This is a genomic window from Nocardia sp. NPDC004860 (genome assembly GCF_040609015.1).
GTDB lineage: Bacteria > Actinomycetota > Actinomycetes > Mycobacteriales > Mycobacteriaceae > Nocardia.
The window spans coordinates 458,804-572,056 of record NZ_JBEXJI010000001.1 but is presented as its reverse complement, the minus strand read 5'-3'; the positions used below and the strand labels follow the sequence as shown (position 1 = coordinate 572,056).

Annotated in this window: 105 protein-coding genes and 1 tRNA gene (2 of these 106 only partly in view); 42 read left to right on the top strand and 64 right to left on the bottom strand. The window is 69.0% G+C overall.

The features are described 5' to 3' along the window. The 4 genes from ABZV44_RS02385 to ABZV44_RS02370 form a co-directional block, all read right to left on the bottom strand. On the bottom strand, positions 1–1,327 hold the 5' portion of the coding sequence (locus tag ABZV44_RS02385) for a helicase-associated domain-containing protein (protein ID WP_354831627.1). It extends 947 nt beyond the left edge of the window; the window shows 1,327 of its 2,274 coding nt (coding positions 1–1,327); it begins with the start codon at positions 1,325–1,327; its stop codon lies off the left edge, out of view. Between the two features lie 290 nt (positions 1,328–1,617). Beyond that, positions 1,618–1,806: a hypothetical protein gene (locus ABZV44_RS02380; RefSeq protein ID WP_120743826.1), complete on the bottom strand. Its 189-nt coding sequence runs from the start codon at positions 1,804–1,806 to the stop codon at positions 1,618–1,620. 146 nt (positions 1,807–1,952) lie between these two features. Next, complete coding sequence (locus ABZV44_RS02375) at positions 1,953–2,585, bottom strand: transglycosylase family protein (protein WP_354830883.1); 633 nt, start codon at positions 2,583–2,585, stop codon at positions 1,953–1,955. A gap of 443 nt (positions 2,586–3,028) precedes the next feature. Continuing rightward, positions 3,029–3,259 (bottom strand): hypothetical protein, encoded by a 231-nt coding sequence (locus tag ABZV44_RS02370; RefSeq protein WP_354830880.1) that lies wholly within the window; start codon positions 3,257–3,259, stop codon positions 3,029–3,031. Between the two features lie 182 nt (positions 3,260–3,441). Between ABZV44_RS02370 and ABZV44_RS02365 the strand changes: the two genes are divergently transcribed. Beyond that, the gene (locus ABZV44_RS02365) at positions 3,442–3,885 is read left to right on the top strand and encodes a cold-shock protein (protein ID WP_354831624.1); all 444 of its coding nucleotides are present in this window, start codon (positions 3,442–3,444) and stop codon (positions 3,883–3,885) included. A gap of 74 nt (positions 3,886–3,959) precedes the next feature. On the opposite strand, the gene ABZV44_RS02360 is transcribed toward ABZV44_RS02365, so the two are convergent. The 3 genes from ABZV44_RS02360 to ABZV44_RS02350 form a co-directional block, all read right to left on the bottom strand. Then, on the bottom strand, positions 3,960–4,553 hold the full coding sequence (locus ABZV44_RS02360) for a DUF2771 family protein (protein WP_354830877.1): 594 nt from the start codon (positions 4,551–4,553) through the stop codon (positions 3,960–3,962). Between the two features lie 16 nt (positions 4,554–4,569). Further along, positions 4,570–6,549 (bottom strand): MFS transporter, encoded by a 1,980-nt coding sequence (locus tag ABZV44_RS02355; protein WP_354830874.1) that lies wholly within the window; start codon positions 6,547–6,549, stop codon positions 4,570–4,572. 153 nt (positions 6,550–6,702) lie between these two features. After that, a complete protein-coding gene (locus ABZV44_RS02350) occupies positions 6,703–7,497 on the bottom strand; it encodes a glutaminyl-peptide cyclotransferase (protein ID WP_354830871.1) in 795 nt (264 codons plus the stop codon). A 17-nt stretch (positions 7,498–7,514) separates the two neighbouring features. On the opposite strand from ABZV44_RS02350, the gene ABZV44_RS02345 reads away from it, so the two are divergent. Together ABZV44_RS02345 and ABZV44_RS02340 are read left to right on the top strand one after the other, a co-directional pair. Beyond that, on the top strand, positions 7,515–9,092 hold the full coding sequence (locus ABZV44_RS02345) for a DUF3027 domain-containing protein (RefSeq protein WP_354830869.1): 1,578 nt from the start codon (positions 7,515–7,517) through the stop codon (positions 9,090–9,092). 142 nt (positions 9,093–9,234) lie between these two features. Continuing rightward, positions 9,235–12,414, top strand: a complete 3,180-nt coding sequence (locus ABZV44_RS02340; RefSeq protein WP_354830866.1) for an ATP-binding protein — start codon at positions 9,235–9,237, stop codon at positions 12,412–12,414. Between the two features lie 129 nt (positions 12,415–12,543). Here ABZV44_RS02340 and ABZV44_RS02335 read toward each other — a convergent pair whose 3' ends face one another. Beyond that, positions 12,544–13,158 (bottom strand): TetR family transcriptional regulator, encoded by a 615-nt coding sequence (locus ABZV44_RS02335; RefSeq protein ID WP_354830864.1) that lies wholly within the window; start codon positions 13,156–13,158, stop codon positions 12,544–12,546. A gap of 133 nt (positions 13,159–13,291) precedes the next feature. Further along, positions 13,292–13,534: a DUF2530 domain-containing protein gene (locus ABZV44_RS02330; RefSeq protein WP_354830862.1), complete on the bottom strand. Its 243-nt coding sequence runs from the start codon at positions 13,532–13,534 to the stop codon at positions 13,292–13,294. A gap of 109 nt (positions 13,535–13,643) precedes the next feature. On the opposite strand from ABZV44_RS02330, the gene ABZV44_RS02325 reads away from it, so the two are divergent. Continuing rightward, positions 13,644–14,081 (top strand): MarR family transcriptional regulator, encoded by a 438-nt coding sequence (locus ABZV44_RS02325; protein ID WP_354830859.1) that lies wholly within the window; start codon positions 13,644–13,646, stop codon positions 14,079–14,081. A 1-nt stretch (position 14,082) separates the two neighbouring features. Here ABZV44_RS02325 and ABZV44_RS02320 read toward each other — a convergent pair whose 3' ends face one another. The 5 genes from ABZV44_RS02320 to pdxH all read right to left on the bottom strand — a co-directional run bounded on the left by ABZV44_RS02320 (position 14,083) and on the right by pdxH (position 19,799). Next, the gene (locus ABZV44_RS02320; RefSeq protein ID WP_354831621.1) at positions 14,083–14,472 is read right to left on the bottom strand and encodes a YccF domain-containing protein; all 390 of its coding nucleotides are present in this window, start codon (positions 14,470–14,472) and stop codon (positions 14,083–14,085) included. Positions 14,473–14,741: 269 nt separating this feature from the next. Continuing rightward, entirely contained in the window at positions 14,742–15,947 is a 1,206-nt protein-coding gene (locus ABZV44_RS02315) for a GNAT family N-acetyltransferase (protein ID WP_354830856.1), read from the bottom strand. 235 nt (positions 15,948–16,182) lie between these two features. Beyond that, entirely contained in the window at positions 16,183–17,496 is a 1,314-nt protein-coding gene (locus ABZV44_RS02310) for a citrate synthase (protein ID WP_354830853.1), read from the bottom strand. A 187-nt stretch (positions 17,497–17,683) separates the two neighbouring features. Continuing rightward, positions 17,684–18,967: an MFS transporter gene (locus ABZV44_RS02305; protein ID WP_354830848.1), complete on the bottom strand. Its 1,284-nt coding sequence runs from the start codon at positions 18,965–18,967 to the stop codon at positions 17,684–17,686. Between the two features lie 106 nt (positions 18,968–19,073). Beyond that, on the bottom strand, positions 19,074–19,799 hold the full coding sequence (gene pdxH, locus ABZV44_RS02300) for a pyridoxamine 5'-phosphate oxidase (RefSeq protein ID WP_354830845.1): 726 nt from the start codon (positions 19,797–19,799) through the stop codon (positions 19,074–19,076). A gap of 101 nt (positions 19,800–19,900) precedes the next feature. Between pdxH and ABZV44_RS02295 the strand changes: the two genes are divergently transcribed. Next, positions 19,901–21,043, top strand: coding sequence for a citrate synthase 2 (locus tag ABZV44_RS02295; protein ID WP_354830844.1), 1,143 nt, complete (start codon positions 19,901–19,903; stop codon positions 21,041–21,043). Between the two features lie 96 nt (positions 21,044–21,139). On the opposite strand, the gene ABZV44_RS02290 is transcribed toward ABZV44_RS02295, so the two are convergent. After that, positions 21,140–21,922: an RDD family protein gene (locus ABZV44_RS02290; RefSeq protein WP_354830842.1), complete on the bottom strand. Its 783-nt coding sequence runs from the start codon at positions 21,920–21,922 to the stop codon at positions 21,140–21,142. A 296-nt stretch (positions 21,923–22,218) separates the two neighbouring features. On the opposite strand from ABZV44_RS02290, the gene ABZV44_RS02285 reads away from it, so the two are divergent. Further along, entirely contained in the window at positions 22,219–23,085 is an 867-nt protein-coding gene (locus tag ABZV44_RS02285) for a polysaccharide deacetylase family protein (RefSeq protein WP_354830840.1), read from the top strand. A 101-nt stretch (positions 23,086–23,186) separates the two neighbouring features. On the opposite strand, the gene ABZV44_RS02280 is transcribed toward ABZV44_RS02285, so the two are convergent. Continuing rightward, positions 23,187–23,942: a hypothetical protein gene (locus ABZV44_RS02280; protein WP_354830838.1), complete on the bottom strand. Its 756-nt coding sequence runs from the start codon at positions 23,940–23,942 to the stop codon at positions 23,187–23,189. Positions 23,943–24,074: 132 nt separating this feature from the next. Between ABZV44_RS02280 and serC the strand changes: the two genes are divergently transcribed. The 3 genes from serC (at position 24,075) to ABZV44_RS02265 (ending at position 27,444) form a co-directional block, all read left to right on the top strand. Further along, the gene (gene serC / locus ABZV44_RS02275) at positions 24,075–25,199 is read left to right on the top strand and encodes a phosphoserine transaminase (RefSeq protein WP_354830837.1); all 1,125 of its coding nucleotides are present in this window, start codon (positions 24,075–24,077) and stop codon (positions 25,197–25,199) included. A 232-nt stretch (positions 25,200–25,431) separates the two neighbouring features. Beyond that, a complete protein-coding gene (gene sepH, locus ABZV44_RS02270; protein WP_354830834.1) occupies positions 25,432–26,457 on the top strand; it encodes a septation protein SepH in 1,026 nt (341 codons plus the stop codon). Positions 26,458–26,703: 246 nt separating this feature from the next. Then, complete coding sequence (locus ABZV44_RS02265) at positions 26,704–27,444, top strand: hypothetical protein (protein ID WP_354830831.1); 741 nt, start codon at positions 26,704–26,706, stop codon at positions 27,442–27,444. A gap of 1 nt (position 27,445) precedes the next feature. Here ABZV44_RS02265 and ABZV44_RS02260 read toward each other — a convergent pair whose 3' ends face one another. Both ABZV44_RS02260 and ABZV44_RS02255 read right to left on the bottom strand, forming a co-directional pair. Further along, positions 27,446–27,739 carry a DUF2537 domain-containing protein gene (locus ABZV44_RS02260; protein WP_354830828.1) on the bottom strand — a complete coding sequence of 98 codons (294 nt, stop codon included), beginning with the start codon at positions 27,737–27,739 and terminating at the stop codon, positions 27,446–27,448. Continuing rightward, entirely contained in the window at positions 27,736–28,539 is an 804-nt protein-coding gene (locus tag ABZV44_RS02255; protein ID WP_354830826.1) for an RNA methyltransferase, read from the bottom strand. Before ABZV44_RS02255 ends, ABZV44_RS02260 begins: the two co-directional genes overlap by 4 nt. A 90-nt stretch (positions 28,540–28,629) precedes the next feature. On the opposite strand from ABZV44_RS02255, the gene ABZV44_RS02250 reads away from it, so the two are divergent. Next, on the top strand, positions 28,630–28,992 hold the full coding sequence (locus tag ABZV44_RS02250; protein ID WP_354830823.1) for an FKBP-type peptidyl-prolyl cis-trans isomerase: 363 nt from the start codon (positions 28,630–28,632) through the stop codon (positions 28,990–28,992). 78 nt (positions 28,993–29,070) lie between these two features. Here ABZV44_RS02250 and ABZV44_RS02245 read toward each other — a convergent pair whose 3' ends face one another. The 7 genes from ABZV44_RS02245 to ABZV44_RS02215 form a co-directional block, all read right to left on the bottom strand. Next, positions 29,071–29,757, bottom strand: coding sequence for an RDD family protein (locus tag ABZV44_RS02245; protein ID WP_354830821.1), 687 nt, complete (start codon positions 29,755–29,757; stop codon positions 29,071–29,073). 56 nt (positions 29,758–29,813) lie between these two features. Next, entirely contained in the window at positions 29,814–30,095 is a 282-nt protein-coding gene (locus ABZV44_RS02240) for a hypothetical protein (RefSeq protein WP_354831618.1), read from the bottom strand. 146 nt (positions 30,096–30,241) lie between these two features. Then, positions 30,242–31,402 carry a hypothetical protein gene (locus tag ABZV44_RS02235; protein ID WP_354830818.1) on the bottom strand — a complete coding sequence of 387 codons (1,161 nt, stop codon included), beginning with the start codon at positions 31,400–31,402 and terminating at the stop codon, positions 30,242–30,244. Between the two features lie 70 nt (positions 31,403–31,472). Beyond that, a complete protein-coding gene (locus tag ABZV44_RS02230; RefSeq protein ID WP_354830815.1) occupies positions 31,473–32,873 on the bottom strand; it encodes a HAMP domain-containing sensor histidine kinase in 1,401 nt (466 codons plus the stop codon). After that, positions 32,870–33,571, bottom strand: coding sequence for a response regulator transcription factor (locus tag ABZV44_RS02225; RefSeq protein WP_354830812.1), 702 nt, complete (start codon positions 33,569–33,571; stop codon positions 32,870–32,872). Before ABZV44_RS02225 ends, ABZV44_RS02230 begins: the two co-directional genes overlap by 4 nt. A gap of 160 nt (positions 33,572–33,731) precedes the next feature. Beyond that, the gene (locus ABZV44_RS02220; RefSeq protein WP_354830809.1) at positions 33,732–34,118 is read right to left on the bottom strand and encodes a hemophore-related protein; all 387 of its coding nucleotides are present in this window, start codon (positions 34,116–34,118) and stop codon (positions 33,732–33,734) included. Positions 34,119–34,244: 126 nt separating this feature from the next. Beyond that, complete coding sequence (locus ABZV44_RS02215) at positions 34,245–36,392, bottom strand: AMP-binding protein (protein ID WP_354830806.1); 2,148 nt, start codon at positions 36,390–36,392, stop codon at positions 34,245–34,247. A 339-nt stretch (positions 36,393–36,731) separates the two neighbouring features. Between ABZV44_RS02215 and ABZV44_RS02210 the strand changes: the two genes are divergently transcribed. The 6 genes from ABZV44_RS02210 to ABZV44_RS02185 all read left to right on the top strand — a co-directional run bounded on the left by ABZV44_RS02210 (position 36,732) and on the right by ABZV44_RS02185 (position 44,712). After that, positions 36,732–40,784, top strand: coding sequence for an ATP-binding protein (locus ABZV44_RS02210; protein ID WP_354830804.1), 4,053 nt, complete (start codon positions 36,732–36,734; stop codon positions 40,782–40,784). After that, positions 40,781–41,194, top strand: coding sequence for a roadblock/LC7 domain-containing protein (locus ABZV44_RS02205; RefSeq protein WP_029930951.1), 414 nt, complete (start codon positions 40,781–40,783; stop codon positions 41,192–41,194). Before ABZV44_RS02210 ends, ABZV44_RS02205 begins: the two co-directional genes overlap by 4 nt. 7 nt (positions 41,195–41,201) lie before the next feature. Continuing rightward, on the top strand, positions 41,202–41,576 hold the full coding sequence (locus tag ABZV44_RS02200) for a DUF742 domain-containing protein (protein WP_033085504.1): 375 nt from the start codon (positions 41,202–41,204) through the stop codon (positions 41,574–41,576). Further along, positions 41,557–42,159, top strand: coding sequence for an ATP/GTP-binding protein (locus ABZV44_RS02195; RefSeq protein WP_354830800.1), 603 nt, complete (start codon positions 41,557–41,559; stop codon positions 42,157–42,159). The genes ABZV44_RS02200 and ABZV44_RS02195 overlap by 20 nt, the downstream gene beginning before the upstream one ends. Before the next feature lie 25 nt (positions 42,160–42,184). Then, positions 42,185–43,735, top strand: coding sequence for a carboxyl transferase domain-containing protein (locus ABZV44_RS02190; RefSeq protein ID WP_354830797.1), 1,551 nt, complete (start codon positions 42,185–42,187; stop codon positions 43,733–43,735). A 179-nt stretch (positions 43,736–43,914) separates the two neighbouring features. Then, complete coding sequence (locus tag ABZV44_RS02185) at positions 43,915–44,712, top strand: aldo/keto reductase (RefSeq protein WP_354830795.1); 798 nt, start codon at positions 43,915–43,917, stop codon at positions 44,710–44,712. A gap of 2 nt (positions 44,713–44,714) precedes the next feature. On the opposite strand, the gene ABZV44_RS02180 is transcribed toward ABZV44_RS02185, so the two are convergent. Further along, complete coding sequence (locus ABZV44_RS02180; protein WP_354830792.1) at positions 44,715–45,845, bottom strand: NAD(P)-binding domain-containing protein; 1,131 nt, start codon at positions 45,843–45,845, stop codon at positions 44,715–44,717. 82 nt (positions 45,846–45,927) lie between these two features. On the opposite strand from ABZV44_RS02180, the gene ABZV44_RS02175 reads away from it, so the two are divergent. The 4 genes from ABZV44_RS02175 to ABZV44_RS02160 all read left to right on the top strand — a co-directional run bounded on the left by ABZV44_RS02175 (position 45,928) and on the right by ABZV44_RS02160 (position 50,608). After that, a complete protein-coding gene (locus ABZV44_RS02175; RefSeq protein ID WP_354830789.1) occupies positions 45,928–46,653 on the top strand; it encodes an enoyl-CoA hydratase in 726 nt (241 codons plus the stop codon). 41 nt (positions 46,654–46,694) lie between these two features. Further along, entirely contained in the window at positions 46,695–47,816 is a 1,122-nt protein-coding gene (locus ABZV44_RS02170) for an MBL fold metallo-hydrolase (protein ID WP_354830786.1), read from the top strand. A 35-nt stretch (positions 47,817–47,851) separates the two neighbouring features. Then, the gene (locus ABZV44_RS02165) at positions 47,852–48,160 is read left to right on the top strand and encodes an antitoxin (protein WP_354831615.1); all 309 of its coding nucleotides are present in this window, start codon (positions 47,852–47,854) and stop codon (positions 48,158–48,160) included. 171 nt (positions 48,161–48,331) lie between these two features. Continuing rightward, positions 48,332–50,608: an ATP-dependent DNA ligase gene (locus ABZV44_RS02160; RefSeq protein ID WP_354830783.1), complete on the top strand. Its 2,277-nt coding sequence runs from the start codon at positions 48,332–48,334 to the stop codon at positions 50,606–50,608. Positions 50,609–50,617: 9 nt separating this feature from the next. Here the strand turns inward: ABZV44_RS02160 and ABZV44_RS02155 are convergent, their stop codons facing one another. Together ABZV44_RS02155 and ABZV44_RS02150 are read right to left on the bottom strand one after the other, a co-directional pair. Next, positions 50,618–51,262 carry an isochorismatase family cysteine hydrolase gene (locus tag ABZV44_RS02155; protein WP_354830780.1) on the bottom strand — a complete coding sequence of 215 codons (645 nt, stop codon included), beginning with the start codon at positions 51,260–51,262 and terminating at the stop codon, positions 50,618–50,620. Between the two features lie 122 nt (positions 51,263–51,384). Then, positions 51,385–52,383 (bottom strand): aldehyde reductase, encoded by a 999-nt coding sequence (locus ABZV44_RS02150; RefSeq protein WP_354830778.1) that lies wholly within the window; start codon positions 52,381–52,383, stop codon positions 51,385–51,387. An 87-nt stretch (positions 52,384–52,470) separates the two neighbouring features. On the opposite strand from ABZV44_RS02150, the gene ABZV44_RS02145 reads away from it, so the two are divergent. From ABZV44_RS02145 to ABZV44_RS02130, 4 genes are all read left to right on the top strand, one after another. Continuing rightward, the gene (locus tag ABZV44_RS02145) at positions 52,471–53,094 is read left to right on the top strand and encodes a TetR/AcrR family transcriptional regulator (RefSeq protein WP_354830775.1); all 624 of its coding nucleotides are present in this window, start codon (positions 52,471–52,473) and stop codon (positions 53,092–53,094) included. 214 nt (positions 53,095–53,308) lie between these two features. Next, a complete protein-coding gene (locus ABZV44_RS02140) occupies positions 53,309–55,387 on the top strand; it encodes an ATP-binding cassette domain-containing protein (protein WP_354831612.1) in 2,079 nt (692 codons plus the stop codon). Further along, the gene (locus ABZV44_RS02135; RefSeq protein WP_354830773.1) at positions 55,384–56,148 is read left to right on the top strand and encodes an energy-coupling factor transporter transmembrane protein EcfT; all 765 of its coding nucleotides are present in this window, start codon (positions 55,384–55,386) and stop codon (positions 56,146–56,148) included. Before ABZV44_RS02140 ends, ABZV44_RS02135 begins: the two co-directional genes overlap by 4 nt. Before the next feature lie 162 nt (positions 56,149–56,310). Then, complete coding sequence (locus tag ABZV44_RS02130) at positions 56,311–56,949, top strand: ammonium transporter (RefSeq protein WP_354830770.1); 639 nt, start codon at positions 56,311–56,313, stop codon at positions 56,947–56,949. Between the two features lie 38 nt (positions 56,950–56,987). On the opposite strand, the gene ABZV44_RS02125 is transcribed toward ABZV44_RS02130, so the two are convergent. After that, positions 56,988–58,205: a lipase family protein gene (locus ABZV44_RS02125; RefSeq protein ID WP_354830767.1), complete on the bottom strand. Its 1,218-nt coding sequence runs from the start codon at positions 58,203–58,205 to the stop codon at positions 56,988–56,990. A gap of 307 nt (positions 58,206–58,512) precedes the next feature. Between ABZV44_RS02125 and ABZV44_RS02120 the strand changes: the two genes are divergently transcribed. From ABZV44_RS02120 to ABZV44_RS02110, 3 genes are all read left to right on the top strand, one after another. Beyond that, positions 58,513–59,154 (top strand): hypothetical protein, encoded by a 642-nt coding sequence (locus ABZV44_RS02120; protein ID WP_354830764.1) that lies wholly within the window; start codon positions 58,513–58,515, stop codon positions 59,152–59,154. An 84-nt stretch (positions 59,155–59,238) separates the two neighbouring features. Next, complete coding sequence (locus ABZV44_RS02115; RefSeq protein WP_354830761.1) at positions 59,239–59,664, top strand: DUF4260 family protein; 426 nt, start codon at positions 59,239–59,241, stop codon at positions 59,662–59,664. Next, positions 59,657–60,178 (top strand): TetR/AcrR family transcriptional regulator, encoded by a 522-nt coding sequence (locus ABZV44_RS02110; protein ID WP_354830759.1) that lies wholly within the window; start codon positions 59,657–59,659, stop codon positions 60,176–60,178. The genes ABZV44_RS02115 and ABZV44_RS02110 overlap by 8 nt, the downstream gene beginning before the upstream one ends. A 23-nt stretch (positions 60,179–60,201) precedes the next feature. Here ABZV44_RS02110 and ABZV44_RS02105 read toward each other — a convergent pair whose 3' ends face one another. Next, complete coding sequence (locus tag ABZV44_RS02105; protein WP_354830758.1) at positions 60,202–61,353, bottom strand: lipase family protein; 1,152 nt, start codon at positions 61,351–61,353, stop codon at positions 60,202–60,204. A 380-nt stretch (positions 61,354–61,733) separates the two neighbouring features. Here ABZV44_RS02105 and ABZV44_RS02100 point away from each other — a divergent pair, with 380 nt between their 5' ends. Beyond that, positions 61,734–62,114: a hemophore-related protein gene (locus ABZV44_RS02100; protein WP_354830756.1), complete on the top strand. Its 381-nt coding sequence runs from the start codon at positions 61,734–61,736 to the stop codon at positions 62,112–62,114. Positions 62,115–62,288: 174 nt separating this feature from the next. On the opposite strand, the gene ABZV44_RS02095 is transcribed toward ABZV44_RS02100, so the two are convergent. After that, a complete protein-coding gene (locus ABZV44_RS02095) occupies positions 62,289–63,743 on the bottom strand; it encodes an NAD(P)/FAD-dependent oxidoreductase (protein ID WP_354830754.1) in 1,455 nt (484 codons plus the stop codon). Positions 63,744–63,838: 95 nt separating this feature from the next. Here ABZV44_RS02095 and ABZV44_RS02090 point away from each other — a divergent pair, with 95 nt between their 5' ends. Then, entirely contained in the window at positions 63,839–64,906 is a 1,068-nt protein-coding gene (locus ABZV44_RS02090) for an AraC family transcriptional regulator (protein ID WP_354830753.1), read from the top strand. Here ABZV44_RS02090 and ABZV44_RS02085 read toward each other — a convergent pair. The 4 genes from ABZV44_RS02085 to ABZV44_RS02070 form a co-directional block, all read right to left on the bottom strand. After that, the gene (locus tag ABZV44_RS02085; RefSeq protein WP_354830751.1) at positions 64,887–65,666 is read right to left on the bottom strand and encodes a metallophosphoesterase; all 780 of its coding nucleotides are present in this window, start codon (positions 65,664–65,666) and stop codon (positions 64,887–64,889) included. The genes ABZV44_RS02090 and ABZV44_RS02085 overlap by 20 nt on opposite strands. 135 nt (positions 65,667–65,801) lie before the next feature. Next, on the bottom strand, positions 65,802–66,590 hold the full coding sequence (locus tag ABZV44_RS02080; RefSeq protein ID WP_354830748.1) for an RNA pseudouridine synthase: 789 nt from the start codon (positions 66,588–66,590) through the stop codon (positions 65,802–65,804). Between the two features lie 46 nt (positions 66,591–66,636). After that, positions 66,637–67,995 (bottom strand): wax ester/triacylglycerol synthase family O-acyltransferase, encoded by a 1,359-nt coding sequence (locus ABZV44_RS02075; RefSeq protein ID WP_354830747.1) that lies wholly within the window; start codon positions 67,993–67,995, stop codon positions 66,637–66,639. A 159-nt stretch (positions 67,996–68,154) separates the two neighbouring features. Further along, complete coding sequence (locus tag ABZV44_RS02070) at positions 68,155–68,880, bottom strand: hypothetical protein (RefSeq protein WP_354830744.1); 726 nt, start codon at positions 68,878–68,880, stop codon at positions 68,155–68,157. Between the two features lie 222 nt (positions 68,881–69,102). Between ABZV44_RS02070 and ABZV44_RS02065 the strand changes: the two genes are divergently transcribed. Beyond that, positions 69,103–69,966, top strand: coding sequence for an LLM class flavin-dependent oxidoreductase (locus ABZV44_RS02065; protein ID WP_354830743.1), 864 nt, complete (start codon positions 69,103–69,105; stop codon positions 69,964–69,966). Positions 69,967–69,978: 12 nt separating this feature from the next. Here ABZV44_RS02065 and ABZV44_RS02060 read toward each other — a convergent pair whose 3' ends face one another. After that, positions 69,979–70,383, bottom strand: coding sequence for a hypothetical protein (locus tag ABZV44_RS02060; protein WP_354830741.1), 405 nt, complete (start codon positions 70,381–70,383; stop codon positions 69,979–69,981). A 252-nt stretch (positions 70,384–70,635) separates the two neighbouring features. On the opposite strand from ABZV44_RS02060, the gene ctaD reads away from it, so the two are divergent. Then, positions 70,636–72,372, top strand: coding sequence for a cytochrome c oxidase subunit I (gene ctaD / locus ABZV44_RS02055; protein WP_354830739.1), 1,737 nt, complete (start codon positions 70,636–70,638; stop codon positions 72,370–72,372). A 181-nt stretch (positions 72,373–72,553) separates the two neighbouring features. Then, entirely contained in the window at positions 72,554–73,453 is a 900-nt protein-coding gene (locus ABZV44_RS02050) for a zinc-binding dehydrogenase (protein ID WP_354830738.1), read from the top strand. 45 nt (positions 73,454–73,498) lie between these two features. On the opposite strand, the gene ABZV44_RS02045 is transcribed toward ABZV44_RS02050, so the two are convergent. Further along, a complete protein-coding gene (locus ABZV44_RS02045) occupies positions 73,499–73,987 on the bottom strand; it encodes a MarR family transcriptional regulator (protein WP_354830737.1) in 489 nt (162 codons plus the stop codon). Between ABZV44_RS02045 and ABZV44_RS02040 the strand changes: the two genes are divergently transcribed. Beyond that, on the top strand, positions 73,958–74,179 hold the full coding sequence (locus ABZV44_RS02040; RefSeq protein WP_354830734.1) for a hypothetical protein: 222 nt from the start codon (positions 73,958–73,960) through the stop codon (positions 74,177–74,179). The two genes, ABZV44_RS02045 and ABZV44_RS02040, sit on opposite strands and share 30 nt — an antisense overlap. A gap of 50 nt (positions 74,180–74,229) precedes the next feature. Here ABZV44_RS02040 and ABZV44_RS02035 read toward each other — a convergent pair whose 3' ends face one another. Together ABZV44_RS02035 and ABZV44_RS02030 are read right to left on the bottom strand one after the other, a co-directional pair. Continuing rightward, positions 74,230–74,991: an SDR family oxidoreductase gene (locus ABZV44_RS02035; protein ID WP_354830732.1), complete on the bottom strand. Its 762-nt coding sequence runs from the start codon at positions 74,989–74,991 to the stop codon at positions 74,230–74,232. A gap of 202 nt (positions 74,992–75,193) precedes the next feature. Beyond that, the gene (locus ABZV44_RS02030) at positions 75,194–76,774 is read right to left on the bottom strand and encodes a serine/threonine-protein kinase (RefSeq protein ID WP_354830730.1); all 1,581 of its coding nucleotides are present in this window, start codon (positions 76,772–76,774) and stop codon (positions 75,194–75,196) included. Between the two features lie 53 nt (positions 76,775–76,827). Here ABZV44_RS02030 and ABZV44_RS02025 point away from each other — a divergent pair, with 53 nt between their 5' ends. Then, positions 76,828–77,670, top strand: coding sequence for a helix-turn-helix transcriptional regulator (locus ABZV44_RS02025; RefSeq protein WP_354830729.1), 843 nt, complete (start codon positions 76,828–76,830; stop codon positions 77,668–77,670). Positions 77,671–77,685: 15 nt separating this feature from the next. Here the strand turns inward: ABZV44_RS02025 and ABZV44_RS02020 are convergent, their stop codons facing one another. From ABZV44_RS02020 to ABZV44_RS01980, 9 genes are all read right to left on the bottom strand, one after another. Continuing rightward, positions 77,686–78,675, bottom strand: coding sequence for a cation diffusion facilitator family transporter (locus ABZV44_RS02020; RefSeq protein ID WP_354830727.1), 990 nt, complete (start codon positions 78,673–78,675; stop codon positions 77,686–77,688). Between the two features lie 110 nt (positions 78,676–78,785). Continuing rightward, complete coding sequence (locus ABZV44_RS02015) at positions 78,786–78,962, bottom strand: hypothetical protein (RefSeq protein ID WP_354830724.1); 177 nt, start codon at positions 78,960–78,962, stop codon at positions 78,786–78,788. Positions 78,963–79,324: 362 nt separating this feature from the next. Beyond that, positions 79,325–79,981, bottom strand: a complete 657-nt coding sequence (locus ABZV44_RS02010; RefSeq protein ID WP_354830722.1) for a hypothetical protein — start codon at positions 79,979–79,981, stop codon at positions 79,325–79,327. A 154-nt stretch (positions 79,982–80,135) separates the two neighbouring features. Continuing rightward, a complete protein-coding gene (gene dmpI, locus ABZV44_RS02005; protein WP_354831609.1) occupies positions 80,136–80,324 on the bottom strand; it encodes a 4-oxalocrotonate tautomerase DmpI in 189 nt (62 codons plus the stop codon). A gap of 248 nt (positions 80,325–80,572) precedes the next feature. Then, the gene (locus ABZV44_RS02000; protein WP_354830719.1) at positions 80,573–81,457 is read right to left on the bottom strand and encodes a LysR substrate-binding domain-containing protein; all 885 of its coding nucleotides are present in this window, start codon (positions 81,455–81,457) and stop codon (positions 80,573–80,575) included. A 69-nt stretch (positions 81,458–81,526) separates the two neighbouring features. Next, positions 81,527–82,438 carry a dienelactone hydrolase family protein gene (locus ABZV44_RS01995; protein WP_354830717.1) on the bottom strand — a complete coding sequence of 304 codons (912 nt, stop codon included), beginning with the start codon at positions 82,436–82,438 and terminating at the stop codon, positions 81,527–81,529. A gap of 160 nt (positions 82,439–82,598) precedes the next feature. Beyond that, positions 82,599–84,089 carry an NAD(P)/FAD-dependent oxidoreductase gene (locus tag ABZV44_RS01990; protein WP_354830714.1) on the bottom strand — a complete coding sequence of 497 codons (1,491 nt, stop codon included), beginning with the start codon at positions 84,087–84,089 and terminating at the stop codon, positions 82,599–82,601. Then, a complete protein-coding gene (locus tag ABZV44_RS01985) occupies positions 84,082–85,152 on the bottom strand; it encodes an FO synthase (RefSeq protein WP_354830713.1) in 1,071 nt (356 codons plus the stop codon). The genes ABZV44_RS01990 and ABZV44_RS01985 overlap by 8 nt, the downstream gene beginning before the upstream one ends. A 93-nt stretch (positions 85,153–85,245) precedes the next feature. Continuing rightward, on the bottom strand, positions 85,246–85,881 hold the full coding sequence (locus ABZV44_RS01980) for a DUF4097 family beta strand repeat-containing protein (RefSeq protein WP_354830710.1): 636 nt from the start codon (positions 85,879–85,881) through the stop codon (positions 85,246–85,248). Between the two features lie 127 nt (positions 85,882–86,008). On the opposite strand from ABZV44_RS01980, the gene ABZV44_RS01975 reads away from it, so the two are divergent. Continuing rightward, the gene (locus ABZV44_RS01975) at positions 86,009–89,188 is read left to right on the top strand and encodes a BTAD domain-containing putative transcriptional regulator (RefSeq protein WP_354830708.1); all 3,180 of its coding nucleotides are present in this window, start codon (positions 86,009–86,011) and stop codon (positions 89,186–89,188) included. Here the strand turns inward: ABZV44_RS01975 and ABZV44_RS01970 are convergent. The 7 genes from ABZV44_RS01970 to ABZV44_RS01940 all read right to left on the bottom strand — a co-directional run bounded on the left by ABZV44_RS01970 (position 89,172) and on the right by ABZV44_RS01940 (position 95,256). Next, positions 89,172–89,981, bottom strand: coding sequence for an ABC transporter permease (locus ABZV44_RS01970; protein ID WP_354830707.1), 810 nt, complete (start codon positions 89,979–89,981; stop codon positions 89,172–89,174). The genes ABZV44_RS01975 and ABZV44_RS01970 overlap by 17 nt on opposite strands. Then, positions 89,978–90,922, bottom strand: coding sequence for an ATP-binding cassette domain-containing protein (locus tag ABZV44_RS01965; protein WP_354830704.1), 945 nt, complete (start codon positions 90,920–90,922; stop codon positions 89,978–89,980). Before ABZV44_RS01965 ends, ABZV44_RS01970 begins: the two co-directional genes overlap by 4 nt. Before the next feature lie 97 nt (positions 90,923–91,019). Further along, positions 91,020–92,222, bottom strand: a complete 1,203-nt coding sequence (locus ABZV44_RS01960; protein WP_354830701.1) for a TetR/AcrR family transcriptional regulator — start codon at positions 92,220–92,222, stop codon at positions 91,020–91,022. Between the two features lie 93 nt (positions 92,223–92,315). After that, positions 92,316–93,146, bottom strand: coding sequence for an SDR family oxidoreductase (locus ABZV44_RS01955; RefSeq protein ID WP_354830699.1), 831 nt, complete (start codon positions 93,144–93,146; stop codon positions 92,316–92,318). Positions 93,147–93,176: 30 nt separating this feature from the next. Beyond that, a complete protein-coding gene (locus ABZV44_RS01950) occupies positions 93,177–93,614 on the bottom strand; it encodes a MaoC/PaaZ C-terminal domain-containing protein (RefSeq protein WP_354830696.1) in 438 nt (145 codons plus the stop codon). After that, positions 93,611–94,069 carry a MaoC family dehydratase N-terminal domain-containing protein gene (locus tag ABZV44_RS01945; RefSeq protein WP_354830693.1) on the bottom strand — a complete coding sequence of 153 codons (459 nt, stop codon included), beginning with the start codon at positions 94,067–94,069 and terminating at the stop codon, positions 93,611–93,613. The genes ABZV44_RS01950 and ABZV44_RS01945 overlap by 4 nt, the downstream gene beginning before the upstream one ends. A gap of 2 nt (positions 94,070–94,071) precedes the next feature. Beyond that, on the bottom strand, positions 94,072–95,256 hold the full coding sequence (locus tag ABZV44_RS01940; protein ID WP_354830692.1) for a lipid-transfer protein: 1,185 nt from the start codon (positions 95,254–95,256) through the stop codon (positions 94,072–94,074). A gap of 259 nt (positions 95,257–95,515) precedes the next feature. Here ABZV44_RS01940 and ABZV44_RS01935 point away from each other — a divergent pair, with 259 nt between their 5' ends. After that, positions 95,516–95,737, top strand: coding sequence for a hypothetical protein (locus tag ABZV44_RS01935; protein WP_354830690.1), 222 nt, complete (start codon positions 95,516–95,518; stop codon positions 95,735–95,737). A 117-nt stretch (positions 95,738–95,854) separates the two neighbouring features. Continuing rightward, entirely contained in the window at positions 95,855–97,408 is a 1,554-nt protein-coding gene (locus ABZV44_RS01930; RefSeq protein ID WP_354830687.1) for an acyl-CoA carboxylase subunit beta, read from the top strand. A gap of 75 nt (positions 97,409–97,483) precedes the next feature. Here ABZV44_RS01930 and ABZV44_RS01925 read toward each other — a convergent pair whose 3' ends face one another. Both ABZV44_RS01925 and ABZV44_RS01920 read right to left on the bottom strand, forming a co-directional pair. Further along, entirely contained in the window at positions 97,484–98,659 is a 1,176-nt protein-coding gene (locus tag ABZV44_RS01925) for an alkane 1-monooxygenase (protein ID WP_354830684.1), read from the bottom strand. A gap of 254 nt (positions 98,660–98,913) precedes the next feature. Then, positions 98,914–100,179 carry a lipase family protein gene (locus ABZV44_RS01920; RefSeq protein WP_354830682.1) on the bottom strand — a complete coding sequence of 422 codons (1,266 nt, stop codon included), beginning with the start codon at positions 100,177–100,179 and terminating at the stop codon, positions 98,914–98,916. A gap of 658 nt (positions 100,180–100,837) precedes the next feature. Here ABZV44_RS01920 and ABZV44_RS01915 point away from each other — a divergent pair. Beyond that, positions 100,838–101,863, top strand: coding sequence for a lipase family protein (locus ABZV44_RS01915; RefSeq protein ID WP_354831606.1), 1,026 nt, complete (start codon positions 100,838–100,840; stop codon positions 101,861–101,863). A 154-nt stretch (positions 101,864–102,017) separates the two neighbouring features. Here the strand turns inward: ABZV44_RS01915 and ABZV44_RS01910 are convergent. Then, positions 102,018–102,090: transfer RNA gene (locus ABZV44_RS01910), tRNA-Arg, on the bottom strand. Between the two features lie 136 nt (positions 102,091–102,226). Beyond that, positions 102,227–103,696 carry an NAD(P)/FAD-dependent oxidoreductase gene (locus ABZV44_RS01905; protein WP_354830680.1) on the bottom strand — a complete coding sequence of 490 codons (1,470 nt, stop codon included), beginning with the start codon at positions 103,694–103,696 and terminating at the stop codon, positions 102,227–102,229. Between the two features lie 543 nt (positions 103,697–104,239). Between ABZV44_RS01905 and ABZV44_RS01900 the strand changes: the two genes are divergently transcribed. Then, positions 104,240–105,877: a long-chain fatty acid--CoA ligase gene (locus ABZV44_RS01900; RefSeq protein ID WP_354830677.1), complete on the top strand. Its 1,638-nt coding sequence runs from the start codon at positions 104,240–104,242 to the stop codon at positions 105,875–105,877. Between the two features lie 69 nt (positions 105,878–105,946). Here the strand turns inward: ABZV44_RS01900 and ABZV44_RS01895 are convergent, their stop codons facing one another. Both ABZV44_RS01895 and ABZV44_RS01890 read right to left on the bottom strand, forming a co-directional pair. After that, positions 105,947–106,327: a nuclear transport factor 2 family protein gene (locus ABZV44_RS01895; protein ID WP_354830674.1), complete on the bottom strand. Its 381-nt coding sequence runs from the start codon at positions 106,325–106,327 to the stop codon at positions 105,947–105,949. 112 nt (positions 106,328–106,439) lie between these two features. Continuing rightward, positions 106,440–106,775, bottom strand: coding sequence for a cupin domain-containing protein (locus ABZV44_RS01890; protein WP_354830672.1), 336 nt, complete (start codon positions 106,773–106,775; stop codon positions 106,440–106,442). A 71-nt stretch (positions 106,776–106,846) separates the two neighbouring features. Here ABZV44_RS01890 and ABZV44_RS01885 point away from each other — a divergent pair, with 71 nt between their 5' ends. Then, positions 106,847–107,782 carry a helix-turn-helix domain-containing protein gene (locus tag ABZV44_RS01885; RefSeq protein WP_354830671.1) on the top strand — a complete coding sequence of 312 codons (936 nt, stop codon included), beginning with the start codon at positions 106,847–106,849 and terminating at the stop codon, positions 107,780–107,782. Positions 107,783–107,802: 20 nt separating this feature from the next. Here the strand turns inward: ABZV44_RS01885 and ABZV44_RS01880 are convergent, their stop codons facing one another. Then, a complete protein-coding gene (locus tag ABZV44_RS01880) occupies positions 107,803–108,612 on the bottom strand; it encodes a class I SAM-dependent methyltransferase (protein WP_354830668.1) in 810 nt (269 codons plus the stop codon). Positions 108,613–108,821: 209 nt separating this feature from the next. On the opposite strand from ABZV44_RS01880, the gene ABZV44_RS01875 reads away from it, so the two are divergent. Both ABZV44_RS01875 and ABZV44_RS01870 read left to right on the top strand, forming a co-directional pair. Beyond that, positions 108,822–110,441: an acyl-CoA synthetase gene (locus tag ABZV44_RS01875; RefSeq protein ID WP_354830665.1), complete on the top strand. Its 1,620-nt coding sequence runs from the start codon at positions 108,822–108,824 to the stop codon at positions 110,439–110,441. A gap of 98 nt (positions 110,442–110,539) precedes the next feature. Beyond that, complete coding sequence (locus ABZV44_RS01870) at positions 110,540–112,132, top strand: protein kinase (protein WP_354830663.1); 1,593 nt, start codon at positions 110,540–110,542, stop codon at positions 112,130–112,132. Positions 112,133–112,213: 81 nt separating this feature from the next. Here the strand turns inward: ABZV44_RS01870 and ABZV44_RS01865 are convergent, their stop codons facing one another. Next, complete coding sequence (locus ABZV44_RS01865; RefSeq protein WP_354830660.1) at positions 112,214–112,606, bottom strand: SCO5389 family protein; 393 nt, start codon at positions 112,604–112,606, stop codon at positions 112,214–112,216. 57 nt (positions 112,607–112,663) lie between these two features. Beyond that, positions 112,664–113,253, bottom strand: partial view of a nitronate monooxygenase gene (locus ABZV44_RS01860; RefSeq protein WP_354830657.1) — the 3' portion only. The gene runs 454 nt beyond the window's last position; only the last 590 of its 1,044 coding nucleotides appear in the window; its start codon lies beyond the right edge, outside the window; the stop codon is at positions 112,664–112,666.

Genomic DNA, 113,253 nt, shown 5'->3' with positions numbered 1-113,253 from the left:
GGGCCCCGCGCGCCACCAGCCCGAGCGCCTCGGCCTCGGCCAGCGTGTTCGCCACCGCCTCCAGCCGGTAGTGCCGTCGCCGGCGCGGTTGCCGCCAGGCCAGGATCCGGCCCAGGTCGGCGGCGGAGACCTCGGTGCCGGGCGGGAATTCGGCCAGCGCGCCGAGCACGGCGTGCCGGTCGCGCACGGCGTGCACATACCGCAGCTCCGTCGACAGCGCGGCCAGGGGCTTGTCATTGGCGTCGCGCAGGCCGATCATCCACGGGAACCGGTCCAGGTCCATCCAGGCCTGCGCCAGCACCGTCCAGCGCCGCGGCGGCACCACCGCGAGCCAGGCGTCGGCGGTGGTGGTGGGCGCCCAGTAGTCTTCGGCGCCGTCGCCGTCGGGCGCGGGCTCGGGAGTGCCCTTGTCGATCAGCCGGGCCGCGGTGAGCACCTCGGCCAGCAGGCCGACCCGGTTCTCGTCGATGCCGGTCTGCTTGGCGACGCGGCGCAGCTCGCGGATGCCGAGACCGCCGGAGCGCAGCACCGGGGCGGGCGACCCGCCCAGCGCCTCCAGCACGGCCGCGCTGTGCCGCAGCAGTTCTCCCACCTCGCCCGCGGCCACCGCATTGATGTCGGCGGGGGCGTGCTTGGTCGAATCCGGGTGCGGCGGCACCAGCGCATGCGGATCACTGACCGGCTCGTTGCGCAGCACCTGCCCGACCGAGACCGGCAGCTCCACGGTCTCCTCGTCGATCCAGTTCAGCAGCCGGTGCGCCAGCAGTCGCTGCACCGGGCGCTCGGAGGGGGTGCCGGGCGCGGCATCGCGGGTGCGCCCGCGCGGTCCGGTGCCGGCCAGCTTCTCCAGCAGGGTCCGCTCCTGCGGGGTGGACGCGGCCAGAGCCGCGGTGATCTCGGGTTCGGTGAGCGCGTCCGGCAGTTCGGTGGTGCTACCCAGCGGCCACGGCAGCGCCTCCTGGGCGGCGGGTGTCACGCGCAGAGCGGTATCCGGGCCCCAGACCAGGGCGCGGGCGCGCAGCTTCTGCAGCGCGGCATTGACGGTGGCCGCCGGAACCCGGTCCGACAGCAGCTTGCGCAGGGTCTTGGCGGGCAGCGGCACGGCGCGGCCGCCGTCGCCGGCCCCTTGCACCACCAGGGTTTCGATGACGGCGAAATCGAGGGTGTCCAGCTCGTCGCCCGCGCGCAGCACCGAGGCGCGCTGTTCGGTCCGCGCGGCCAGCACGGCCATCGAACCGGGCAGGGGGACAGCCAGATCGGGCCGCAACTGCAGCAGCGTCACGAGATCCGCGTCGCTGCGCTTGGAAAGCCATTCGGCCAGAGTCATATCCGCGCGGGCGGCGGATTTCGCGGACTCGGCGGGACGGGCGGCCGCGTCGGCGGTCGTGGCTGAGGTGGGGAGGTCGGTCACTTCACCCGATCCATCGGGCAGCCGGCATGTCGGGCCGGGCGCGGTTCATCGGGCACGGTGCGGACGCGGTTCAGCGGCCGCCGCGGCGACCAGGCGGTAGGTGGGGCTGCTGGCACGGTGCCCGCCCCGCGGGCCTGGGGTCGTATGCGCGGCGGCCGCCCGGGAACGAGCGCCGTTAACCGCATGGTTGTCGGTCGTACGTCGGATCAGCGGTTGACGATGGTGTGCGGGTGCACGTAGGGCAGCTGATCGGCCGGCAGCGGGAACTCGGTGTCCTCACCGTACGGGGACAGGCCACCGGAGCGGGTCGAGGAGAGTTCGGTGACCGCGTGATCGCCATTGGCCATCTCCGGCCAGCCATTGTCGACATAGGGTTTGTTCGATTTGTTCACCACGCGCTCATTCTGGCATGCGGCCATCGGGACCGCCCCCTCCGGCACCCCGAAGTTTGCCCCCGCCACGGCGTTCCGCCGGCAACCCCGGAAATCGCGAATGCCCCGCATCGGCATTGATGCGGGGCATTCCGAAGAGGGAACGGGTGCTACTGCGGCAGCAGGCCCTTGTTCGCCTCGAAGAAGTTCACGATGCTGGGGTCCAGCTTGGTGCCGTTGGCCTTGGTGGCATTGAGGAAATCCAGTGCGGGCTGCGGGATCTGGACGCCCTGCGACTGGGCGACCGCGATGGCGCGGTCCACGGCCTGGAAGACTTCCTGGGTGCCGTCGCTGCCGGCGCCGGGGCCCGCCTGCTGCGGGTTCCACTGCGGGGTGTCCGAGGTCGCGGGCGCGGGAGCGGTCCGCGGCGTGGATCCGCTGGTCAGGCCGAGGCTCGAGGAGCAGGTGGGCCAGGCGCCCCAGCCCTGCGTGGCGAGCACCTTCTCGGCGACCGCGATCTGCTGCTCGCGGGTGGCCTGGTTGGCGGTGGGGGCGTATTCGCCGCCGCCCGCTGCGTTCCAGGTGCCGGGCGAGAACTGCAGCCCACCCTGGAAACCGTTGCCGGTGTTGATGCCCCAGTTACCGCCGGCTTCGCACTGTGCGAGGCGATCCCAGTCGGAGTCGGGTGCCGCGCTGGCGTTACCCGCCATGGCCACTCCGGCGCCGCCGAGAGCGATGCCCGTCAGGGCAACCTTGGCGACAGTGCGGCCAGTGTTGGTCGGCTTGCGATGGCGTCCACTCATTTTCGGGTCTTTCCTCTCGTACGCGCCTGCGAGGCCGACTACCGGGGTCGAACTGAGAGGTCGTCCGGCCCGGCGCACTGGATGTGCGCTGTTCCTCGTCTTCGCCCCTTTTCTCCAGTTGGGGGTCCGGTACCCGCGGGGCGAAGTTCGGTGCGGCGGGCCGGTGGCGCCGGGCTGACCCGGCGAGGAAGACACTACGACGACCGCCGCCAAAAATCACCATTTGGTAACCGACGTGTCTGTCCGGGTCACTAACCGGCGCAAGCGGTTCCGGATGGCTTCTGTGCAGGTGGTCACGGCGAGTCCCCGCCGATAGGGGTCTGTCACCGCTCTGTGACCTACTTGTTATGTGACGAAGATCACATGCATGCTCGGGTAACGAACTGGGCAATCTCCGTGTCGTCGCCCGCGTGTCGGCGGAGTCCCGATCCTGACCCGGACGGTCAGCGGGACCGGCGGCCCGACCAGAGCGCGTAGACCACCGAGAGCAGGAAACCCAGCGGCGCGCACATGGCGAGCAGATACAGCCACAGACCCGGCTTCGCATCGGTCAGCAGATGCACGCCGAAGATCGCGAACACCGCCAGCAATCCAATCGCGAACAGGCCCAAGGCGATATACAGCAGCCAGCTCGCGGAACCGCGAGGGGCCTGCTTGGAAGAAGTGTCGGACACCTCTGAACCGTAAAACTGATGTGCTTGCGCTATTCGCACCGGGGTAGACTCGGTGTCAGTCGCGTCCTGCATAGCTGTGCGGGGCGCGTTCTTTTCGCAAACGGAAAGGTCGCCGGCGCATGCGTCCGGCGACCACGAATGTGCCCGGCTGCCCGGGCTTGAATGACGAACGGGTGAGCGCAGTGCCGACCGGCAAGGTGAAGTGGTACGACGTCGAAAAGGGCTTCGGCTTCCTTTCCCAGGATGAGGGCGAGGACGTCTATGTTCGATCGTCGGCGCTGCCCGATGGCGTGGAGGCCCTCAAACCGGGCCAGCGCGTCGAATTCGGAATGGCGGCGGGTCGCCGTGGCCCGCAGGCGCTTTCGCTGAAGCTGCTGGAGACCCCGTCGCTGCGCGAGGAGCGCGGCGGCCGTGGCGAGCGCGGCGACCGTCGCGGCGGCGGGCGCAATGACGCCCCCATCAATCGCAAGAGCGCCGACGAGCTGCACGGCCTCATCGAGGACATGATCACGCTGCTGGAGACCAAGGTGCAGCCGGATCTGCGCCGCGGCAAGTACCCCGACCGCAAGACCGCCCAGCGCATCGCCGAAGTGGTGCGCGGCGTGGCGCGGGAGCTCGACCACTAGGTCGCGACGAGAAGTCAACGGGCCCCGGTGATTCCATCACCGGGGCCCGTTCCGTTGTTGTGGCAGGCGGGATCTCAGCTGAAGAGCACGGGATCGAACGCGGGGGTGTGCAACGCCCAGATCCCGCGGGAGATGACACCCTCGTTACCGTTCTCGTCACGGGCGGGTATCGGCAGGTGCAGTTCCATGATGGCCAGGCGCACGTGCTCGGTCGGCGGGGTCTTGATGGTCAGGGTGAGCGGCTTGTCGTATTTGGGATCCTTATCCCGCTCCGGCTTGCCCGACAGCCGCCAGGGCTGCTTGTAGGTCAGGACCTCCGCGTCGGCCTTGTTGTTCGGCAGGCGGTAGCCGATCAGCATCTCCCACGGCGCGTCGGCGACCTCCTTGGGCAGCGAGATCTGCACCGTCGAACCCGGGGGCACATCGAGATCGGAGACGGACTGGGTGGAATTGCACTTGCCGATCGCCAGCCGGTCCTTCGACACCTCGAGGTCGCAGTACAGGAACGGATTCACCGACACCGACTTCCCGTGCGCGTACGCGGTGATCTGCGGATCCGGCTTGGTGGTGTGGCGGGCGATGACCACGATCGCGGCGAAATAGGCCACTGCCACCACGACTAGAACCGCCAGCAGAGCGATGATCGTGCGGGCTTTGGGTTGGTTCACCGGGGCTTCCTGTCCGTCACTGGGTGGGTTCCCCCGCGCCGTGCGTGGCCGGGATCTCCTGCTTGGCGTGCTGAGGTCGGTTACCGCCCAAACCGGGCAGCAGCGAATGACCACGGTAGCTGACCACGGTTTGGATCAAGCCCAGCGCCATCACCGACGCGACCACGGTGAAACCGATCCACCAGGTCGGCGGCAGCATCACGCCCATCGCACCGCCGATCACCCAGGACAGCTGCAGCACGGTCTCGGAGCGGCCGAAACCGGAGGCGATCGATTCCGGCGGCAGATCGTCCTGGATGGAGGCGTCGAGCGAGACCTTGGCCAGGGCACTCGCGCCCGAGGCGATCAGGGTGGCGATCCCGGCGCCCATCAGGTTGCCCATCACCGCAGCCACGACCGCGACGCCGACGCACGCGGCGGTGCAACTGAGCACGATCAACTGCGGGCGACCGAGTTTCATGCGCGCGCCGGAGGCATTGCCCGCGAAATTGCCGACACCCGCGGCCACGACGATGACGCCCAGCATCGCCACCTGTTGCACGGCCCGATGCTCGGTGGACTTGGCGACGAAGGCGCCGTAGAAGGTGAGGAAACCGGTCAGGATTCGTACGGTGCTGTTGCCCCACAGCCCGGTCACCACCGAACGGCCCAGGGGCTGACGGCGTTTGCTCGGCTGCACGGTGTCGGCCCGGCTCGGGTCCAGCACCTCGGTGCGGGCGTCGTTGCCGTGGTAGCCGAGGGTGGCCGGGACCTCGCCCTCGGTGACCTCCACCCACGATGGGATGCGCAGACTCAGGATCATTCCCGCCGCCGCCAGCGCCGCGGCGAACAGCAGCGCACCCGTGGAGCCAGCGATCTTGGCGCACAGGGCGGCCACCGCGCCGGCGCACATGGTGCCGCCGACGAGACCGAACACGGTCAGCCGGGAGTTGGTGCGCACCAGGTCGATTCCCGGTGGCAGCACGCGCGGGGTGACCGCGGACTTCAGCACCGAGAACGACTTGCTGAGGATCATCATGCACAGGGCGAGCGGGTACAGCGCCCAGTTGTCGATATTGAAGATGAGCAGCCCGGCGATGAACACACGCAGCGCGAACGAGCCCGCCAGCGCGACCCGGCGACCGCGTTGCAGGCGGTCCAGCATGGGGCCGATGACCGGCGCGATCACCGCGAACGGCGCGATCGTGATCAAGAGGTACAGCGCCACCTTGGTTTTGGACTCCGCCGTGGCGCTCGCGAAGAACAGTGTGTTGGCCAGGGCCACCGCGATCGCGGCGTCGGTGGCGAAGTTGGCCATGGTGGCGTAGATGAGCGCGGTGAGACCCGACTCCTCCGCCCCGTCGGCCTTGGCGGCGCGCTGGAAGGTCGCGAAACCGCTCTGCGTCAGCTCGATGCTGCGGCGTGCCGCGACCCGGGTGACGGTCAGTTTGCGGGGCGGCTTGTGCAGCCCGCCGCTGTCCTGGGCATCCGGATCGGCTTCGTGCGAAAACGATTGCGTGCGAGCCGTTTCCGGGTGCGGCGGTTCGGTGTGCGGGTGCTGCGTGTTGCCGGGGCGCGTCGGCTGACCCTGATCGCGGTGTGCGGGCGGCGCGGATTCCGGCTCATGCGATCGGGATCGGGCCGCGGATTCCGGGTCGTAGCGCACCCGCCGCGTGGTGCCGAAGTCGTGCGGCTGCTGCCACGTTTCCGGCTCGCTCGCAGTTCCCTTGGGCGGCTGGGTCTCGTACGGCCGGGTCGGCGGGTTGTCCTTGGCCGCGTCATGCGTTTCGGCCTTGTCGCGGCGGCGGCGCGCCCAGCGCGACGTACGGCCCTCCGGTTCGCCGCCTGGGCTGCGCGGAGATTCGCCGCGCGACCTCGGCGGCGGGTCGGTGGGACGCGCGGACAGACGCCGGGCCAGGAATTCCGGCACTTCGCCCTCGTCGCCCGGCGGGACGGGTCGGCGGCCCGCGCGGTTGGCGGGCGGATAGCGGTCGTACCCCGGGTGCCGTTCGATCATGGGAGAGTCCTCGTCGCCCCAGCGACCTGGGTCGGCACCGGGGTCACGGGGAGGAGTCACGCACCCAATTCTTGCAGTGCCGTCGGCCGGTGGCTGCACTACGGCCGGTGTGGGCCGCCACAAGTTCGGAGCGACCGGTCGCGATGGACCAGATCAGGCGGGGACGAAACGCACTTCATAGGACGTCGGCCACTTCTTGCCGGTGAGGAGGAAGTGGTCGGTGCCGGGGAGGTGGGCGATGCCGTTGAGGACATCGGTGTCGGGGGTGCGGGCGCCGCGGGGGAGCAGGCCGGAGGCGTCGATCGTGGCGAGGACCTCACCGGTGCCCGGATCGATGCGCAGGATGGTGTTCGTCGGAAAGGTGTTGGCGTAGACGGAACCGTCGGGGGCGCAATCCAGTTCGTTGAGCTCGGCATCCTTGCGGCTGGTCAGCGCCACGCTCCCGGTGATCGCGAAGGTCTGTGGATCGCGGAAGGTGAGGGTCGAGCTGCCATTGCTCATGAGCACGCGATCGTCCCGGGTGCACAGGCCCCAGCCCTCGCCGTCGAAATGCGCGGTGCGCAGTTCCGCGAGAGTGCCCGGGTCGCGGGCGATGGCCACGCCGTTCTTGTAGGTGAGCTGCCACAGCACGTCGCCGGCCCGGGTGATGCCCTCGCCGAACAGGGGTGCGGGCAGGTCGGCGCGGGCGAGTTCGGCGCCGGTGTTCAGGTCCGTGGCCCGGATCGAGGAATTGCCGGCGAGTCCGGTGCTCTCGTAGAGAACCGACCCGTCGACCTCCAACCCCTCGGTGAACGCGCCCGGGTCGTGCGGCCGGGTGGCGACCACCTCGACCCGCAGCTTCGGCGTGTTGTCGCTGCTGGTGCAGCCGGTCGCGGTCGCGGCCAGGGCCAGGGCCGTGGACAGCGTGATCGTGACGGCCGCTACCGGTGCACGGCGTTTGCGCTCCATACGGCAAAATGTAGGGCGTGAGCGCGGTTGGAGTTTCGGAGTCCGGTATGCGGCCGATCCTGGCGGAGGCGGTCGAGCTGGCCCGCCGTGCGCTCCTGGACCTGGAACCGGTCGGGGTGGGCGCGCATCTGGGCGTGACCGGCGAGGACGAATCCTCGGCCACCCATCACTTCGAGGCGACGCTGCCCGGCTATCGCGGCTGGCAGTGGGCGGTCGTGGTGGCCGCGCCGCCGGAGGCGACCACTGCCACGGTGAGCGAGTCGGCACTGCTGCCCGGGCCGGACGCACTGGTGGCGCCCGACTTCATCCCGTGGGATCAGCGCATCCGCCCCGGCGATCTCGCGCCCGGCGATCTGCTGGCCCCGCCGCCCGGCGACCCGCGCCTGGTGCCCGGCTATGTCGCCACCGGTGACCCGGCCGTCGACGAGGTCGCCCTCGAGATCGGGCTCGGCCGCACCCAGGCGCTCTCCCGCGAGGGTCGCGAGGAGGCCGCCTACCGCTGGTTCTCCGAATACGGCCCCGACACCGACATGGCCCGCGCCGCCCCGTCCACCTGCGGCCGCTGCGCCTTCTTCGTTCGCATGGCCGGCGCCCTGGGCGCTGCCTTCGGCGTCTGCGCCAATGCCATGGGCGCCGACGGCCATGTGGTCCACGTCGCCTACGGCTGCGGCGCCCACTCCGACGTCGAACTCCCCACCGGCGGCGGCTCTCCCCTCTACGAGGCCTACGACGACGCCGCCGTGGACCTGTTCCCCACCGCCGATCTCCGCATCGAAACCGGCGCGCTGGAAACGGAATCCGTCAGGAACGGCGAAGTAGACGGATCCGGCGCGGTAGCGGGTGCGGAAGCGCCTGCGAGCGACACCGATTCGACGCCGATCGTGACGGACGCCGACGCGACCGCCGATGCCGCCACCACTGCTGCCGCGACGTCCGACGCTGACGCGGCCGCCGCCGCGACGTCCGACGCTGACGCCGCCGCGACCGCTGATGCCGCCGCGACCGGTGACGCCGCCGTTGAGCCCGCCGCGACTGCTGATGCCGCCGTGACCGCTGACGCCGCCGCGACCGCTGACGCCGCCGCTGAGCCCGCCGTGACCGCTGACGCCGCCGCGACTGCTGATGCCGCCGCGACCGGTGACGCCGCCGCTGAGCCCGCCGCGACTGCTGACGCTGCCGCGACGACCGAGGCCGTGGAAGCCGAACTTGGCGCTGTGGCCGAGGTGGAATCGGGCGAGGCGGACGAATCTGGCGCGGCTCGGACTGCGGAGACCGACACGGTCGCTGCGGACACGAACGTTGCGGCTGATGCCGATTCGGCCACGGGCCTGGCTGATGCCGCGGATGTGCAGGCGGGTGTGGTCGATGCGGACGCCGAGGTCGCCGCTGTGCCGGTGGTGCCCGAGAGTGGCGAGGCCGCAGGACCGTCCGAGAACGGCGAGGCTGCGGGAGCGTCCGAGAAGTCGGTGGCCGCGGACGATTCCGGCACGGCCGGGTTGTTCGAGGCGGGCGATCCGGATGCGGTGTACGACGATGCGTGGGCCGTGAATGCGGTGCGGGTGGAGCCCGAGACCGGTTCGGCCGAGTCGCGCTGAGGCGCTCGCCCGGATAGGTTGTAGCGCCGCCGGATTCCCGGCGGCGGGTGCGGTTTTCGATGGATCGCGCCGTAGTTCTGTGAGATACCCGGATGCTTGGCTCTGGCGTGCCATCAACGGTTGTGCGGAAGGGGTGTAGGGCGTGGTCGCGACCGATGCGGGGGATCCGTTCGGGACGGCGGAACTGCGGGCCGGGGTGGTGGCCGCCTGGCGCGGGTCGCCCACCCGGTTGCGGGAGGACGCCGCCACGGAGGCGGACCTGGTCCGGGCCGGATACCGGGACCGGTTGCTGACCGAGCTGGCACAGAACGCCGCCGACGCCGCCGCCAAGGCGGGCGTCGACGGGCGGATCGCGGTGTGGCTGGACGGCCGCACCCTGCATGTGGCCAATACCGGTGCGCCGCTGGATGTTTCGGGCGTGCACGCGCTCACCGCGCTGCGCGCCTCGGGGAAGACGGACGCCGCGGCCGTCGGGCAGTTCGGGGTGGGATTCACCGCCGTGCTGACGGTGTCGGACGAGGTGGAGTTCCGTTCGACCGGCGGCTCGGTGCGGTTCTCACGGGCCGAGACCTGGGCGCTGCTCGGCGCGCAGGGCATCGAGATCCCGCAGACGCCGGACGATTTCGAGCCGCCGGCGCTGCGACTGGCCTGGGCCACCGCGGAGCAGCCCGTGACCGGCTTCGACAGTGAGATCGTGCTGCGGTTGCGCGAGCACGTGGACACCGTCGCCCTGCTCACGGAGATGCGGTCGGAGGCGGCCGATCTGCTGCTGGAACTGCCCGCGCTGCACGCCATCCGGATCGGTGACGACGAGATCGCCAGTGCCGAGCGGGAACTCGGTGAGGGCCTCACGGAACTGCGGATCACCGGCCCGAATTCCGATGAGCGCGTGTGGTGGCAGTACCGCACCGAGCGCGCCCGCTGGCTGCTGCCCGTGCGCGACGGCCGCCCGATCGCCACCCGCCCCGATGTGCTGCGCGCACCCACCCGCTCCGATGAGGAGCTGTCCATTCCGGCGCTGCTCATCGCCGACATCCCCATGCAGCCGGACCGCCGCCGCCTGCTCCCCGGCGCGCACCTGACCGCGCTGGCCGCCGGTTACGCCGCGTTCGCGCGCGCCCTGCCGCCGCGCGACCGCCTGGTCCTGGTCCCCACTCCCGGCTTCGCCCGCAGCGAGGCGGACGGCCTGCTCCGCGAGGCCCTGATCGCCGAGCTCCGCGACAACGAGTGGCTGCCGGTTCTCACCGGCCGTCCGCAACGCGCTGCCGAATATGCCCCGGCGCCAGAAGAATTCGACGCCGCGTTCGGCGTGACGGGAGCCGGCAGTGGTACCGAGGCCGATGAGGTGCGGGCATCGGGCGATCCCGATACCGCGGCCGCGCTCGAACTGGCCGCCGCGCCGGACGTCGACTCGGCCGCCGCGCCGACCGCCAAGGCGAGCGCGGCATGGGAGCAGGAAACCCTGCCGCTGTGGGATCTTCCGGCCCAGGACGAGGAGCCCGGCGACACCGTCGAACCCCACGACGCCATCGGACCGCACGATGTGGTCGCGACCTTCGACTCGGCCGAGTTCGAGGAACCATCCCCAGCGGACCTGGGGATGGTTGTGAATGAATCGGCGATCACCGAATCCCCGGGCGCGGATTCGCGGGCGAATGTCGCCTCGCCGCGCCGGGCCACCGTATTCACCGGTGCGACCGTGGAATTGGCCGATCTGCTGGCGGACATGGTCGGCCCGCTGGTGATTCCGGAGCTGTCCGGCCGCATGTACGCCGATGCTCTCGCCGTGCTGGATGTGCACCGGATCGGCCTGGCGCGGATCGCCGAGCTGTCGAGCAGCCTGGAACGTGCACCGCAGTGGTGGTATTCGCTCTACGACGCCCTGGAGCCGTTCGCGGTGGATCCGCTGGCGGTGGAGGAACTGGGCGCGCTGGCGGTGCCGCTGACCGACGGCCGCCTGGTGACCGGCCCGCGCACGGTGGTGCTGGATGACCGTCTGGAACAGGCGATTCCGGTGCACTGGGCGCGTCTGGTGCACCCGGAGGCGGCGCACGAGCTGCTGGGCCGGCTGGGCGCGCGCCCGGCCACGCCGGAGGATCTGCTCAATGACGCGGGGCTGCAGGCGGTGCTGGAGGACGATCCGAGCGATCCGGACACCGTCGACGCGGTGCTGAAGCTGGCGGCCACCACCCTGGCCGCGCCGGGTGTCCTCCCGTCCTGGCTGGGCCTGGTCGAATTGCCCGATATCGACGGCGAATCGACGCCGGCCGACGAACTGCTGCTGCCCGATGCGCCGCTGGCCCGCGTGCTCGTCGAAGATTCGCCGTTCACCACCGTGGATGCCGGCGTGCTCGAACGCTACGGCCCGGAGGCCCTGCGCGCCATCGGTGTCGGCTGGAGCTTCACCCTGGTCGCCGAGTCGGATCCGACCGGCCCGGACCACCACCTCGACGACGAGGAGACCTGGTGGGAGGGTCTGGCCGAGGATCCGGCCGAACTGGTGGCGGTCCGCGACCTGGACCTGGTGGACGACGCCGAATGGCCGGAGGCGCTGCGGTTGTTGCTGTCCGATGAGACGACCCGCCGGCTGCTCGCGGACCGCGACGGCTACACCGCCTGGTGGCTGCGCCATCACGCCCACATCGACGGCATTCCGCTGGGCCTGCTGCGCCACCCGGACGACACCCTGTTCGCGGGCCTGCTCCCGCAGCTGCCGGGCTTCGACGCGAACGATCTGGCGGTGCTGCGCGGCGTGCTCGCCGACCCGGAGGTGCTCACCCCGGCGCTGGCCGAGGAACTCCTCGACGCCCTCGCCGATCCGGCGAGAATGCCCACCCCGGAATCGATTTCACAGACGTACCGGTATCTGGCCGAGGCGCTCGACGCGGGCCGCCTGGACACCGAGGATCTGGTGCTGCCGGGTCAGGTGCGCGCCCTCACCGGCGAGGTGATCCCGGCCGCGGACGCCCTGGTGCTGGATCGCCCCTGGCTGGGCCCGGCGCTGCCCGCCGACCGGCTGGTCGTGGGTGACCTGGTGTCGGCGCGCCCGCTGGCCACGCTGCTGGATCTGCCGCTGGCCTCCGAGGCGGTGACGGCGGAGGTGGTGAGCACCGGCCGGGAGACCAGCTGGACCGCCGAGCCGCTGGGCGTGCTGCTGCGCCTGCAGTTCGACTTGCCGCTGCCCGCGGGCGATCTCGTGGTGCACGACGAACTCCGGGTGCGGCTGACGGGTGCGTTCGAGGCCACGGTGACGGTCGCGTGGTGGCGGGAGGGCGACATCACCCACGTGCAGGCGCAGCCGCAGAACTTCTCGCGCCGCTGAGAATGCGCGCCGGCCCGAATGGCCGTGCGCGGGCCCGGCCTGGATGAGATACACAGGCGGGCAGGCGAATTCGGGTCCGGCGCGGGCGATGCTGCACAGTGCCCGCGCCGGAGCGGGGGGAGGCCCGGGTCAGGCCGCGTGGGCTGCCACGGTGGTGGCGAGGACGTCCAATTGCTGACGGACAGCGGCGCTGTCGTTGTCGACCAGCCAGCGCAGCACGATGCCGTCGATGGCCGCCAGTATGAAACGGGACAGCGTGTCGACGGAAACGGTCCAGGAGGTGCCGGTGGCTTCGCGCGCGTGTTCGATGACGTCGGCGACCGTGGAGTCGTTGAAGGTGTACTGCTCGCGTGCGATGGCGAGTTTCGCGGGGGTCTGCTCGCCTTCGCGTAGGGCGTAGGTGGTGGTTTCGTAGGTGAGTAGTTGGCGCTCCGGAGTGGCTTCGATGTTGAGCCACATGAGTTCCAGACCGGCGCGCACCAATTGTTGCAGCGCTTCTTTTCCGGTTCCGACGTCCTGCCATACCGTTTCGTTGGCATCGACGGAATCGCGCAATTCCATCGAGAGTGCCTTGACCAGCTCGGTCATCAGCTGATCTTTGTTTTCGAAACAGTAATGCACCACACCGAGGGAAACACCGGCTGCCTGGGCAACATCGCGCGTGGTAACTCCTGCCACGCCCTTTTTTTCGGCAAGGCCGATGGCTGCCTCGATAAGGTGGGCCCGTCGTTCTTCGACGCTCAATCGGGAGGACACTCCAGGGAGTTAAGCCTCCGAGGCGCGTGCAGTCAATTCGCACGGTCCGCAAGTTCGTTTTGCCAGACCCCTCTGGACGGCCGACCAGTCGCTTTGAGCGGTAATCCGGGCCCCGGGCCCGCTAATCCAGACCGAGCTGTGCGCCTTTGTCCCCGCGCCGCGCGCTCCGGCGCTGAATCGCGAAGATCGTGTAGCCGAGCAGACCCACCGCCAGGCCCATCAGGCAGACCGGACGCGCGGTCGCCCACGCGTCGTTCGCCCACACCGCCACCGTCGCGATCAGGAAACCGATGCTGCCCACGGCCAGTACCGGGCGCGGATCGGTGAAGCGCGGGGGAATCTCCGGAACGGGCGGCGTGGTCACCCCACCAGACTAGAGGGCAGGGCCGGTCCGGGTGGCGCGCCGGGGCGGCCGGCCCCCACGCACCGGAACAGCCGACTCCCGCGCGGGCGGTCCCGTATCGTTTGCCTCTGTGACAACGCCTTCCGACATTCGAGCGCTCGCCGGTGAACTTTCGCTGGCGGTGGTGCGCTTGACTCGGCATCTGCGGGGCCGGCGGGCCGATGCCCAGATTTCGCTGACCCAGCTGTCCGCGCTCGCCACGCTGAATCGGGAGGGCGCCATGACGCCGGGCACGCTGGCCGCCAAGGAGCGGGTGCAGCCGCCGTCGATGACCCGGGTCATCGCCTCGCTGTCGGAAATGGATCTGGTGGAACGCAATCCGCACCCCACCGACGGGCGGCAGATCATCGTGTCGCTGTCCGACGCCGGGCGGGCCCTGATCGCCGACGAGAACCAGGCCCGCGAGGCCTGGATGACCGATCAGCTGTCCCGGCTGTCCCCCGCCCAGGTCGGGGTGCTCGCCGAGGCGGTCGGGATCATGAAGCAGATCGTCGACGAATCCGAGTGACTCAGTAGCCGAAACGCCGGTCGCTGTCCACGATTTCGCGGCCCAGGGGGAACAGGGAGATCGGGATCAGCTTGAGATTGGCCCAGGCGAACGGGATCCCGATGATGGTGACGGCGAGGGCGATGCTGGTCATCAGGTGACCCAGCGCCAGCCACCAGCCAGCCACGACGATCCAGATGATGTTGCCGAGCATCGAGCCCACGCCCGCGCTCGGCTTCTCCACCGCTTCCCGGCCGAAGGGCCAGAGCACGAAGTTGGCGATGCGGAAGGACGCGACGCCCCACGGGATGGTCACGATCAGCACGCAGCAGATCAGCCCGGCGATGACATAGCCGACGGCCATCCAGAATCCGACCAGCACGAGCCACAGGACGTTGAGTATCAACTGGATGGGTTTCACATATCCCAGCATGCCAGCGTCCGGTGCTCACCCACCACCGGGAAAACCCTGAACTCTCGCCCGGGGTGGCCCTCGCCCGAATCGGGTGAAATGCCCCGAAAGGTGGGTTGAAGCATTGACATAGTTAATACTGTGCTATCTAGACTTATGCAGCTCTATCCATCTTTTTCGCAAGAAAAGAATCGGGAGCGCATTTAGAGCAAAGGAATATTCCGGTTCCAACGCCGCGCCGGACCCGGCAGCCGTTTTCGTCAGTCGACTCAGAAGAACCAGCCGAGTTCGGCGTCGCGTTCGGCGGCGAACGCCTCGTCGAATGCACGCAGCACGGCCGCGTCCTTGGCCTGGATCCGGCCGGCGGCGGCGAAGACCCGGGCCCGGTACGCGCCGAAGTAGAGGCTGCCGAGTACATCGATACCGAGTTCCAGATCCGGGGTGCGGCCGGTGGGCGCGCACTCGGCGATGCCGTCGCGCACTCGCAGCGCGAAGCTGCCGCCCGCGTCGCGGAACGGATCGTCCACGGACAGCACGACATCCAGATCCCGCTGGTAGGTGCGGGCGGTGAGAGCGGCGGGGACGTCCATGACGCGGGTCCACAGCGCGTCGTGGCGGCCGGTGACGCGCACCAGACGCGGATTCGTGACCAGGTAGGGGAGCGGATCGTTATCGCTCAGCGTGGCCTCGACCGTGTCCACCAGATCCAGGCTCAGCAGCACCCGCCACAGCGCGACATGGGCTTCCGGTGTGACAGCGCGCAATTCGCGGACCGTGGCGGTGTTCTTGTCCGCGTGCCAGGCGCGCCGCAGGATGGCGTAGCCGTCCGGATGGATCAGGAAGAACTGCGGTGAGCTCTCCTCGTTCTGTACCGCGTCGGCGAAGAACCGCTGCTGCCAGCGGGCTGCGGGCCGGGCCTGCGCGCCGGGGACCAGCCGCCGCCAGCGGTCGTAGATCTCGGGCAACCGGACCTTCGCCTCTTCCAGGTCGGCGACCTGCACCCCTCCGGGATCCGGTGTGGTGGAACGGAATTCGGCGGTGCGCCCGCGCACGGAGATCTCGTTCTCGACAATGGACGGGCCGTAGCCGAAGCGGCCGTAGATGGTGCCCTCGCTGGCGGTGAAGATGGTGAGCGGTATGCCCTCGGCCTCGGTGCGCCGATGCTGCTCGGTGTAGAGCGCCCGCAGTATGCCGCGCCGCCGATGGGTGGGCGCGACCACGACGCTGCTGACGCCGCAGGCCTGCACGGTGCGCGCGCCGGGCACGGTGACGGTCATGGTGCGGTCGTTGGTGTGCCCGACGATGCGATCGCCGTCCACCGCCACCAGGGCCCGCTCGGTCGGAAAGACGTCGCCGCCGTATTCCAGATCGGCCGGGCCGACCCGCATCCCGAAGCAGATCTCCGAGAGCCGGAGGATCTCCGCCCGCTCGTCCGCTCGCGCCGAACGCACGGTAATGCCATTCGTCGATGCCATACCCCGAACATCCCACGTATTACCGGTCCTCGCACCCGATTTTCTCCGGCGCCACCTGCCGCCCCCGCCGCGGCAGGTGGCACCGGAGCTGAGATCGTTTCCATCTCACGGGAACAAGATTGCCGTCGCACCCCAGCGAGATTCTTAACAAGAGCTTGTGAACGAAAAACCCCGCCGCAACGATGCGTTGCGGCGGGGTTCGTCGGAAACCCTTCGGGCACAGGGCCCGTCGGGGTCAGCGACCGTTGATCTGCACGTAGTCGCGCTCGCCGTAGCCGGTGTAGATCTGGCGCGGACGGCCGATCTTCAGCGGCTCCCGGTGCATTTCGCGCCAGTGGGCTATCCAGCCCGGCAGGCGGCCCATGGCGAAGAGCACGGTGAACATGCGGGTCGGGAAGCCCATGGCCCGGTAGATGACGCCGGTGTAGAAGTCGACGTTCGGGTACAGGCGACGCTCGATGAAGTACTCATCGGTGAGGGCGGCCTCTTCGAGGGACTTGGCGATGTCGAGCAGCTGGTCGTCGCCGCCGATCTTGGCCAGGATGTTGTCCGCGACCTGCTTGACCAGCGTGGCGCGCGGGTCGTAGTTGCGGTAGACGCGGTGCCCGAAGCCCATGAGCTTCACGCCGTCTTCCTTGTTCTTGACCTTGCGGACGAACTCCTTGACGTCGCCGCCGCTGGCCTTGATGTCGTCCAGCATCTCCAGCACGGCCTGGTTGGCGCCGCCGTGCAGCGGGCCCCACAGCGCGTTGATGCCGCCGGAGACGGAGGTGAACAGGTTGGCGTCGGACGAACCCACCAGGCGCACAGTCGAAGTCGAGCAGTTCTGCTCGTGGTCGGCGTGCAGGATGAGCAGCATGTCCAGCGCCGCGGCGATCTCCGGGTCGACCTCGTAGGGCTCGGCCGGGAAGCCGAAGGTCATCCGCAGGAAGTTCTCCACCAGCGACAGCGAGTTGTCCGGGTACAGGAACGGCTGGCCGACCGACTTCTTGTACGCGTAGGCCGCGATGGTCGGCAGCTTGGCGAGCAGTCGGATGGTGGACAGCTCGACCTGCTCGGGGTCGCGCGGGTCCAGCGAGTCCTGGTAGTAGGCCGACAGCGCGTTGACCGCGGAGGACAGCACCGGCATCGGGTGCGCGTTGCGCGGGAAGCCGTCGAAGAACCGCTTCAGGTCCTCGTGCAGCAGGGTGTGCCGGCGGATCCGGTTGGTGAAGTCGTCGAGCTGGGCCTGGGTCGGCAGCTCGCCGTAGATCAGCAGGTAGCTGACCTCGATGAAGGTCGACTTACCGGCCAGCTGCTCGATCGGGTACCCGCGGTAGCGCAGGATGCCCGCCTCACCGTCGATATAGGTGATGGCCGACTTGGTCGAGGCGGTGTTCATGAAACCGGGGTCATAGGTGACGTACCCGGTGCTGGCGAGCAGCTTGCCCAGGTCGATTCCGTCATTGCCCTCGACAGCCTTGGCGACGGTCATCGGGTACTCGCCGCCCGGGTATTGCAGTACCGGCTTGGCGTCGTCGTCGACGTTGATGATGTTCTCAGCGGGCACGGAAGGATCCCTCTCAGGCTTGTAACCGTAGGCATCGGACACGGTCGGCGTGCGATGCGCTCGAGTCAACGCTAGCCGCTGTCCACTACGCCCCACGAATGAGGGTGGCTCTTTGCTACCTCACAGTCACATCGTTCGCAGGTGAGGAGAGCGGCGGTCATGTGCTATGGGCATGAACCCCGCGACATCACGCGAGCTGCACCTCCGAATACGCACGTGCCACCCGGTATCGAACGAACGCCGGAAACGCCACGGCCGCGATCATCATGCCGATCACGACCAGGACGCCACCGCCGGCCGCGGATGTCGCGGTACCCACCGCCGCGGCCGCGAAACCGTGCGCAACATCACCGATGCGCGGTCCACCCGCCACGACGACGATGAAGACCCCTTGCAGTCGCCCGCGCATCTCGTCGGTCGCCACCGACTGCAGCATGGTAGTGCGCAGGGCCGCGGAGAACATGTCCACCGCGCCGCCGAAAGCCAGGCAGGCCAGCGCGATCCAGAGCGCGAGCGTCATGCTCAGCCCGTGCCCGACCAGGCCCACGGCCAGGCCGAACCCGACCATGCCCAGCCCCCACAGCACGATGCAGACCACCACGGCCAGACCCTGCCGCCGTACCCGCGACAGCCAGCCGGAGAACACCCCGCCCAGCACCGCGCCCACCGACATGGCCGCGAACAGCAGGCCCAGAGCCGTTCCGCCGGAAGCGGTGTCGCCGAAGCTGTCCTGGGCGATCTGCGGGAACAGGGCGCGCGGCATGCCGAACACCATGGCCACCACGTCGACCGCGAACGAGGCCAGCAGGATGCGCTGGGTGGCCAGGTAGGCGAAGCCGTCGAACACCTCGCGCAGGCCCGCGCGCCGGGTCTCGCCGTGCGGCGGGATGGGCGGCAGTTTCCAGGTGGCCCACAGCGTGGCCAGCAGCGCGATGGAGTCGACCAGATACAGCGTGGCCAGGCCCGCGAACGGAATCAGCATGCCCGCCAGCACGGGTCCGGCGATGGCGCCGAACTGCATGACCGTCATGCTCAGCGAATTGGCCGCGGGCAGCTGCTCGGGCGGCAGCAGCCGGGGGTAGATGGCACTGCGCGCGGGCTGGTTCATGGCGAAGAACGCCTGCTGCACCGAGAACAGGATCAGCACCAGCCAGGCATTGTTCAGCCCGGCGGCGGCCTGCGCCCAGAAGGCCAGCGAGGTCAGGCCGGTGCCCGCACTGGTGACGAGCAGCATTCTGCGGCGGTCCATGGCGTCGGCGAGCGCGCCGCCCCACAGGCCGAACACGATGAGCGGGATGAGGCCGAACAGCCCGGCCAGGCCGACATACGAAGAGCTGTGGGTGATGTCGTAGAGCTGTTTGGGGACGGCTACGACGGACAGCTGTGCTCCGATCACGGTGACGATGCCGGTGGTCCAGAGCCTCCGGTAGTCAGGATTCCGTAATGGAGTTATGTCGGCGAGCAGCTTCACCGGCCCAACCTAGCGACGCCGATGATCGCTTGGGAAGGCATTTTGGGCCGATCATCCCACCATTTGAACGTGAGATATCCAACTCTTTCGGGCCGGCGCGAGTCGGTCAGGGTTGCAGGCGTTCGACTTTCATGACCGACACGTCGGTATTGCCCGGTTCGACGGTGACCCGGATGCGGTTGTGCATGCGGCTGCGGCGGCCCTGCCAGAACTCCACGGTCTCCGGCTGAATCTGGAAGCCGCCCCAGAACGGCGGCACCGGGATGTCGCCGACCTCGGCGAACCGGGCGGCCGTCGCATCCATCTGCCGGTCCAATTCGGTACGGGAGGCGATGGGCCGCGACTGCTCCGAGGCCCACGCGCCCAGCCGGGAACCGCGCGGACGGGACTGCCAGTACAACTCGGTGGCCTCGGCCGGGACCCGCCGCACCGGCCCGCGCACGGTGACCTGCCGGCCCATGGCGGGCCACACGAAAGTGGCCGAGGCATACGGGGTTCGGGTCAGCTGGCGGCCCTTGAACGATTCGTAATTCGTGTAAAAAGTCACACCCTCGGGAGAAAGCCCCTTGCACAGGACAGTTCGCGACGCGGGCCGCGGACCGGTTTCGGTGACCTCGACGGTGCTCAGCACCATCGAGTTCGGATCGGTCATGCCCGCGCTGGTCGCGTCCTCGATCCAGTTGCGCAGCAACGGCTCCCAGCCGTCGGACAGCCAGGTCTCGTCGAGGTCGGTTTCCGGGCCCGGATGGTTGTCGCCCTGATCGACTCCGTACTCGACTCGCAGGGCAGCCATGTCGATGTCGGGCGTGGCGAATTTCTCCTGGTCAACCATGGGGCAGACGTTACTCCGGAGTAATGCGGGGGTTAAGCTCCAGTTGATCGGCGTGGCTGCCCAAAGATCGGGCGGCCCGACTTTGCAAGGAGAGTCACAACATGACTGCCAGCGCTGCGGTACCAAGCTCGGTCGTCCCCGACGGCTTCGTGAGCGGTCTCGAGGGTGTGGTGGCCTTCACCACCGATATCGCCGAACCCGACAAGGACGGCGGTGCACTGCGGTACCGCGGCGTCGACATCGAGGACCTCGTCGGCAACTCGGTCACCTTCGGTGACGTGTGGGCCCTGCTGGTCGACGGCGAATTCGGCCGTGGCCTACCGCCCGCCGAGCCGTTCCCGCTCCCCATCCACACCGGCGACGTGCGCGTCGACGTGCAGGCCGGCCTGGCCATGCTGGCCCCGATCTGGGGTTACGAGCCGCTGCTCGACATCGACGACGACACCGCCCGCGAGAACCTCGCCCGGGCCTCGGTCATGGCGCTGTCCTACGTCGCCCAGTCGGCGCGCGGCATCTACCAGCCGGCCGTACCGCAGGCGAAGATCGACGAATCGGCCACCATTACCGAGCGGTTCATGACCCGCTGGAAGGGTGACCCGGACCCGCGCCACATCGAGGCCATCGACGCCTACTGGGTGTCGGCCGCCGAGCACGGCATGAACGCCTCCACCTTCACCGCCCGCGTCATCGCCTCCACCGGCGCCGACGTGGCGGCCTCGCTGTCCGGCGCCATCGGCGCCATGTCCGGCCCGCTGCACGGCGGCGCTCCGGCCCGCGTGCTGCCCATGATCGAAGCCGTCGAGAAGACCGGCGACGCACGGGCTCTGGTCAAAGGCATCCTGGACCGCAAGGAGAAGCTGATGGGCTTCGGCCACCGGGTCTACCGGGCCGAGGACCCGCGCGCCCGCGTGCTGCGCGCCACCGCCAAGCGCCTCGACGCCCCGCGCTACGAGGTCGCCGCCGCCCTGGAGCAGGCCGCCCTGGCCGAGCTGCGCGAGCGCCGCCCCGACCGCGCCATCGAGACCAATGTCGAGTTCTGGGCCGCCGTGATCCTGGACTTCGCCGAGGTCCCGGCGCACATGATGCCCGCCATGTTCACCTGTGGCCGCACCGCCGGCTGGTGTGCCCACATCCTGGAGCAGAAGAAGCTGGGCAAGCTGGTCCGCCCGGCCGCCATCTACACCGGCCCGGCCCCGCGCAAGCCCGACGCCGTCCCGGGCTGGGATCTGGTGTCGCACAAGTAATCCGGTTCGAACACGACAGTGGCCCGCAGCGAGAATCGCTGCGGGCCACCGTTTTTCACATCCGTCCCCGGGCCACCCCCCAGTCCCGGGTTGCTCTCAGCCCTTCACGACGGTGGTGCTGACGATCTTGTCGGCGAAGGTCTGCTTCTTGTCGTCCCACAGCGGCCACAGGAAGCCGATGTAGCAGGGCAGGGCGTCGATGAAGTGCAGGAGGCTGCGGCCGATCGCCAGGCCGAAACCGACCGGCTGCCCGGTGCTTTCGCGGATCAGTCGAATGCCGACGACCTTCTTGCCGATGGTCTGCCCGGTGGTGCCCTCCAGGTACCGCAGGTACAGGAAGCCGCCGAGGCTGATCACGAGGCCCAGCAGCCACAGGATCCACCCGAAGGCGTTGTAGCCGCCCCCGGTGCAGCTGGTGTAGTAGCTGCCGGGGCTGACGGTGCAATGCACCTTCGAGGTGCCCGCGGTGTCCGCGATGAGTTGCAGGATCCCCGAGGGCACGCCGAAGATCAGGCCGTCGATCAGGGTCGCGCCCACTCGTGCGCCCCAGCTCGCATACTGTGCCCCGTACCCTCCGAACGGCGCATAGCTGGGCTGCGGCGCCCCGTACGTGGGTTGTGCTGCGCCGTAGGCGGGTTGGGGCGCGCCGTACGCGGGCTGCTGCGGAGTCCCGTAGGGAGACTGGGCGTCATAGCCGGGTTGCGGAGCCCCGTACGTGGGTTGGGGCGCGCCGTAACCGGGTTGGGGCGCGCCGTAGGCGGGCTGCTGCGGAGCGCCGTAGCCGGGCTGGGGCGCACCGTAGCCCGGGGCGGGCTGATCGGCGGGCGGGTAGCCGTATCCGGGCTGCTGCTGCGGGTACGGGTTGTTCGGGTATGTCAATGCGTTTCCTTGCAAAAGGGATTGTTTCGGTCGGGCAGGCTACAGTCTGGAGCAATCCGGCCTTCGGGATGAACTGGAAATCCGACACGCCGTGAGCGCTGCGCGATTGCTGATCCGCTCACCAGCGGCGGCGTCCCGAGGTGCTCGTATTCGAGCTGGTGCGGCGAATCCTGCAGTGGAACAATGGATTACATCTGCACCAACGGCGGTGGCGAATTGGTTGCCGGACCGCAACGGTTGGAACAATCATGATCGTGGTCCTGGCTACTGCGACCGGATTCACATAACCTGCACCGGTGCTCGACGCAGGACTGTCCAGGCGCGGCTTCTTCGCCGCGGGCGCGGCGCTCGCCGCAGGCCTCGTCACCGCCGGATGCGGTGTGGCGAACGGCAATTCGTCCGACCGCATCCTCGATCCGCACGCGGCGGCCGATCCGGCCACCGCGCCGGCGCGGCTACCCGCCGCCACGGTGTCGCCCGACGCCGTGGCCGCGAAGTATGCCGGTCGGCAGCCGCAGGGCTGGGGCATGGACCTCGACGGCATCGTGACGGGGTTCAATGCCACGGGCAAGCAGTTCGCGGTCACCTTCGACGCCTGCGGCGGCCCCGGCAACAACGACATCGACGAGAACCTGCTCGCCTTCCTGCAGGCTCAGCAGATTCCGGCCACCCTGTTCCTGAACAAGCGCTGGATCGACGCGAATCCCGGTCGCGCCGGGCAGTTGGCCGCCAACCCGCTCTTCGAGATCGGCAATCACGGCACCGCGCACTGCCCGCTGTCGGTGAACGGCCGCGCCGCCTACGAGATCAAGGGCACCGCCTCCCCGCAGGCGGCCGTGGACGAGGTGTGGGGCAACCACCAGCGCATCACCGCCCTGACCGGTCGCGCGCCCCGCTTCTTCCGCGCGGGCACCGCGCACTACGACGACGTGGCCGTGGCGATCGTGAAGGACCTGGGCGAGACCGCGGTCGGTTTCTCGGTCAACGCCGATTTCGGTGCCACCGCGACCGCCGCCCAGGTCCAGAACAACATGACGGCCGCCAAGACCGGCGGCATCTCCCTGGCGCACATGCACCGCCCCAAGTCGGGCACCGGCGCGGGCATGCTCGCCGCGCTGCCCGCCCTGAAGTCCAACGGCTTCCAATTCGTGCACCTGCCATAGCTTTTCGGGCAGGTGCCACAGCCTTTCGGGCAAGTGCCATAGCCCTTCGGGCAGGTGCCACCGCGTTTCGAGCACGAGTCACAGCGTTTCGGGCCCGGCGGTCAGCCGGGTAGCGAGGCCGCCCAGTCCACCGCGACGGATTCGCCGCGGTCGACAGTGAAGAAGGCGACCTCCAGATGCCGGCCCAGATCCACCAATTCCAGGGCGGACAGGGGGACCGGCTGCACCACCCGCACCCGCCACGGCCCCGGCTCGTCCCAGGCGTGCAGTTCCAGATCCAGCCGCAGCACCGGATCGTCTCTGCCGGTGTAGTCGGCCGCGACCGGTGTCGCGGCCAGCACGGTGGCGCGGGCGCGGCGGCCGTCGGCCAGGATCTTGGCGATATTGGTGCGCGAGGTCTCCTCGGACGCGGGCAGATGCAGCACCACCCGGTCGTCATCGCCCGGATCGACCCGGCAGCAGACCACATCGCCGGGCTGCATCCACTGCCGCTCGGCCGCGTTCACCCGCTGCCGGACCCGCGTCTCGTAGGCATGCCGGCCCTCGAGCTGGACCCGCACCCAGAACTCCGGCCCCGGCTCGGCCTCGGCGGTGCCGTGTACACCGAGCACGGTCGCGACGCCCTCGACGCCGTGCAGCAGCAGTTCGCGCCGGGCGGCGTCGTCGAGCGCGGGCCCGCGGCGGGCGAGGCCACGGGACCCGAATTGCGAGGACAGCCGGGCCAGCAGGCCGATGCGCGGGGCGGGCGCGACCTGCGGACCGCGGCGCTGCCGACCGGAATTCGGGGGCGCGCCGGGCCCGGAATCGGGCGGCTGGTCGGAAGCGCTGCGCGGTCGCTCGTGTGCGGCCATGTCCATGGCGGTACACCGTAATCGCTGTGTGGTGCCCGACACAGCGATACCCGCGGTTTGCCGAACCCGCTCGTGGGAATGTTTTTCCGACCGGACCCGGGCGTGAGCGCGGGTGATAGCACCTCTACCCTTGTCGCCATGACCTCTGCGTTCCCGACCATCCCCGACGATCTCAAGCCCGCCGACGGACGGTTCGGTTGCGGCCCCTCCAAGGTCCGCCCCGAGCAGCTGCAGTCCCTGGTGGATACCGGCGCCTCGGTGTTCGGTACCTCGCATCGGCAGAAGCCGGTCAAGGACGTGGTGGCGCGGGTGCGCTCCGGACTGCGCGACCTGTTCTCGCTGCCCGACGGTTACGAGGTCGTGCTGGGCAACGGTGGCACCACCGCGTTCTGGGACGCCGCCGCCTTCGGCCTCATTCGCGAGAAGTCGCTGCACCTGAGCAATGGCGAGTTCTCCTCGAAGTTCGCCTCGGTCGCCAAGGGCAACCCGTTCATCGGTGACCCGATCGTGGTGAAGTCGGAGCCGGGCGACGCCCCCGAGCCGACCTCCGACCCCTCGGCCGACCTGATCGGCTGGGCCCACAACGAGACCTCCACCGGTGTCGCCATCCCGGTGTCGCGCCCGGCCGGTTCCGAGCACGCGCTGGTCGCCATCGACGCCACCTCCGGCGCGGGCGGTCTGCCGGTGAACATCGCCGACACCGACGTCTACTACTTCGCCCCGCAGAAGTGCTTCGCCTCCGACGGCGGCCTGTGGATCGCGCTCATGAGCCCCAAGGCGCTCGAGCGGGTGGAGGAAATCAAGAACTCGGGTCGCTGGACCCCCGAATTCCTCTCGCTGCCGATCGCGATCGACAACTCCACCAAGGACCAGACCTACAACACCCCGGCGCTTGCCACCCTGTTGCTGTTCGCCAACCAGATCGAGTGGCTGAACGGCAACGGAGGTCTGGACTGGGCCGTGAAGCGCACCGCCGACTCGTCCTCGCGTCTGTACTCGTGGGCCGAGACCAGCGCGTACGCAACGCCGTTCGTGCAGAACCCGGCGCTGCGCTCGCAGGTCGTCGGCACCATCGACTTCGCCGATACCGTGGACGCCGCGCAGGTGGCGAAGGTGCTGCGCGCCAATGGAATCGTGGACACCGAGCCGTACCGGAAGCTGGGCCGTAACCAGCTGCGCATCGGCATGTTCCCGGCCATCGACCCCGACGATGTGTCGCAGCTGACCCGCTGCGTCGACTGGGTCGTCGAGAAGCTGGCCTGAGCAGTAAAAACGACATCGGTTCACGGGTCTCTCACGATCTTCGGGAGATCGCGAAACCGGTTTCGCCGCTGAGGCGAATCGATCACACTAATGCGGCGCGGAAGTCTGGGAACAGATTTCCGCGCCGCGTGTCTTGCCCCATGATTCTCAGAAGTGCACTACTGTTCCAGAACGTGGGCGGTGTCGCGAGCCTAGCTATAGCTGTGAGTTGCGCAGCGAACAGGAGGTAACGGTGCGTGAACTTCGAGTAATCGGATTGACGCCCGATTCCACGCACATCGTGTGCATCGATACCGAGAGCGGCCAGAAGTACCGGCTCGCCGCCGACGATAAACTGCGCGCCGCCGCCCGCGGAGATCTTGCCCGATTCGGCCAAATCGAGATCGAAACGGAAGCCACGATGCGTCCTCGCGATATCCAGGCCCGTATCCGTGCCGGTGCGTCGGTGGAGCAGGTCACCGAAGAGTCGGGTATGCCGCTGTCGCGGGTGGAGCGTTTCGCGTATCCCGTTCTGCTGGAACGCGCCCGGGCCGCCGAGCTGGCGCAGAAGGCGCACCCGGTCCGCAACGACGGTCCCGCCGTGGAGACCCTCATCGAGATCGTGTCGGCCGCCTTCGCCGAGCGCGGCCACAATATCGAGGTCGCCGAATGGGACGCCTGGAAGGACGAGAAGGGCTACTGGGTGGCCCAATTGCAGTGGCAGGCGGGCCGTTCCGTGATCGCCGCGCACTGGCGCTACCAGCCGGACGCGCACGGCGGCTCGGTGGTGCCGCTCGATGATCCGGCCTCGGACCTGATCGATCCCGACTTCGGCCGGGCGCTGCGCGGCCTGGCGACCATCCTGCCGGACCAGACCGACCCGGTGGTGGACGAGGTGCCGGCGCCCGCGCCCGCACCGCGCGAGGAGCGGACCCCCGACTACGAGTCCGCGCCGGCGCGAGTCGCCCAGCAGCAGAACGTGGACGACTACTTCGAGCAGCGCGCCGCGGTCGGCGACGGCACCGTGCCGGTGACCACCGCCGCCGCCCCCGCGCCCGCTCCGGCGGCGAAGGAGCAGCCCGCTCCGGCGCTCCCCGCTGCCCCCGCACCCGCTCCGGCCCCGGCGGCTGCCGCCGAGCCCGCGGAACCGGCTCCCGCCCCGGCGCAGCCGGCCGCGAAGGCCAACGCGCAGAAGCCGAATCGGGCTAAGCGGGGCGGCAAGGCGCCGATGCCGTCCTGGGAGGATGTACTCCTAGGCGTGCGGTCCTCCGGTCACTGAGTCCTGCCGGGTAGGCCGCTCGAATTTTTTTCGGATGCTAATGGGTTGCTGAATCCGTCGGCCATCCGCTCTGCGCCGCGCCGCGAAACAAGGTTGGCAACGGCGATATTTCGGCCCTCGCGGGGGTAGATTCATTAAGTCGGCGGTCAGTGCCGGGTCGACCCACGTCGATGCCAGCGATCGGCAGCCGGATGTTTGCTCAAAAGTAGCCATCCTGTGTGCAGTGACTGAGGGGAGGTGACGTCGGTGCCATCAACGGTCTCGTCCCTGTGGTACGTCGACGCCCCCGATCCGGTGGCCGTGCTGCGTGCGCACCCGGGACCCGACCCGGACGCCGCCTTCGCACTCGCCAAACAGCTCAACCCGGACCGTGATGTGGTGCCCGCCGCCTCGGGCACCATGAAGGTGTGGGCGGGGCCGGATCGCGAATCCATCTATATCGGTTGCTATCCCGGCGTCACGGTCGTCTGCTCCACCCAGGCCGCGTTGGCGCGCCCGACCAGACTGCCGGAGCTGCTGGTACGTCCGCTCGCCTCCGAGCAGACCTACCTGATCTCCTACGACCTGTCCCTGGGCTGGGGCGCGTTCGCGCATTGGGAACGCGGCGAATTCCGCCGCTCCTTCAGCGCGACCCGGGTCAATATCCTCGAGGACGAGGGCATGCCGCGGGTGTGGGAGCGGCCCTACTGGGCGGGTGAACATCCCATTCACCTCGCGCCCGGCGAACTGCCGGACCCGCAGCTGCTGCCCTTCGACCCGCCGGACTTCGCCGACGCCGCCAATCAGGAGTGGCTCGGCTTCCGGTATCGAGGCCGGGATCCCGAGCAGGCGCTGACCGCCGACCGGATCGAGGTCTGCGGCTTCTCGCTGTTCCCCAGGGGCGAGGCGCCGATGCTGGTGGAGGTCGTGCCGGAGGCGCCCGTCGAGCACAACGGCAGCAAACGCGGACTGCTGGGCTGGCTGCGCGGCCGCGACCGGGTCTCCTGACTCAGAACAGCAGCAGGCCCAGCCAGGCCAGCAGCACGCCCGCACCCAAGCCCGCGATCACCCAGCGGGTCACCGGGGCGTAGCGCCAGCGCCAGGCGGTCGGCGCGGCCCCGCCCACCGCGATCAGGTTGACCGCCACCGACAGCACCGGATGGATCTGGGCCAGCGCCGCGCCGAAGGAGTAGACGCCGACGGCGGTCAGCGCGCCCACCATGACGACCACGGCGATGCCGCTGGCCCACGGGGTGGGTTCGGAATAGCCGTATCCATACGGTCCGTCGGGCGGATGGCTCACTGGGCACGCACTCTCTCGTAGAAGGCCATGGCGGCTGCGGTCGCCACATTAAGCGAATCGGTGCCCGCCGTCATGGGGATGCGGGCACGAATGTCGCTGGCCCGCATGGTCTCCTCGGTGAGGCCGGGGCCCTCCGCACCGAGCAGCAGGGCCACCTTCTCGCCGGTCATGGCGGTGGCGAGGGTGTCGGCCTTCGGGTTCGGGGTCAGGGCGATGATCTGGAAGCCGTTGTCGCGCAGCAGGTCCAGCCCCGCCGGGAAGGGCGGCAGCTGGGCGAAGGGGACCCGCAGCACGTGGCCCATGGAGACCCGCACGGCGCGCCGGTACAGCGGATCCGAGCAGCGGTCGCCGAACAGCACGGCGTCCGCACCCAATCCGGCGGCATTGCGGAAGATCGACCCGATGTTCTCGTGGTCGTTCACGCCCTCGAGCACCGCCACCGTGCGCGCGTCCGCGAGCAGCTCGCCGGCGGTGAGTTCACGCGGCCGATAGGCGCCCGCGAGGACGCCGCGATTCAAATGGAATCCGACGACCTGCGCCATCACCTCGGCGCTGGCGCGGTAATACGGAATTTCCACTCCGGTCAGCTCCTCGGCGAGCTGCTCGTATCTCTTCGCGACACCGAACAATGCGAAGGGCGTGAATCGCGAGGCCAGCATGCGCTGCACGACCACCACTCCCTCGGCGATCACCAATCCCTTGCCGCCGGGCAGGTCGGGGCGTCGATCGGCATTGTTGAGGTCGCGGAATTCGGCGACCCGCGGATCGTCCGGGTCGTCGATATCGATCACTTCGGCCACCGGGACATTTTCGCCTCCGCCGCGGGCGGGCGAATGCGCGGGGCATAAGGTGATCGAGACCCGATTCCGATCTATCGAAGAGGACAGCCCATGAGCAGCAAGCCGGAAATCGAGTTCCAGGATGGTCCCGCCCCCGCCGAACTCGTGATCAAGGACCTCGTTGTGGGTGACGGCGCCGAAGCCAAGCCCGGCGACACCGTCGATGTCCACTACGTGGGCGTCGAGTACGACTCCGGCGAGCAGTTCGACGCCTCCTGGGACCGTGGTGAGTCCATCGTCTTCCCGCTGCGCGGCCTGATCCAGGGCTGGCAGGACGGCATCCCGGGCATGAAGGTGGGCGGCCGCCGCCAGCTGACCATCCCGCCGAAGCTGGCCTACGGCGAGGCGGGTGGCCACCATCTGGCCGGCAAGACCCTCGTCTTCATCATCGACCTCCTGGACGTCGTGAACTGACGACGCCCCGGTCGACGAAAAACCCGTGCCCGCCGTGCTTTTCAGCGCGGCGGGCACGGTTGTCTGCGCTGCCGGAACTCACACCTTCACGACGATGCTGCTGATGATCTTGTCGGCGAAGGTCTGCTTCTTGGCGTCCCAGAGCGGCCAGAGCCAGCCCAGGTAGCAGGGAAGGGAGTCGACGATGTGGCAGATCTGCCGGACGAAGGCCATGCCGAAGCCCAGGGGCTGCCCGTCGGCCTCGCGGATCAGCTTGATGCCCAGCAGCCTCTTACCGGGGGTCTGGCCGCTGGTGCCCTCCATATAGATGAGGTACAGGCCGCCGATGATCGCGATGGCCGCGCCGATGAGCACCAGCACGATCCCGCCCGCGGACAGCCCGCCCGAGCAGGACGTGCTGTAAGAGGAGTCGGTCGAGTCGGTGGTGCAGTTCATGTCCTTGGACCCGACCGCGAAGCCGATGCCGTAGAAAATGGCCGCGGGCACGCCGATGATCAGCCGGTCGATGAGGAACGCCCCGACCCGTGCGCCCCAACTGGCATAGGGCGCTTGGGGATACGCGGCGTAGCCGGGTCCCGGCGGATAGCCTCCGGGCTGACCCGGGTAGCCGCCCACCGGCTGCCCGTACCCGGGCTGTGGCTGTCCCCCGTAACCGGGTGGTGGCTGCTGCCCGTAACCGGGTGGTGGCTGCTGGCCGAACCCGGGCTGCTGCCCGAATCCGGGCTGCTGCGGCTGCTGCGAGTAGGGATCGTTGCCGTAGGTCATCGGTTCCTCCCCAGAGGGAATGCGGGGGCTGGGCCCCCGCATTGTCTCCCGAATCCCTATCCGACGATGGCGTTCATGATTGTTCCGGCGCTCGTGGCGGTCGCGCCGCCGATCATGGCGTTGGCGACCATCTTGGGGGAGGCCGAGCCGCCGCCCCACTTCTCCCAGGCGAAGCGCCCGCCGCCGTAGGTGATGGCCGCGACGCCCGACATCTGGGTGAACCAGGTGAAGTAGCGGAACATCTTCATCATCTTGTCGGCCATGGGCGGGGTTTCCGCGGTGGGGTTGCCGAACTGGGCGAGAACCGTGCCGTACATGTCATGCGCGGCCATCAGCATGCTCACGATCGTTCCTCTCCGGTACCGGGGCGCTAGGTGGAGCCAGGGGCGGTAGAGCGGTGGAGCTCCCGAAACGGGTCGATTAGAGCAATCCGGGCAGAGTCTATCCGGGTGAATCGCCGAATGTTGCTGATTGTTTGCGAACGTTATTTCCGAACGATGTCGACCGGGTCGGTGAGGGCGGCCGCGATGGCCGTTTGCTGTGGCACCCCGAGCTGCGGGAGCGCGCCCATCGCCTGACCGGCCTGATTGCCCAAGGTCTTGGTCACAGCCTGCAATTGGCTGACGCCACCGGTCAGCGCCTGCATGGCCGCCACCAGCTGGGTTCCGGCCTGATCGGCGACGGCCGGAATGCTCTGTGCCAGCGACGCGCCCTGATTCAGCTGTGTGCTCGCGTCGTTCAGCCGACCGGCCGCGTCGCGCAGTAGTTGCCCGACCTTGGTATCCGGAGTGACTTGCGTGCCGGTCAGATTGGCGAAGCCGCTGAGCTGGGTGTTGGCCTGATTCGCCACGTTCTGCAGACCCTGCAGCTGGGTGATGACATTCGCCAGCCGCGGATCACTGGCGAACGGCAGCGCCTGCAGCAGCGGCACCACGAAGTCGAGACCGTTGGACAGCGTGCTCGCCGCCTGGGAGACCTGCCCCATGGTGACGCCGGTCGAATCCAGCGCCGCGGCAAGCTGATTCGCCTGCGCGGTGGCGGCGCTCAGGGTGGAGTTCAGCGCGTCGATGCCGGAGGTCAGCTGTCCCGCACCGGATTTCGCCTGATTCAGGAAGTCCATCATCTGGTCGGCGCCGCCGGAGAACTGCTGCGCCCCGTCAGCGGCCGCCTGCACGCCCGCGCTGAGCAGCTGCGAGGTGCCCGCGATCTGCGACACCTGCAGGCGCGCGGTGTTCATGGTCGCGAACAGGGTGTCCAGCCCGGCGGCGCTGATCTTCTTGGTCACCTCGGTCACCGCGTCGTTGACCAGGTTCGGGTCGGCGCGATCGTGGGTGGTGACGGTGACCTGCGCCCGGTGCGGCTTGTCGGTGAGCAGGGAGGTGATATCGGTGCTGAGGTCGGTGGGCAGCGTGACCACCGCGGCGTAGTCCTTGGTGCTCGCCTCGTCGACCACATCCCAGTGCCGGGTTCCGCTGCCCTGTAGCTCCTTTGCGATGCGCGCGCCCAGCGGCCCGGTATCGCCGTTGATGAGCGCGACCGCGGTGGGCGCGGCGCGTAGCCGGAGGACGCTGATCGTGCCCGCGGTGACCGCGGCGGCGAGCAGCAGGACGATCAGGACCCAGCGGGCGCGTTTTCCGAACACCATTCAGACCGTAGAGGGGCGGCGTGCCCCGAGCTCTGATGGTTGTCTGAGAGTTCGGTAAAGACCGGTACGTTCACCCGCGGCCGGGCGATGGCCCCGGCGGCGCATCGCGGTCCGGTAGTTCCAGTACCAGGCGCACCCCGCCCAGCGTGCCGTCATCGAAATAGGCTCGGCCACCGTGCAATTGGGCCTGCTGCGCGACCAGCGCCAGCCCCAGCCCGGACCCGCCCTTGGCGGCGTGGCTACCCCGGAAGAACCGTTCGAACACCGCCTCGCGCTCCGCGGGCGGCAGTCCGCGCCCGTTGTCGTCGATGGAGATGACGATGCGCCCGTTCGCCGCCCGGTGCGCCGACACCAGCGCCTCGGTGGCCCCGCCGTGCCGCGCCGAATTGGTGAGCGCGTTGTCCACGGCCAGCCGCAGACCGGTGGGCAGGCCCCGGGTGACGAGTTCGGCGTCGGTGTCGATGCGCACCTTCAGCTGCGGGAAGTGCCGCATGGCGTCGTGCGCGGCGGCGTCGCAGAGCTCGGCCACATCGGTGACCACGTGGTCGCGTTCATTGGTGAGGTCACCGGCGGCCAGCCGTTCCAGTGCCGCGAGGGTGGTCTCCACCCGGTTCTGGCCGCGCTGCAGGTCGCCGAGGATTTCCCGGCGCTGGTCCTCGCTGAGGTCGAGGGTGCGCAGCACCTCCAGATCGGTGCGCATGGCGGTGAGCGGGGTGCGTAGTTCGTGCGCGGACACCGCGGCGAAGTCGCGCGCGGTCTCCAGCGCCGCGGCGATCTCGGCCTGCGCCCGGTCCAGCCGCTCCAGCATGGTGTTGACGGCCTCGCCCAGCTTGTCGGCCTCCCTGACCCCCGAACCATCCACGGGCAGCTGCGCATTCGGGCCGCCGGTGGGCCCGCGCTGATCGACCGCCTCGGTGAGCCGGACGATGGGCCGCACCGCGCGGCCGCCGAACAGCCAGCCCAGCCCGGCCGACGCCGCCACCGCGGCCAGCGCCGCGAAGAACACGAACCGCCGCTGCTCCGCGGTGGCGTGCTCGGTCTCCGTGGTCGGAATGCCCAGGGAGACAACGCGTCCTGCGGGCTGGTTCTCGGTGGTGGTGAGCACCCGGTAGGAATTGCCGTCCACCGTGACGGTGTGATTACCCACCGACAGGGTGGGCAGCTGCACGGAGGTGCTGGTCATGGAGCCGTCGGCATTGCGCACGGTGAGCGCCAGCTGGTTGGTGGGGCCGAGCACGTCGAGGACGGTCACCGCGAGTTGTGGCTCGATGAGCACGATCCGCGAGGACAGCGCCAGCTGCTGATCGGCCTGACTGAGATTGTTGCGCTCGATGGCGGTGACGGTCACCCAGCTGAGCACCGCCACGATGATGGTGGCGCCCAGCGCCGCGGCCGCCGCGACCCGGAAGCGCAGCGAATAGGAGTGGCGGCGCCGGCGCGGTGGTGCGGAATCGAGTGCGGGCCGGTTCATTTGGGTGCGCGTAAGACGAATCCCACCCCGCGAATGGTGTGCAGCAGGCGCGGGGTGCCGTCGACCTCGAGTTTGCGGCGCAGGTAGCCGACGAAGACGTCCACCACATTGGTGTCGGCGGCGAAGTCGTAGCCCCACACCAGTTCCAGCAGCCGCTCCCGGCTCAGCACCACGCCGGCGCTGCGGGCCAGCGTGGACAGCAGCTCGAATTCCCTTTTGGTGAGCTCGATCTCGGTGCCGTGCAGCAGCGCCCGGTAGCCGGCGACGTCGACTTCCAAGGGGCCCACGGTGATCGCGCCCGGGATGGCGGAGGCGGGTACGTCGCTGCGCCGCCGCAGCAGCGCCTTGATGCGGGCGACCAGTTCGGCGAGCACGAACGGCTTCACCAGATAGTCGTCGGCCCCGGACTCCAGCCCGGCGATCCGATCGTCGACCGAACTGCGCGCCGACAGCACGCAGATCGGCACCTCGTTGCCCATGGCGCGCAGCGCGGTGACCACGCCCGCGCCGTCCAGCACCGGCATGTTCATATCGAGCACGACGGCATCGGGGGCGGATTCGTTGACACTGCGCAGCGCCGCGGCGCCGTCCCGGGCGATGACCACCCGGAACCCCGACAGCCGGAGCCCGCGCTCGACCGATGCGAGCACATCCTCGTCGTCGTCGACGACCAGGACAGTGGGTACCGCTGTATCCAATTTGCCCTCCGCTTCGCTCCGGACGGTTCGCGGCCCTGGAGGTCTCGTTCTTCCCTCCGCTTCGCTCCCCCGCTCCGCTCGGTCCAGAACGAGACGGGCCGCGAACCTGATGTGGTGTGCCACCGGGGCGGCACACCACATCAGTATCGTCCGACGAGGGTCAGTAGTTGTGGCAGGAGTCGGCGACCTGCTGGATCGCGGCGGCGATTCCACCGGCACGCGGGTCGGCCGCGGCCTGGTCGGCGGCGTCCGGGTTGTCCTTCAGGTACTGGTCGAGTTCGGCCTGACGCTGCTCGGGCGACAGCGCGAACTTGGCCTGCAGCTCGGACTTGTAGCCCGGGTTCTGGTCCAGGAACGAAGCCAGGGCCGGGGCCTTGTCGTGCAGGGCCGCGTCCACCTGGGTGAAGGTGCAGGTCGAGTTCAGTAGCGGCGCAACCAGATCCGCGGGGGACGCCGAGGCGGTGGCGGGCGCGAGGGCGAGGGCCACGGCGGCGACCGCGCCGGCTCCGAAGAGCGCACCGACGCGGCGATTACGGACGAAGCTCATGCATCGACCTTTCTTGTTCGACAAGCAGAGCGAAAGGGTGGCGCACGAATCCCGCGATTCGCGCCCGCCCGACGCTAAACCACCCGCATGGGAGGCCGATGAGCGAAGTATGAAAACTTTCTGAGGCTAGCCCGAGACGGCCGAATCCCCGGCCTGAGCGGCCGGATCCACCCCGGACGCGCCCGTATCGAGGGTGGCCGGATCGACGCGGTGGAGCGCGGAGGTGGCGATCGCGGCATCGGCGGCGGCGATGCGCTCCTTGTCCTCCATGAGGGTGACCGCGTCGCGGATCTGCTTCTCCAGGGTGGGCAGCATGGCGGCGTCGTCGATGGTGGGCGGCACCTCGAAGGTTTCGCCCGCCGCGATCTGACGCATGGTGCGGCGCAGGATCTTTCCGGAGCGGGTCTTCGGCAGCGCGGTCACCGCGACCACGTCGTAGAGGGTGGCGATGGCGCCGACCCGCTCGCGAACCCGCTCGATGACCTCGGCGCGCAGTCGCTCGGACTCGATGTCGATGCCGGTCTTGAGCACCACGTACCCGATCGGCCGCTGCCCCTTCAGCTCGTCCGGGATACCGACCACCGCGGTCTCGGCCACGGCCGGATGCCCGGAAATGGCCGCCTCGATGCCGCCCGCCGAGAGCCGGTGCCCGGCCATATTGATGACGTCGTCACTGCGGCCCAGGACGTACAGGTAACCGTCCTCGTCGAAGAAGCCGGAGTCGCCGGTCAGATAGTGGCCGGGGTAGGCGGAGAGATAGGAGCGCTCGTAGCGGGCGTCGTCGCGCCACAGCGTGGTCAGCGTGCCGGGCGGCAGCGGCAGCCCGATGACGATGTTTCCTTCTGTATTGGGTGGGACCGCATTGCCTTCGGAATCCAGCACCCGCAGCCGGTACCCGGGCACCGGCACCGAGGCCGAACCGGGCTTGATCGGAAGCTGCTGCAGCCCGAGCGGATTGGCGCAGATGGGCCAGCCGGTCTCGGTCTGCCACCAGTGGTCCACGACCGGGCAGTCGGGTCGCTCCGCGAGCAGGGTCTCCACCGCCCACTCGTAGGTGGCGGGGTCCAGCCGCTCGCCGGCGCAGAACAGTGCCCGCAGCCGGGTCAGATCGTGGCGATGCGCGAGTGCGGCGTCCGGATCGGCGCGCCGAATGGCCCGCAGCGCCGTCGGTGCGGTGAACATCACGTCGACTTTGTATTCGTCCACCAGCCGCCAGAAGGTCCCGGCGTCCGGGGTCCCGATCGGCTTGCCCTCGTAGAGGATGGTGGTCGCCCCGACCAGCAGCGGTGCGTACACGATGTAGGAGTGCCCGACCACCCAGCCGATATCGGAGGTGGTGAGCATGGTCTGACCGGGGCCGACCTCGTAGATATTGCGCATGGACCAGGCCAGCGCGACCGCGTGCCCGCCGTTGTCGCGCACCACGCCCTTGGGCTTCCCGGTGGTCCCGGAGGTGTAGAGGATATAGAGGGGATCGGTCGCGGCCACCGAGACCGGATCGGCCGGTTCCGCGCCGATCTGCGCCTCGTCCCAGTCCAGCCAGCGGGCGGCGACGGTGTCGGAGGAGGCGGGCAGATGTTCGGTGGCGGCCTGCTCGGCGGGAAAACGAATGGTGGGGAAGCCGTCCCGCTGCTTGACCAGCACCGTGCGGGGCGCGGTGGTCTCCGCGAGATCGAGGGCGGCCAGCACGATCGGCGGGTACTCGATGCGGCGGCCGGGTTCCAGCCCGCCGGAGGCAGTGACAATCAGCACAGGTTCGGCGTCGTCGATGCGGGCGGCGAGTTCGTGGGCGGCGAATCCGCCGAAGACCACCGAGTGCACCGCGCCGATGCGGGCGCAGGCGAGCATGGCCACCACGGCTTCCGGAATCATCGGCATATAGATGACGACACGATCACCGGTCTTGACGCCCAGTCGGCGCATGGATCCGGCAAATCGGGCGACTTCGTCCAGCAGCTCCCGATATGTGTAGATCTTTCTGGACCCGGTCATAGCCGAGTCGTATATTAGGGCCGGTTGTTCAGCGCGACCCCCCTCCTGACCGCCGGTCGGGCCTTCCGGGGATGTGATATCGCGCACATGCCGGTCCAGGGCGTTGTAGGAGGTGTTGAGGCGAGCGTCGGGAAACCAGCGCGCCGTCGGACGGGCCGCGGTATCGAGAATCTGAGTGGGGGGCACATCCCAGCTGATGGCTTCGGCCGCGTCGCACCAGAACTCCGAGGGATCGACCAGGCTCAGCTGATAAGCCGATCGGTACTCCTGCTTCGCGTTCAACCCGGTGACTCCCTAGCTCCGCCATGTGTCCTTGAGATGCGCTGAGATGCCCGCCTCGATAGATCCAGCTGATTGTGGCAGACTTCACGCGACGTCCGGGCGGACGCCGCGACCTTTGATTTTGCCTGCAAATGGCAGGTCAGGGAGCGGTGGTTGCCAAGAGGTCACACAAGAAGTTATTGATCCGTTAGAATCGCATGTCACATATTTCGGCCGTCATGGACGCAATTTCTCGGCCAGCCGCAGTTCTCGGCCAGCTGTGCCAGTCGAGCCCAGCGTGCGATCGCGGAGGCTCGCTGATGGCGCGTGGCTGGGGCCAGTTTGGAAAGTGAGTGGGAGATGCGTGACGCCGCTAGGTCCGGCAGCAATAAGCGCTGGGCGCTGAGCAACTGGGACCTGCGATGGAAGGTCACGGCGGTGCTCGCCGTGCCGCTGCTGGTTGCTGTTGTGCTGGGAGCGTCCAGGATCTCGGCGGAGTTCGCCGACTCCAGCCGGCTCTCGACGGCGACCGATCATGTCGGGGTCATCCCGGCGATCACCGGTCTCAGTGCTGATGCGGCGCAGGTCGCCAGTGGTCAGATGGTCATGCTGGGCCCGACCCAATCGCTGACCTCGGATCCGGAGCTTGCGCAGTTGGATACAGCCATCGCGTTCGCCGAGAAGGCGGCTGCGCGATTGAGCGATATGCCCAGCGCCCGCTCGGCGCTGGACGAGATGATCGTGGGCGCCAAGGCGATCCGGGCCCAGGGCCTGGCGCCGTCGAAGTCGATTCCGGACACCGTCACCGCGGTCGAACGGATCCGCGGCGACAGCGTGCGCACGGTGGAGAACATCGTGTCCAGCGTCGCCGACAAGAACGTGGACCAGTCCAAGCTGCGCCTGGTCGACTCGCTGAACAGCCGTTGGATGCTGTTCAACGAGGTCGCCGGTATGGCCGAGGCGCTACGCAACAACCCCAAGGATGGCCTCAAGGACATCCAGATCGGCGTCAATACCGAGCGGCAGATGCTGGCCGTGCTCGCGCACCGCTTCCCGGACGGCGACGCCACCATCGCGGAGCTGGATCGGCAGGCCGACACCCGCGTGCAGCTGGTCAACGGCCCGCAGGCGCTGGCCGGGCAGCTGCCCGTCGCCGAGCTGAAGGATTCGCTGGTCGCCAGCATCAACGGCTACCAGTCCATCGCGACCGCCTCCACCAAGGACATCGTGTCCCGGGTGGACGATCTGGCCGCGGCGGCCCGCTCGGGCGCCATCCGCTACTCGATCATCGTCATCGCCACCATCCTGGGCGCGCTGGCGCTGGCCGTGCTGATCGCGCGCGCGATGATCGTCCCGCTGCGCCGTCTGCGCCTGGCCGCCCTGCGCGTCGCCGAATACGACCTCGGCCAGGAAGTTTCCTCGCTGCGTGACGGTGCGGATCCCGAAGACGTTCCGCTGGAACCGATGCCGGTGCACACCGACGAGGAGATCGGCCAGCTGGCCCGCGCCGTCGACGACATCCACGGTCAGGCGCTGCGCCTGGCCGCCGACCAGGCCGCCATGCGTACCCAGGTCAACGACATGTTCGAGACCCTGGCCCGCCGCTCCAAGTCCCTTGTCGATCACCAGCTCTCGCTCATCGAGGCGATGGAGTACGACGAGAAGGACCCGCGCCTGCTCGAAAACCTCTTCCGCCTCGACCACCTCGCCGCCCGTATGCGGCGAAACGGCGACAACCTGCTGATTCTGGCCGGTACCAAGCAGCGCCGGACCAAGTCCGCGCCCGTCGAGATCGCCGACGTGCTGCGCGCCGCCATCTCCGAGGTGGAGGACTACGAACGCGTCAAGCTGGGCGCCACCCCGCGGGGTGCGCTCGTCGAGCCCGCCGCCTCCGACCTCGCGCACCTGTTCGCCGAGCTCCTGGACAACGCGCTGCGCGCCTCGCCCCCGGAGACGGACGTCAAGTTCACCTTCGCGCAGGCACACGATCAGGGTCTGCTGATCGAGGTCGCCGACCGCGGTATCGGTATGCCCCCGGCCGAAATGGCCGAGATCAACCGGCGACTGGAGGCCGTGGCCGAGGTCGGTCCGGACACCGCCCGCCACATGGGTCTGTTCGTGGTCGGCCGCCTGGCCGAGCGCCACGGCCTGACCGTGCGGCTGCGCCCGACCTTCGACATCGCCCGGGACCCGGGCGTGACGGTCACCGTGCACGTGCCCAAGCCGCTGATCGTCTCGGCGGGCGGGCCGATCTCGGTGCCGCCGCAGCAGGGTCAGACGCCGCCGTCGGCTCCCACGCCGTCCGCGCCGCAGGGTGCGGGCAACCAGGCCGGTGCGCCGTCCTCCATGCAGATGCGCGCGGTCACCCGCACGGCGACCGGCAATGTGATGGTCACCGTGGATCCGGGTGTGAGCGGGCCGATTCCGGCTCCGGCGGGACAGACGCCGGGCGCTGCCCCGGCCCCCGCCGCGGCAAGCGTCTCGACCGGACTGCCCACGCGGCAGCCGGGCGCCCAGGTGCCGGGCGGTCTGCCGACCCGGCAGCCCGGTGTGAACGGCCCCACCGTCAAGCACACTCTGACGGCTCCGGGCGGGTCGAAGCCCGCCGGCCTACCCCAGCGTGATCCGGGCGCGCACGGTCCGTCCGCGCCCTCGGCCCAGCCGGGCGCCAATCTGCCGCAGCGCGGTCAGAGCCCTGACGGCCCCTCGCAGCCGCGGGGCGGTCTCGCCGCCAACATGCTCAAGCGCCAAGGTGCCCCGGGCGGCATGCCGCCGCGACCGGGCGAGCCGGGGGCCGCACCGAGCGGTCCGGGCCAGGGAGGCTTGCTGCAGCCGGGTCAGTCCGGTGCGATGCCGCAGCGCAATCCCTCCGTCGGCCTGCCGCAGCGCGATGCCGCGCCGGGTGGAGCTCCGTCGGGACCGGGTGGTCTGCCGCAGCGTCAGCCGGGCACCAACGGTGCGCCGGGCCGCGAGGCCGGTCTCGGCCAGCCGCAGCGCCCCGCGCCCGGCGGCCTGCCCCAGCGCGAACCGGGTAGCAATGGTGCGCCGCAGCAAGCGCGCGGAGCGGATTCGGGTCCGACCCGTCGTGAGCCCGCCGCCGGTGGTCTGCCGCAGCGTGACTCGGCCGCCGGTGGTCTGCCGCCGCGTGATCCTTCGGCCGGTGGTCTGCCGCCGCGTGATCCTTCGGCCGGTGGTCTGCCGCAGCGTGATTCCGCTGCCGGTGGTCTGCCGCGTCGGGAGCCGGGCGCCAATGGCGCTCCGGCGCAGCGTGGTCCGGGTGCTCCGGGCCAGGGGCTGCCGCAGCGGGGTGCCGCGCCGCAGCGGGACGGGGGCAATGGCCTCGCCGCCGCTCAGGATTCGAACATGCCGGGTCTGCCCAAGCGTGATGGCCTCGCGCCGCGCGATGGCGGCCTGCCGCCGCGTGATCCGGCCGCGGGCGGCTTGCCGCAGCGTGGTGCGGCGGCCGGTGGCCTGCCCCAGCGCGACGCGGGCAATGGTCTTCCCCAGCGCGACGCGGGCAGCGGCCTGCCGCAGCGTGGTGCCACCGGTGCTGATCCGTTGTCGGGTGGTCTGACTCAGCGTGATCCGCTGGGTGGGTCTCGAGCGCTGGGAGGTGGAGCGGCACAACGTGATTCCGCTGCCGGTGGTCTGCCCCAGCGCGGTGGCAACGGCCTGCCGCAGCGTGACGGTGGCAATGGTCTGCCGCAGCGCGACGCCGGTAGCGGTCTGCCGCAGCGGGAATCCGCCGGTGGTCTGCCGCAGCGTGGTGCCCCGGGCGCTGATCCGCTGTCCGGTGGTCTGACCCAGCGTGATCCGCTGAGTGATCCACTGCCGCAGCGTGATCCGGGTGCGGGCCTGCCGCAGCGGGGCGTGACCGGTCTGCCGCAGCGTGATCCGGGTGCGGTGCTGCCGCAGCGCCCGAGCCCGATTCCGGGTGTGGGCCTGCCGCAGAACGGCTCCGACGCTGTCAAGGAGCCCGGACGGCACAGCTTCCGCTCGAATCCGCAGAAGGCGGCGTCGTTCTTCCAGACCCGTTTGCAGCCGGCCGATTCCGGTGGCGATGCGATCATGGGTGGCACACCGATTTTCGCGGAGATGATGTCGGCGTGGCTGTCGGATCCGAATGCCGACCGGTCCCAGGTGGCGTCGTCCTTCGAATCACCGGGTGACGAGGGCTGGCAGGCGGCTCGCCGCGTCAACGAGTCCTCGGCGGACAAACGGACCGCCGCGGGTCTGCCGCAGCGTGATCCCGGTAACCGACTTGTGCCCGGCGGTGTCACCGGAAACGCTGACAAGGCGGCCCATCGGGACCCAGAATCCATCAGGTCAAGTCTGAGTCGTCACCAGCAGGGCGTCCGGGATGGCCGCGCGATGAAAGCTATGAACCTAACCGGAGATAAAGGAGACCGATGAACCCCGATCTAGGTGGTACGAAGCGTCAGCTGGATTGGCTGGTTTCGAATTTCGCCAATGAGGTTCCCGGCGTTGCGCACGCGGTCCTGGTGTCGGCTGACGGCCTGCTGATGGCCGCGAGTGCGCAGCTGCCCGTGGACCGTGCCGAACAGCTGTCAGCGGTGACCGCGGGGCTCGCGAGCCTCTCGGTTGGTGTGTCGAACTTGTTCGAGGGCGGCACCGTATTGCAGTCGGTGGTCGAGATGGAACACGGCTACCTGCTGCTCATGGCGGTCGGCGACGGCTCGTACCTGGCGGTGCTGACGAATACGTCCTGCGACATCGGCCAGGTGGGATACGAGATGGCCTTGTTGGTCGAGCGAGTGGGCCAGACGGTTCAGGCCACACCTCGCGTCACGATGGGTTCCTGATGGCGGGATGGACATAGACAACGAACGCGTTGGGAGCGCCGAACCGAGCCTGGTTCGCCCTTATTCACTGACGGCCGGTCGCACCCGGCCGAAGGTGGAGCTCGCCCTGGAGGCGCTCGTCGCATCGCATCCGGTCGCCCTCGAGCGGCAGTTCGAACTCACCAATATCGAGACGTCAATCGTGGAGTTGTGCAGAGAATCGCCGTCGGTTGCCGAGGTAGCCGCGCGTCTGGGCATCCCGCTCGGGGTCGCGCGGGTGCTGGTCGCCGACCTCATCGATGCCGGCCATGTGCGGGTATCGGCGACATTGAAAGACGATTCCAGCGACGATGAACGTCGCGAGCTGATCGAAAGGGTTCTCAGTGGACTCCGGCGTATTTGATTCGACGACACAGGTCGACACGCGCACCAGCAAGCCCACGTCGGCCAAGATCGTCGTGGCCGGTGGTTTCGGTGTCGGCAAGACCACTCTGGTCGGTGCCGTGTCGGAGATCGTTCCGCTGCGCACCGAGGCTTTGGTGACCAATGCCAGTGTGGGCGTGGACTCCCTGACCGGGATCCCGTCCAAGGCCACCACCACGGTGGCCATGGACTTCGGCCGCATCAGCCTGGCCGATGACCTGGTGCTGTACCTGTTCGGCACGCCCGGCCAGTACCGCTTCTGGTTCATGTGGGACGACCTGATCAAGGGCGCCATCGGCGCGGTGGTACTGGTCGACACCCGCCGGCTGGAGGACAGTTTCGCCGCCGTCGACTACTTCGAGGCGCGGAACCTACCCTTCCTGGTGGCCATCAACGAATTCGATGATGCGCCACGGTATCCGGTCGAGGACATTCGCCAGGCCCTGGCGGTGCCCGCGGACGTGCCGATCCTCTCGATCGATGCCCGTCGCCGGGAGCCGGTGAAGCAGGCTCTGGTCGCGGTCACCGAGTACGCACTGCGCAAGGTCGTGCAGGGGTACTGAGCCGTTCAGGCGATAAGCTCGCGCCGTGAAGATCTCGGCGCGGGAGCTGCTCGGCGCATTGCTCGATCCCGGTTCCTTCGTGAGCTGGGATCGGCCACCCGTTGCGGTGGCGGCATCGGCCGGGTATCGCGAGGATTTGCTGGCTGCTGCGGCAACGGCGGGCACCGATGAGGCGGTGCTCACCGGGGAGGGGTTGCTGCGCGGACGGCGGGTCGCCGTGCTCGCGTGTGAGTTCGGGTTTCTCGCGGGGTCCATCGGGGTGGCCGCGGCCGAGCGCATCGTGTCGGCGGTGGAGCGTGCCACCGAGCTGGGACTGCCGCTGCTCGCCTCGCCGACCTCCGGCGGTACCCGAATGCAGGAGGGCACAGTCGCTTTCGTGCAGATGGTGAAGGTCGCCGGGGCCCTGGCCGCACACAAGGCGGCGGGGCATCCGTATCTGGTGTATCTGCGCGACCCGACCATGGGCGGGGTGTTCGCCTCGTGGGGATCGTTGGGGCACATGACATTTGCCGAGCCGGGCGCGCTGGTCGGTTTTCTCGGGCCGCGAGTTTACAAGGCGCTGTACGGGAAACAGTTCCCCGAGGGCGTGCAGACGGCCGAAAACCTTTACCACAATGGGGTTATCGACGGAGTCGTACCGGTGCCGGTCTTCCGCCGGATCGCACATCGGGCTCTGAACGTCCTGTGCGACGGACCGCTGCCGCTGCCCGGAAAGGGCGGCGGCCCACACCGTTCCGGGGAGGGCATCGGTTCCTTCCCGGCGGGTGCGGAGGAGCGACGCGGCCCGGCGCTGTTCGATACCGGCGACGTCGACGGCTGGCAGTCGGTGCTCATCTCGCGGCGGGCCGATCGGCCGGGAATCCGGGAGTTGCTGCGCCACGCCACCGATCGAGTTCCGTTGTCCGGCACCGGACAAGGTGAGCTGGATCGCACCGTCGTGCACGCGCTCGCCCGTTTCCGCGGGCAGCCCTGCATCGTCTTCGGCCATGATCGCGCGGGGCAGTCGCCCGAGAACACCATGGGTCCGGCGGCATTGCGCGAGGCCCGGCGCAGCATGCATCTGGCCGCCGAACTCCACGTCCCCCTGGTCCTGGTCATCGATACCGCGGGCGCCGCGTTGTCCCGTGAGGCGGAGGAGCGTGGCCTGGCGCCCGAAATCGCCCGCTGCATAGCAGATCTCGTCACCCTCGATACGCCGACGGTGTCGGTGCTGCTCGGCCAGGGCACCGGCGGTGGCGCGCTGGCCCTGCTGCCGGCGGACCGGGTGCTGGCGGCCGCGAACGGCTGGCTGGCTCCGCTTCCGCCGGAGGGTGCGAGCGAGATCGTCTACCGCGACATCGGGCACGCCCCGGAACTGGCTGCCGCTCAGCGGATTCGCGCGCAGGATCTGCGGGCCGACGGGATCGTGGACCGCATCGTGCCCGAGTATCCCGATGCCGCAGAGGAGCCGGTGGATTTCGCGCTGCGCACGGTGGCGGCCATTGCCGACGAACTGGCCGGTCTCACCAGTCGGTCCGCCGCGGATCTGCCGGCCGCACGGCAGTTGCGATACCGTCGCCTGGGTCTCGGGTCGTAGTTCTCCTCACATCCCACCACGGTGACGCTGAGAAGTTGCCACCGTGCGGATTCGATTCGACTTCTTCCCTATCGTGTGTTCGGTTGACGGGGTGGAACGGCGCTTCTACCTTCGGAACGGTGACTTATCGGTTCGAGGCCAGCGACATCCCAGCGATAGTGCTCAATGATGGCCAGGTCATGCCGAAGCTAGGGTTCGGTGTGTACAACGTCGTCGGCGCCGAGGCGGTCGGCACCATGACGACGGCCCTCGAGCTCGGCTACCGGAGCATCGACACCGCCGCCTTCTACGGCAATGAGGAGGAGGTCGGCCGCGCGGTCCGGGAATCGGGCCTACCGCGGGACGAGGTGTTCGTCACCACCAAGCTGTGGAACGCCGACCACGGCTACGACGCCGCCATGCGTGCCTTCGACGCCAGCGTCAAGCGACTGGGCCTGGACACCATCGACCTGTTCCTGATCCACTGGCCGCTGCCCGCGGCCGGTCTGTACCTCGACACCTTCCGCGCGCTGCAGACGCTCAAGCGGCAGGGCCGGGTGGTCTCGATCGGCGTCTCCAACTTCACCAGGGCGCACCTGGAACGGGTGATGGCTGAGACCGGTGAGGCGCCGGCCATCAATCAGGTTGAGCTGCATCCGTATTACGCGCAGTCGGAATTGCGGGCCTTCCACGCCGCGCACGGCATCGTGACCGAGGCGTGGAGCCCGCTGGGGCGCGGGGCCGAGTTCAACGACTCGGTCATCATCGCGCTGGCGGACAAGCTCGGCCGGACGCCCGCACAGATCATCCTGCGCTGGCACATGCAGCTGGGGAACGTGGCCATTCCGAAGTCCACGATGCCGTCCCGGATGGCGGAGAACCTGGCGGTCTTCGATTTCGAGCTGTCCGGCCGGGAGATGACGCAGATCGCCGGTATCGACAAGGGCGCACGGCAGGGCGCGGATCCGAACATTTTCGATATGGACGCCCCCGCCTGAACTCACGGCTCGTGCTGGGTGGGAATGCCCAGGTACGAGGTCAATTCGACGGCGGCGGCCCGGCCCGCGCGATTCGCGCCGATGGTGCTGGCGGACGGGCCGTAGCCGATCAGGTGGATGCGCGGATCGGCCTCGACCCGGGTGGCGAGCCGACCGCCCATGGTGATGCCGCCGCCGGGACCGCGCAGCCGCAGCGGGGCCAGATGATCGAGGGCGCTGCGGAATCCGGTGGCCCACAGGATCACGTCGGCGTGCTGGAAAGTGCCGTCGGCCCAGCGGATTCCGTCGGCTTCGAGGTGGTCGAACATGGGCCGCCGATCCAGCACGCCGCGGTCGCGCATGGCCCGCACCCGCGCGTCCTCGGGCAGGCCGGTGACCGAGACCACCGAGCCGGGCGGGAGTCCACGCCGCACACGGTCTTCCACCATGGCCACCGCCGCCCGCCCGTCCTCGGGTGCGAATTGCCCTGAGCGGAACACGGGTTCGCGCCGGGTCACCCACGTGGTGCCGGTGACCTGCGAGATCTCGTCCAGCAGTTGGACGGCGGTGATCCCGCCGCCCACCACGACCACGTGCTTGCCCGCGAATTCCGTTGCGGTGCGGTAATCGTGGGCGTGCAGCTGACGCCCCGCGAAGGTGTCCGCGCCCCGGTAGTAGGGAATGAACGGCTTGTCCCAGGTGCCGGTCGCATTCACCAGCCCGCGCACCCGCAGCGTCGCGTCCGGTGTCAGCTCCGCGTGCAGCAGCCCGTCGACCTCCTGATCCGGGCAGGTGGCCGGGGTGGCCCGGTCGCACACCAGGCTGACCGACACCGGCCGGCGCACCCGCAGATCGAAGCGCTTCTCGTAGAGCTCGAAGTAGTGCGGCACGGCCGTGGCCGCCTGTGCGTTCTCCGAGCCCTCGGGCAGCGTCTCCGCGAACGGCATGCCCGGAAGATCGTGCACCCGATTGACGTTGCTCAATGTCAGTGACGGCCACCGGAACTGCCACGCCCCGCCGGGCGCGGGAGCGTGGTCGACAATGAGAAAGTCCTGCTCCGGCGTTAAACCGAGCCGTCGCAGGTGATATCCGACCGACAAACCGGCCTGTCCGGCGCCGATTACGAGGATGTCGACATCGGGTGTTGCGGTCACCGGCCCGACGGTACGCGCACCTAGAGTGAAAGCCGATCATGGGTCGAAAGCGCAGGTGAGTTGGACAGTGGGGAAGGGACAGATGCTCGGAGTCAGCCGCGATGGCGAGGTAGTGACCATCGAACTGCAGCGTCCGGATAGACGGAACGCCCTGAACGAGGAGCTGATCGGGCTGCTGCGCGCGGCGCTCGAGGAGGCCGCGACCTCGGCCCGCGTGATCGTGCTGACCGGCCAGGGGCCGATCTTCAGCGCGGGCGCGGATCTGGACGGCGTGTATTCGGACACGTTCCTGACCGGGCTGCTCGGCATGCTGCGCACCATCGAGACGATCCCGGTGCCGGTGATCGCGGCCATCAACGGCGGGGCGCTGGGCGCGGGCGTGCAACTGGCCCTGGCGTCGGATCTACGGGTCATGACACCGGACTCCTTCATCGCCGTGCCGGCGGCGAAACTCGGTATCTCCGTGGACCGTTGGACCGTGCGCCGGTTGTCCAACCTGATCGGGCCCGGACCGGCTCGCACCATCCTGATGGGCGCCGAGCGGGTGCAGGCCGCGGACGCGTACCACTTCGGCTTCGCCAACCGGATCGGCACGCTGGCCGACGCGCAGGCCTGGGCCAAGCAGATCGCCGAACTCGCGCCGCTGTCGCTGCGGCATCTGAAACTGGTCTTCAACGACGACGACACCCGCGGCTCCGACTCCCTGGAGCAGACCGCGGCGCTGGACGCGGCGTGGCAGAGTGCCGACGCGCAGGAGGCGCGCACGGCACGTCAGGAGAAGCGGCCCGCGAAGTTCGAGGGCAAATGAACGGGCAGCGCGCGGCCGCGAATGCGCGGAAACTGGTGGGTATGTCTGCGGGTGCATTCGGTCTTTCCTGGTTGGTGCGGGCGGCGTGGGGGATTCCCTCCGCGATGGGCGCCTCCATGTCCGCCATCGCGCCGACGGCGCGCGGGGCGACCACCTATCGCAATCGGCAGTTCCACAACACCGAACCGAGCAGCCAGATCACCGGTTCCCCGCTGGAGCTGCTGTATCAGCTGGCCACTCAGCGCGACCGGGGCCGCCCGGCCGGGACGATCCCGCTGGTGACGCCCGCGCTGCCGGAGCAGGCGGGGGACCTGGCCGTCACCTGGTACGGCCACGCCACCTGTCTGATCGAGGTGGACGGCTACCGGGTGCTGGCCGATCCGGTGTGGGGCGAGCGGGTCTCGCCGTCGCCGCTGGTGGGTCCGGCCCGGCTGCATCCGGTGCCGTCACCGCTGTCGGAGCTGCCGGCGCTGGACGCGGTGCTCATCTCCCACGACCACTACGACCATCTGGATCGCGACACCGTGATCGAGCTGGCGGACAGTCAGGATTGCGTGTTCATCGTGCCGATCGGCATCGGCGCGCATCTGCGGCACTGGGCGGTGCCCGAACATCGCATTGTCGAATTGGACTGGGCCGCTTCGGTTTCGCTGTCGGAGCTGCAGCGGGATCATGGTGACGGCACCGATCTGGTGATCACCTGCGCGGAGGCACGGCACTTCTCCGGCCGTGGGCTGGTGCGCAACACCACGCTGTGGGCGTCCTGGTCGATCGCCGGTCCCACCCGCCGGGTCTACTTCGGCGGCGACACCGGCTACACCAAGGCCTTCGCGGAGGCGGGTGCCCGGCTGGGCCCGTTCGACCTGACCCTGCTGCCCATCGGCGCCTACGACCGGCACTGGCCGGATGTGCACATGAATCCCGAGGAGGCGGTGCGCGCCCACGCCGACCTGTGTGTCGGCGATGCGGGCTACGGGCTGCTGGTGCCGATCCACTGGGCCACCTTCAATCTGGCCTTCCACGGCTGGTCGGAGCCGGTCCGCCGGTTGGTCGAGGCCGCGGAGGCGGCGGGGACACGCATCGCCGTGCCGAAGCCGGGCGAGCGGATCGACCCGATTGGCCTCCCACCACGGGATTCGTGGTGGGAAGATGTTCGCGAATAACGGACCGAGAGTGAAGGAGCAGCGCTGTGAGTCTCATGGACACGCTCAAGGGCTTGGTCGGCAAGGGCAAAGAGGTGGCGGCCCAGAACGCCGAGAAGATCGAGCAGGCGGTCGATAAGGCCGGACATGTGATCGACGAGAAGACCGGGGGGAAGTTCTCCGCCCAGATCGACAAGGGCACGGAGGCGGTCAAGTCGGCCATCAAGCCCGAGGCGCCGGCCGCGGCCCCCGCGGAGGCGCCCGCAGCCGAACCGGCCGCGGAGCCGGCACCCGCCGCGACGGCGGCCGAACCGGCCCCGGAACCCGCTGCGGAGGCCGCGGAAGGCGAACAGCCCGAGGCGTAGTCGTCGCGGCGTCTCGCAGTGGTCGCACCGGTCGTTCCACGGGCTGTTCGGGAGTGGCGGGATCCCCGTCGCTGACCTGAACGGCCCGTTGGCATTTCACGGATGGCGCGAGTTCCTCCGGGTCGCTTGGGGTTGCCGGTTTTTGCCGGGACCCGGACCTAAACTGCTGTCATGGGGTCCCGCAGGGATTTCGGGGGTATCGAGGTTGGGCTGACCAACCTCGACAAGGTGCTGTACCCGGCTACCGCGACCACCAAGGGGGAGGTGATCGACTATTTCACGGCCATCGCCCCGGCCCTGCTGCCGCATATCGCGCAGCGGCCGGTGACCCGCAAGCGGTGGCCGAACGGGGTGGACGAGCAGTCGTTCTTCGAGAAGAACCTGGCCGAGCACGCGCCGAAGTGGTTGGCGCGGAGGACGGTTCGACATTCCGACCGGCCGGTCACGTACCCGCTCATCGACAATCTCGCGGGCATGGCCTGGCTCGGGCAGCAGGCGGCGCTGGAACTGCATGTGCCGCAATGGCGTTTCGACGGGGCCGAGGTCGGGGACATCACCCGCCTGGTGTTCGACCTGGATCCCGGGCCGGGGGCCGGGTTGGCGCAGTGCGCCGAGGTGGCGCTCATTCTGCGGGACGTGGTACGCGAGGTGGGGCTGGAGGCCTACCCGGTCACCAGCGGCTCCAAGGGAATTCACATCTACGTGCCGCTGGACCGCAGACTCGGGCCGAACGGGGCGTCGGCGGTGGCCAAGCAGGTCGCCACCAACCTGCAGCAGCTGCGGCCGGAGCTGGTGACGGCCACCATGGCGAAATCGGCGCGCGGCGGGAAGGTGTTCCTGGACTGGAGCCAGAACAATCCGGCCAAGACCACCATCGCGCCGTATTCGCTGCGCGGGCGCACCGAGCCGTGGGTGGCCGCGCCCCGCGCCTGGACGGAGATCGAGAAACCGAAACGGCTGCGGCACTTGCGCTTCGACGAGGTGCTGCGGCGCTGGCGGGAGCAGGGTGATCTGCTCGAAGGATTGGACGAGCCACTGCCGGAACCGGTTCCGGACCGGCTCGGCACCTACCGCTCCATGCGCGACCCGCGGCGCACACCCGAACCGGTCCCGCCGGGCCCGCCCGACGCCGGTCCGGGGAATCGGTTCGTGGTGCAGGAGCATCACGCCCGGCGGCTGCACTGGGATGTCCGGCTGGAGCGCGAGGGCGTGCTGGTGTCCTGGGCGGTGCCCAAGGGCCCGCCCACCGATACCGGCGAGAACCGCCTGGCCGTGCACACCGAGGACCATCCGATGGAGTACCTCACCTTTCACGGGACCATCCCCAAGGGCGAGTACGGCGGCGGCGAGATGACCATCTGGGATACCGGCACCTACGAGACCGAGAAGTGGCGTGACGACGAGGTCATCGTCTGGCTGCGCGGGCAGCGGCTGACGGGGCGGTACGCACTGATCCAGACCAACGGCAACCAGTGGCTCATGCACCTGATGAAGGATCAGACGCCGCCGGGGATGGAAGGCGATGGGGCGCAGCCGGTTCCGGCCGCGCCGCCGCGCACCCCCGCGCCCATGCCGCGGGGGCTGAAACCCATGCTCGCCACGGCGGGTGATGTGGGGACCCTCGACGCCGAGCACTGGGCCTTCGAGACCAAGTGGGACGGGTTCCGGCTGATCGCCGAGATCGAGGACGGCGCGGTCACGCTGCGCAGCCGGGCCGGGCATGTGGTCACCGGGAAGTATCCGGGCCTGGCGGTGCTGGGTTCGGAACTGTCCGGGCACAGCGCGGTGCTCGACGGCGAGGCGGTGGTCTTCGACGATCACGGTGGCGCGAATCTCGGCCTGCTGCGGGAGGATTCGACGCGGGCGGTCTTCCTGGCCTTCGACCTGCTGTATCTGGACGGCACCTCGCTGGTCCGCAAACGCTACGACGACCGGCGACGGGTGCTGGAAGCCCTTGCCGGGCAGGCGCGTTCGCTGATCGTGCCGAAACAGCTGGGCGGGCAGGGTGCGGAAGCCCTGCGGTACAGCCAGGATCACGGCATGGAGGGCGTGGTCGCCAAGCGACGGGACTCGGTGTATCTGCCCGGGCGGCGCGGGCAGTCGTGGATCAAGACCCGGAACTGGCGGACGCTGTCGGTGGTGATCGGCGGCTACCGGAGATCGGAGGTGCGGCAGTTCGCTTCGCTGCTGGTCGGTGTCCCGCACGAGGGGGAGCTGTACTACCTGGGCCGGGTCGGCACCGGGTTCAGCGAGCAGGAGATGAGCGACCTCGCCGATCGGCTGCGCCGCCTGACCCGCAAGACCAGCCCGTTCGGCAATGAACTCACCGCCGACGAGCGTCAGGACGCGGTGTGGGTGACGCCGAAACTCACCGGCACCGTGCGCTTCATGAACTGGACCGAGACCGGACGACTCTGGCATCCGGCCTGGATTCCCAGCTCCGACTGACCGTTTCGGCTAGCTCGACTTCTCGAGCAGCGGCACGATGGTGTCGATATCGGTGACGATGGCGTGGCCCTGGAAGGCGAAATCGTCCCAGGCGCGCTGCTGTCCGGGCTCGTCCCGTCCGCCGACGCCGTCCCGGATCACGACCGGGATGAAACCCAGATCGGTGGAGTGACACACGGTCGGCGCGATGCCGATCTCGAGCGCGACGCCGACGATGGCGTACGCGCCGATCCCGAGGTCCCGCAGGGTGGAGGCCAGCGGGGTGCCCTCGAACGCCGACATCGAGGTCTTGTCGAAGACGGTCTCGCCCGCCTGCGGCCGAAGTTCCGGCACCAGCTCGAATCCCGGGGTGTTCCGCTGCAGGATCGGCACCACGTCGTCCGCGGAGTCCACGCCCTGCCAGCTCATGGCCATGCGCAGCGCGAAGGTTCCCATGAGGCGCTTCGGCAGGAAGAAGTGCCGCAGGAAGATCACGGGGTAGCCGCCGCGCCGCGCGGCCTCGACGACCCGCGCGACCCGTTCGGTGATCGCCGGGCCGTCGTCGAGCTGCCCGAGCACCCCGGCCTGCATGTCGTACACGACGACCGCCATCTTCTCCGGCGAACACACGTCCTCGAGCGTCTCCGGAATCTCCAGCCCGTTCCCGCGCCGCATAAGCCCTCCGCAATCTCCCACTGCCCCACCCTCTTTCGTCACCCTACCCCGCCGGCGAACCATGATCAGGGACCTCGCGGTGCGGGGAATCGGGCGAAATCCCGCGGTGGAAGCTCCCTGACTCAGGCGGCGGAGCGGGCTGGGCGGGGCGCGGGCACCAGGCCGAAGTGGATGAGGCTCTCCGCGGTGTCGAGCAGGGAATCCGCCACGGGGCGCATGGTCCAGTTCAGGTCGTGCTCGGCCTTGGCGGCGCTCAGGTGCGCTGCGCGGCCGAGGAAGCGGACGGCGGTGCGGGCGTCGGGGTTGAACCGGGCGCTCAGGCGGACGAGCCAGTCGGGGAGCACGCGGGTCGCGACCCGGTAGCGCTGGGCGAGAATCTGCGCCATCTCCGGGAAGGAGACTTCCTCGCCCGCGCAGATGTAGCGATTGCCCGCGGCCTGCGGGGTTTCCATGGCGAGCCGATGCGCCACCGCGAGGTCGCGGACATCCACGGTCGCGAAATTCAGCCGTGGGACGCCGGGCATGCCCCCGGCCAGCAGGGCGCGAATGCCGTCCACCGAGGTGCCGGCCTCGGCGCGCAGGATGGGGCCGATGATCATGCCCGGATTGATCACGGCCAGTTCGAGATTGGGGTGTTCGGCGGCGAAATCCCAGGCGGCGCGCTCGGCCAGGGTCTTGCTCTTCTGGTAGGCGTCGCACTGCGCGGTGTCGGACCAGTCCGCCTCGGTGAGCAGATGCCCTTCGTTGCCGACCTCGACCGCCGCGATCGAGGAGGTTACGACGACCCGTTCGACACCGCTTCCGGCGGCCGCGCGCAGCACCCGCAGGGTGCCGTCCACGGCGGGGCGGACGAGTTCGTCCTCGTGTTCGGGGACACCGGAGGGGAAGGGCGAGGCGGTGTGCAGCACGTAGCGGCAGCCCGCGACGGCCGCGGCCCAGCCCGCGTCCGAGCCCAGATCGGCCTCGACCAGCTCGACGCCGGGCAGTGGTCCGGCCACCGCGGTGGCGCGGGCGGCCGAGCGCACGGTGCCGCGCACCCGATAGCCCTGGCCGAGCAGCTCCTGGATGACATGGCCCGCGACATAGCCGGAAGCGCCGGTGACGAGAACGAGATCGGACATTGCCCGACTCCAATCTGAGCAGTGTTTAGAATCTGAACAATGTATAGATTCCGAGGCCGGGAGCCGTCAACCCCTTACGCTCATCCCATGCCGCCGACCAAGGACCGCTATCACCACGGAGACCTCCGCGAGGAACTACTGCGCGCCTCCCTGCAGCTGATCGAGTCCGAGGGCCTGGCCGCGGTGAGCCTGCGCAAGGTCGCCCGCGAAGCCGGCGTCAGCCCCGGCGCGCCCTACCACCACTTCGCCGACCGTGCCGCCCTGATGTCCGCCCTCGCCGCCCGCGGCTTCGAAATCCTCGGCGCCGCAATGGCATCCGCCCGCGCCGCTGCCCCTGATCCACGCGCGGCCCTGCTCGCCATGGCCGAGGGGTACGTCGGCTTCGCCCGCGACCACGCCGCCTACTTCCGGATCATGTTCCGTCCCGAGCTGTCCCAGCCCGAGAAGCACCCCGACACCGAGGCCGCGGGCGACGCCGCCTACGCCATCCTCGAATCCGCCGTCGCCGACGCCGTCCAGTCCGGCTTCCTCCCCGCCACCGACGCCGAAACCATGGCCCTGGCCTGGTGGTCGCTGGCCCACGGCATGGCCGCCCTCACCGTCGACGGCAAATTCGGCCTCCGCGCAACCCAATCCGGCACCACCCCCGAAGCCCTCACAACCCGCATCACCCACATCTTCGCCAACCTCATCGACCAGCGTCCGGCCTAGCGGCCGGGAATGCGGGCCGATCGGCGGGACGGCTGGGTGGGCCATGCCATAGGGGCTGGTGTTTCCGCTGATCGACCGCGGATATTTGTGGCGGCACTGCCTGCAGTCTGTGGAGATGTTGAGAGGTCGCGGTGGGTTGGGGTGCGGACACGGCAGACTGGTAGGCGTGACCGATTCGTACCGGATTCGCGGTGGGCTGGCCGAGCAGGTTGGCGTGTCCCGCGCCGGGAGCAGCGCTGGGGCGTCGCTTCCCACGGGGGCGTTGCGGCCCATCGAGCTGGCCGCGTCGGCCGTGCTGGGCGGGGCGACGGTGGGGCTGGTGACGCTCGGGTCGCTGGTGCCGTTCGCGGCGGCACTGCAACTGGTGGCGGCGGTGCCCATGGGGCTGCTGGCGCATCGGCACCGGTTCCGGGCGCAGCTGGCGACCACCATCGCGGGGGCGCTGGTGACGTTCGTCGCGGCGGGGCTGCTGCCCGCCGAGAACCTGGTCGGCGTCGCGGTGATCGGTGGGATCATCGGCACGGTCAAGCGCAGGCGAGGCGGTCTGCCCGCGGTGGTGGCGCTGTCGGCGGTGGCCGGGTCCGTGATGGCCGCCCTGACGGTCGGCATGCTGCTGGTTTTCGCTCAGTCGCGGCACCTGCTGTTCGACAGCATCCGCAACTCCGCGGAGGGCATCGAAAACCTGGCGGCGCGCCAGTCTTCGCTGGAGCCGCTGGGCCGTGCCGTGTCCGACTACACCGACACCGTCCTGCACTGGTGGTGGGCCTTCGTGGGCGGCGGCATCATCGCGGCCATGGTGGTCAGCGGAGTGTTCTCCTGGTTCGTGCTCGGGCGGGTGCTGGATCGCCTGTCCTGGCTGCCGGGCCGCGACAGCCTGCTGGACGCGCCCGCGGATCCGCGTCCGGTCGCGCCGCTGCCGGTCACCTTGCGAGAGGTCGCGTTCCGATACGAGGGAGCGCGCACCGATGCCCTGCACAATATCGATCTGACTGTCGACGTCGGCGAATTCGTGGCGGTGGTCGGCCACAACGGGTCCGGAAAGTCGACGCTCACCAGGATTCTCGCGGGTCGCCCGCCGACCGCGGGCACGGTCACCCGGCTGGGCGCGGCGGGCCTGGGCGTGCGTGGCGGTACCGCGATGGTGCTGCAGCGACCGGAGAGCCAGACGCTGGGCGTGCTCGTCGCGGATGACGTGGTGTGGGGCCTGCCCACCGCGGATGCCGCGGCCGTCGATATCGACGGATTGCTGTCCGAGGTCGGCCTGGCCGGTATGGGCGGCCGCGAAACCTCGACCCTGTCAGGTGGTCAGCAGCAGCGGCTCGCGGTGGCCGCCGCCCTGGCCCGGCAGCCCACGCTGCTCATCGCCGACGAGGCGACATCGATGATCGACCCCGAAGGTCGTCGTGACCTGGTCGCACTGCTGGCCGACCTGCCGCGCCGGCATCCGATGGCCGTGGTTCTGGTGACCCATCACGAGGCGGACGCGGCTGCCGCGGACCGGGTAGTCCATCTGGAACAGGGCCGCTCGGTCGGACATCTGCCCGCCTGGCCGCGCCCCGTTCGCGATCCACGCCGCCGGCCCATGGGCGATGTCGTCCTCGAATTGCAGGGCGTCGGCCACACCTACAACCGCGGCACCCCCTGGGAAGCGCCCGCCCTGCACGGCATCGACCTGAGCGTCCGCCGCGGCGAAGCCCTGCTCATCGTGGGCGGCAACGGTTCCGGCAAGTCCACGCTGGCCTGGATCATGGCCGGGCTGACCATGCCCACCGCCGGCACCTGTGTGCTGCGCGAACCCATGGGCACCACCCGTCCGGCGCACAAGCGGATCGGGGCCGTGCAGCTGGCCTTCCAGCATTCCCGCCTGCAATTGCAGCGCCAGGACGTCGGCACCGAGATCGAGGACTGGGGTGGCCGCGGCAGCTACGCGGTCGCACGTGCCCTCGACGCCGTGGGGCTGGATCGGGCGCTGGCCTCGCGCTCGGTCGAGGAGCTCAGCGGCGGGCAGGCCAAGCGGGTGGTGCTGGCGGCGATCGTGGCGAGCCACCCCCAGGTGGTGGTGCTCGACGAGCCGCTGGCCGGACTCGATCCGAAGGGCCGCGCCGGAGTGGTGGAACTGCTTGCCCGGCTCCGGGATTCGGGCCTGACCCTCATCGTCATCTCGCACGACGTGTCCGACATGGCCGCGGTGTGCGACCGCACCGTCCACCTGCGCGACGGCCGCCTCGTCGAGAACGGTGCCGCCGCAGTCCACGACAACCGGATTCAGGATTTCACCGGAGGTGTCCGATGAGCAGCGTCGTCCTGCGCGAGGTCCCCGTCGACAGCCCCGTGCATCGACTCTGGGCCGGTACCAAGATGATCGGCGTCTTCGCCGTCAGCGTGCTGCTCATGTTCATCCCGTCCTGGGCGCTGCTGGGTGTCGCGACGCTGTTCCTGGTGGCGGTGTTCCTGCTGGCGAAGCTGCCGCTGGGCACGCTGCCCCGCCTCCCGTGGTGGTTCTGGGCGGGCGTGCTGATCGGGGCGGCCATCAACGCGCCCGTCGGCGCGTCGGCGCTGCTGCGGTACGCGCAGGTGGTCCTGTTCGGTTTCCTGCTGCTGGGCGCGTCGTTCCTGGTCGCGTGGACCACGCCGATGGGTGAGGTCGCGCCCGCGCTGGCCAGATTGGGTGCGCCGCTGAAGCGCATCGGCTGGACACGCCATGGGGTCCGGCACGCGATTCCGGTGGACGAGTGGGCGGTGGTGGTCGCGCTGACCCTGCGCGGCCTGCCGCTGCTGCTGGAGGAGATGCGCATCCTGCGCGCGGCTCGCAAACTGCGGCCCAAGGATTCGCTGCTGCATCGCGCGTCGGAGAACCCGCTGGTCGACATTCTGACCGCGAGCATGGCGGTCTCCAGCCGGCGGGCGGGCGAACTCGGCGAGGCCATCACCACCCGCGGCGGCACCGGCGAGCTGACCGCCCGCCCGGGATCGCCGGGGCGCGCGGACATGGTGGCCCTGCTGGTGGTGGCTTTGGTGTGCGCCTTGGGAATCGGTGTCGAACTGCTTTTTTAGCAACACTCGAGCGGAAAATAATTCGGGGTGTCGGTGCCGCGCGCTACCGTGTCTGCCAGTAGAGCGCGTTGCCGATGCAACACGGGCTCACAGTCGCAAAGGGGGAATTCTTTCAACTGAGCCGTGTGTTGCCACAAACACCTGATCGAGATTGGAAGACCCATGATGCTGCGCAAGATCACCGCTGTCGCCGCGCCGGTTGTCACGGCAGTCGCCATCACCGGAGCCGGTGTGGCACACGCGGATCCGGCGGTGCCCGACATCGGTTACCAGACCCAGCTGGTCGGCAATACCGTTGTCACCACCCTCACCAACGGCAGCTTCGAGCTGGCCGGGCGAGCGGTGAACATCAAGGACTCCGCGGGCGCGACCGTCCTCAGCCTGCCGCTGGCCTTCGAACAGGACGGTCTGAGCTACCCGGTGCCGGGCACCGTCAGCGATGGCGGCGCCACCCTGTCCCTGACCGCGGTCAAGGATGTCGCCGCGGCCACGCCGGCACTGCACCCGGTGGCCTCGACGAACGAGAACCAGCACGCCATGGAGGCGTTCAGCACCCAGTTCGGCATCGGCACGGCCATCGGCAGTTTCCTGGGCCTGGCGGTGGGCGCGGCGGTCGGCGCGATCGGATTCCTCGGTGGCGCTTTCGGTTTGGCGACCGTCCCGGTCGCCGCGGCGGTCGGCGCGGTCATCGGCACCCTGGTGGTCGGCGGGCCCGCCCTGCTCATCGCCGGCATCGACCTGATCAACACGCTGAACGCGGCGCCCGGCACCACCAAGTGGGCCCAGCCCGGCGACCAGTAACACTCCGGCGCGGGTGCACCGGCCGCTGCGGACGATCGTCAGCGCACGGTGCACCCGGCGTCCACCGGGTCGCCAGCGAAGCGATCCGACAGAAAGTTCATGGCCCCCAAGGCTTCTCCGGCAGCGGCCGGATTGTGGCCCGGTATCGCCGAGTGCACGGCGGTGAGGTTCGCGCCCAGCGCGCAGTAGCGGTCCACCAGGGCGCTGAAGCCCGCCGGCGGAATCACGTCGTCGTTGTTGCTGTGGTACAGGTACAGCGGCACGTCGGGCGCCCAGCCGCCCAGCTCCTGATGGTTGGTGGCGGCCCGGAAGGCTTGGCTGTCAAGGATGTCCGGGACGCTCGAGTAGTCGTCGACGTGCCCGAAGAAGTGGCGGGCCACCAGATCGCCGCCGCAGGAGGTCGCCTCCTGCGCCAGCAGCGCCCGGCCGCTGTCATTGAGCGTGTCCGCCAGTCCGGAGCCGGAATCGTTGCGGGCCAGGGCGAGCAGGATCAGCACCGCGAGCCCGGCCTGATAGCCGCCGTCCACGCCGCGCGTGATGGCGGGGATGTCGGCGGGCACGCCACCGGAGGTCACACCCGCGAACCAGATCTCGGGCGCGTAGCTCGCCCGCAGCTGCATGGCCCACAGGGTGGCGAAGGCGCCGCCCGAGTAGCCCCAGGCTCCGAGCGGACTGGCATCCGTGATACCCGGTGGGGCGAAGGATTTGGCGGCGCGCACGCCGTCCAGCACCGCCCGTCCGGAGTTCACGCCGTCGAAGAATCGGGACTGCGGGCCCTCGTAGTCCGACACCACCACGGCCCAGCCGCGGCGGAACGCCTCGGCCAGGAAGGGTACGTCCAGCAGGGTGGTGGCAATGGAGAAGTCGCGCCCGCCGCGCAGCGCGAAGGATGGGGCGCAACGGGTTCCGAGGCTGTCCTCGGCGATCTGATACGACAGCAGCGGGCGATCGCCGGGACCGGTCCAGGGCGTGAGCGGCGTCATGACGGTGGCCACGTCCGCGGCGGCTTCCCCGGCGGAATCGGTGGTGCGGTACTGCACCTGCCAGCCCGCCACCGGGAGCGGCAGCCCGAAGACTGCGATGGGCCGGGAGTTGAGGATTGCCCCGTTTGCGAACTCTCCCAGGTTGATCGGCACCGCGTAGAACGGATCATTGTCGGGATAGGGGATGTCGGCGCGAGTGCCGGGCACCGCGACCGCCGCCGCCAGCAGGGTCACCGCGCCGATCAGCCCGGCGCGCCACCAGTGCCGAACCATGTGTGGGCGCACTGTGAATCCGCGCGTGCGTACCCCGAACCATGCGCCGTCCCGCCGCATAACGCCTCCAGCGTCGAATCATCCGACGCTCCAGACATCTCACGGACCCGCTGTTCGCGCCGACAAGAATTCCGGCGCATCGGAGAAACAAAATTACGTCGGGCCGGTCCTCGCGGTCAACGCGTCTCCGCGCGTCGTAACTACGGCGTTGCGCGGTTTCTTGTACGAAAAGATATATCCAGCTTGGTATCCAGATCTTTGCGACTGGCTCTACCGGTTGCATGCCAGTTGCCGCCATGCTCGGTCAATGTTGTTGCGCCGCCTCATCGCCCTGTATGTCGGACTCTGGTTGTACGGCTTCTCCATGGCCGTGATGATCCGCGCCGCGCTCGGCCTGGATCCGTGGGATGTGTTCCACCAGGGCGTGGCCGATCAGGTGCCGTTGAGTTTCGGTACGGTCGTGGCGATTACGGGCGCGGCGGTACTGCTGGCCTGGATTCCCCTGCGGCAGTGGCCGGGTCTGGGCACGGTCAGCAATGTCGTGGTGATCGGCGTCTCGGTGGACGCGGGGCTGTGGTTGCTGCCGGAGTTGCACGCGTTGCCGATCCGGATCGCCGCCATGGGCGCGGCGGTGGTGCTCAATGCGATTGCGACAGTGCTCTATATCGGCGCGGGCATGGGGCCGGGTCCGCGTGATGGCCTGATGACTGGCCTGGTTCGGCGTACGGGCAAGCCGGTGTGGGTCATCCGGACAGGGCTGGAGGCGACGGTGTTGTCCGTCGGTTGGATCCTCGGCGGCAGCGTCGGAGTGGGCACGGTCGTGTACGCGTTCGCCATCGGACCGCTGATCCAGCTGATGATCCCGTTCGTGGATCGGTTCCTGCCGGGCTTCCATCCCGCGGAACCGGCCGGTTCGCCCGCCGCGGAGGCCGAGCCGATGGCCGCCTGACCATTCGGGGTTGACTGGCTAACGGTGTTAGCTTAACGTGATGGCTAACAACGTTAGCCTCAGTGAGAAGCCTCGGAGGGTCCGATGACCACCATCGCCGCCAACCTGCCGGCCACCACCGATCCCCGGCTCCCGGCCCTCGTCCGCAAGGCCGGATGGATCACCTGGACCATCTTCCTCGCCGCCTTCGCCATCCTCGAGGGCGTCAACCACGGCACCGGCTCCTGGCTGGCCCTGACGGCCGGCCTCATCGCCCCCGACCTCACCTTCTTCGCCGCCATCGGCGCGAAAGACCCTGTGCAGCAGGGCCAATTGCCCCGCCGGGCCGTCCCCTTCTACAACACCGCCCACCGCACCTGGATCCCCCTGGCCCTGGCCGTCGCGTACACCTTTGCCCCCCTCCAGATCCCGGCCCTGTTCACCTTCCTGCTGGCCTGGATGCTGCACATCGGCATCGACCGCATCGCCGGCTACGGCCTCCGCACCGCGGACGGATTCCTCCGTGCCTGACCCGACCGGACCACTCACCGAGCGACAGCGGCAGATCGCCGCCGCCGCTCGCACCCTCTTGGACACCCAGGGCCCCGAGGCCCTGACCATGCGAAACGTAGCCGAGGCCTTGGGTATCAAAGCCCCCTCCCTGTACAAACACGTCCCCGACAAGACCGCCCTCGAAACCCTGGTAGTAGCCCAGGCTTTCACCGAGGTGGCGCAGGCCCTGGAAACCGCCTCCGCCCAGGGCCTCCCGGGCGTGGCCCAGGCCTACCGCGACTACGCCCTGGCCCACCCGCACGTATACCGCCTCATGAACTACCGCCCACTCCGCCGCGACCTACTCCCGCCCGACCTGGAAGAGCGCACGGCACGACCACTCGTCACGGCCGTCGGCGGCGACCCGGCCCGAGCCCGCGCGCTCTGGGCCTTCGCCCATGGCATGGTGAGCCTCGAAATCGACGGCCGCTTCCCCAGCAACGCCGACCTGACGGCCGCCTGGCAATCCGGCCTCGCCGCCTTCGGCGAGTAGCGGCCTATCCCGCGATGCGTGCCTCAGCGCACGTCGCAGCCGGGGGGCATCGGTTTGCCGGCGAAGCGGTCGGACAGGAAATTCATGGCTCCCAGGGATTCCACGACTGCTGCGGGGTTGTGGCCGGGGATCTGTGAGTGGATGGCGGTCAGGTTTGCGCCGAGGGAGCAGTAGCGGTCGACGAGGGCGCTGAAGCCTCCCGCCGGGATCACGTCGTCGGCATTGCTGTGGTAGAGGTACAGCGGGGTGTCGGGGGCCTGGGCGCCCAGTTCCTGACGGATGGCGGCGGCCTTGAACGCTTGGCTGCCGACGAGATTCGGTGCGGTCGAGTATTCGTCGAGGTGCCGCATGGCGTGGTGGACCACCAGGTCGCCGGCGCATGAACTGGCCTCCCGGGCCATCAGCGTGCGGCCGTTGTCATTGAGGATCTTGGCCAGTCCGGTGCCGGAATCGTTGCGCGCCAGGGCGATCAGGATGAGCACGGCGAGCCCGGCCTGGAAGCCGCCGTCCACCCCGCGCATCATGGAGGGGATGTCCACGGGCACGCCGCCGGAGGTCACGCCCGCGAACCGGAGCTCGGGTGCGTAGCTCGATCGCAGCTGCATGGCCCACAGGGTGGCGAAGGCGCCGCCCGAGTAGCCCCACGCGCCGAGTGCGCTGTTGGTGGTAATGCCCAGCGGGGCAAAGGATTTGGCGGCGCGCACGCCGTCCAGCACGGCCCGGCCGGAGTTGATTCCGTCGAAGAAACGGGACTGCGGGCCCTGGTAGTCGGATACCACCACCGCCCAGCCGCGCCACAGCGCCTGCGCCAGGAACGGGACATCCAGCAGCGTGGTGATGATGGAGAAGCCGCGCCCACCACGCAGCGCGAACGATGGCGCGCACCGCGTTCCGAGACTGTCCTCGGCGACCTGGAACGCCAGCAGCGGGCGATCACCCGGACCGTTCCACGGGGTATCGGGCTTCAAGACCGTGGCCATATCGGCGGCGGCCTCGCCGTTGGAGCCGGTGGTTCGGTATTGGACCTGCCAGGCCGCTACCGGCAGCGACTGCCCGAACACCGAGATCGGCCGGGAGTTGAGAATCGACCCGTTCGCGAATTGTCCGAGGTTGGCGGGCGCCGCGTAGAACGGATCGTTGTCGGGGAAGGGGATATCGGCGCGGGCGCTGGGCACCGCGATTGCCGTCGTCAGTAGTGTGACTGCGCCGATGAGTCCGGCGCGCCACCAGTATCGGATTGTTCGCGATAATTTGGTCGATCTATTCGTGCGTTTCCCGAACGGTGCGGCATCGAGCTTCAAAACGCCTCCAGTGTGTATCGGCCGACGCTCCAGATACCACGGACCACTGCTTGCGCCGCCAAGAATTCCGGCGCACGGGAGAACAAACTATGTGGCCTGGTACGCGCGGTCAACGATGACTCGCGCGTGGAGACAAAGGTGTTGTGCGGAGTCCAGCGCTCCGGCCCCCGATGCCCTCGGCTACCCTTCGGTCCGGCCCGGACGAGGGCCGGTTGTCATCCGCAGATCCAGCTACTACGAAAGGTTGGTCTCACATGAGGTTGATCAGTGCGCGGTACGCAGGCGTGATTGCAGTGACGATTGCCGGATTCGCCGCCGGTGCGGCGCTGTCCGGTGCGGGAGTGGCGGGCGCCGATCCGATGAGCGATCTCGAACCGCTGCTGAGCTCGAGTTGCTCGTTCGACCAGATCGACGCCGCCTTCCATCAGGTGGAACCCGAGATCGCGGCGCAGCTCGATGCCGCACCCGGGCGCAAGGCCGCGTTCCGGATGGCCTATGACCAGCCGATGTGGCAGCGGCGCATCGCCTTCCAGGCCCTGCTCGTCGAACAGCAGCAGATGGGCGCGCCCACCGATATCAACTCGGACTTCGGTCCGCACCTGCGCCAGGTCACCGACACTTGCCACCGGTACTGACCAACGGGTTGCCCTTCTGATTCTCATTGAGCGGTGAAGCCGAGGAATCGGGAAGGTTCGGTGCTGGTGGGAGACGGCCGAAGCAGATCGCTCGGTGTCCGCTGCCAGCACCGTTTTCCCTGCCGCGGTTGAGATGACTTGGTGGGCAAGGAATTTCGTGTTACCTGATACTGATCAGCCTCGGATCGGGGTGACGGTGTAGTCGGGAAGGCGCAGGGCGCGGGTGCGGCGCCGGTAGCTACGCGTGGTGCCGGGCCAGTTGTTGATGATGCGGCCGGAGGGCGTCCGATACCAGCTGGTGCAGAAGTTCCACGGGGTGCGGGCCAGGCGCTGCTGAAGGGCATCGTTGAAGGCCAGTTCGACTTCGGGTCGGACTTCCAGACAGGCGCGCGGTCGTTCGGCGAGAAGTTGCAGGGCGTGGCGGATGTAGCGCGCCTGGGATTCGATCATGTAGATGATGGATCCGACTCCGAGGTTGGTGTTGGGGCCGTAGACCATGAACATGTTGGGGAATTCGGGGACCGTGATGCCCAGGTAGGCGTGGGCGCCGCCATCCCACACATCGCTCAGATTTCGGCCCGCGCGGCCCCGGATCTTCATGGGCCACAGGAATTCCGTGCCCTTGAAGCCGGTGCCGTAGATGATGACGTCGGCCTCGTGCAGCACGCCGTCGGCGGTGCGGACGCCCACGGGGGCGATCTCGCTGATGGCGGTGGTCTCCACGTGCACATTGGGCTGGGTGAGGGCCGGGAAGTAGTCGTTGGAGAACAGTCCGCGCTTGCAGCCGATGGGGTAGTCGGGGGTCAGCTTGGCGCGCAGCTCCGGATCGGCGACCTTCACCTCCAGATGCTTCTCCGCGATCCGCGCGACCCCCCGCACGATGCCGGGGAACTCGACCAGCCCCAGCGATATGAACTCGGCGAGCAGCCACCACGAAAGGCGTTCGGCCTTCGGCATTCCTGGAATCGAGATGAGGATCCGCTGATGCACCGGCTTGTAGTCGGTGTCGAACTTCGGCAGCACCCAGGCGGCGGTGCGCTGGAAGACGGTCAGATGAGCGGCCCGCGGCTGGATCTCGGGAATGTACTGGATCGCGCTGGCCCCGGTCCCGATGCAGGCCACCCGCTTGCCGGCCAGTTCGACCCCGTGATCCCACCGCGCCGAATGGAAGGATGCCCCGCCGAACACCTCGATGCCCGGAATCGGCGGCATGGCCGGGCGCGACAACTGCCCGACGGCCGGGACCAGCACATCCGCGGTGCGCGTCACGCCGTCGGCGGTGCGCACCGTCCACTGCCCGGTCGTCTCGTCGAACTCCGCCTCGGTGACCTCGGTCCCGAACACGATGCGGTCCAGCAGGCGATGCCGCTCGGCGATCCCGCGCATGTACGCCCAGATGTCCTCGCGTGTCGAATACCGCTGCCGCCACTTCGGTCTGGGCTCGTGCGCGAACGAGTACAGCGGCGACGGCACATCGCAGGCCGCCCCGGGGTAGGTGTTCTCCCGCCACACCCCGCCCAGGTCGGCCGCCTTCTCCAGGATGGTGAACTCGCGGAAGCCATTGCGCTGCAACTCGATCGCCATGCCGAGCCCGCCGAATCCGGCGCCGATGATGATGACGGACGGCATTGTGGTGCTCCTCACATCGAAGACTCTTCTCACTGTAGGAGCGAGCGTTCGATTTGGTGGGCGACCGGATCGAGAATTTCGGCCATAATCAGGCTATGGGCACGGTGCAGGAGGCGGGGATTCGCGACTGGAATTTCCCGCGCGGCGTGGCGAGTGTCGCCCTCATGGTCGGATTCGCGCGCGAGCACGGGGTCCCGGCCGCCCGCATGCTGCAGGGCAGCGGACTGAACGAGAAGCAGCTGGCCAATCCGGACGAGCAGATCGACGCGCACACCGAACTGGCGGTGATCCGGAACCTGGTGCGCGAACTGGGCGCCCGCCCCGACCTCGGGCTGGAGGTGGGCCGGCGGTACCGCATCACCACCTTCGGCATCTTCGGCTTCGCCTGCGTCAGCAGTCCCACCCTCGGCGAGGCCATCTCCCTCGCCCTGCGCTATCTGGAGCTCAGCTTCACCTTCTGCATTCCGGCGGCGCGCTGGCGGCCGGGTGAATTCATGGCCCGCATCCACGACGAGCGGGTGCCCGCCGACGTCCGTCGCTTCCTGGTGGAACGCGACGTCACCGCCATGTTCCAGATGCTGTCGGACCTGATGGGCCACCGCGTCGAACTGCTGCGCGCCGACTTCGATTTCGAGCCGCCGCCCGACCTCCGCCTCTACACCGAAATCTACGGGCTGACACCGAATTTCGAGGCCGAGCACAACGTGTTCACCATGGATCCGGCGATCCTGGAGCAGCCGCTGCCGCAGGCGAACGAGCACACCTGGGCCATGTGCCTGGCGCAGTGCACCGAACTGGTCTCCCGCCGCCGCGCCCGCACCGGCATCGCCGCCGAGGTGCGGGAGCTGCTGGTGCCGCGCGGCGGCCTGGACGGTTTCGCGGTACCGCCCGGAATCGATTCGGTGGCAAGGGATCTCAATATGAGCACCCGCACCCTGCGCCGCCACCTGGACGCGGCGGGGACCAGCTACCGGCAGCTGCTGGACGAGGTGCGGCGCGCTTTGGCCGAGGAAATGCTCACGGCCACACCGCTGTCGGTGAGCGATGTGGCGATCCGGCTCGGCTACGCGGAGGCGTCCACCTTCATTCACGCCTTCAAACGCTGGACCGGCACCACGCCCTCGGCCTACCGGCGCGGCGCGGTCACTCCGTCGGTTCGCTGAGCCAGCCGCCCATGGCGATGGGCCGGAACATCGACAGCAGCCGGCCGTCGGTAATGGAGTGGAAGATCATCGACGGGTCGGGCGCGAAGTCGATCGGCACGTGTCCCGGTGCGGCCGTTTCCCATTCGCAGCCGATGGTGGAGGAGACGCTCGGCGCCACGATCAGCGGCTTGCCCGCGAACTGGGTCATGAGCCCGGCGTGCACGTGACCGGTGAGGACGGCGGCGATGCGGTCGTCGCCCGCCACGATCTCGGCCAGGCGCTCCGGATTGGTGAGCCGGATGGGATCCACGACGGTGGACTGCACCGGCACCGGCGGATGATGCATGGCCACCAGCACCACTTCATCGTCGGGGGCCGCTGCCAGGACCTCGGTGAGGAAGTCGTAGGTCTCGTCCTCGAGCAGGCCCTCCGGTTTGCCGGGAATGCTGGAGTCCAGCAGGGCCAGGGTCACGCCGTCGATCCGGTAGGACTGGTTGATGGGTCCGGTGCCCGAGGTGGCGGGGAAGAGCACGCTGCGCATATTGGCGCGGTCGTCGTGATTGCCGGGCAGGATCAGCACGGGCAGATCGGCGCTCAGGGCCGCGCGCGCCTGCTGGTACTCCTCCACATCGCCTTCGTCGGCGATGTCGCCGGTGACGATGATGACGTCGGGTCGCTGCGGCAGCTCGGCGAGAAAGGCCATCACCCGTTCGGCGCGTTCGACATTGCGGGCGCCCATATTGAAATGGGTGTCACTGAGCTGAGCCAGCAGAACCATCGGCGTTCGCTTTCTGTGAAGGGCAGCATCATTGCGCCCGGCTGTGCCGCCGCACCGCGGTCACCCCATTCAGGCTAATTGACCTGCCCTGATGCGGTCTCGGTGAGACCCGCCACCCAATATAGCGAAGTCGCATCAGTAACCGGTCGATGTGGCGCGCGTCACGAGTTCGCCTGCGCTGCTCAGCAGTTGCCGTGGATCGGTGGTGACCGTGGTGTGGCCGATCCGCCAGAAGTCGGCGCCCGGCTCGGCCTCCAGTTCGAGTGTGCCGGTGGGACGCCAGGACGCGTCCAGGGTCAGACGCCACGAATGCAGATGGGTGCGGGGAAATGCGCCGGTCCGGTCGAACAGCGGATCGCCGACGATGGGGTGACCGATCCAGGCCAGGTGCACGCGAATTTGATGCCGCCGCCCGGTGATCGGGCGCAGTGCCAGCACCGTATGGGAATCGGTGCGGGCCAGGGTGATGAATTCGGTGACCGACGGATAGCTCTTGCCCGCCGCCACGTCCTGCTCGTCGACCAGCCAGGTGTCGCCCGCGCGGTGAATGCTCTCGCGCGGCGCGGCGATTCGCACCCGGTTCTTGCGGCCCACGCTCAGCGGCAGATCGATGACGCCGCGGTCGGGCAGGCCCGTGGAAGCGGTGACGGCCAGGTACGTCTTCTCCGCGGTGCGCTTGTTGAACTGCCGGGTGAGCTGCCCGTGCGCGGGCAGCTCCTTGGCCAGCAGGACGAGACCCGAGGTGACCTTGTCGATCCGGTGCACCGGATACAGCGTCTCGCCGTGCGCCGCGGCCATTTCCACGATGTCGGTGTCGTGGCGTTCGCCCGTCACCGAGATCCCGGCCGGCTTGTTCAGGGCCAGGACCGCCTCGTCCTCGAGGATCAGGCACTCGGTGCGCAGTTCGGGCCACGATGTTTCCACGCGGACCAGCGTAATGAGGCCCGGCGCGGCCCGGTGTCACCAGGCGTCAGGCGACGGCTCGCTCCAGCTCGGCCAGGCCGTTCTCCAGATGGTCGGTCATGCGATCGAGGTCCGGCACGGTGCGCCGGCAGCCGACCAGGCCGAAATCGAGATTGTCGCCATTGGTGGTCAGCGTGATGTTCATGGCCTGCGATTCGAACGGAATCGACAGCGGGTAGTTGGCGTCCAGACGCGCACCCTGCATGTAGACCGGCTTGCGCGGCCCGGGCACATTCGAGATCACCAGGTTGAACGGCATCCGCGGCAGTGCTTCGAAGCCCGGTAGTAGCGACACCCCGAGCGGCGTCATCAGCGCGGCCGACAGCAGCATGGCCTCCAGCTTCGGTAATTGCGTGAACACCCGTTTGGCGTCGCGCATGGAGGTGCTGATGGTTTCCAGCCGGACCGCCGGATCCTCGATGTGGGTGCCGAGGTTGGCCAGGCAGGCCGCCACCAGATTGCCCTCGGAGGTATCGGATTCGGCGGCGCTGCGAATGTTGACCGGCACCATGGCGATCAGCGGCTCGTCCGGCAGTGCGTCACGCTCGAGCAGATAGGCGCGCAGCGCGGCGGCGCTCATGGCCAGCACGATGTCGTTGACGGTCGCCCCGGTGGCCAGCCGGACGGCGTTGATCCGCTCCAGCGGCCAGGACCGCACCGCGATGCGCCGGGCCCCGCCGATGGAGGTGTTGAGCAGGGTGCGCGGGGCGGTCATGGGCAGGGTGAGCCGCCCGTCGATGGCGCCCCGCAACGGCGCGGCGATCGATCCGGTGGCGCGCAGGATCCGCGGTACCGCCCGGCGCAACTGCGTCCAGGGGCTTTCGGGTTCGGGGCTGTCGTCGCGCGGCACCGGCGCCGTGCCCCACGGGACGGTGAGCCGGCTGTCGAACGGGTCGTCGGTGAGGGTGCGCTGCAGCAGCCGCATGGCCGAGACGCCGTCGATGAGGGCGTGGTGCATCTTCACGTAGACCGCGAAGCGGCCGTCGGACAGGCCCTCGATGAGCCGGGCCTCCCACAGCGGGCGGTGCCGGTCCAGCAGGATGCCGTGCAGGCGCTCGGTGAGGTCCAGCAGATCACCCAGGCCGCCGGGCGCCGGCAGTGCGGAACGCCGCAGGTGGTAGCCCAGATCCACGGTCTCGGCGTGGGACCAGGCGAGGCTGGAGAAGCCGCCCAGCAGCCGGCTCGGTCTGCGCCGGAATCGGGTGCGGACATCGGTTTTCGCGGCCATCGCCTCGAAGAGCTCATGGGTGAACTCAGGGCCTGCGTCGGCGGGCGGTTCGAACAGCTGCAGACCGCCCACGTGCATGGGATGCTCGCGGGATTCGATGGCCAGGAAGATCGCGTCGAGAGGGTTGAGCAGGTCCATGGGAGCCGCCTTAGCCGGGTGGGGCACAACTGCCCGGAGCGGATACGGTGCGGCGACGCTGCCCCCCGCTGCGTTAACGGTTAATCAGGCTATCACTCTATATGATTCAGCCCACGTCGACCTGTTGGCGCAAACTCCCAGCTCTGCACGGCGTGTCCGCTATCGGGGCGCGAGTTCGGCAGCCCGCCACGGGACTTCCCGCTCGGTGTCGGTCCGCGACGCGAAGGTCATGGCGACGATGGTGCGGCGTCCGTGCGCGAAGGGGTGCACACGGTGCAGGGTGGTGTCGGCGCGCATCAGGTAGAGGTCGCCGGGCTGTATCTCCCAGGAGTGGATCGGATTGCGGGTCAGGGTCCGGTAGATGTCGGCGTGGTCCCAGTCGCGGCGGGTGTGCGCCACCGTCTGCACGAAGCCGCCGTCCGCCAGCGGCGGGCACTCCACCACCAGGACGAGGGCGAAAGCGTAGTCGTCCCAATGCCATTGGCCGACCGAGTCGTCGTGGTGCAGGCGGCTCACGCGGTAGCGCTCGGCCTCGGGGCAGGCCAGGACCGGTTCGGCGGCGACCACGGAAAGGCTGTGCCGCAAGGGTTCACAGTCGTAGAGCTGCGGGATGCAGGAGGCGTGGGCGGCCACCTCCTGCTCGGTCAGGTCGACCTGTTGCCGGGCCAGGCCCTCGCCCTCGGGCAGCAGGTCGCCCCACTGTTTGTGATGATCGAGCAGGGTCAGCGCCTCGGCGGCGAGGACCCGTTTGACCCGGTGCGGGAGCAGAAATCCCAGCCGTGCGATTCCGGTCTCCGCCAACCGGTTCCGCGCGTGCTGCAGCGCCGAGGGATCCACTCCCCTCAGGTGCCGTAGGGCGATGTCCACCGTGCTGTGAGCCGGCATCGCGCACGTCCCTTCACCCGGCCGTCGCGAACGGCCCACTGCCGAAAAGGCCGGGTCGTGACCCGGGCGACCCGGTCTCAATTGTATTCCGTTGCCCGGCAACGACTATGGAATCGGGTTGCCAGTTGATCACGATCTGAAGCGGCTGCCGCCGCCCGGACGCGCCGAATCCGCCCGATTTCGCCCGGCCGCCCCCGGCAGCGCGGTAGCTTGATATTCGCTATGGCGGATTACGGGCATGAGCTCCGGTTCGGGATCTTCGTGCCGCCCGAGGCGGCGCGCGGGCGTCTGCTGCTGCGCCTGGTGCGTCACGCCGACGAGTCCGGGCTGGAAGTGCTGGCGATGCAGGATCATCCGTATCAGCCCGCCTTCCTGGACACCTGGACCCTGCTGTCCTATCTGGCCGGCGTCACCCGCAACCTCACCCTCATGCCCGCGGTCGCGAACCTCCCGCTGCGCCCGCCCGCGGTGCTGGCCCGCAGCGCCGCCAGCCTGGACCTGCTCAGCGGCGGCCGGGTCGAACTGGGCCTGGGCGCCGGCGCGTTCTGGGACGCCATCGAGACCATGGGCGGCAACCGCCGCAGTCCCGGCCAGGCCCTCGCCGCATTGCGCGAGGCCATCGCGGTCGTTCGTGCGCTGTGGGGTGAGGGTGAACGCGCGCAGCTGGCCGGCCAGTTCTATCCGCTGCGCGGCGCGAAACCCGGTCCGCGCCCGGCCCATCCGATCGGCATCTGGCTCGGCGTCTACGGTCCCCGCGCCCTGCGCCTGACCGGTGAACTGGCCGACGGCTGGCTCGGCAGCGTCGGCTACGCCCCGCCTGCCACCCTGACCGCCATGATGACCGCCATCGACGCCGCGGCCCGCGGGGCCGGTCGCGTCCCGGCCCTGATCCGCCGCGCCTACGTCATCGACCCCACCATGACGCCCGGCCAGCTCACGGAAGTGGCCCTGGCCCACGGCATCAGCGAATTCCTGCTCCCCGTCGACCCCGGCGGCGACCGCGCCACCCACCATTTCGCCACCGAGACCGTGCCCGCGGTCCGGTCCGCGGTCGCCTCGGCCCGCGCCGGTCACCCGGTTGTCTAGCCCCGAAGACAGCTATCTGGCCCCGAAGAATCGGTTGTGCATGATCTGGCGGATGGGGGAGAGCAGTCCGTCGAAGGTCACCCGATCCGAGCGGACGGTGTGCAGGCTGGCGTCGCCGCGCTTGGGGTCCTCGCAGATGACGCGCAGCTTCCTGGTGTTGCTGTGCACCGCGCCGAGGGTGAGGGTGACGGTGCCGTCGGGGCCGACGATGCCCCACGGACCACTGATATCGGACGCCGCGATCTGGCACTTGTTGTCCGGCTTCTCGCCGGTGACCAGGGCGGTCACCTCGGTGCGGCCCTGGATCACGGCCTTGGGTTCGCCACGGGCATCGGTGGCGGCACCCACGGCGAGCACGGTGCCGAGGCTGCCGACCACGGCGACGGTGAGAACGCGGGCGCGCAGTGATCGAGACATAGCACCGATATTGGACCCTGCCTCGTGAGTATTTCGTGATGGCGCGGGATGAACTGCCAATGAACAACGCACCAAACCTGTTCGAGACCGCCATCGACGCGCAGGGTTGCCCTGCAGTATCTTGCATTCCAATCGCTGTTCACCCCGACCGGAGTGTTTTCGGCGAGGATCGATTTGCTGTCGGTACGCTGTGCGCCGTTCTATGTGCCCTGATTGGTAGAAGCTGGACGGAACCCTCCCGAGGAGGATGTGGTGACTGCAGTTGCTCCAAAGCCCGAACAGAATCTCGAGGCGATCCGCCCGTATCCGCCGCGACACGGTCCCAAGGGCTCGTTCGTCCTCAAGGTGATCACCACAACCGATCCCAAGATGCTCGGGATGATGTACATCACCACCGCCATCAGCTTCTTCCTGATCGGTGGTCTGATGGCGCTGCTCATGCGCGCGGAGCTGGCGCGGCCGGGCATGCAGTTCCTCTCGCCGGAGCAGTTCAACCAGCTGTTCACCATGCACGGCACAATCATGCTGCTCTTCTACGCCACCGCCATCGTGTTCGGATTCGCGAATGTGGTGCTGCCGCTGCAGATCGGTGCGCCCGACGTGGCCTTCCCGCGGCTGAACGCGCTCAGCTACTGGCTGTACCTGTTCGGGGCGTCCATGGCGACCGCCGGCTTCCTGACCCCGGGCGGCGCGGCCGATTTCGGCTGGACCGCCTACACGCCGCTGTCGGACATCGTGCACGCGCCGGGTGTGGGCGGCGACCTGTGGATCCTGGGCCTGGCCGTTTCCGGTCTGGGCACCATCCTCGGTGGCGTCAACATGATCACCACCGTCGTCTGCCTGCGCTGCCCGGGCATGACGCTGTTCCGGATGCCGGTGTTCGTCTGGACCATCCTGACGACGAGTTTGCTCATCCTGGTAGCCTTCCCGATCCTGACCGCCGCCCTGTTCGCGCTGGCCTTCGACCGCCACCTGGGCGGGCACATCTACGATCCGTCGAACGGCGGCAGCATCCTCTTCCAGCATTTGTTCTGGTACTTCGGGCATCCCGAGGTGTACATCATCGCGCTGCCGTTCTTCGGCATCATCTCCGAAGTCATCCCGGTGTTCTCGCGCAAGCCGATCTTCGGTTACACCACCCTGGTCTACGCGACCTTCGCCATCGCGGCGCTGTCGATCGCGGTGTGGGCGCACCACATGTACGCCACCGGCGCCGTGCTGCTGCCCTACTTCTCGTTCATGACCTTCCTCATCGCGGTTCCGACCGGTGTGAAGTTCTTCAACTGGATCGGCACCATGTGGCGCGGTCAGCTCACCTTCGAGACGCCCATGCTGTTCGCGATCGGCTTCATCGTCACCTTCCTGTTCGGTGGGCTGTCGGGTGTCATCCTGGCCTCGCCGCCGCTGGACTTCCACGTCTCCGACACCTACTTCGTGGTCGCGCACTTCCACTACGTGCTCTTCGGCACCATCGCCTTCGCCACCTATGCGGGCATCTACTTCTGGTTCCCGAAGATGACCGGCCGCATGCTCGACGAGCGCCTGGGCAAGTGGCACTTCTGGACCACCTTCCTCGGCTTCCACGCCACCTTCCTGGTGCAGCACTGGCTGGGTGCGCAGGGCATGCCGCGCCGGTACGCCGACTACCTGCCCAGCGACGGATTCACCACGCTGAACACCATTTCCACCATCGGGTCATTCATTCTGGGCGCGTCGGTGCTGCCGTTCGTGTGGAACGTCTTCAGGTCCTACCGCTACGGCGAGGTCGTGACCGTGGACGACCCATGGGGCTACGGCAACTCCCTCGAATGGGCGACCTCCTGCCCGCCGCCGCGGCACAACTTCTACGAGCTGCCGCGCATCCGCTCCGAGCGTCCCGCGTTCGAGCTGCACTACCCGCACATGATCGAGCGCATGCGCGCGGAGGCGCATGTGGGGTGGGGCTCGGGGCGGCACACGGTGGAGGAGTTCGAGAAGGCTCCGAGGTAGCTCGTTCCGCACGTCGGGCGCGGCGGCCGTCTCCGGACGGCCGTCGCGCTTTTTGCGTGCTGAACAGGCGCATCTCGCCGAAGTAAATTTAGGTTTGACATAGAAAAGGCAATGACACTATATTTAGGTTCAACATAGAAAGATCGGCGGAAGCGCCGGGCCTCACCGAAAGGCACTGCCAGTGCGCAAGATTCAGTTCTCCGGCCGCAGTCCTGTCGTCCTCACCGCCGCCGAGCTCGTGCCCGGCCCGGGCCAGTTGCTGGTGCGCACCGAGCTGGCGGGCGTCCACCTCGGGCTGGTGCGCATGCTGCAGCGGGACGGCGGACCCGACGGCGGTGAGATCGTCGGCACGGTGGTGGCGGCCGGACCGGACCTCGCCGGCTGGGTGGGGAAGCGGGTGGGCGGCGTCGTCTTCGAGGGCGCCTACGCCGAATATGCCCTCGCCGCACCGCAATTGATGTCCGAGATCCCCACCGGGGTGGATGCCGCCGACGCACTCACGCTGGTACGGGGCGGCGTCATCGCCCTGGGCCTGCTCCGGACGGCACGGTTCGCCGCCGGGGAGTCGGTGCTGGTCACCGGCGCGGCCAGCGGGGTCGGGCATCTGGCTGTCCAACTGGCTCGGGCGCTGGGGGCGGCGCGGGTGATCGCGGCCGTCGGCAGCCTGGACAAGGCCGAGTTCCTGCACGACTGTGGCGCGGACGAGGTTGTCACCTACGCGGACGCCTGGACCGAGCGGGTGGACGTCGTCCTCGACGGCGTCGGCGGCGACGTGGCTCAACGCTGCGTGGACATCCTCGCCCCGCACGGTCGCCTGATCGCCTTCAGCGCTTTCGGCGGAACCATCGACGCGGGCAGCCTGCTCGGGGAGCTGAAGACCGTCGGCGGCTTCTCGATGGGCCTGCTCAGCCGGACTCGGGCCGATCTGCTGGAGGGCTGGCGGGCCGAACTGTGGAACCTGCTGGCGTGCGGGCGAATTCGCCCGCGCCACATCATTCTTCCGCTCGACGAGATGGATGCCGCACTCGGTCTCATCGAGACTCGCGGCAATCGCGGCCGGGTGGCGGTGCGCATCGCCTGAAGTCGGGGCGCACCCTCGGATTCGGGTGCGCGCCCCGGCGATCCGTCAGGGGCGAGGCCAGGGCCGCCCGTCGAGGCGCTCGATATCGGTATTGAAGCGTTCGAGATAGCTCGCGAAGGCGGTCACGTCGTCGGCGGACCAGTTCACCATGACGCGGTCGAGGCCCTCGGTATTGGCCTGACGCTCGGCCTCCAGGGCCTGTTCGCCGGTGTCGGTGATGCGGAATTTGCGGGCGATGCCGCCGATGGGGTCGGGGATGCGCTCGACCAGTCCGGCGCGCAGCAGCGCGGCGGTCTGCCGGTTGACGGTCGAGGTATCGAGACCGAAGGCCTCGGTGAGCTGGCCGATGGACATGGGTCCCTCGACGCTGAGGCGGCTGAGCAGGACGTAGGCGCTGCGATCGAGGCGGGTGCCGGAGCGGCGGTAGCGGGCGGCAATGGAGTAGCGGCCGAGCAGCATGGTCTCGAATTCCACTCGGGCCGTGGGCTTTTCGGACGAGACCGGATGTCCGGACGAATCCGCGGGCTGTCCCATGCCGTCCTTTCGTCGCGAGCTGCGGAATCTGTCTATCACAGCGGGAAGAGTGGTCGCCGGACCGGGGAGCTGGGCTGCTGGCGCGGTGACGGCGAGCTGGACCACCACGGCCGGCCCGGGTCGCTGCCCATCGGACAGCTCGCCGGCAACGGCACCGCCACCGTGCTGAATACGGCGAGCGCGCTGATCTGACGGAAGTGGCTGCCGCCCGGCCGATTTCGCCGGGCGGCTACCCGATCCGCTCACGCCTGCCGGGTCGGCAGCACCACCACCTGGCGCAGGTTCACGTGCGCCGGACGGCTGGCGGTGTAGGCGATCAGATCGGCGATATCGTCCGCGCGCAGCGACTCCATGAACCCGAACATGCCGTCCAGCTCGCCGCTGAGCTCGGCATTGTCGATGTGGCTGCCGAGTTCGGTGTCGGTGAGGCCGGGCTCGATATTGGTGACGCGCACCTTGCGCGCGCCGAGCTCGGTGCGCAGCGTCGCCGACAGCTGGGTGATGGCGGCCTGGGTGGCCCCGTACACCGCGTAGCCGGGGAACGCCACGTGCGCGCCGATCGAGGAGATGTTGACCAGGTCGGCGGTGCGGCCCGCGTCCGCGGCGGCCAGCAGGTCCGGCAGGAAGGCGCGGATCATGCGCAGCCGCCCGGCCACATTGGTCTCCAGCATGCGGGTCCACTCGTCCTCGCGGCCGTCGGTGATCGGGTTGGGCAGCATGACGCCCGCCGAGTTCACCACCAGGTCGACCGGGCCGAACGCGGCGTGCACCGCGTCCGCCGCGGCGGTCACGCCGGCCGCGTCGGTGACGTCCACCGGCACCGCCAGCGCGGTCCCGCCCTCGGCTTCGATCTTGGCGGCCAGGGTGTCGAGCCGGTCCGCGCGCCGCGCCAGCAGTGCCACCCGGGCCCCGTTGCGGGCCAGCAGCAGTGCGGTGGCCTCGCCCATGCCGCTGGCGGCTCCGGCGATGACGGCGGTGCGGCCGGACAGGTTCTCGTAGCTCATGTCGAATGCTCCTTCGCTTTCTGCGTGTGCATTCATCCTGCGAGCGCGCGCGATCGGCAACGAGGGTTGCGGTTTTCCTGGGTCTGCCGGTACCAGGATGGGTTCGTGCGCTGGACCCCATAACGACCTCACACCAGCAGAATTGGATCAGTTCACAGCAGTCGGACACGCCGGACAGGGCCGTGCTCACGATCCGCGCCGGCTAGCGGATCGGCACTGTCACGCCGGGTGATGTGGGCTCCCCGTGCAGGATCAGATGGCTCGGAGCGACGTCTTTCTTTTTGCCCATATCGTCATTCTTGTTGCCTTCTTTACCGGGGAGTTCGAAGGCCAGAGGAATCGTGGTAGTGGCGCCGGGAGCGAGCTGGTGGAGCTCGCCGTTGTACGGGTGAAGCCTCGCTGTGGCGGTTGCATCGGGGGCTACCGAGCGGCCGTCGACGGTGACCAGGCGCTGAGCGGCGATGGTGAACAGTTGCTGACGTTCGGAGATGTTCGTGACCGTCAGTGTCACGATGGTGTAGACGCGGTCTGCGTTCGCCGGGGCGGTGATACGCACTCCGGAAACCACATCGCTCACGGTGAAGGCGAAACTGCCGTCGTACACCGTGTGCGCCGGGTCTGCGGGCTGACCGCCGATCGTGAACGGCGGCGGACCGGACGCTGTTATCGCCGAGGAAGAGGGCTGCGCCGGGATGCTCGTACCTGGGCCCGACCCGGTATCGAGGCCGCTGGTAAACAGCCACACCATCACCGCAGCGATGAGTGCAATCCCGGCCGCCGCCAATATCCATTTGGGTCCCAAAGGATTTCGTCGTGGATCGGAATGTGCGGCAGGGGCAGGTGAGGATGCGTGGGACTCGTGCGTCACCGGGTGAGTCGCCGCCGGACCGGTGGCAGTTATGACGCGGGTCGGCGGGCTGGGGCCGGGGGCGGCCGAGTCAAGGATCGGTGGGGGCGGTCGCGCCGGTGCAGGCAGGTTCAGGGCGGCTCGCGCGGCAGCGGCGAATTCTCCCGCGCTTGCGTAGCGATTGTCCGGGTTCTTGGCCATGCCGCGGGCGATGACATCGTCGAGCGCGGTCGGGACAGCAGGGGCAGCCTGCGAGGCGTGCGGTGGTTCGGACATCAAATGCGCGTGCATCTGCTGTGCCGGGTTGCCACTGAAGGGCGGATGCCGAGTGAGGGCTTCGTAGAGTACACAGGCCAGCGAATAGATATCGGAGCGCGCGTCGAGCGTGCCGGTGAACCGCTCCGGTGCCATATATTCCAACGTGCCCACGACCAGGCCGGTGGCTGTGAGTGCGGTGCTGTCGGCGGCGCGGGCGATACCGAAGTCGATCAGGTACACGAAACCGGTGGTGTGCTCGAGGATATTGCCCGGCTTGACATCCCGATGGATGAGTCCCGCCGCGTGTGCGGCATCCAGCGCCTCGGCCGCCTGGGCGATGACCTCCACAGCCCGAGCCGGAGCCATGGTGCCCGACCGCAGGCGCGCGGCCAGGTCGATGCCTTCGATGTAGGCCATCTCCAGGAACAGGTGCCCGTCGATTTCACCGAAGGCGTGAACGGGCACGATATGCGGGTGGTGCAGCTGAGCCCCCAACCGGGCCTCTCGCTCGAAGCGACGCCGATAGCCCTGATCTGCCGAGTTCGCGGCAGACAACACCTTCACGGCTACGGTGCTGCCGGTACGGTCGCGCGCCAGCCATACCTCGCCCATGCCGCCACTTCCCAGCAAGCGTTCGAGACGATAGGTCCCGAACGAGCCGCCGTGCTGCCCGGACATGCTCCGACCGTACCCCCCGATAGGTACCAGGATGGGTTCGTACGCTGGGCCCCATGCAGAACGATCTCGGCGACTTCCTCCGCTCGCGCCGCTCCCGCATCCAGCCCGCGGACGCGGGGCTGCGCGAATACGGCCGCCGCCGGGTCCCGGGCCTGCGCCGTGAGGAGGTGGCGCAGCTGGCCGGGGTGAGCGTCGACTACTACATCCGCCTGGAACAGGGCCGCGGCAAACATGTTTCGGATGCCGTGCTCGACGCGGTCGCCCGTGCCCTGCGGCTGAGTGATCAGGAGCGGCTGCACCTGTACGCGCTGGCCCGGCCGGGCGGCACCGTCGACGCGCATCCGACCACCGTGTCCAGCGTCTACAGCGACACCGTCCACCCCGGTGTCCGGCTGGTGCTCGACGCCCTCACCGCGCCCGCCTTCGTGCTGGGGCGGCGCATGGATGTGCTGGCCTGGAATACCCTGGGCGACTTGGTATCCGGCTTCGCGCGCATACCCGCCGCGGAACGCAACCAGGCGCGCTACCTGTTCCTGGATCCCGCCGCGTCCACCTTCTATCCCGACTGGGAGGCGGTGGCCGGCGAGACCGTCGCGTTCCTGCGGCGCGATGCGGGACTGCATCCCGACGATCCGCGGGTGGCGGCGCTGGTCGGGGAACTCTCCGCCCGCAGCGCGGTCTTCCGGCGGCTGTGGGCCGCGCATCCGATCAAGGAGAAGACGCGCGGCGCCAAGCTGATTCAGCACGCCGAGGCAGGGCGGCTGGAGCTGGGCTACGAAACCTTCGCGCTGCCGGGCGATCCCGATCAGCTGCTGGTCGTGTACACCGCCGCGCCGGAGTCGCCGGCCGCGGCGGCGCTGGCCCGGCTCGCCGGGCTGCACTCCGTGCACGCCTGAACCGGCGGTCGGCTCTCAGTTCGTGGCAATGGATTTGCGATGCACCGGGCCGTGCGCGTCCTGGCAGTGCGGGACGTGGTCGTGCTCGGTGTCCGGGCATTCCGCGTGGTCGGTGTAGTCGACCTGGAGCACGCTGTGATCGATGTGGTGCTTGTCGGAGAGCATGGCGGCGACCGCGGCGCGCACCGCCTGGCTGTCGGTGCCGGGCCCGACCAGGATGTGCGCCGACAGCGACGGGGTACCGGAGGTGATCTCCCAGATGTGCAGGTCGTGCACCTCGATGACGCAGTCCACCTCGGCCATCTCCCGGCCGATCGCGATCGGGTCGAGGTAGGCGGGCGCGGCCTCGAGGAAGATGCGGCCCGAGGCGCGGACCAGGCTGACGCCGGCCTTCACCATGAGCACCACCACGATCAGGGTGGCGATGCCGTCGGCGCGGGCGAAGCCGGTGAGCATGATGATCAGACCGGCGACCGCGGTGGCGATGAAGGCGAACAGGTCGTTGAGGATGTGCTGATACGCGCCCTCGACATTGAGACTGGTCCGATTGGCGCGGCTGATCATCCAGCCGGCCAGCACGTTCACCACGATGCCGACCAGCGCGGTGGCCAGCACCAGGCCACCGGTCACCTCGGGCGGGTTGATCAGGCGGCGGATGGCCTCGTAGGTGAGCCAGGCCGCCAGGCCCAGCAGGGTCAGGCCATTGGCCTGGGCGGAGAGGATCTCGGCGCGCTTCCAGCCGTAGGTCATGCGGCCCGCGGCGGGCCGGGCCGCCAGCCGGATGGCCCACAGCGCCAGCACGATCGAGGCCGCGTCGGTGAGCATGTGGGCGGCATCGGAGAGCAGTGCCAGCGACCTGGCGACCAGGCCGACCACGACCTCACCGAGCAGGAACGCCACGATGACCGCGAGCGCGCCGGCCAGCCAGCGCTTGTCGCTGTCGGCGGTCGCGCCGTGTGAATGCCCGGCGTGGTCGTGCCCGTGTGAATGCTCGTGCCCGCCCATAACCCTCCTTCGGTAGTGCCCGACGAACACCATATGCATGAATCGCTATGTATGCAATATTTGTGACACGTCCGATTCGGGTGGTTTGCCAGGAGAAAGCTTCGGCCTCCTCATGAGAGGTCGCGGAACGTCATGAGGAACCCGGCGAACGCGATCACGAACAACGCGACGAACCCGGCTGCCCGCAGCCACAGCCAGGGCCAGTCCCGGACCCACAGCCCGGTGAGCATGACCCCGACCAGCATCAGCGCCCCATAGAACGGCGTCCGCTGCGGATGGCGACCCATAGTTCCTGCATACGCCTGTTCCGGGGATCGAGCACTCGCGGCACGCCGGGCCCGCGCTGGATCGGTTCGCCTACTACTGCGCCGTGGGTGTCTCGCAGCGCTGGTGGGCGCACACTCCCGAGATCGCGACACTGACGGTGTCGGTGGCCGACGCGCTGGTGATTCGCCCGCCGCCGCACGGTTCCAGGCCGACAGCGCCCCGGCCGAGGGCCGAAAAGCCTAGAATCACAAGGGTGGACGCAATTCTGACAACCATCGGTGTGGTCGTGGTTATCGGTATCTCCGGCGCTGCTTATGCCGCATTTCTGTTGCTACGCGGTCGTAAATAGTTCGGGGGCAACCGGTTCGGCGTTGCCGGGCGCTCAGCTCTGGACTCGGGGCCAGGGGTAGAAGGCCAGGTGGATGAGCAGCACCACCAGTGCGGCCAGCAGGATGGCGGCGATCGGGTGGGCGCGGCGCTCCAGGTAGCCGATGGTGCGAAACAGGGTGGGGAAGGGCACATCTCGGCTGAAGAACATGGCCAGAATGCTGGGCACGATGACCCACATCAGGGCGATCAGTCCGTAGAGGACGTACGCGCCCAGGTAGGACTGTGGGTGCATGCCACGGTCGGTGGCGGCGAACAGGACGCCGAAGACGAAGGTGGCCACCGCGGCCAGGAGATACCCCGCGCCCAGTAAGGTGATCGGCGAATACGGGTTGGTGACACGGCCGTTCACGGTGAGGGTGCGCCCGGCGACCATCTGTGGGGTGGGCTCGGGCGGGGTGGCCAGTTGCGGGACAGCGTAATACGCCAGCAGCACGATCACCGACACGACGATGAGCCGGACGAACGAGTGCTGAGTCTCCAGATGCCCGATGGTGTTCGAGATGGTCGGCCAGCTCGCCAGTCCGAAGACCGACGCCAGCTCCGAGGTGGCGATCGCCAGTCCCGCGAGGCCCCACATGCAATAGCCCCAGAATTCCACCGAGCGCCCCGCCGCTGTCGGTACGGCCGCGCTGCCGACATCCTCCGTCATGCTGCCGTTGTATCACTAAAACGGGGGCCTACCTGGGAGCATGCGCAGTCGATGCCGGGTTGTCACGGGTCCGACATCTAACGGTACCGGCGGGTCGGTTCGGGTGCGCCACAGCTGGTTTCGGCTCCGCCCTGGCGACCCGCCGGTGTACCGGCTACTTGCCGTCGGCCGTCAGACGACCGGCCGTGCCCCAGCTGTCGGCGGGCGTCTCGTGAATCCATACCTGGACGGCCTCGGCCGGAATCTGATAGGCGTCCACGAAGGCGTCGGTGATGCGGCGGACCAGGTCCCGCTTCAGCTCGACGGTGCGCGGGCCCTGCTGCACGGTGACGATGGGCATGATTGTTCTCCTTCGCGAAAACTGCTGGGATACCGGCCATCTCGGAACCGGGGTTCCGATCTCCGATCCGCTCGGCGGCCTGGGAACAGTTCACCGGAAAACGGCACCCCGACCAATGAGCAGGTCGTTCGCGCAGTGATAAGCGATCCTTATCGCCTGTGGGCCCGCGAGATCCCGGTGCGCCCGCCAGATCCCGGTGCGCCCGCCAGATCCCGGTGCGCCCGCGAGATCTCTACGCGCCCGCGAGATCTCTACGCGCCCGCGAGCAGAGCGCCCAGCAGGCGCAGATTCGGCGACGCCGCATCCGCCCGCACCGCCAGCGCGATGGGCAGGGTCAGGCCCGCATCGGCGAAGGGGCGGAAGGCGACCCGCGTGTTGTGGACCTGCCGCGCGTTCGATGCGTAGACCACCGTCCACATGGGTGAGCCCGCGCCGATGGCGGCCAGCGTGTCCTGCAGGGTGGTGGAGGTGGGCGCGGGCACCGGCTCGAATCCGGCGCGCACACATGCGTTCAGCACCAGATCCACCAGCGCCGGATGGTTGCGCCGTTCGGTCAGCCGCAGCGGCACCGTGGCCAGGTCCGCCAGCCGGACCGAATCCTGGGTCGCCAGTGCGTGTTTGGCGGGCAGGGCCACCACCAGCGGATCGTCCCAGGCGGGCAGGAAGTCCAGTTCCGGGCTCTCACCGGGTTCCGGCGAGCGCACGAAGGCGGCGTCCAGACCGCCGTCCGCCACCCGGGCCAGCCGATCCCGCACCGGCAGCGCCACCAGCTCGACCTGCACCTGCGGCGCCTGCTCGGCGAAGGCATCCAGGACCGCGTCCAGGCGCTCGCCCAGTCCGGTCACCGTGCCCAGCCGGAACACCTCCGCGCGGCCACCCGCCAGGCCGGCCACGCTGGCCCGGGCCTGATCGGCCGCGGCCAGCACACCCCGCGCCGCGGGCAGGAAGCGCAACCCGGCCTCGGTCAGCCGCACCCGCCGCGGCGACCGGTCCAGCAATTGCACGCCCAGATCCCGTTCCAGCCGCCGCACCTGCTGGCTCACCGCGGGCTGCGCGATGTGCAAGCGCTCGGCCGCTCGCCCGAAGTGCAACTCCTCGGCGACGGTCACGAAATACCGCAACTGACGCAATTCCACGAGCCCATGGAACCATCAGCGCCCGCCCGGGGCCGTGGCGAGGCGGCGGGGTCGGCGTGATCGGCCGGGTCAGCCCAGGTAGCGGCCGTACCAGTCGATTACTCGGCGCCAGGCCTCGGCGGCGGCGGTGGGCTGGTAGCGGGGGCCGGTGTCGTTGAAGAAGGCGTGGTCGGCATTGTCGGCCACGAAACTCTCGTGCGGGAGCCCCGCCTTGTCCAGGGCCGCCTCGGCGGCCGGACGGGAGGCGTCGACCCGGCTGTCCAGCGCGCCGTAGACGGCCAGCACCGCGGCCTTGGATCCGGTGACCTGGCCGCCGTCGGGGAATGGGCCGTAGAAGGGGGTGGCGGCCGCGAGTTCGGGAGTGCCCGAGGTGAGCAGCAGCCAGGTCAGACCGCCGCCGAAGCAGAAACCGGTGGCGCCCAGCTTCTTTCCGGGCACGCGGCGCTGCAGCTCGGCCAGGCCCGCGCGCAGATCGGCGACGAATCGGTCCTGAGGGATCTTGCCGAGTGCGGCGGTGGCGGCCGCCTGATCGGTGAAGGTGGCGGTGCCGCCCTCTTCGGAGAGCAGATCCACCGCGAGCGCCGAGTAGCCGACGCCCGCGAAACGTCCTGTCACCGAACGGATGTGGTCGGTCAGGCCGCGGTTCTCGTGGATGACGAGCACGCCGCCCATCGGCTGGGACGCCTCGGCCCACGCGGCCTGCAGGGCGCGGCCCTCGGGTCCGGCGAAGGTGATCGCGGTGGGCTGCAGGGCCGTCGAGGTGCCGGGCGGTGCGGCCGCCGGGGACGCAGACCCGCTCGCGGCGGTGGTCGTGGGAGAGGACTGCTTGCCCGAGTCGGCGCAGGCCGCCAGCAGCGCCACGGCCGCCGGTGTCCCCATGCCGAGCAGCCCCAGCCGGCGTAGCGCTTCCCGGCGGCTGAGCAGGCCCTCGGCGTGATCGGTGGCGATTTCCTCTGCGATATAGCGCTGCAGCGGCGTCATGCCCTCAGCCTAGGCCGCCGGGCCGGTCCGGTCTCGGCCGAAACGCTGTGGATCTGCCGTCAGGATCGGACCTCGCTGAACGCGTCGGCCGCCGCCGCGCCCGCCGCAGCGAAGGCGATCTTCTGACCGGTGCGGCATTCCGCCGCGTGAGCGGGCGGGGTCACCGGTAGGCGGAAATGTCGAAGGCGCCGTTGCTCTGACGGAACGAGACCGCTGAGTCCGGCCAGAGCAGCGTGACGCGACCGGTCTGTTCGTCGCGGTACCAGCTCGTGCAGCGGCCCTGGGTCCACACCGTGTCGCGGGCGCGCTCCTCGATATCGAGCATGGAGGAGCGGACCGCCTCGGGCGTGACCTCCAGGACGGTGTCCGCGCTGGAGGCGAGATGATCCAGCGCGCTGAGCGCGTAATCGATCTGGGTCTCGATCACATAGATCGCGGAGTTGTGGCCCAGCGCCGCGTTCGGGCCGTCCAGCACATACATATTGGGGAAGCCGTCCACGGTGGTCGACGCGTGCGCGACCATGCCGTTGCTCCAGCGCTCGGACAACAGGGAGGTGCGGCCCCGGATGTGCTTGGCGATCGACGGCCGGGTGGCGTTGAAACCGGTGGCGAAGACCAGGATCTCGAGATCGTAGGTGTGCCCGCTCGCGGCGATGGCCAGGCCGTCGTCGATGCGGGTCAGCTCGGTCGGTTCCAGCTGGACGGTGTCCAGCTGCAGGGCCGCGTAGTAGTCGTCGGAGAAAAGGATTCGCTTGCAGCCGATTTCGTAGTCGGGGGTGAGCTGCTGCCGCAGGCGTGGATCGCGGACCTGGGCCGCCAGATGGTCCGTGGCGCGCTGGTGCAGCAGATCGATCTCCGGGTGGCGGCGGCGCCGGGCGGCGATGCTGAGCTCGGCCTCGGCGAACAGCTCGTCGCGCAGTTCGGTGATGGTCTGCGGATCGGCGGCGAAGCTCGACAGCTCGTCGGGCGTGTAGAAGCGGTCCCCGCGCGGCAGCACATAGGGCGCCGAACGCTGGAAGACCACGACCTCGCTGGCCTCACCCGCGAGCCGCGGCAGGATCTGGACCGCGGACGCGCCGGTGCCCACCAGGCCGACCCGCTTGCCGACCAGCGACACCTTCGGATTCCACCGCGCCGAATGCCAGTGCCGGCCACCGAAATTCTCCAGCTTCGCGACCGGCGGGATCCGGGGTTCGGTCAGCCGTCCGGTGGCGATGATCAGGGTGGCGGCCGAGAAGTCGCCGCGGGAGGTCCGGACGAACCAGCGCGCCTCGGCTTCGACCCACTCCGCCTGTTCCAGCGCGCAATTCAGCCGTAGATACGGTTCCAGCTGCTCCTGCTGGACGCACGACCGCAGGTAGGCGTGGATCTCCGCGCCCTCGGCGAACACCCGCGACCATCGCGGATTCGGCCGGAACGAAAAGGAATACAGGTGGGCGGGGATATCGCAGGCCACGCCCGGATAGCGGTTGTCGCGCCAGGTGCCGCCCACATCGTCGGCCTGCTCGATGATGACGAAGGAGTCCCGGCCCCGGCGGGCGAGCTGGATGCCCATGCCGATACCGGCGAAACCCGCGCCGACGATCAGCACGTCGACCCGTTCGGGGCTCGAATGTCCTTCGGCGGTGGCCGGATCCGTGCTGTCAGGCATGGCCGTACCGGGTGGTGCGGCGGCGCAGCGAGCGGCCCAGCTCCGCGGCGATCCGATCGACGTCGGTGACGGTGAGGCTCAGCCCGGCCTCCGGACCGGACTCCGGCGCGAGCCGGCCGTCGAGCAGCAGGCCGCCGAGATCGTTCGCGCCGCCGCGCAGCAACTCGACCGCCGCCGCCAGCCCCAGCCGGGGCCACGCGGCCTGAATATTGTCGATGCGCCCGTGCAGGAGCAGCCGCGCGACGGCGTGCACCGCCCGCGTCTGCCGCCGGAGTGCTTCGGGCACAACGGGATCGAGGAAGCCGGACGCCGCGGTCACGGGAACCATGGGCATGGCGATGAATTCGGTGAAGCCGCCGGTGCGGTCCTGGATATCGGCGAGCAGTCGCAGGTGGGCCACCTGCTGCGCGGGGGTTTCCACGTGCCCGTAGACCATGGTCGAGGTGGAGGTCAGGCCCGCGCGGTGGGCGGTCTCGATCACCTCCACCCAGCGGCTCACGGGCAGATCCGGGCTGCCCTTCAACCGGGCGCGCACATCGTCGTCGAGGATGCGCGCACCGGTGCCGGGAACCGATCCGAGGCCGGAATCCTTTGCCCGCGCCAGGAACTCGTCGAGGGGCAGCGCGCGGCGCGCGGCGCCGTCGAGCAGTTCCTCCGGGCGGAAGGCGTGCAGGTGCAGGGGAGCGGTCTCGGTGATGGCGGCGATCAGCGCCAGATAGTCGTCATCGCTGTCGGCGGGTAGCGGGCCCTGCATGCAGATCTCGGTGGCGCCCAGGGCGTGCGCCTCGGACACCAGCGCGGCCAGTCGCTCCCGCGCCGCGGAGCCGGAAACCACGGCGGTGTCCAGATTCCGGTTCACGACATAGGTGAGGGCATCGCCGACCGTTCGCCGCCGGAGCGCATCGGCCAGCTCGCACAACCGCTCCAGCTCGGAGCCGTCCGCGTGCAGCAGCGCGATGTATCCCGCGTCCGGCAGGCCCGCCGGATTCCGCTCCGCTTCCGCGAGCCACTCCCGCACCCGCCCCGCACCGGACAAGCCAACCTCGGCGACACCACGATCCACGATCGCCACGATACCGCCGCCCTCCGGGCGTTCCGTCCGGCTCGGTGCCGCTGGGTGGGCGGCCCCGAGCCGGAATGCGGACAACCATGCGGGTCAGGCGGCGGTGGTGTGCCCGATGGTGATGTTGCCGTAGGAGTTCCGGGCGTGGACCTCGACGATGTCCTGCGGCCGGCTGACGGGGTACAGCTGGTTCTGGATGGTGCCCTTCTGCGCATTGGTTTCCATCCGGGCGGCGCTGCCCGGGTGGATGCCGATCGACAGGTCGCCGGTGGAGGTCTCCACGTCGATCACGCCGCGGGTGGCCTCGACGATGCGGATGTCGCCCTTCGCGACCTTCGCGGTGACCGAGCCGAGCGGGCGCTCGACGGTGATGTCACCGGCGGAGACCTCCAGCTCGCACTCGCCGAGCGGGCCCGCGCCCAGCAGGTTGCCCATGCCGAGCGAACCGGTCAGGCGGGAGCCTGCGGGCACCTCGACGGTGACCTCGACCGACCCGCGGCCCGCGAGCGGGGAGAACTTCCGCCAGCCCTTGGGGGCCTGCACGGTCAGGGTGCCCGCGGCGAACTCGGCGCGGATCTGCTCGGCGGCGCGCACGTCCTCCTTCTTGGACGCGTCGGCCGGGCGGATCTCGACGACGGTGTCGGTGCGGTTCGAGGCGATGACGGTGACGTTTCCGGCGGCCACGTCGGCGGCGACGGTGATGGCTTCGGGGGTCTGGAACGTGGTCATGGTGTTTCTCCTTCGAGGGGCTGTGCTGCTGATGTGACTACTTTCGCGAGCCCGGCTGACAGCGGCCTGACGCCGCACTGACACGTCCGCTGACACTGTTCGGCCCGGCTGGACAGGGCACGGCAGAATGGTCCGGGTGCAGATCGGAATGCTTGGGCCGCTCGAAATCCGGGCAGACGACGGCGGATTGCTGGAGGTACCGGGCGCCCGGTTGCGGTCGCTGCTGATCGCGCTCGCATTGGAACCGGGCCGGGCGGTCTCGAAAGCGCGGCTGGTCGACTGGATTTGGGGCGAGGAGCCGCCGTCCGATGCGGCGAATGCCTTGCAGGCCTTGGTTTCCCGATTGCGGCGGGTACTGCCGGACGGGTCGATCGACGTGCAGCCGGGCGGCTACCGACTGACGGTGGCGCCGGGCGACATCGACGCCGTGCGGTTCGAACAGCTCCTCGACCAGGCCCGTGCCGGCGACGACGTCCACCAGGCCGAACTGCTGCGCGAGGCCCTCGCACTGTGGCGCGGCGCGCCGATGCGGGACATCGGGGCGCAGGACGGCGCGGCCCTCGAGGCGGTGATCGCCCGGCTCGAGGGACTGCACATCGGTGCGCTCGAGGATCGGTACGACGCGGAACTCCGGCTCGGCCGGGGCGCGGAACTGGTCACCGAACTGAATGATCTGGTGGCCCAGCACCCCGTGCGGGAACGACTCGCCGCGTCGCTGATGCGGGCGCTCGCCGCCGCGGGCCGGGGCGCGGAGGCGCTGGTCGTGTACCAGCGGGTCCGGGAGGCCCTCGCCGACGAGCTGGGTGTGGATCCCTCGCCGGAGTTGTCCGCCCTGCACGTCGCCCTGCTACGTGGGGAGGTGGGCGGGCGGGAGGACGACCGCCGGACCAACCTGCGCGCCGAATTGACCCGATACGTCGGCAAGCAGGCCGACGTCGCCGCGGTGCGCGCCCTCGTCGCCCGCCATCGGCTCACCACGGTGACCGGACCGGGCGGTTCGGGAAAGACCAGGCTGGCCACGGAGACCGGGCGCGCCCTGCTCGACGGGCTGCCGGATGGCGCGTGGCTGGTGGAGCTGTCTTCGGCGAGCGCGGGCGGTGACCTCGCGCAGGCGGCGCTGGCCGCGCTCGGGCTGCGGGACGCGCTGCTGGGCGGCGGGGCGAACGCGGAACCCATGGACCGCCTCATCGCGGCCATCCGCGAGCGCGACATGCTGCTGATCCTGGACAACTGCGAGCACGTGATCGAGTCCTCGGCCGCGTTCGCCCACCGCCTGCTCGGGGAGTGCCAGCGGTTGCGCATTCTGGCCACCAGCCGCGAACCGCTCGGCATCACCGGTGAGGCGCTCTGGCAGGTCGAGCCTTTGGCGCTGCCCGCCGCGGACGCGGACCCGGGCGCGATCGAATCCTCCCCGGCCGTCCAGCTCTTGCGCGACCGTGCCGGAGCGGTGCGGCAGGACCTCGGCGCCGATGCCCGCACCCTGGCGACCATGGCCCGCGTGTGCCGTGCGCTCGACGGGATCCCGCTGGCGATCGAACTGGCCGCGGCCCGCCTGCGCACCATGTCCCTCGAGCAGCTCGCCACCCGTCTCGACGATCGGTTCCGGCTGCTGACCGGAGGCAGCCGGACCGCGCAACCGCAGCACCGGACCCTGCGGGCGGTCGTGGACTGGAGCTGGGAACTGCTCAGCGAGGCCGAACAGGCTGTGCTGCGCCGGCTTTCGGTGTTCGCCGGCGGTGCGAGCCTCGAGGCGGCCGAACAGGTCTGTGCGAGCATCGAATCCGAGGGGCAGCCCGCGACGGTCGGACAGTGGGAGGTGCTCGAGCTGCTGACCGCGCTGACCGAGAAATCGCTGCTGCTCACCGCGGGCGACGACGGGCCGCGCTACCGGATGCTCGAGACGATCAAGCAGTACGCCCGCGACCGGCTCGCGGAGGCGGGGGAGGCGGGCGCGGCGCGGCGCGCGCATCTGGCGTATTTCACCGGACTGGCCGCGACCGCGGAACCGCATCTGCGCCGGGCCGAACAGCTGGAATGGCTCGCCGTCCTCGAGCCCGAGCACGACAATATCGCGGCCGCCATGCGCGGTGCGCTCGCCGCGGAGGACGCGACCGCGGCCATGGGGCTGGCCGCGGCCGCCGGCTGGTACTGGTGGCTGAGCGGGCACAAGGCCGAGGGCATGGAGCTGGTCACCGCGGCCGCCCGGACGCCCGGCGAAGCCGACGACGAGACCCGGGCCACGGTCTACGGGCTCGTCGTGCATTTCATGACCTCCGGCCCGAATGACGAACACCACGTGGAGGAATGGATCCACCAGGCCTACCGGGCCGGCGGCGATCGGACCGGCGGCGGCCGGACCGGTCATCCGACGCTGGCGTTCGTGGTCGCGCTGGAACGCATGCTGCAGGGGCCGGATCAGTTCCTGCCCGCCTTCGAGGCGCTGCTCGGCGACGACGATCCGTGGGTGCGGGCGCTGGCCCGGCTGCAACTGGGCAAGTTGCGGACCGTGCTCGGCCAGGGCGGGCCGGAGGCCGACGAACAGCTGGAGCTGGCGCTGGCGGAGTTCCGGGCCGTCGGTGAGCGCTGGGGGATCTCGTTCGCGCTGACCGAGCTGGCCGACAGCCTCGCCCTGCGCGGCGAATTCGCCAGTGCGTGTGAGTATCTCGAGCAGGCGATCGCGGTGGTCGCCGAGGTCGGCGCGATCGAGGACCTGGTCCGGATGCGGTCACGGCAGGCGCAGCTGTACTGGCTGCTGGGCGACGCGGCGGCGAGCGCGGCCGCCATGGCCGAGGCCCAGCGATACGCGGATCAGACCGGCTGGCCGATCGCGCTGGCCGAAATGGCCCTGGCCCGAGCGGAATTGGCGCGCTGGAACGCGGATCCCGAAGAGGCGCACCGGCAGATCGGCGTCGCGAAGACCCTGCTGGCGGGAGAATCGGAGCAGCCGTTCATGAGTGCGGTGATCCACGATCTGCTCGGCTATCTGGCGGACGGTCTCGACGAGGCCCGCGACCATCGGGCCGCGGCCTTCCGGGTGGCGTCGGCGGCGGGGCACGCGCCCCTGCTGGCCAAGGTGCTGGTCGGTCTCGCGGATCTGGCGCTGCGGGCGGAGCAGGACGAGCAGGCGGCGCGGCTGCTCGCGGCCAGTACCGCGGTGCGTGGCGTGTCGGATCATTCCCACCCGGATGCGGCCCGGATCGAGCGGACAGCGCGAAGTCGCCTCGGTGACGTGAAGTTCACCGAGGCGACGGGGGAGGGGGCGCGGGCGGTCTGGCATGAACTGGCCGAGATCACGCTCGCTTCGTGAAAGTGGCACGGGACCACAGGTATCCGACGATCGCGAACCCGGCGCACCAGGCCAGTGCCGCGGCGGTGTAGCCGCCCGACGGGTGCCCGGTGAGGAACCCGCGCAGGGACTCGATGATCGGGGTGAAGGGCTGGTACTGCGCGAACTGCCGGACGCCCTGGCCCATCTGGTCGGCCGGGACGATCGCGCTGCTCACGAAGGGCAGCATGATCAGCGGCACCACGGACATGCCCGCGGACTCCGGGGTCTTGGCGGCCATGCCCAGGGCGACGGTCAGCCAGGACGCCCCGAACGAGGTGGCCAGGACGATGCCGAGCGCGCCCAACCAGTCCAGCGCGGTGGCCGGCGGCCGGAAGCCCAGGGCGAACGCCACTCCCAGCACGGCCGCGATGGCGACCACATTGGTGAGCATGGTGGCCACCACGTGCCCGGTCAGCACGGCGCCGCGGGACACGTCCATGACCTTGAACCGGTTGATGACGCCCTTGGCCATGTCCGAGCTCACCGCGACCGCGGTGCCGGAGAGCCCGTAGCTGATGGCCAGCAGGATCATGCCCGGTGTCGCGTAGTCGATGTAGTGCTCGCCGACATTGAAGGCGCTGCCGAACACGTAGACGAAGATCAGCAGCATCACCACCGGCATCAGCGCGGCGTTGAAGATCGCGACCGGGTTGCGGGCGATGTGTTTGAAGTTGCGGCGCAACATGATCGCCGAGTCGCCCAGCGACGCCGCCAGGGCGCCGGTCGCGACGGTGCGGTTCGGGGTGCTGCCGGTGGAAACGATGGTGCTCATTGTGCGTCGGCCTCCGTGGTGGCGTGCCCGGTCAGGGCAAGGAAAACGTCATCGAGATCAGGGGTGTGGATGGAGACCTCCGCGGCCTCGACCGCGTGATCGGCGAGCCGATCCAGCAGGGCCCGCAGGGTTTTGGTGCCGCCGTTGCCGGGCACCTGCAGGGTCAGCGCCTCGCTGTCCATGGTCGCGGCGGGCAGGATCCGCGCGGCTGCTTCCAGTTCGGTGAGGTGGGTGAACCGCAGCTGGAGGTAGCTGCCGGGGACGCGGCGCTTGAGCTCGTCCGGGGTGCCTTCGGCGACGATGCGGCCGCCGTCGAGGACCGCGATCCGGTCGGCCAGCTGGTCGGCCTCCTCGAGGTACTGGGTGGTGAGGAAGATGGTCACGCCGTCGGAGGTCAACTCCCGCACGATCTCCCACATGGTGCGCCGGCTGCGCGGGTCGAGTCCGGTGGTCGGCTCGTCGAGGAAGACGATGTCCGGCTTGGTGACCAGCGTCATCGCCAGGTCCAGCTTGCGGCGCATGCCGCCGGAGTAGGTGGCCGCCTGCTTGCGCGCGGAGTCGGTGAGGTCGAAGCGCTCCAGCAGCGTGTCGACCACCTGCTTGCGCGCCGAGCCCCGCAGCCGGTGCAGATCGGCCATTAGCTGCAGGTTCTCTTCGCCGGTCAGCAGGTCGTCCACCGCCGCGAACTGACCGGTCACCCCGATGGCCGCTCGCACCGCCTTGGTCTCGGTGGCGATGTCGTGCCCGGCGACCCGGGCCGTCCCGCCGTCCGCCGTCAGCAGCGTGGTCAGCACGTTCACCGTCGTGGTCTTGCCCGCGCCGTTCGGCCCGAGCAGCGAGAAGATCGTTCCCGCACCGATATTCAGATCAATGCCGTCGAGGATCGTCTTGTCCCCGTAAGCCTTCCGCAGCCCCGAGGCCGCGATTGCTGTGCTGTTCATGTGGACTACTGTCGCGACCCGGCCTGATACCGGCCTGACACCGACCTGATACGCCCTCTGACACGGTGTTATGCCTGTTCACGAGGGGTGGCGAGGGTTATCGGCCGTTGGGTGGAGCCAGCAGCGCGGCGGCCAGATGACGGGTCAGGCGGGGCGTGTCAGGGGCGGCTCGGAGGCGGGGGGTGGCGGCGAGATCGTTGATGACGCTCAGGGCGGCCTGGACTCGCAGCCGCGCTTCCAGTTCGTCCTGGCCGGGGTGGACCTGGCGCACCAGCTGCACCCATTCGGCGATGTACTCGTGCTGCACGCCGCGCATACGGTGCCGATCGGCGGCGGGGAGCTGATCGATGTCGGAGGTGAGCAGCCGGATCAGACCGGTTTGCTCGAAGGCGAATTCGGTGTAGCTGGTGAGCAATCGGTCGAGTGCGTCGGCGGCGTCGGTCGCGCGGGTCAGATCGCGGTACATGTCGGCCCGCAGGACGTGATTGCCCTGGTCGAGAACGGCGATCAGGATGTCGGCCTTGCTGTCGAAGTGGTTGTAGACGCTGGGTCCGGCAATGCCGACGGCCGCGCCGATGTCCTCGACCGCCACACCGGAAAAGCCTTGCTCGGCAAAGAGTTTCGTCGCCGCCGTGAGAATGGCGATCCGCCGAGAGGGGGACCATCCCGCCGACGGTCCGGCGGGTGGCGCGGTCGCGGGACGCGGGACGGGAAGGTCGGCGGTGAGGACCGCGTCGACCATGTCGGTGAGCACCTGCACGAAACGCTGACGCGGCAGTTCGAGGTTGTGGAACGAGATGCTGGACGCCGTGGAAAGCGCTGCCCAGCCGATTATTTCGGCCTGAGCGGGCGTGAGCCGCGGTGTCCGCGTGCGCAGCAGATCGGCGAACCGTGCGCCGATGCCGCGCGCCCGCTGCCGGAGTTCGGTTCTCGCGTCGGGGTCGAGGTGCCGCGCTTCCCGGTGCCACAGCACGCCGATGGCGCGCTGATCCAGCATGGCGGTGGCCAGTGTCCGGGCGAGATCGGTGTCCGGCTCGGCGCGCGCCGCGTCGAGCAGTTCGGTGACGATCGCGATGGGCTGGCCCACCACGGCGCGCAGCAGATCGTTCTTGTTGCGGAAGTGCCGGTACAGCGCGGACGGCCCGACCGCGACCGCGTCGGCGATGTCGCCGGTGCCGACATCGGCGTAGCCGCGCCGATAGAACAGTTCGGTCGCGGCGGCGACGATGAGGTCGCGGCGATTGGCGGGGCGGGTGCCGCGGGCCGGGCGGGCGGCAACGTGCTCGGCGGTGTCGCTCATGGTCGCCGCTCCTTCTCGCTCGCCGGTGGTGGGTCGCCCGCCCTCACTATAGGGAGCGGGCGACCCGGCCCGATCGGCCGCGGACGCCCGCGGCTAGAAGATGTATCCGCCGCCGCAGACCAGGGTCTGGCCGCTGACGTAGTCGGAGTCCGGGCAGCACAGCAGGTACACCGCACCGGCCGCCTCGGCGGGTGTTCCGGCCCGGCCCAGCGGGATCATCCGTTCCATGGTCGACAGCACCTCCGGGTTGACGCCCACCTTCAGCTGCCGGCCCAGCACGTCGATGGTGGTGTCGCCGCCGGCCGGCGTCTCGGTGAGCCGGGTCTTGATGAGCCCGAAGGCGACCGAGTTCACGGTGACGTTGTAGCGCCCCCACTCCTTGGCCAGGGTCCTGGTGAGTCCGTTGATGCCGGCCTTGGCGGCGGCGTAATTCGCCTGTCCCGCATTGCCTCCCGTGCCGGCCAGCGAGGAGATGTTCACGACCTTGCGGCACGGGACCGGCGTGCCGGCCGCGGCGGCCCGCCGGGCGAGTCCGGCGATCACCGGCTGGGCGGCGCGCAGAATCCGGAAGGGGGCCTTGAGGTGGACGTCGAGGATGGCGTCCCACTGCTCGTCGGTCATCTTCTGGATCACCGAATCCCAGGTGTATCCGGCGTTGTTGACGATGATGTCGAGTCCGCCGAAGCTGCCGGTGGCGGTGGTCACGAAGCGTTCGGCGAAGTCCTCGTCGGTGACCGAGCCGATGCAGGCGACCGCCCGGCCGCCGGTCGCCTCGATGGCGGCCACGGTCTCCTTGGCCGGTTCGGCGTCGAGGTCGTTCACCACAACCGACGCGCCCTCGCGGGCGAGCTTGAGGGCGATCTCGCGCCCGATGCCGCGCCCGGATCCGGAGACGATGGCGACCTTGTTGTCCAGAGTTCCCATGGGGCAATACCTTTCGGAGGAGGAGAGAAGTCAGAGCGTTGTGACGGTGGACCCGGTGAGCGCGACGACCGCGGTCCCGGTGAGCGTGACGGTGCCGTCGGGCAGGGTGACGGCGATGTCGAGGGTGGCGTGCCGTTCGCCGCGGACGTCCTCGATGGCCACGACCTTCCCCGTCGCGGTCGGTTCGGCCAGCACCGGCGTGACCGCGCCGAAGCGCACCCCGTAGGTGCGAATCGCTTCCGGCGCAACCCAATCGGTCAGCAGCCGCCCCAAGTAGGCCATGGACAGCATGCCGTGGGCGAAGACGTCGCCGAGCCCGGCGGAGCGGGCCACGTCGGTGTCGATGTGCATCGGGTTGTGATCGCCCGAAGCGCCCGCGAAGAGGGCCAGGGTGGTGCGGGTGATGGGCCCGGCGGCCAGCGGCGGCAGTTCGCTGCCCACGGTGATATCGGCGGTGCCGGTGGTCATTGGGAGGCTCCCGGATTGCGGACGACGAGGACCGAGCGCAGGTCGGCGAGCAGGCTGCCGTCGGTCCTGGTGACGGCGGTCTGCCGGACGAGGAAGTCGAGCGCGCCGCCCTTCTTGCTGTAGACGTCGGTGATGCGGGGTGACGCGGTCAGCGTGTCCCCGGCATAGGCGGTGGCGTGGTAGATGAAGTGCTGCTCGCCGTGCAGGATTCGGCGCAGATCGACACCCAGGCCGGCCAGCCAGCCGAACGGGTCCGGCTGCTCGAGCTCGATCGCGAACAGGAACGTCGGCGGCGCGGGCAGGGCGCGGTGCCCGGCAGCGGCGGCGGCGCGCTCGTCGGTGAAGACCGGGTTGGTCTCGCCGATGGCCTTGGCGAAGAACCGGAGTCGTCCCGCGTCCAGGGTCATGGTGATCGGTGGCAGCTCGGTGCCGATCACACCGGGATCCAGGGCCATGCTCAGTCCACCTTCTGGTAGAGGGTCACGACGGCCGCCCCGCCCAGGCCGATGTTGTGCTGCAGGGCGATTCGCGCACCCTCGACCTGCCGGGCGGCGGCCCGGCCGCGCAGCTGCCAGACCAGTTCGGCGCACTGCGCCAGGCCGGTCGCGCCGAGCGGGTGTCCCTTGGACAGCAGCCCGCCGGACGGGTTGGTGACCACCCGCCCGCCGTAGGTGTTGTCGCCGTCGGCGATGAACTTCTCGGCGGTGCCCTCCGGAGTCAGGCCGAGCGCCTCGTAGCTGAGCAGCTCGTTGGTGGTGAAGCAGTCGTGCAGTTCCACGACCGGAATGTCGAGGGGATCCACGCCGGCCTGCTGATAGACCTGCTGGGCGGCGGCCCGGGACATGTCGTAGCCGACGATCGACAGCATCGAGTCGCCATCGAAGGTCGAGGCGGTGTCGGTGACCATGGCCTGCGCGGTGATCGCCACGTCGGTGCGCAAACCGTGTGTGCGCGCGTAGTTTTCGCCGACCAGGACGGCGGCCGCCGCGCCGCAGGTGGGCGGGCAGCACTGCAGCCGGGTGAGCGGTCCGTAGATCTGCGGGGAGGCCAGCACCTCCTCGACGGTCACCGGATCGCGGAACACCGCATTGGGATTGCCGGCCGCGTGCCGGCGCGCCTTGACCGCGATCCGCGCGAACACCGCCGGGTCCATGCCGTAGCGGTCGGCGTATTCGCGGCCCGCGCCGCCGAAGTACCGGGCCGCGAAGGGCGCGTCGCCCTCGCCCTGGAGGCGGTGGACCACGGTGTCGAAGCTGTCGAACGGGCTGGGCCGATCGGTGTAGGCAGCGGCGAGCGCGCCGCGCTGCATCTGCTCGAATCCCAGGGCCAGCACCACATCCGCGATGCCGTGCTCGATCGCCTGGCGCGCCAGGAACAGCGCCGACGACCCGGTCGAGCAGTTGTTGTTGACATTGATCACGGGAATGCCGGTGGCGCCCACGCGGTAGAGCGCCGCCTGCCCCGACGTCGAATCTCCGTACACCCACCCCGCATACGCCTGCTGCACCGTCGCGTACTCGATGCCCGCGTCGGTCAACGCGGCCCGCACCGCCTGCTCGCCCATGACGTCGTAGGTCTGCGTCCGGCTGGGCGTGGTGAACGGGATCATCCCGACGCCCGCCACCAACACGCGACTTCCCATGTCTCACCTCTCAGAGATTGCACTATCGAGAATTCACTTAGTAGAGCAGCGGGTGCGCGTGTCTGCAAGGGTGATGGTGCAATGAGCGGGTAATCGGTGTGCAATCCCCGGGCGGGTCCAGGCCGATCCTCAATTTCGGCTATTCATCCTTCACTTGCTTTGCCCTCGGCGTCGGCGACCCCAACTGTAGGGGCTGTCGGTGGCTGCGGCCCGGATTCGATACTTGCTCCCGCCAAGATCGAGAACGATGGAGCCGCAGATGAATTCGAAGAAGACCCTCGCCGCGTTCGCCGTCACCGCGGCGCTCCTCACCCCCGCCGGCGCGCTGGCGGCCCCTGCCCAGGCCGATGCGCCGGCGCAGGCCCAGCCCGTGGACACCACCACCGGCTCCTCCAGCGGGTCCTACTCCGCCGCCAACCACCTGGTCTGCATCCTCTTCCACACCAGCCTCAACGGCTCCGTGGGCATCCCGTTCTGCTGACGGCCGCTGGCCGGGACTGTGATTCATCACGTTTATCTGCTTCAGTGACCCGTACTGTCCCGGCACCGCTTACCGTGCGCGGGGCACAACAGTTTGTTTGGGAAGGTGGCAACAAGCGTGATCGGTACGCGGGCGAAGCTCGATGAACTGGCCAAGATCCTGGAGATGGCCGCGGAACCGGCGGGTGAGGCCGGTATCGCCAAGCGGGCGTCGAAAGGCATTCCGAGCGTTCGGCAGCGGGTGGAGATGCTGGTCGACCGCGGCACGTTCATCGAGACCGGCGCACTGGCTCGCCAGCCCGGTCAACCGGACGCGCTCTACGGCGACGGGCTGGTCACCGGTCGCGGGCTGATCGGGGGGCGTCCGGTTGTGGTGATCTCCCACGATCAGACCGTGTACGGCGGGTCGGTCGGGGTCACGTCCGCCCAGAAGTTCATGCGCGCACTGAAATTCGCGTTCGACAACGCGTGCCCGGTGGTGACGATCAACGATTCGGGCGGTGCGCGGATCCAGGACGCGGTGGGTTCCATCGCCTCGTTCGGTGATATCTCCCGGGTGCTGGAGAAGCTGTCCGGCTACGTGCCGCAGGTGTCGATCATTCTCGGCAAGTGCGCCGCGGGCTCGGTGTACGGGCCGATCAATACCGACGTGCTCATCGGCACCAAGGATTCCTACATGTTCGTCACCGGGCCGGAGGTGATCAAGGCGGTCAACGGCGAGGACGTCACCGCCGAGGAGCTCGGCGGCGCGAAGGTGCAGGCCGAACGCGGCACCCTGCATCACGTGGCCGAGACCGAGCAGGAGGCCTACGAGTGGGCCCGCAACTACCTGAGCTTCATGCCGACGAGTTGCGTCGAGCAGCCGCCGATCGTGAATCCCGGCCTGGAGCCGGAGATCACGGCCAGTGACCGGGAACTCGACACGATCATTCCGGATTCCGATCGTGCCGGTTACGACATGCACGAGATCCTGCTGCGCATCTTCGACGACGGCGAGTTCCACGAGATCCGAGCCGCATTCGCGCCGAACCTGATCACCGGCTTCGCCCGCGTCGACGGCTACCCGGTCGGCGTGATCGCCAATCAGCCACTGGTGCTGGGCGGTTCCATCGACGCCGCCTGCTCGGACAAGTCGACCTACTTCATCCGGCTCTGCGACGCCTTCAACATCCCGCTCGTGTTCGTCGCCGACACCCCCGGCGTGCTGCCGGGCCTGGCGGAGGAGGCCAACGGCGTCATCATCCGCGGCGGCCGTGTCCCGCGCGCCATCATCGAGGCGACGGTGCCGATCATCAACCTGGTGGTACGCAAGTCCTACGGTGGCGCATACGGCATGATGGCCGCCCGGCAGGTCGGCGCGGACGTCAGTTTCGCCTGGCCCACAGCCCGTATCGCGGTGATCGGCGCCGAAAGCGCGGTCGACCTCCTCGGCAAGCGCCAGTTGGCCGCGATGCCGGAGGAACATCGCGCCGCGGCCCGCGAATTCATGATCAACCAGTACAACGAGACGGTCGCCACCCCCTGGGTCGCCGCCGAACGCGGCTACATCGACGCCGTCATCGAACCGTCCCGCACCCGCCTGGAAATCCGCCAGGCCCTCCGCCTGCTCCGCGACAAGAAGCCGGTCAAGCCGGAGTTCAACCCCCGCAAGCACCCGGTATACCCGATGTGACCTGCCGGCGCGAAAACCGGTGCGGGACAACAGCTGGATGGCCCTGAGCCATCCGGCCACGATGTCTCCTCGCGATCAACTCCTGTCGGTCGTCGATATTCGATGCAGGCGTACGGGTCCCACGAAGCGGCGCTTGGTTGCTGGTTTGGTGTTCACGAGTGAGAGGTCGCCGCCGTAATGGGCCAGGACGCGGCGGTCCATGACGGCACGCCACAGCGGGGGAATGGCGGCGAGCAGGATCAGGGTGGCGTAACCGGCCGGGAGCTGCGGTGCCGTTTGCGAGCTGCGCAAGGTCTGGTAGCGGCGACCGGGATTGGCGTGGTGGTCGCTGTGGCGCTGCAGGTGGAACAGGAATACGTTCGTGACCAGACGGTCGCTGTTCCAGCTGTCGCGCGGGGAGCAACGCTCGTAGTTGCCGTTGGCGCGGCGCTGGCGCAGCAGTCCGTAGTGCTCGATGTAATTCACCGTTTCCAGCAGCCCCGCACCCAGCACCGCCTGCACCATCAGAAACGGAATCACCCCGAGGCCGAAGGCCAGGATCATGGTGCCCCACAACGCGACACTCATCGACCAGGCTTGCAACAGCTGGTTGTGCCAGCTGAACCAGCGCTTTTCCTTGCGAGACAGGCGTTCTCGCTCCAAGGCCAGCGCCGAGCGGAAGCCGCCCACCGCACTGCGCGGCAGGAACTCCCACAGTGACTCGCCGAATCGGGCGCTGGCCGGATCCTCGGGCGTCGCCACCCGCACATGATGACCCCGATTGTGTTCGACGAAGAAATGCCCGTAACCCGACTGTGCCAGAGCGACCTTCGCCAGCCAGCGTTCCAGGTGTTCGGCCCGGTGCCCGAGTTCATGGGCGGCATTGATTCCGATACCCGACACGAATCCGAGCGTGACGGCCAGGCCGAGCTTGTCGGATACGCTCAGCTCGCGACTTGCCCACAGATAGCCAGCGATGAGCAGCCCGATGAGCTGTAGCGGCAGAAAGAGGTACGTACACCACCGATAGAACCGGTCTTCGGATAATGCCTCGTAGTCTTCCTCGCGGGGGTTGCTCCCGTCATCCCCCACGGAAAGATCCAGCAGTGGGATCAGTACCAGCACGAACACCGGACCGATCCACCAGAATATTGGGAGCCCGGTACGGGCTACCAATTGTGAGGGAAGTACAGCGCACGAAGGAGCGATCAACCCCAGAATCCAGAGGTATCGCTTGGGGTCGCGTGCCTTCGAGTCCTGGAAAATCGACATAGGTGCCTCTTTGATCCAACAGCGGCACTCGATCGCGAGTGCCGACGGCCGAAATCTTTTGGCTCAAACCCGTCGATTTAGACTAGTCGCTTTTCGCCGCTGCGCTAGATTAATTGCCAAAAATGGTGACTGACCGGGCAATTCGACCTCATACCCGGTGACGCACAGCGAGCTCCATGCAGGATGCCCGGCAGCCGGGATCGGTGCGAGGACCGATCCCGGCTGCCGGGCATCATCGACCGAACGTCAGCGGGTCAGGGCAGGGCCCCGCAGTTGTTGGGAGCAGGCCAGCCGGCGAGCCGATCGGTCAGCCACTGCTGCGAGTCCGCCAGCGACGGAAAGAACGCCAGCACATGGGTTCCCACCAGACCCGAAACGGTCGGAATCTGCGCGTTCGGATCCAATTCGACCGGCACGCCGCTACCGCACCAACCGGCCGCCATCTCCCGCACCGGCACGTAGGGCGCACCCTCGTCGTTCATGGCCGAGGCGGTGAGCACGGGCACCGACGGAGTGAGCGTGCCGATGCGCTGTTCGTCGAAGGCCGATTTCAGCTCGGGGTTCCGATCGATGACCGCGGTGAGCGGTTCGCCGCTGGTGGTCCATTCGGAGGTACGCGGATGGAGCTGGGCCAGGCTGGCCGGGACGGCGCATTTGCCCAGCGCGTCGCTCAGGATCGCCTTACCGGTGTCATTGAGCTCGGCGTCGAGTATCGGGCGAGTTTCCGGGTAGTCGGCGGCGATGCCATTGAGAATCCAGGCGAAAGCCGGTGCGATGGAAGGCCGTCCGTCGTTGTATCCGATGAAGTATTCGTCGTCGACCACCGGACCACCCACATAGGCGCCGCGTACATTCAGCTCCGGAGCGTAGCTCGGCTGCAGTTCGGCCGCGCCCGCGGAGGCCATACCGCCCTGCGAGTATCCGTAGAGAGCGACGGGCGTGCCGGGATTGAGGCCGGTGCCGGGCAATTGCAGTGCGGCGCGCGCCGCGTCCAGCAGCGCGTAGGCCTGTGACTTGCGGTTGAGGTAGTCGTGCACGTCGGGGGTGCCGAGGCCGTGGTAGTCGGTCACCACCACCGTCATTCCCCGGGCGAGCAGCGAATACAGTGCCAGCAGGTCGTATTCGAACGTGATGTCCGCGGGGGGCTGGTATCCCACCACCTGCGTCATCAATTTCGATGGCGCGCACTGATCACCCTGGCCCTTGGTGCCGCCCGCGTACGCGATCAGCGGGCGCTCGCCGGGGCCGGTCCACGGCACGCTCGGCTGCAGGAGCGTGCCGACGACCGCCGTCGGCGCATCGTGGGTGTCACTGCTGACGTACATCATTCGCGTCGCGGCGGCCGGAACGACGCCGGGCATTCCGGGTGCGGAGAAGGCCACCTGTGCCGGTTCGGCGCGCACGATGGCTCCCGGTGTGGGTGGTAGCGGCGGCGGCAGGTAGAAATCGTCGCCCGCCGCCGCGACAGGTTCCGCTCTGGCGAGCAGCGCCGAGTTCGTGGCGCCTCCGCCAACCATCATGAGGGTTCCTGTCAAAGCTGCGGCCAATCCAAGCAGTCGCCTCCGCACTTTATCGATCCTTCCTGCGAGTGAGGGACCCAGGGCATCTCGAATCGGGTGTTGAGGCTATACGCAGGGCTATCGGTTTTTTGTGAATCAGTGGAAGAAACGCCGAACTCACGTTGGCCCACCGCGTGTCGTTATGGGATTGCCCGCCGTGTCGGCATTGCCAATTCGGAGATGTCTATGAATGACCTGTGCGCCCCTGCGAGATTGGGAATCCTCGGGTTGCGCAGGCGCGAGGGCTCGTTGATCGGGTGGCCGGCGTCGGGTGGACCAACAGGTGAGTCCCGGTCTCGGGGATGACTGTTGGGTGATTCGTGCGTTTTGATGTGTAGCTGGAAGTTTGCCGATAGAGTCGCCTCAGAATTCGGACTGGCTTGTCTAACAACGTGAACTATTCATGGAGGTCAGACACGTGCTTGGTCGGTTTCCTGTTTTCCTTCGCAGCGGGTCGGTGAAAGTTGTGGCTGCGCTCGGTGGTGTGGTTCTCGGGTTGTCGATGACGACGACGGCTGCGGCGGATCCGATATATCCGGTACCCGATCCGGATCCGTTCTACGCTGCCCCTGCGGATCTGGCGGCACACCAGCCCGGTGATGTGCTCCGCACGCAGACAATGCCGCCGGTGGCCATATTTCCCGGCGTCACCGTTACATTGGTGCAATTCCGGTCCACCAACTCCCACGGTGAGCCGATCGCGGCGACCACCACGATCCTTACCCCGGCCGGTCACCAGCCCGACGCTCCGTTGATGTCGTATCAGCACTTCATCAACGCGCTCGGCACCAGCTGCGCGGTGTCACATCTGCTGTACTCCAACGATCCGAATCTCCTGACGACGGCATCGATTCTGAATATGGCGCTGGCGCAGGGCTGGAGCATAGCGCTGCCGGATCATCTCGGTCCGTACGTCGCGTTCGGGGCGGCACGTCTGGGTGGCCGGATCGTTCTGGACGGCGTCCGAGCGGTGAAACAGCTGCCGGCACTCGCCGCCCAGCACAGTCCGGTCGTGCTGGCCGGCTACTCCGGCGGCGGCATGGCCACCGGGGCGGCGGCTGCGCTCCAGCCGTCGTACGCGCCGGAGCTGAGACTCGCGGGTGCGGCCATCGGCGGTGCCCCGATGAACCTGCTGACGATGGTGCAGGCGCTGGGCTACGACCCGCACCCGGCCTTCGGGCTGGCCATGGCGGCGGCGATCGGCCTCGAGCGCGAATATCCGAACGAGCTGCCGATCAGCTCGTACCTCAACCAGAATGGCTTGGCCCTCCGCAATGCCATGGCCAATGACTGCACCAATCAGATCCTCGCCGAGGGCGTCGGCGGCAGCGCGCGGGCATACATGTCCGATCCCGCGGGCTTCGACGTCCGTGAAGGCCAGTCGGTGCTGGCGGAGAACAGCCTGGAACTCTTCGGCGAAGTGCCGGAAACACCGGTGTTCGAATGGCATTCACCTGACGACCCGCTGATTCCGGTCGAGGCGATCGACAACACCGACCACCGCTGGTGCGCGGCCGGCGTTCCGGTGCAGACGCTGCGCGTTCCCGCACCCGAGCATCTGTCGGGAGCGGTGCTGGGCGCCCCCGAGGTACTGGCGTGGCTCAACGGCCGGGTTCGCGGCGAGCCGGCGCCCAGCAACTGTTGACGGGGTTGCCGTGACTTCACGGCCGGCGCTTTTACCCGGTCCGGGCGGCCTGGCAGGTCGCCCGGACCGGACCGAGCTGACCGTATCGGGCGGCTCCGGCTTCCCGCCCCGGCGCGGCGGCCGGCCGAGCTCGACGCCCTGACCTGGGTAAATGTGCCCTCGGCAGGATTCGAACCTGCGACACCCGCTTTAGGAGAGCGGTGCTCTATCCCCTGAGCTACGAGGGCTGGACGTGCCGGGCGGGGGCCCGGCCGGGACGTCGGGGAGTCTACCTGGTCGGGGGGCCGGGGGCCGCATTCGTGGTCGGGGTGGTGGAGTCGGGTGATCGGCGGGTGGTGGGCGCGGCGAGCCCGGCCGGAGTCGCTAGCGGCCCGCGGGTCGGCTCTCGTCGTAGTCCGACGGTGCGAATCTGCTTGTCTTCCAGCGGAAGAGGAGGGTGGCGCCGGGCCAGTTGTTGGTGATGCGGCCGGAGGCGTTGCGGTACCAGCTGGAGCAGAAGTTCCAGGGGGTGTCCTTCAGGCGGCGCTGCAGCCAGTCGTCCCAGGACTTCTCGGCGTCGGGGCGGGGCGAGAGGACGTGGCCGGGGCGGGCGGAGAGGTAGTCGATGACCTGGCGGATGTAGCGGGCCTGGGACTCCAGCATGTAGATGATGGAGCCGGAGCCGACGTTGGTGTTCGGGCCGTACATCATGAACAGGTTGGGGAAGCCGGGGATCGACATGCCGAGGAAGGCGCGGGCGCCCTCGGGGGACCATTCGTCGGCGAGCTTGCGGCCTTGCAGGCCATAGATATTCATGGGGGCGAGGAACTCGGTGCCCTTGAAGCCGGTGCCGTAGACGATGACGTCGACGGGATGCTCGACGCCGTCGGCGGTGCGAATTCCGTTGGGCGTCACCGCTTCGATGGCGGTGGTCTCGACGGTGACATTGTCCTGGGTCAGTGCGGGGAAGTACTCGTTGGAGAACAGGCCGCGCTTGCAGCCGGCGGCGTAGTCCGGAGTCAGCTTGGCGCGCAGCGCCTCATCGGGCACCTGCTGATTGCGATGCCGGTCCGCGATGGCGATCACCGGATGCTTGATGGCGGGAATGTCGGTGAGCGCCAACGCCATCACCTCGAAGAAGGTCCAGATGGCGAATCGCTCGGCCAGCCGCGTCCCGGGCACGTACTTGAACAGCGCGTGGTGCAGCGGGGTGTACTCGGTGTCGAACTTCGGCAATACCCAGGCGGCCGAGCGCTGGAACAGCGTGAGGTGTTCGACCTTCGGCTGGATGGCCGGAATGTATTGGATGGCACTGGCTCCCGTGCCGATGCACGCCACCCGCTTGCCGGTCAGATCGACCGAGTGCTCCCACTCGGCGGAGTGGAAGGCCGCGCCGGTGAAGGTGTCGATGCCGGGGAGGTTCGGCATCGCGGGGCGGGAGAGCTGCCCGACGGCGGGGATGAGGACGTCGGCGAGGCGGGTGACGCCGTCGGCGGTGCGGACCCGCCACCGGCCGCCCTGCTCGTCGAATTCGGCGTCCACCACCTCGGCGCCGAACTCGATCTTGGCGGGCAGGTCGTGCTTCTCGGCGACGGTGCGCATGTACGCGTGGATGTCGGCCTGCTGCGAGAACCGGCGTGGCCAATCGGATTTCGGCTCGAACGACCACGAGTACAGCGGCGAGGGCACATCGCAGGCGGCGCCCGGGTAGGTGTTCTCGCGCCAGACGCCGCCGAGGTCGGCGGCCTTCTCCAGGATGGTGAAGCTGGTCAGGCCGTGGCGTTGCAGTTCCAGCGCCATGCCCAGCCCGGCGAATCCGGCACCGATGATCAGAATGGAGGGCTCTCGCTGCATACCAGCAACGGTAGGGCGTATTCCCGCTGGTCCTGCAGACATCGCCGGACAGTGAATCCGTATTTTCGGTCACGCCGGGCGGGTGAGTCCGGATTCACCCCTGGCAATCATGGGAAGGCCGCCCTCACGCGCCGCTGTCCGGGTCAGTGAGCGCCATCTGACCTGCGACGCTGTCCTCGACTGGACAGCCCGGTGTCACACTCAATATATTCACGGAAGTTCTTGCTCCAATTTACTTGTCCTGGTTAGTGATTGGCTATTCTGCGCCGCCGCAGGGGGCGTCGTCAGCAAGTCGTGACGCTGATCAGGATTGCGGAGCCGGCTGGTCGTCGTGTTGGGCGGCGGCGGGTCGGCTACGGGCTGCGGGCGGCGAGGGTGGGGTTCGCCGCCCGCAGCTCGAATATTTCGCCAGCTCACCGGCCCCGGACTGAAGTCACCATGCCGTCAGTTCGGGCCCCGGCCCGTGTATGTCCGAATCGGCTAGGCTCGCCGCAAGTGACTCAGTTCACTCTCCAGTAGGTACATGCAAGGAGCGGTTGGGAAATGTTGAGCACCATGCAGGACGAGCAGCTGTCACTCGCGACACTGCTGCGCTACGCCTCCACCTTCCAGGGCGACAGCCACGTCTCCACCTGGACCGGTGACGGCTTACGCACCCAGACCTATCGCGAGATCGGCCAGGACGCGGCCCGGCTCGCCAATGCCCTGCGTGACCTGGGTATCGGCGTCGGTGACCGGGTCGGCACGTTCATGTGGAACAACAACGAGCACATGGTCGCCTACATCGCGGTGCCCGCCATGGGCGCCGTGCTGCACGCACTGAACATCCGGCTCTTCCCCGAGCAGCTGGTGTACGTGGCCAACCACGCCGAGGATCAGGTCGTCATCGTGGACGGCTCGCTGCTGCCGATGTTCGCGCAGTACCTGCCGAACCTGAAGACGGTGCGCCACGTCATCGTCGCCAATGGCGATGCCGCCGCGCTGCAGGCCCCCGAGGGCGTCACCGTGCACTCCTACCGGGAGCTGCTCGACGCCCAGCCCGACACCTACGACTACCCGGTCGTCGACGAGCGTTCCGCCGCCGGCATGTGCTACACCTCCGGCACCACCGGCGACCCCAAGGGCGTCGTCTACTCGCACCGCTCGAACTGGCTGCACGCCATGCAGGTGATCTCGCCCAACGGCATGGGTTTCACCGCCGCCGACACCGTGCTGGCCATCGTGCCGCTGTTCCACGCCAATGCCTGGGGCATTCCGTACGCCGCGCTCATGTCGGGCGCGAATGTGCTGATGCCGGACCGTTTCCTGCAGCCCGCACCGCTGCTGGAGATGATGGCCGAGGCGAAGCCGACCTTCGCCGCCGCGGTCCCGACCATCTGGGGCGGCGTGCTGGCCGGGCTGCAGGCGCAGCCGCAGGACATCTCGCACCTGCGTACCTGTGTGGTCGGCGGCGCGGCGGTCCCGCCGTCGATGATGCGGGCCTTCGAGGAGCGGCACGGCGTGAAGCTGCTACACGCCTGGGGCATGACCGAAACCTCGCCGCTGGGTTCGGTGGCGCACCCGCCCGCCGGCGCCGAGGGCGAGGAGGCCTGGAGCTACCGCTACACCCAGGGCCGCTTCCCGGCCGGCGTGCAGGCGCGCCTGGTCGGCGATGACGGTTCGGTGCTGCCGAACGACGGAGAAGCCCTGGGCGAGTTGGAAGTTCGCGGCCCGTGGATCACCGGCGCCTACTACGCGCCGTCGGGCGGCGAGGTCGATCCCGACAAGTTCCACGACGGCTGGCTGCGCACCGGCGACGTCGGCAAGATCAGCCCCAATGGCTACCTCACCCTGGTCGACCGCTCCAAGGACGTCATCAAGTCCGGCGGCGAATGGATTTCGTCGGTGGACCTGGAGAACGCCGTCATGGGGCACCCGGCCGTGGCCGAGGCCGCCGTCATCGGTATCCCGGACGCGAAGTGGGACGAGCGCCCCCTGGTCGCCATCGTCCTGGTCGAGGGCACCGAGGCCAAACCCGAAGAGTTGCGCGACTTCCTGGCCCCCAAGTTCGCCAAGTGGCAGCTGCCCGAGCACTGGTGCTTCATCGCCGAGGTCCCCAAGACCAGTGTCGGCAAGTTCGACAAGAAGCGCCTGCGTGCCCAGCACGCCGACGGCTCGCTGACCGTCGTCACGCTGTCCTGACCCACCCGGGTGCGCCCTCGGCAGGAGGGCGCACCCGCCGGTCGGTCGAATGCGCTGTGTCGCAGCGCTTCACGCCGTCCCGAGCGGGTTCAGGACGGCGAATCGCCATTCCCCGTTCTCGAGCCGCCGGGCGATATTCGCGGTGGTGCCGGTGGGGGAGACCCGCGTGCCGTCGGGCGCGTCGATCTCCAGGGTCCAGTTGGTGACCAGCAGGGCCGCGTCACCGCCGATCAGCAGATGCTTGCTGTTGTTGGTGAGCTGTCCGCGGGCGGCGACCGTGCCGCTGATCTCCTGACGCAGGGCATCCGAGCCGGAAATGACGGCTCCGGTGGTGGTGCGCATGGTCGCGCCCGGGGCGAAGAGCGAGAGCACCCCCGCCACGTCGCCCGCGTTCAGGCGCTCCTCGAAAACCCTTGGCAGCTGGGCGGGGTCGGTGATCTGGGTGGCCATGACCTGGTCCTTTCGTGGTCGGATCGACGCTTTCCATGCTGGCCTGCGGCGGTGGCCCGGGCGAGGTCGAAAGGGGACGCGTCATGGTCGAAAGTGGACAATCCCGGTTCGGCTAGCCCTCCGGGTAGAAGACGAACAGGGTGCAGCCGGTGACCGTCGAGGGGACGTGCCAGGAACCGGCAGGAGCGTGCAGGAAGGTTCCGGCGGGGTAGTCGCGCGCGCCATCGTTGAAGACGCCCGAAACCACGTACACCTCTTCGGGACCGGGCTCATGGAAGTCGCGACCGTGCCAGGAGGCGTTCGGGTCCAGCTCGACGACATTGGCGCTCGCGCCGTTCGGTCCCGTCCAGAGGGTACGCACCCGGATGCCCGGGAAAATCTCGCGCACAGGGGATTCCGTGACGGAGGCCCAGGTATAGCCGGGCTGGGTGAGGATTTCGGAAGTCATGCCGACCACGGTGCCGTGCGCGGCATGGGCGGCACAGTGTCAGAAAAGACATTGTGGGGTACTTTTCTGCCATGCATCGCGTGACGGCTCTGGTGCGGCCGGTCCAGTCGACCTTCGAGCTCGGCTGTGCCGCAGAGGTATTCGGCACGAAACGGGAAGGTGTGCCGAACCACTACGAATTCGGGGTGTGCACCGAGACGCCGGGACTGGTGCCCACGACGGCCGGGTACTCGCTGGATGTGGCGGACGGGCTCGAGGCGCTGGCCTCCGCCGACACGGTGATAATTCCGGGCTGGACGCCGGTGGAGGCGCCGCTCTCCGACCGCGTGCGTCGCGCGCTGCTGCGGGCGCACGGCCGCGGTGCTCGAATCGTCACGATCTGCCAGGGGGTATTCGCCCTGGCGCGCACCGGATTACTGGACGGCAGGGCTGCCACCACGCACTGGGCGCGCGCCGACCGGCTGCAGGCGGAGTTTCCCCGGATTCGGGTACAGCCGGACGTCCTCTACGTCGACCACGGCGACGTCGCCACCAGCGCCGGTGCGGGCGCGGGCATCGATCTGTGCCTGCACCTGGTCCGCCGCGATCACGGTGCCGCCCACGCCGCACTGCTCGCCCGGCACATGGTGATGCCGCCGCACCGGGAAGGCGGCCAGACCCAATACGCGCCGACGCCCCCGCCCTCCGACATGCTGGACGGCCTGCTCGACTGGGTGGAGGACCGGCTCGGTTCCCCACTCTCGGTGCGCGACATGGCCGCTCACCTCAATGTCTCGCCCCGCACGCTGGCCCGCAGCTTCGACGATCGGCTCGGCACGAGCCCGGGTGCGTGGTTGCTCGCGCGCCGGGTGGCGGCGGCCCGCACGCTGCTGGAGGACACGGACCTGCCGGTGGACGCCATCGCGACTCGCGTCGGTCTCGTCTCGGCGGTGAACCTGCGCCGTCGTTTCCGTGCGCAGGTGGGGACGACTCCGGGCGCGTACCGCCGGGCCTTCCGGATCTCGTGAGCGGCCAATGTCGTTGCGGGCTAGGCGTCCTTGACCGCGGACAGGCCGTAGAGCACCGGGATGATGGGGTCGGTGGGAGGGAGTCGCCACCAGCCGGTTTCGGTCCGGATCATCTGGGGCCAGCGGGGCCACGGGAGGGTGTCGGTCTCGGTGAGGCCGGTGATGCGCAGGCCCGCCGCCAGCAGGGCGTTGATGACTTCGCCGAGGCCGTGGCGCCATTCGTAGGCGGTGGTGTCGGTGCTGAGGTCGGGGCCGTCGGTATAGGTGTGGGCGCTGTCGCGGCGCCGGGCGCCGCGGCCGGCGAGGTAATCGTCGTGCAGTACAAGCTGTCCCGGGTCGACACCCGGTGGCGGGGTGGGGCCGAGGGCATGCAGCAGCGGATGGAATTCCACCAGGTAGAGCAGGCCGCCCGGGCGCAGCAGGCCGGCGACTTCGCGCGCCCAGCGGGGCAGGTCGGGGAGATAGCAGAGCGCGCCCTTGCCGGTGTAGGCGATGTCGAAGGTGCGCTCGCCCAAAGCTTCCCGCGCGCGGTAGACGTCCGCGCAGACGTAGTCGACCGCGTCCCCGGTCAGTTCGCGGGCGTGGCGCACCGATTCGGCCGAGAAGTCCAGACCCACCGCGCGGGCCCCGCGCCGCGCGAATTCGATTGTCTCCGTGCCGAGATGGCATTGCAGGTGCACCACGTCGAGGTCGCGCACGTCGCCTAGGGCGTCCCATTCGAACGGCGCGAACCAGTAGCTGGAATCCCGGTCGCGGTAGAAGCTGCTGGCGGCGTGAATGCCCGCCCGGGCATCCCAGTTCCGCCGGTTCGCCGACAACGGATCTGTCACGGTCGCCACTATAGGCACGACCCGGACGGAGCCTGCGGCAGAGAGGTTCCGGTCGCGGCTCCGGGTCCGTACCGTTAGTTTGAGGGCAGATGCCCGCAATCTGCAGGGGTGGACGAGGAGGTCCGGGTGGAATCGACACGCGCGCAGGCCGCACGGCCGGTCACGGCGAGGAAGGTACCGCCGATCACGCGGGCCGGGGGTGGCCGCGCATGACGCTCGGGCTGATCAGGTCGGTGGGCGAGCGGGCCTACCTGGAGGCGGAATCGGCGCGGCTGGTGCTGGAGGCCGGGCTGGCCCGGCTGGAATCACCGGCGGTGCTGCTGTCGGCGGCCACGGCCATGCTGCGCTACGGCACGCTGGCGGCCGGGCTGCGCCTGTCGGCGGCCCGGTACGGCGGTCGGGTCGCGGTCATCGACGAGCTGGGCGAGCTGACCTTCGCCGAACTGGAGGACCGGTCGAATCGGCTGGCCAACGCCTGGCGTGAGCGCGGCCTGAAACCCCATGAGGGCGTGGCGATCCTGGCCCGCAATCACCGTGGCCTGCTGGACGCGGTCTTCGCGGCCGCCAAGTGCGGGGCCCGCATCATCCTGCTCAATACCGATTTCGCGGGCCCGCAGATTCGTGATGTCGCCGCCCGCGAGGGCACCGACCTGCTCGTCTACGACGACGAGTACGCGCCCATGCTCGACGAGGTGAGCCCGCGGCGCGGCAGCTACCGGGCCTGGACCGAGCAGCCACGCGAGGACAGCCTCGGATTCCTCATCGAGACCGGCTCGCCCGACGCGCCGCCCGCGCCCGGCGCCGAGCCCAAGATCATCCTGCTGACCAGCGGCACCACCGGCACCCCCAAGGGCGCGCCGCGCACCGAGCCGAAATCCCTGCTGTCGCTGGGCGGTCTGCTGTCCAAGGTCCCGTTCCGGGTGAACGAGGTGACCGAGTGCTGCGCCCCCATGTTCCACACGCTCGGATTCGCCTGCGCCATGCTGACTCTCGGCTTCGGGTCCACCCTGGTGATCCGCCGCCGGTTCGACCCGCAGGCCGCCATCGACTCCATGGCGCGGCACCGGGCGACCACGGCGATCGTCGTCCCGGTCATGCTGGCCCGCATGATCGACCTGGGCGGCCGCGCGCTCACCGGGCACGATCTGTCGGCGCTGCGCATTATTTTCGTCGCGGGCTCCCAGCTGGGCGCGCACCTGTGCCGGGAGGTGACGGCGGCCTTCGGGCCGGTCGTCTACAACCTGTACGGCTCGACGGAGGTCGCCTACGCCACCATCGCCACGCCCGAGGACCTGGCCGCGGAGCCCGGTTGTGTGGGCCGGCCGGTGCTGGGTGCGCGGGTGGAGATCCTCGACGATCGGGGCCGCCGGGTGCCGGCCGGGGCCACCGGCCGCATCTTCGTCGGGAACACCATTCAGTTCGAGGGATACACCGGCGGCGGCCACAAGGAGGTCATCCGCGGCCTGATGTCCTCCGGCGATGTCGGCCACTTCGACAGCGCGGGCCGGCTTTTCATCGACGGCCGCGATGACGACATGATCGTCTCCGGTGGTGAGAACGTCTTCCCGGTGGAGGTCGAGGAACTGCTCTACACCCATCCGTCGGTGCGGGAGGCGGCCGTCCTCGGCGTCCCCGACGAGCAATTCGGTGCGCGCCTCGAGGCTTTCGTGGTCGTCCACGACGGCCACCAGCTCAGCGAGCTCGAGATCAAGGACTTCGTGAAGGCCAATCTGGCCCGCTACAAGGTCCCCCGCGAGGTGGTCTTCCTGGCCGAACTACCCCGCAACCCCACCGGCAAGGTGCTCAAGCGCAGGCTCCAGGAGGCCTGAGCCGACAGCGATTCGGGGGATTCGGAACCGTGTGATTCCCCGCCCGGGGTCGTATGCTGGGCACCTCGCAGTACGCGGCAGAGCATGGGGGAGGACAGGTGCCGGGGGCAGGCGATCTCGGCCACTATCGACTCGTCGAACTGATCGGGCGGGGCGGCATGGGCCAGGTGTGGCTGGCCGAGGACACGCACCTCGAACGGGAAGTCGCGCTGAAGCTGCTCCCCGTCGAGCTCGCCAGCGACCAGGACTACCGGCGGCGGTTCGAACGCGAGGCCCGGCTGGCCGCACGACTGCGCGGACCGCATGTGGTGCCCATCCACGCCTTTGGCGAACTCGACGGCCGCCTGTACATCGACATGGAGCTGATCGAAGGCTCCGATCTGAGCAAGACCCTGCGCGAGGTGGGCTCGCTCCCGCCCGACCGCGCGGTCGACCTCATCACCCAGATCGCGGAAGCCCTCGACATCGCGCACCGGGCGGGCCTGGTGCACCGGGATGTGAAGCCCTCCAACGTCCTCACCCTCCCCAGCGGCTTCGCCTACCTCATCGACTTCGGCATCGCCCGGGGAGTCGGCCAGGCCACCATCACCAGTACCGGTGTGGCAGTGGGTACCTGGGCCTATATGGCTCCCGAGCGCTACTCCGGCGCCGAAGACCTCCGCTCCGACGTGTACTCGCTGGCCTGCCTGCTCTACGAAACCCTGGTCGGCGCCAAGCCTTTCACCCAGGCAGATCCCGTCCAGCAGATGGCCGCCCACCTCACCACCGACCCGCCCCGCGCCAGTGACCACAACTCGCTGATCCCCGCCGCCCTCGACGCCGTCATCGCGCGCGGCCTGGCCAAGGACCCGGACCACCGCTTCCAGAGCGCCGGAGCCCTGGCGGCGGCCGCCCGCGCCGCTCTGGATTCCCGGCCCGCCCCGCGCACCGGCCCGGCCCCGCCGACTGCCAAATGGGATAGCCCGGAACCGTTTCCGAGCTATGGCGCGGCGGGCGGGCGGCAGTATCCGACGCCGCCCGGGGCTTCCACATCCTCGCCCCGCAACCGCATCCCGACCGTGCTCACACCTCCACCGGGTGGGTTGGCCGCGGGCGCGACCCCGTACAGCGGAATCCCAGGCGGTGCGATGCCGCCACCGCCCGGCCGGTCGGGGAACGGAACGGCCGGAGCCGGCTATCCGTCGCAACCCCGAGACCGCGCACCGACTCCGGGCGGTTCCGGTGACCTGGTCTGGGGCGCGACGACGCCGCCCGGCGGTATGCCGGGATCGATGGCCGGGCCGGTCTCCGAACGTGTGCCTCGACCCCATTCTGGACAGCCGCCGGTCGTCTCCGCCGGAATGTCCTGGAGCGCAACGGCTCATCCGGGAGTCGTCGCGCGATTGCCCGGTGACGGCATGCCGGCCTACGGCGCGGCAATGGGGAGTCACGCCGTAGGCGCGGGGAATTCGGTACGGCCTGTACGGATCAGCGCCGGCCGGGTGTTGTGGTGGATCCTGTTGGTGTTGCTCATCGCGTTCTTCGGGCTCTTCACGGCGGCCGGTATCGACGTGCTGGTCACCGAGACCAAGGGCGGTGTGACGGATTTCGTCGCGACCATCGTCGCGCTGGTGGTATTCGTCGCACCGCTGGCGGTGTTCGTGTGGCTGGGGTGGCGTGAGGTCAAGAGGTTTCGTTCGCGCCGCCGCTGAAACCGGATCGCGGGTGTGCCGGGTGCGCACACGGATCGGCGCGGCCGGGTTGGCCGGTCGCGCCGAATCAGGGTGGTGCGCTCAGCAGTTGCGGAGTTCCGGGCTCTGGTTGAGCAGCTGGGCGCGGGTGGAGATGAAGGTGGTGTAGGTGTCGCCGCCGACCGAGGTGAGTGGGAAGGCCGCCACCCGGTGACAGTTCTGGAAGGCGAGCTTGATGCCGAAGTGGCGTTCCAGGCCGCCGCGGATGGCGTCGGAGGCCATGGCGCGCAACAGCTGGCCGCGGGCGGTCTCGTCCGGCGGGGGAATGGTGTTGTCGGCGTATTCCGCCGTGCCGGAACGCAGATCGGCGGCTACCCGGCTGACGACCTCGTAGGCGTAGGGCAGCGAATTACGGACGCATTCGACGAACTCTGCGTCGCTGACTTCACCGCGTTCGGCGCGCTCGAGTAGTGCGGTAGGTACGTCGAGTGACATATCGCTCTCCTCATGGGATGGCGGAAGGTGTCAGCCGATTGTAGATGAAAAACGTTGTCAATAACTCTGAATTCGCAGCGAAAGTACCCGTTCCAGAGCATTTTTCGCATCCACCGACAGTGTGCGCACCAGCTCGCCCGCCGGTAGCTCGGGCGTCAGCGAATGTGCCTGACCGGCCCAGAGATTCACCTCGTCGGCATTGCCGGCCGCCCGCGCGGCCGCCCGCAAAGGTCCAGTGGCGTAATGGATCTCGGGGTAGGCGACCGGAGCGTCGGGATGTTCCACCATGAACCGGTTGCGCAGCCCGCGCGCCCGCCGCCCGGTGAAGGCGCGGGTCAGCATGGTCGGTGTCGGCTCGGCGATGGCGTCCCGGGCGACCGGCGCGGTCCCGGCCTCGGGGCAGCGCAGGAACGCGGTGCCGAGCTGCGCCGCCGCCGCGCCCGCGCACAGCACCCCCGCGACCGCCGCCCCGGTCGCGATGCCGCCCGCCGCCACGATCGGTGTGTCCACCGCGGCGCGCAGCAGTTGCAGCAGGGCCAGCAGCCCCAGCGGGTCGGTGAGGTCGTCGGCCGGATCGTCGACGAAGACGCCGCGGTGCCCGCCCGCCTCCGCGCCCTGTGCGATCAGCACGTCCGCGCCCGCGGCGA

Excerpts from the sequence above, each read along its gene's own strand:
- ABZV44_RS02375 (WP_354830883.1), bottom strand. The coding sequence starts at position 2,585 with ATGAGTGGACGCCATCGCAAGCCGACCAACACTGGCCGCACTGTCGCC.
- ABZV44_RS02355 (WP_354830874.1), bottom strand. The coding sequence starts at position 6,549 with ATGATCGAACGGCACCCGGGGTACGACCGCTATCCGCCCGCCAACCGC.
- ABZV44_RS02350 (WP_354830871.1), bottom strand. The coding sequence starts at position 7,497 with ATGGAGCGCAAACGCCGTGCACCGGTAGCGGCCGTCACGATCACGCTG.
- ABZV44_RS02315 (WP_354830856.1), bottom strand. The coding sequence starts at position 15,947 with ATGGCATCGACGAATGGCATTACCGTGCGTTCGGCGCGAGCGGACGAG.
- pdxH (WP_354830845.1), bottom strand. The coding sequence starts at position 19,799 with ATGGTTGACCAGGAGAAATTCGCCACGCCCGACATCGACATGGCTGCC.
- ABZV44_RS02295 (WP_354830844.1), top strand. The coding sequence starts at position 19,901 with ATGACTGCCAGCGCTGCGGTACCAAGCTCGGTCGTCCCCGACGGCTTC.
- ABZV44_RS02280 (WP_354830838.1), bottom strand. The coding sequence starts at position 23,942 with ATGGACATGGCCGCACACGAGCGACCGCGCAGCGCTTCCGACCAGCCG.
- serC (WP_354830837.1), top strand. The coding sequence starts at position 24,075 with ATGACCTCTGCGTTCCCGACCATCCCCGACGATCTCAAGCCCGCCGAC.
- ABZV44_RS02250 (WP_354830823.1), top strand. The coding sequence starts at position 28,630 with ATGAGCAGCAAGCCGGAAATCGAGTTCCAGGATGGTCCCGCCCCCGCC.
- ABZV44_RS02245 (WP_354830821.1), bottom strand. The coding sequence starts at position 29,757 with ATGACCTACGGCAACGATCCCTACTCGCAGCAGCCGCAGCAGCCCGGA.
- ABZV44_RS02240 (WP_354831618.1), bottom strand. The coding sequence starts at position 30,095 with ATGCTGATGGCCGCGCATGACATGTACGGCACGGTTCTCGCCCAGTTC.
- ABZV44_RS02235 (WP_354830818.1), bottom strand. The coding sequence starts at position 31,402 with ATGGTGTTCGGAAAACGCGCCCGCTGGGTCCTGATCGTCCTGCTGCTC.
- ABZV44_RS02230 (WP_354830815.1), bottom strand. The coding sequence starts at position 32,873 with ATGAACCGGCCCGCACTCGATTCCGCACCACCGCGCCGGCGCCGCCAC.
- ABZV44_RS02220 (WP_354830809.1), bottom strand. The coding sequence starts at position 34,118 with ATGAGCTTCGTCCGTAATCGCCGCGTCGGTGCGCTCTTCGGAGCCGGC.
- ABZV44_RS02210 (WP_354830804.1), top strand. The coding sequence starts at position 36,732 with ATGCGTGACGCCGCTAGGTCCGGCAGCAATAAGCGCTGGGCGCTGAGC.
- ABZV44_RS02205 (WP_029930951.1), top strand. The coding sequence starts at position 40,781 with ATGAACCCCGATCTAGGTGGTACGAAGCGTCAGCTGGATTGGCTGGTT.
- ABZV44_RS02200 (WP_033085504.1), top strand. The coding sequence starts at position 41,202 with ATGGACATAGACAACGAACGCGTTGGGAGCGCCGAACCGAGCCTGGTT.
- ABZV44_RS02185 (WP_354830795.1), top strand. The coding sequence starts at position 43,915 with ATGCCGAAGCTAGGGTTCGGTGTGTACAACGTCGTCGGCGCCGAGGCG.
- ABZV44_RS02175 (WP_354830789.1), top strand. The coding sequence starts at position 45,928 with ATGCTCGGAGTCAGCCGCGATGGCGAGGTAGTGACCATCGAACTGCAG.
- ABZV44_RS02170 (WP_354830786.1), top strand. The coding sequence starts at position 46,695 with ATGTCTGCGGGTGCATTCGGTCTTTCCTGGTTGGTGCGGGCGGCGTGG.
- ABZV44_RS02165 (WP_354831615.1), top strand. The coding sequence starts at position 47,852 with ATGGACACGCTCAAGGGCTTGGTCGGCAAGGGCAAAGAGGTGGCGGCC.
- ABZV44_RS02160 (WP_354830783.1), top strand. The coding sequence starts at position 48,332 with ATGGGGTCCCGCAGGGATTTCGGGGGTATCGAGGTTGGGCTGACCAAC.
- ABZV44_RS02155 (WP_354830780.1), bottom strand. The coding sequence starts at position 51,262 with ATGCGGCGCGGGAACGGGCTGGAGATTCCGGAGACGCTCGAGGACGTG.
- ABZV44_RS02150 (WP_354830778.1), bottom strand. The coding sequence starts at position 52,383 with ATGTCCGATCTCGTTCTCGTCACCGGCGCTTCCGGCTATGTCGCGGGC.
- ABZV44_RS02145 (WP_354830775.1), top strand. The coding sequence starts at position 52,471 with ATGCCGCCGACCAAGGACCGCTATCACCACGGAGACCTCCGCGAGGAA.
- ABZV44_RS02135 (WP_354830773.1), top strand. The coding sequence starts at position 55,384 with ATGAGCAGCGTCGTCCTGCGCGAGGTCCCCGTCGACAGCCCCGTGCAT.
- ABZV44_RS02130 (WP_354830770.1), top strand. The coding sequence starts at position 56,311 with ATGATGCTGCGCAAGATCACCGCTGTCGCCGCGCCGGTTGTCACGGCA.
- ABZV44_RS02125 (WP_354830767.1), bottom strand. The coding sequence starts at position 58,205 with ATGGTTCGGCACTGGTGGCGCGCCGGGCTGATCGGCGCGGTGACCCTG.
- ABZV44_RS02120 (WP_354830764.1), top strand. The coding sequence starts at position 58,513 with ATGTTGTTGCGCCGCCTCATCGCCCTGTATGTCGGACTCTGGTTGTAC.
- ABZV44_RS02115 (WP_354830761.1), top strand. The coding sequence starts at position 59,239 with ATGACCACCATCGCCGCCAACCTGCCGGCCACCACCGATCCCCGGCTC.
- ABZV44_RS02100 (WP_354830756.1), top strand. The coding sequence starts at position 61,734 with ATGAGGTTGATCAGTGCGCGGTACGCAGGCGTGATTGCAGTGACGATT.
- ABZV44_RS02095 (WP_354830754.1), bottom strand. The coding sequence starts at position 63,743 with ATGCCGTCCGTCATCATCATCGGCGCCGGATTCGGCGGGCTCGGCATG.
- ABZV44_RS02090 (WP_354830753.1), top strand. The coding sequence starts at position 63,839 with ATGGGCACGGTGCAGGAGGCGGGGATTCGCGACTGGAATTTCCCGCGC.
- ABZV44_RS02085 (WP_354830751.1), bottom strand. The coding sequence starts at position 65,666 with ATGGTTCTGCTGGCTCAGCTCAGTGACACCCATTTCAATATGGGCGCC.
- ABZV44_RS02075 (WP_354830747.1), bottom strand. The coding sequence starts at position 67,995 with ATGGACCTGCTCAACCCTCTCGACGCGATCTTCCTGGCCATCGAATCC.
- ABZV44_RS02070 (WP_354830744.1), bottom strand. The coding sequence starts at position 68,880 with ATGCCGGCTCACAGCACGGTGGACATCGCCCTACGGCACCTGAGGGGA.
- ABZV44_RS02065 (WP_354830743.1), top strand. The coding sequence starts at position 69,103 with ATGGCGGATTACGGGCATGAGCTCCGGTTCGGGATCTTCGTGCCGCCC.
- ABZV44_RS02060 (WP_354830741.1), bottom strand. The coding sequence starts at position 70,383 with ATGTCTCGATCACTGCGCGCCCGCGTTCTCACCGTCGCCGTGGTCGGC.
- ABZV44_RS02040 (WP_354830734.1), top strand. The coding sequence starts at position 73,958 with ATGTCCGGACGAATCCGCGGGCTGTCCCATGCCGTCCTTTCGTCGCGA.
- ABZV44_RS02045 (WP_354830737.1), bottom strand. The coding sequence starts at position 73,987 with ATGGGACAGCCCGCGGATTCGTCCGGACATCCGGTCTCGTCCGAAAAG.
- ABZV44_RS02035 (WP_354830732.1), bottom strand. The coding sequence starts at position 74,991 with ATGAGCTACGAGAACCTGTCCGGCCGCACCGCCGTCATCGCCGGAGCC.
- ABZV44_RS02030 (WP_354830730.1), bottom strand. The coding sequence starts at position 76,774 with ATGTCCGGGCAGCACGGCGGCTCGTTCGGGACCTATCGTCTCGAACGC.
- ABZV44_RS02025 (WP_354830729.1), top strand. The coding sequence starts at position 76,828 with ATGCAGAACGATCTCGGCGACTTCCTCCGCTCGCGCCGCTCCCGCATC.
- ABZV44_RS02020 (WP_354830727.1), bottom strand. The coding sequence starts at position 78,675 with ATGGGCGGGCACGAGCATTCACACGGGCACGACCACGCCGGGCATTCA.
- ABZV44_RS02015 (WP_354830724.1), bottom strand. The coding sequence starts at position 78,962 with ATGGGTCGCCATCCGCAGCGGACGCCGTTCTATGGGGCGCTGATGCTG.
- ABZV44_RS02010 (WP_354830722.1), bottom strand. The coding sequence starts at position 79,981 with ATGACGGAGGATGTCGGCAGCGCGGCCGTACCGACAGCGGCGGGGCGC.
- ABZV44_RS01995 (WP_354830717.1), bottom strand. The coding sequence starts at position 82,438 with ATGACGCCGCTGCAGCGCTATATCGCAGAGGAAATCGCCACCGATCAC.
- ABZV44_RS01990 (WP_354830714.1), bottom strand. The coding sequence starts at position 84,089 with ATGCCTGACAGCACGGATCCGGCCACCGCCGAAGGACATTCGAGCCCC.
- ABZV44_RS01980 (WP_354830710.1), bottom strand. The coding sequence starts at position 85,881 with ATGACCACGTTCCAGACCCCCGAAGCCATCACCGTCGCCGCCGACGTG.
- ABZV44_RS01975 (WP_354830708.1), top strand. The coding sequence starts at position 86,009 with ATGGTCCGGGTGCAGATCGGAATGCTTGGGCCGCTCGAAATCCGGGCA.
- ABZV44_RS01970 (WP_354830707.1), bottom strand. The coding sequence starts at position 89,981 with ATGAGCACCATCGTTTCCACCGGCAGCACCCCGAACCGCACCGTCGCG.
- ABZV44_RS01965 (WP_354830704.1), bottom strand. The coding sequence starts at position 90,922 with ATGAACAGCACAGCAATCGCGGCCTCGGGGCTGCGGAAGGCTTACGGG.
- ABZV44_RS01960 (WP_354830701.1), bottom strand. The coding sequence starts at position 92,222 with ATGAGCGACACCGCCGAGCACGTTGCCGCCCGCCCGGCCCGCGGCACC.
- ABZV44_RS01955 (WP_354830699.1), bottom strand. The coding sequence starts at position 93,146 with ATGGGAACTCTGGACAACAAGGTCGCCATCGTCTCCGGATCCGGGCGC.
- ABZV44_RS01950 (WP_354830696.1), bottom strand. The coding sequence starts at position 93,614 with ATGACCACCGGCACCGCCGATATCACCGTGGGCAGCGAACTGCCGCCG.
- ABZV44_RS01945 (WP_354830693.1), bottom strand. The coding sequence starts at position 94,069 with ATGGCCCTGGATCCCGGTGTGATCGGCACCGAGCTGCCACCGATCACC.
- ABZV44_RS01940 (WP_354830692.1), bottom strand. The coding sequence starts at position 95,256 with ATGGGAAGTCGCGTGTTGGTGGCGGGCGTCGGGATGATCCCGTTCACC.
- ABZV44_RS01935 (WP_354830690.1), top strand. The coding sequence starts at position 95,516 with ATGAATTCGAAGAAGACCCTCGCCGCGTTCGCCGTCACCGCGGCGCTC.
- ABZV44_RS01925 (WP_354830684.1), bottom strand. The coding sequence starts at position 98,659 with ATGTCGATTTTCCAGGACTCGAAGGCACGCGACCCCAAGCGATACCTC.
- ABZV44_RS01920 (WP_354830682.1), bottom strand. The coding sequence starts at position 100,179 with ATGATGGTTGGCGGAGGCGCCACGAACTCGGCGCTGCTCGCCAGAGCG.
- ABZV44_RS01915 (WP_354831606.1), top strand. The coding sequence starts at position 100,838 with ATGCCGCCGGTGGCCATATTTCCCGGCGTCACCGTTACATTGGTGCAA.
- ABZV44_RS01905 (WP_354830680.1), bottom strand. The coding sequence starts at position 103,696 with ATGCAGCGAGAGCCCTCCATTCTGATCATCGGTGCCGGATTCGCCGGG.
- ABZV44_RS01900 (WP_354830677.1), top strand. The coding sequence starts at position 104,240 with ATGTTGAGCACCATGCAGGACGAGCAGCTGTCACTCGCGACACTGCTG.
- ABZV44_RS01895 (WP_354830674.1), bottom strand. The coding sequence starts at position 106,327 with ATGGCCACCCAGATCACCGACCCCGCCCAGCTGCCAAGGGTTTTCGAG.
- ABZV44_RS01890 (WP_354830672.1), bottom strand. The coding sequence starts at position 106,775 with ATGACTTCCGAAATCCTCACCCAGCCCGGCTATACCTGGGCCTCCGTC.
- ABZV44_RS01885 (WP_354830671.1), top strand. The coding sequence starts at position 106,847 with ATGCATCGCGTGACGGCTCTGGTGCGGCCGGTCCAGTCGACCTTCGAG.
- ABZV44_RS01875 (WP_354830665.1), top strand. The coding sequence starts at position 108,822 with ATGACGCTCGGGCTGATCAGGTCGGTGGGCGAGCGGGCCTACCTGGAG.
- ABZV44_RS01865 (WP_354830660.1), bottom strand. The coding sequence starts at position 112,606 with ATGTCACTCGACGTACCTACCGCACTACTCGAGCGCGCCGAACGCGGT.